This window comes from Catenulispora sp. GAS73, from assembly GCF_041262085.1.
Lineage (GTDB): Bacteria > Actinomycetota > Actinomycetes > Streptomycetales > Catenulisporaceae > Catenulispora.
In genome coordinates this window covers 1-115,343 of sequence record NZ_JBGCCM010000020.1, presented here as the reverse complement: position 1 = coordinate 115,343, position 115,343 = coordinate 1, and the positions used below count along the sequence as shown (strand labels likewise).

Annotated in this window: 86 protein-coding genes and 7 pseudogenes; 46 read left to right on the top strand and 47 right to left on the bottom strand. The window is 66.9% G+C overall.

The window, feature by feature from the left end:
• The first annotated feature begins 47 nt into the window (after nt 1–47).
• On the top strand, nt 48–251 hold the full coding sequence (locus tag ABH935_RS28575; protein ID WP_194908594.1) for a cold-shock protein: 204 nt from the start codon (nt 48–50) through the stop codon (nt 249–251).
• A gap of 86 nt (nt 252–337) precedes the next feature.
• On the opposite strand, the gene ABH935_RS28570 is transcribed toward ABH935_RS28575, so the two are convergent.
• A complete protein-coding gene (locus tag ABH935_RS28570) occupies nt 338–670 on the bottom strand; it encodes an RNA polymerase-binding protein RbpA (protein WP_370381021.1) in 333 nt (110 codons plus the stop codon).
• Nucleotides 671–856: 186 nt separating this feature from the next.
• On the opposite strand from ABH935_RS28570, the gene ABH935_RS28565 reads away from it, so the two are divergent.
• Both ABH935_RS28565 and ABH935_RS28560 read left to right on the top strand, forming a co-directional pair.
• The gene (locus tag ABH935_RS28565; RefSeq protein ID WP_370381020.1) at nt 857–1,276 is read left to right on the top strand and encodes an STAS domain-containing protein; all 420 of its coding nucleotides are present in this window, start codon (nt 857–859) and stop codon (nt 1,274–1,276) included.
• A gap of 29 nt (nt 1,277–1,305) precedes the next feature.
• Entirely contained in the window at nt 1,306–1,692 is a 387-nt protein-coding gene (locus ABH935_RS28560) for a VOC family protein (RefSeq protein WP_370381019.1), read from the top strand.
• A 101-nt stretch (nt 1,693–1,793) separates the two neighbouring features.
• Here ABH935_RS28560 and ABH935_RS28555 read toward each other — a convergent pair whose 3' ends face one another.
• The 4 genes from ABH935_RS28555 to ABH935_RS28540 form a co-directional block, all read right to left on the bottom strand.
• Nucleotides 1,794–5,693, bottom strand: coding sequence for a glycoside hydrolase family 3 C-terminal domain-containing protein (locus ABH935_RS28555; protein ID WP_370381018.1), 3,900 nt, complete (start codon nt 5,691–5,693; stop codon nt 1,794–1,796).
• 331 nt (nt 5,694–6,024) lie between these two features.
• Nucleotides 6,025–7,464 carry a C39 family peptidase gene (locus ABH935_RS28550; RefSeq protein ID WP_370381017.1) on the bottom strand — a complete coding sequence of 480 codons (1,440 nt, stop codon included), beginning with the start codon at nt 7,462–7,464 and terminating at the stop codon, nt 6,025–6,027.
• A 177-nt stretch (nt 7,465–7,641) separates the two neighbouring features.
• The gene (locus ABH935_RS28545) at nt 7,642–13,755 is read right to left on the bottom strand and encodes a hypothetical protein (RefSeq protein ID WP_370381016.1); all 6,114 of its coding nucleotides are present in this window, start codon (nt 13,753–13,755) and stop codon (nt 7,642–7,644) included.
• 128 nt (nt 13,756–13,883) lie between these two features.
• The gene (locus ABH935_RS28540; RefSeq protein WP_370381015.1) at nt 13,884–14,759 is read right to left on the bottom strand and encodes an SDR family NAD(P)-dependent oxidoreductase; all 876 of its coding nucleotides are present in this window, start codon (nt 14,757–14,759) and stop codon (nt 13,884–13,886) included.
• An 85-nt stretch (nt 14,760–14,844) separates the two neighbouring features.
• Here ABH935_RS28540 and ABH935_RS28535 point away from each other — a divergent pair, with 85 nt between their 5' ends.
• Nucleotides 14,845–15,696, top strand: coding sequence for a helix-turn-helix transcriptional regulator (locus tag ABH935_RS28535; RefSeq protein ID WP_370381014.1), 852 nt, complete (start codon nt 14,845–14,847; stop codon nt 15,694–15,696).
• A gap of 481 nt (nt 15,697–16,177) precedes the next feature.
• Here the strand turns inward: ABH935_RS28535 and ABH935_RS28530 are convergent, their stop codons facing one another.
• Together ABH935_RS28530 and ABH935_RS28525 are read right to left on the bottom strand one after the other, a co-directional pair.
• The gene (locus ABH935_RS28530) at nt 16,178–16,420 is read right to left on the bottom strand and encodes a hypothetical protein (RefSeq protein ID WP_370381013.1); all 243 of its coding nucleotides are present in this window, start codon (nt 16,418–16,420) and stop codon (nt 16,178–16,180) included.
• Between the two features lie 33 nt (nt 16,421–16,453).
• Complete coding sequence (locus ABH935_RS28525; RefSeq protein ID WP_370381012.1) at nt 16,454–16,588, bottom strand: hypothetical protein; 135 nt, start codon at nt 16,586–16,588, stop codon at nt 16,454–16,456.
• 392 nt (nt 16,589–16,980) lie between these two features.
• Between ABH935_RS28525 and ABH935_RS28520 the strand changes: the two genes are divergently transcribed.
• Complete coding sequence (locus ABH935_RS28520) at nt 16,981–22,362, top strand: sacsin N-terminal ATP-binding-like domain-containing protein (protein ID WP_370381011.1); 5,382 nt, start codon at nt 16,981–16,983, stop codon at nt 22,360–22,362.
• 297 nt (nt 22,363–22,659) lie between these two features.
• Here ABH935_RS28520 and ABH935_RS28515 read toward each other — a convergent pair whose 3' ends face one another.
• Together ABH935_RS28515 and ABH935_RS28510 are read right to left on the bottom strand one after the other, a co-directional pair.
• Nucleotides 22,660–26,046, bottom strand: a complete 3,387-nt coding sequence (locus ABH935_RS28515) for a pPIWI_RE module domain-containing protein (RefSeq protein WP_370381010.1) — start codon at nt 26,044–26,046, stop codon at nt 22,660–22,662.
• Nucleotides 26,043–26,261, bottom strand: coding sequence for a hypothetical protein (locus ABH935_RS28510; protein ID WP_370381117.1), 219 nt, complete (start codon nt 26,259–26,261; stop codon nt 26,043–26,045). The genes ABH935_RS28515 and ABH935_RS28510 overlap by 4 nt, the downstream gene beginning before the upstream one ends.
• Nucleotides 26,262–27,244: 983 nt before the next feature.
• Here ABH935_RS28510 and ABH935_RS28505 point away from each other — a divergent pair.
• Both ABH935_RS28505 and ABH935_RS28500 read left to right on the top strand, forming a co-directional pair.
• Nucleotides 27,245–27,589, top strand: a complete 345-nt coding sequence (locus tag ABH935_RS28505; protein ID WP_370381009.1) for a hypothetical protein — start codon at nt 27,245–27,247, stop codon at nt 27,587–27,589.
• Nucleotides 27,590–27,657: 68 nt separating this feature from the next.
• Nucleotides 27,658–27,954 (top strand): annotated as a pseudogene (locus tag ABH935_RS28500) (site-specific integrase); the annotation flags it as partial.
• 47 nt (nt 27,955–28,001) lie between these two features.
• Here the strand turns inward: ABH935_RS28500 and ABH935_RS28495 are convergent.
• A complete protein-coding gene (locus tag ABH935_RS28495) occupies nt 28,002–30,107 on the bottom strand; it encodes a hypothetical protein (RefSeq protein WP_370381008.1) in 2,106 nt (701 codons plus the stop codon).
• 177 nt (nt 30,108–30,284) lie between these two features.
• Here ABH935_RS28495 and ABH935_RS28490 point away from each other — a divergent pair, with 177 nt between their 5' ends.
• The gene (locus tag ABH935_RS28490) at nt 30,285–30,671 is read left to right on the top strand and encodes a hypothetical protein (protein WP_370381007.1); all 387 of its coding nucleotides are present in this window, start codon (nt 30,285–30,287) and stop codon (nt 30,669–30,671) included.
• Here ABH935_RS28490 and ABH935_RS28485 read toward each other — a convergent pair.
• Both ABH935_RS28485 and ABH935_RS28480 read right to left on the bottom strand, forming a co-directional pair.
• The gene (locus ABH935_RS28485; RefSeq protein ID WP_370381006.1) at nt 30,629–31,042 is read right to left on the bottom strand and encodes a hypothetical protein; all 414 of its coding nucleotides are present in this window, start codon (nt 31,040–31,042) and stop codon (nt 30,629–30,631) included. The genes ABH935_RS28490 and ABH935_RS28485 overlap by 43 nt on opposite strands.
• Nucleotides 31,039–31,449 (bottom strand): hypothetical protein, encoded by a 411-nt coding sequence (locus ABH935_RS28480; RefSeq protein WP_370381005.1) that lies wholly within the window; start codon nt 31,447–31,449, stop codon nt 31,039–31,041. The genes ABH935_RS28485 and ABH935_RS28480 overlap by 4 nt, the downstream gene beginning before the upstream one ends.
• 568 nt (nt 31,450–32,017) lie before the next feature.
• On the opposite strand from ABH935_RS28480, the gene ABH935_RS28475 reads away from it, so the two are divergent.
• The 9 genes from ABH935_RS28475 (at nt 32,018) to ABH935_RS28435 (ending at nt 42,950) form a co-directional block, all read left to right on the top strand.
• On the top strand, nt 32,018–32,380 hold the full coding sequence (locus ABH935_RS28475; protein WP_370381004.1) for a hypothetical protein: 363 nt from the start codon (nt 32,018–32,020) through the stop codon (nt 32,378–32,380).
• A 391-nt stretch (nt 32,381–32,771) separates the two neighbouring features.
• Nucleotides 32,772–33,260, top strand: a complete 489-nt coding sequence (locus tag ABH935_RS28470) for a sigma-70 family RNA polymerase sigma factor (protein WP_370381003.1) — start codon at nt 32,772–32,774, stop codon at nt 33,258–33,260.
• Entirely contained in the window at nt 33,257–33,898 is a 642-nt protein-coding gene (locus ABH935_RS28465) for a hypothetical protein (RefSeq protein WP_370381002.1), read from the top strand. Before ABH935_RS28470 ends, ABH935_RS28465 begins: the two co-directional genes overlap by 4 nt.
• A 368-nt stretch (nt 33,899–34,266) precedes the next feature.
• Nucleotides 34,267–35,193, top strand: coding sequence for a hypothetical protein (locus ABH935_RS28460; RefSeq protein ID WP_370381001.1), 927 nt, complete (start codon nt 34,267–34,269; stop codon nt 35,191–35,193).
• A 215-nt stretch (nt 35,194–35,408) separates the two neighbouring features.
• Entirely contained in the window at nt 35,409–36,920 is a 1,512-nt protein-coding gene (locus ABH935_RS28455; protein ID WP_370381000.1) for a DUF3375 domain-containing protein, read from the top strand.
• Entirely contained in the window at nt 36,913–37,713 is an 801-nt protein-coding gene (locus ABH935_RS28450) for a DUF4194 domain-containing protein (protein ID WP_370380999.1), read from the top strand. The genes ABH935_RS28455 and ABH935_RS28450 overlap by 8 nt, the downstream gene beginning before the upstream one ends.
• Entirely contained in the window at nt 37,710–41,120 is a 3,411-nt protein-coding gene (locus ABH935_RS28445; protein ID WP_370380998.1) for an ATP-binding protein, read from the top strand. Before ABH935_RS28450 ends, ABH935_RS28445 begins: the two co-directional genes overlap by 4 nt.
• Complete coding sequence (locus ABH935_RS28440) at nt 41,117–42,271, top strand: Wadjet anti-phage system protein JetD domain-containing protein (RefSeq protein WP_370380997.1); 1,155 nt, start codon at nt 41,117–41,119, stop codon at nt 42,269–42,271. Before ABH935_RS28445 ends, ABH935_RS28440 begins: the two co-directional genes overlap by 4 nt.
• Nucleotides 42,272–42,779: 508 nt before the next feature.
• A complete protein-coding gene (locus tag ABH935_RS28435) occupies nt 42,780–42,950 on the top strand; it encodes a hypothetical protein (RefSeq protein ID WP_370380996.1) in 171 nt (56 codons plus the stop codon).
• 81 nt (nt 42,951–43,031) lie between these two features.
• Here the strand turns inward: ABH935_RS28435 and ABH935_RS28430 are convergent, their stop codons facing one another.
• Together ABH935_RS28430 and ABH935_RS28425 are read right to left on the bottom strand one after the other, a co-directional pair.
• Nucleotides 43,032–43,319: a hypothetical protein gene (locus ABH935_RS28430; protein ID WP_370381116.1), complete on the bottom strand. Its 288-nt coding sequence runs from the start codon at nt 43,317–43,319 to the stop codon at nt 43,032–43,034.
• A gap of 163 nt (nt 43,320–43,482) precedes the next feature.
• Complete coding sequence (locus tag ABH935_RS28425; protein WP_370380995.1) at nt 43,483–44,076, bottom strand: restriction endonuclease; 594 nt, start codon at nt 44,074–44,076, stop codon at nt 43,483–43,485.
• Between the two features lie 761 nt (nt 44,077–44,837).
• Between ABH935_RS28425 and ABH935_RS28420 the strand changes: the two are divergent.
• Nucleotides 44,838–44,991: pseudogene (locus ABH935_RS28420) on the top strand (LUD domain-containing protein); the annotation flags it as partial.
• A gap of 111 nt (nt 44,992–45,102) precedes the next feature.
• Here ABH935_RS28420 and ABH935_RS28415 read toward each other — a convergent pair.
• The 5 genes from ABH935_RS28415 to ABH935_RS28395 all read right to left on the bottom strand — a co-directional run bounded on the left by ABH935_RS28415 (nt 45,103) and on the right by ABH935_RS28395 (nt 52,927).
• Nucleotides 45,103–45,306: a DUF397 domain-containing protein gene (locus ABH935_RS28415; protein ID WP_370380994.1), complete on the bottom strand. Its 204-nt coding sequence runs from the start codon at nt 45,304–45,306 to the stop codon at nt 45,103–45,105.
• 212 nt (nt 45,307–45,518) lie between these two features.
• The gene (locus tag ABH935_RS28410) at nt 45,519–48,641 is read right to left on the bottom strand and encodes a tetratricopeptide repeat protein (protein WP_370380993.1); all 3,123 of its coding nucleotides are present in this window, start codon (nt 48,639–48,641) and stop codon (nt 45,519–45,521) included.
• A 108-nt stretch (nt 48,642–48,749) separates the two neighbouring features.
• Nucleotides 48,750–49,268: a helix-turn-helix domain-containing protein gene (locus tag ABH935_RS28405; protein ID WP_370381115.1), complete on the bottom strand. Its 519-nt coding sequence runs from the start codon at nt 49,266–49,268 to the stop codon at nt 48,750–48,752.
• A 540-nt stretch (nt 49,269–49,808) separates the two neighbouring features.
• Nucleotides 49,809–52,007 carry a tetratricopeptide repeat protein gene (locus tag ABH935_RS28400; RefSeq protein ID WP_370380992.1) on the bottom strand — a complete coding sequence of 733 codons (2,199 nt, stop codon included), beginning with the start codon at nt 52,005–52,007 and terminating at the stop codon, nt 49,809–49,811.
• 305 nt (nt 52,008–52,312) lie between these two features.
• Nucleotides 52,313–52,927, bottom strand: coding sequence for a substrate-binding domain-containing protein (locus tag ABH935_RS28395; RefSeq protein ID WP_370380991.1), 615 nt, complete (start codon nt 52,925–52,927; stop codon nt 52,313–52,315).
• 558 nt (nt 52,928–53,485) lie between these two features.
• Here ABH935_RS28395 and ABH935_RS28390 point away from each other — a divergent pair.
• The 3 genes from ABH935_RS28390 to ABH935_RS28380 all read left to right on the top strand — a co-directional run bounded on the left by ABH935_RS28390 (nt 53,486) and on the right by ABH935_RS28380 (nt 57,015).
• The gene (locus tag ABH935_RS28390; RefSeq protein WP_370381114.1) at nt 53,486–53,803 is read left to right on the top strand and encodes a helix-turn-helix domain-containing protein; all 318 of its coding nucleotides are present in this window, start codon (nt 53,486–53,488) and stop codon (nt 53,801–53,803) included.
• A gap of 52 nt (nt 53,804–53,855) precedes the next feature.
• Nucleotides 53,856–55,472, top strand: coding sequence for a tyrosine-type recombinase/integrase (locus tag ABH935_RS28385; RefSeq protein ID WP_370380990.1), 1,617 nt, complete (start codon nt 53,856–53,858; stop codon nt 55,470–55,472).
• 688 nt (nt 55,473–56,160) lie between these two features.
• Entirely contained in the window at nt 56,161–57,015 is an 855-nt protein-coding gene (locus tag ABH935_RS28380; protein ID WP_370380989.1) for a hypothetical protein, read from the top strand.
• A gap of 13 nt (nt 57,016–57,028) precedes the next feature.
• Here ABH935_RS28380 and ABH935_RS28375 read toward each other — a convergent pair whose 3' ends face one another.
• Nucleotides 57,029–61,486 (bottom strand): hypothetical protein, encoded by a 4,458-nt coding sequence (locus ABH935_RS28375; protein ID WP_370380988.1) that lies wholly within the window; start codon nt 61,484–61,486, stop codon nt 57,029–57,031.
• Between the two features lie 390 nt (nt 61,487–61,876).
• On the opposite strand from ABH935_RS28375, the gene ABH935_RS28370 reads away from it, so the two are divergent.
• Both ABH935_RS28370 and ABH935_RS28365 read left to right on the top strand, forming a co-directional pair.
• Complete coding sequence (locus tag ABH935_RS28370; RefSeq protein ID WP_370380987.1) at nt 61,877–62,311, top strand: helix-turn-helix domain-containing protein; 435 nt, start codon at nt 61,877–61,879, stop codon at nt 62,309–62,311.
• Between the two features lie 59 nt (nt 62,312–62,370).
• Nucleotides 62,371–63,939 carry a tyrosine-type recombinase/integrase gene (locus tag ABH935_RS28365; RefSeq protein ID WP_370380985.1) on the top strand — a complete coding sequence of 523 codons (1,569 nt, stop codon included), beginning with the start codon at nt 62,371–62,373 and terminating at the stop codon, nt 63,937–63,939.
• A 630-nt stretch (nt 63,940–64,569) separates the two neighbouring features.
• Here the strand turns inward: ABH935_RS28365 and ABH935_RS28360 are convergent.
• The 5 genes from ABH935_RS28360 to ABH935_RS28340 all read right to left on the bottom strand — a co-directional run bounded on the left by ABH935_RS28360 (nt 64,570) and on the right by ABH935_RS28340 (nt 67,901).
• Nucleotides 64,570–65,295 (bottom strand): MBL fold metallo-hydrolase, encoded by a 726-nt coding sequence (locus ABH935_RS28360; protein WP_370380984.1) that lies wholly within the window; start codon nt 65,293–65,295, stop codon nt 64,570–64,572.
• Nucleotides 65,296–65,495: 200 nt separating this feature from the next.
• A complete protein-coding gene (locus tag ABH935_RS28355; RefSeq protein ID WP_370380983.1) occupies nt 65,496–66,260 on the bottom strand; it encodes a helix-turn-helix domain-containing protein in 765 nt (254 codons plus the stop codon).
• A gap of 30 nt (nt 66,261–66,290) precedes the next feature.
• Nucleotides 66,291–66,848, bottom strand: a complete 558-nt coding sequence (locus tag ABH935_RS28350) for a carbonic anhydrase (RefSeq protein ID WP_370380982.1) — start codon at nt 66,846–66,848, stop codon at nt 66,291–66,293.
• Nucleotides 66,845–67,270 (bottom strand): hypothetical protein, encoded by a 426-nt coding sequence (locus ABH935_RS28345; protein WP_370380981.1) that lies wholly within the window; start codon nt 67,268–67,270, stop codon nt 66,845–66,847. Before ABH935_RS28345 ends, ABH935_RS28350 begins: the two co-directional genes overlap by 4 nt.
• Nucleotides 67,227–67,901 (bottom strand): alpha/beta fold hydrolase, encoded by a 675-nt coding sequence (locus tag ABH935_RS28340; RefSeq protein ID WP_370380980.1) that lies wholly within the window; start codon nt 67,899–67,901, stop codon nt 67,227–67,229. Before ABH935_RS28340 ends, ABH935_RS28345 begins: the two co-directional genes overlap by 44 nt.
• A gap of 105 nt (nt 67,902–68,006) precedes the next feature.
• Here ABH935_RS28340 and ABH935_RS28335 point away from each other — a divergent pair, with 105 nt between their 5' ends.
• Nucleotides 68,007–68,738, top strand: coding sequence for a hypothetical protein (locus tag ABH935_RS28335; RefSeq protein ID WP_370380979.1), 732 nt, complete (start codon nt 68,007–68,009; stop codon nt 68,736–68,738).
• Between the two features lie 12 nt (nt 68,739–68,750).
• Here the strand turns inward: ABH935_RS28335 and ABH935_RS28330 are convergent, their stop codons facing one another.
• Complete coding sequence (locus tag ABH935_RS28330) at nt 68,751–69,005, bottom strand: hypothetical protein (RefSeq protein ID WP_370380978.1); 255 nt, start codon at nt 69,003–69,005, stop codon at nt 68,751–68,753.
• Between the two features lie 430 nt (nt 69,006–69,435).
• Between ABH935_RS28330 and ABH935_RS28325 the strand changes: the two are divergent.
• A pseudogene (locus ABH935_RS28325) lies at nt 69,436–70,392 on the top strand (IS701 family transposase).
• Nucleotides 70,393–70,476: 84 nt separating this feature from the next.
• Here the strand turns inward: ABH935_RS28325 and ABH935_RS28320 are convergent.
• Both ABH935_RS28320 and ABH935_RS28315 read right to left on the bottom strand, forming a co-directional pair.
• Nucleotides 70,477–71,043, bottom strand: a complete 567-nt coding sequence (locus tag ABH935_RS28320; RefSeq protein WP_370380977.1) for a hypothetical protein — start codon at nt 71,041–71,043, stop codon at nt 70,477–70,479.
• Nucleotides 71,044–71,177: 134 nt separating this feature from the next.
• Nucleotides 71,178–72,023 carry an alpha/beta fold hydrolase gene (locus ABH935_RS28315; protein ID WP_370380976.1) on the bottom strand — a complete coding sequence of 282 codons (846 nt, stop codon included), beginning with the start codon at nt 72,021–72,023 and terminating at the stop codon, nt 71,178–71,180.
• Between the two features lie 262 nt (nt 72,024–72,285).
• Here ABH935_RS28315 and ABH935_RS28310 point away from each other — a divergent pair, with 262 nt between their 5' ends.
• From ABH935_RS28310 to ABH935_RS28295, 4 genes are all read left to right on the top strand, one after another.
• On the top strand, nt 72,286–73,491 hold the full coding sequence (locus ABH935_RS28310) for an NB-ARC domain-containing protein (protein WP_370380975.1): 1,206 nt from the start codon (nt 72,286–72,288) through the stop codon (nt 73,489–73,491).
• A complete protein-coding gene (locus ABH935_RS28305; RefSeq protein WP_370380974.1) occupies nt 73,442–73,636 on the top strand; it encodes a hypothetical protein in 195 nt (64 codons plus the stop codon). The genes ABH935_RS28310 and ABH935_RS28305 overlap by 50 nt, the downstream gene beginning before the upstream one ends.
• A gap of 105 nt (nt 73,637–73,741) precedes the next feature.
• Nucleotides 73,742–74,653, top strand: a complete 912-nt coding sequence (locus ABH935_RS28300) for a tetratricopeptide repeat protein (RefSeq protein WP_370380973.1) — start codon at nt 73,742–73,744, stop codon at nt 74,651–74,653.
• Nucleotides 74,654–74,961: 308 nt separating this feature from the next.
• Complete coding sequence (locus ABH935_RS28295; RefSeq protein WP_370380972.1) at nt 74,962–76,740, top strand: NlpC/P60 family protein; 1,779 nt, start codon at nt 74,962–74,964, stop codon at nt 76,738–76,740.
• Between the two features lie 137 nt (nt 76,741–76,877).
• On the opposite strand, the gene ABH935_RS28290 is transcribed toward ABH935_RS28295, so the two are convergent.
• Nucleotides 76,878–77,465, bottom strand: coding sequence for a TetR/AcrR family transcriptional regulator (locus ABH935_RS28290; protein WP_370380971.1), 588 nt, complete (start codon nt 77,463–77,465; stop codon nt 76,878–76,880).
• Nucleotides 77,466–77,556: 91 nt separating this feature from the next.
• Here ABH935_RS28290 and ABH935_RS28285 point away from each other — a divergent pair, with 91 nt between their 5' ends.
• The 3 genes from ABH935_RS28285 to ABH935_RS28275 are packed head-to-tail and all read left to right on the top strand — an operon-like array spanning nt 77,557 to nt 80,699.
• A complete protein-coding gene (locus tag ABH935_RS28285; RefSeq protein WP_370380970.1) occupies nt 77,557–78,216 on the top strand; it encodes a VC0807 family protein in 660 nt (219 codons plus the stop codon).
• Nucleotides 78,213–79,394 carry a cytochrome P450 gene (locus ABH935_RS28280; RefSeq protein WP_370380969.1) on the top strand — a complete coding sequence of 394 codons (1,182 nt, stop codon included), beginning with the start codon at nt 78,213–78,215 and terminating at the stop codon, nt 79,392–79,394. Before ABH935_RS28285 ends, ABH935_RS28280 begins: the two co-directional genes overlap by 4 nt.
• Before the next feature lie 36 nt (nt 79,395–79,430).
• Entirely contained in the window at nt 79,431–80,699 is a 1,269-nt protein-coding gene (locus ABH935_RS28275; RefSeq protein WP_370380968.1) for a response regulator, read from the top strand.
• A gap of 334 nt (nt 80,700–81,033) precedes the next feature.
• Here ABH935_RS28275 and ABH935_RS28270 read toward each other — a convergent pair whose 3' ends face one another.
• Nucleotides 81,034–81,384 (bottom strand): hypothetical protein, encoded by a 351-nt coding sequence (locus ABH935_RS28270; protein WP_370380967.1) that lies wholly within the window; start codon nt 81,382–81,384, stop codon nt 81,034–81,036.
• Nucleotides 81,385–81,531: 147 nt separating this feature from the next.
• Nucleotides 81,532–82,707, bottom strand: coding sequence for an epoxide hydrolase family protein (locus ABH935_RS28265; RefSeq protein WP_370380966.1), 1,176 nt, complete (start codon nt 82,705–82,707; stop codon nt 81,532–81,534).
• Nucleotides 82,708–82,795: 88 nt separating this feature from the next.
• Here ABH935_RS28265 and ABH935_RS28260 point away from each other — a divergent pair, with 88 nt between their 5' ends.
• Both ABH935_RS28260 and ABH935_RS28255 read left to right on the top strand, forming a co-directional pair.
• Nucleotides 82,796–85,606, top strand: a complete 2,811-nt coding sequence (locus ABH935_RS28260; protein WP_370380965.1) for an AAA family ATPase — start codon at nt 82,796–82,798, stop codon at nt 85,604–85,606.
• A 57-nt stretch (nt 85,607–85,663) separates the two neighbouring features.
• Entirely contained in the window at nt 85,664–85,855 is a 192-nt protein-coding gene (locus ABH935_RS28255; RefSeq protein WP_370380964.1) for a hypothetical protein, read from the top strand.
• A gap of 140 nt (nt 85,856–85,995) precedes the next feature.
• On the opposite strand, the gene ABH935_RS28250 is transcribed toward ABH935_RS28255, so the two are convergent.
• A complete protein-coding gene (locus tag ABH935_RS28250; protein ID WP_370380963.1) occupies nt 85,996–86,403 on the bottom strand; it encodes a DUF5131 family protein in 408 nt (135 codons plus the stop codon).
• Between ABH935_RS28250 and ABH935_RS28245 the strand changes: the two are divergent.
• Nucleotides 86,336–87,151, top strand: a pseudogene (locus ABH935_RS28245) (DUF4253 domain-containing protein); the annotation flags it as partial. The gene ABH935_RS28250 and the pseudogene ABH935_RS28245 overlap by 68 nt on opposite strands.
• 31 nt (nt 87,152–87,182) lie before the next feature.
• Complete coding sequence (locus tag ABH935_RS28240; protein WP_370380962.1) at nt 87,183–87,353, top strand: DUF4253 domain-containing protein; 171 nt, start codon at nt 87,183–87,185, stop codon at nt 87,351–87,353.
• Between the two features lie 97 nt (nt 87,354–87,450).
• Here ABH935_RS28240 and ABH935_RS28235 read toward each other — a convergent pair whose 3' ends face one another.
• From ABH935_RS28235 to ABH935_RS28210, 6 genes and pseudogenes are all read right to left on the bottom strand, one after another.
• The gene (locus tag ABH935_RS28235; RefSeq protein ID WP_370380961.1) at nt 87,451–88,401 is read right to left on the bottom strand and encodes a hypothetical protein; all 951 of its coding nucleotides are present in this window, start codon (nt 88,399–88,401) and stop codon (nt 87,451–87,453) included.
• Nucleotides 88,402–88,754: 353 nt separating this feature from the next.
• Nucleotides 88,755–89,102 (bottom strand): annotated as a pseudogene (locus tag ABH935_RS28230) (helix-turn-helix domain-containing protein); the annotation flags it as partial.
• 285 nt (nt 89,103–89,387) lie between these two features.
• The gene (locus ABH935_RS28225; RefSeq protein ID WP_370380960.1) at nt 89,388–89,597 is read right to left on the bottom strand and encodes a transposase; all 210 of its coding nucleotides are present in this window, start codon (nt 89,595–89,597) and stop codon (nt 89,388–89,390) included.
• Complete coding sequence (locus ABH935_RS28220; protein WP_370380959.1) at nt 89,521–90,003, bottom strand: transposase; 483 nt, start codon at nt 90,001–90,003, stop codon at nt 89,521–89,523. Before ABH935_RS28220 ends, ABH935_RS28225 begins: the two co-directional genes overlap by 77 nt.
• A 133-nt stretch (nt 90,004–90,136) precedes the next feature.
• Nucleotides 90,137–90,964, bottom strand: coding sequence for a hypothetical protein (locus tag ABH935_RS28215; protein ID WP_370380958.1), 828 nt, complete (start codon nt 90,962–90,964; stop codon nt 90,137–90,139).
• A gap of 398 nt (nt 90,965–91,362) precedes the next feature.
• Nucleotides 91,363–91,524: pseudogene (locus tag ABH935_RS28210) on the bottom strand (IS701 family transposase); the annotation flags it as partial.
• A 109-nt stretch (nt 91,525–91,633) separates the two neighbouring features.
• Between ABH935_RS28210 and ABH935_RS28205 the strand changes: the two are divergent.
• Nucleotides 91,634–91,981: a hypothetical protein gene (locus ABH935_RS28205; RefSeq protein ID WP_370380957.1), complete on the top strand. Its 348-nt coding sequence runs from the start codon at nt 91,634–91,636 to the stop codon at nt 91,979–91,981.
• A gap of 45 nt (nt 91,982–92,026) precedes the next feature.
• Here the strand turns inward: ABH935_RS28205 and ABH935_RS28200 are convergent.
• Nucleotides 92,027–92,341 (bottom strand): annotated as a pseudogene (locus ABH935_RS28200) (ATP-binding protein); the annotation flags it as partial.
• 68 nt (nt 92,342–92,409) lie between these two features.
• Between ABH935_RS28200 and ABH935_RS28195 the strand changes: the two are divergent.
• Complete coding sequence (locus tag ABH935_RS28195) at nt 92,410–92,586, top strand: ATP-binding protein (RefSeq protein WP_370380956.1); 177 nt, start codon at nt 92,410–92,412, stop codon at nt 92,584–92,586.
• Entirely contained in the window at nt 92,576–92,977 is a 402-nt protein-coding gene (locus tag ABH935_RS28190) for a hypothetical protein (RefSeq protein WP_370380955.1), read from the top strand. Before ABH935_RS28195 ends, ABH935_RS28190 begins: the two co-directional genes overlap by 11 nt.
• A 41-nt stretch (nt 92,978–93,018) precedes the next feature.
• Here ABH935_RS28190 and ABH935_RS28185 read toward each other — a convergent pair whose 3' ends face one another.
• On the bottom strand, nt 93,019–93,465 hold the full coding sequence (locus ABH935_RS28185; RefSeq protein ID WP_370380954.1) for a hypothetical protein: 447 nt from the start codon (nt 93,463–93,465) through the stop codon (nt 93,019–93,021).
• Between the two features lie 265 nt (nt 93,466–93,730).
• Here ABH935_RS28185 and ABH935_RS28180 point away from each other — a divergent pair, with 265 nt between their 5' ends.
• The 4 genes from ABH935_RS28180 to ABH935_RS28165 all read left to right on the top strand — a co-directional run bounded on the left by ABH935_RS28180 (nt 93,731) and on the right by ABH935_RS28165 (nt 97,104).
• Nucleotides 93,731–94,495 carry an immunity 21 family protein gene (locus ABH935_RS28180; protein ID WP_370380953.1) on the top strand — a complete coding sequence of 255 codons (765 nt, stop codon included), beginning with the start codon at nt 93,731–93,733 and terminating at the stop codon, nt 94,493–94,495.
• 19 nt (nt 94,496–94,514) lie between these two features.
• On the top strand, nt 94,515–95,543 hold the full coding sequence (locus tag ABH935_RS28175) for an ISL3 family transposase (RefSeq protein WP_370380952.1): 1,029 nt from the start codon (nt 94,515–94,517) through the stop codon (nt 95,541–95,543).
• Nucleotides 95,428–96,099, top strand: coding sequence for a transposase (locus ABH935_RS28170; RefSeq protein ID WP_370380951.1), 672 nt, complete (start codon nt 95,428–95,430; stop codon nt 96,097–96,099). The genes ABH935_RS28175 and ABH935_RS28170 overlap by 116 nt, the downstream gene beginning before the upstream one ends.
• A gap of 348 nt (nt 96,100–96,447) precedes the next feature.
• Nucleotides 96,448–97,104 (top strand): site-specific integrase, encoded by a 657-nt coding sequence (locus ABH935_RS28165; RefSeq protein ID WP_370381113.1) that lies wholly within the window; start codon nt 96,448–96,450, stop codon nt 97,102–97,104.
• 650 nt (nt 97,105–97,754) lie between these two features.
• Here ABH935_RS28165 and ABH935_RS28160 read toward each other — a convergent pair.
• From ABH935_RS28160 to ABH935_RS28140, 5 genes are all read right to left on the bottom strand, one after another.
• The gene (locus tag ABH935_RS28160; RefSeq protein ID WP_370380950.1) at nt 97,755–98,894 is read right to left on the bottom strand and encodes a hypothetical protein; all 1,140 of its coding nucleotides are present in this window, start codon (nt 98,892–98,894) and stop codon (nt 97,755–97,757) included.
• A 142-nt stretch (nt 98,895–99,036) separates the two neighbouring features.
• Nucleotides 99,037–99,300 carry a substrate-binding domain-containing protein gene (locus ABH935_RS28155; protein WP_370381112.1) on the bottom strand — a complete coding sequence of 88 codons (264 nt, stop codon included), beginning with the start codon at nt 99,298–99,300 and terminating at the stop codon, nt 99,037–99,039.
• A gap of 236 nt (nt 99,301–99,536) precedes the next feature.
• Nucleotides 99,537–100,004 (bottom strand): hypothetical protein, encoded by a 468-nt coding sequence (locus ABH935_RS28150; protein ID WP_370380949.1) that lies wholly within the window; start codon nt 100,002–100,004, stop codon nt 99,537–99,539.
• Complete coding sequence (locus ABH935_RS28145; RefSeq protein ID WP_370380948.1) at nt 100,001–104,416, bottom strand: DUF6531 domain-containing protein; 4,416 nt, start codon at nt 104,414–104,416, stop codon at nt 100,001–100,003. The genes ABH935_RS28150 and ABH935_RS28145 overlap by 4 nt, the downstream gene beginning before the upstream one ends.
• Nucleotides 104,417–104,622: 206 nt before the next feature.
• On the bottom strand, nt 104,623–104,892 hold the full coding sequence (locus ABH935_RS28140; protein WP_370380947.1) for a hypothetical protein: 270 nt from the start codon (nt 104,890–104,892) through the stop codon (nt 104,623–104,625).
• Nucleotides 104,893–105,265: 373 nt separating this feature from the next.
• Between ABH935_RS28140 and ABH935_RS28135 the strand changes: the two genes are divergently transcribed.
• Both ABH935_RS28135 and ABH935_RS28130 read left to right on the top strand, forming a co-directional pair.
• Nucleotides 105,266–107,989, top strand: coding sequence for a tetratricopeptide repeat protein (locus ABH935_RS28135; RefSeq protein ID WP_370380946.1), 2,724 nt, complete (start codon nt 105,266–105,268; stop codon nt 107,987–107,989).
• Nucleotides 107,990–108,205: 216 nt separating this feature from the next.
• Nucleotides 108,206–109,114 (top strand): CHAT domain-containing protein, encoded by a 909-nt coding sequence (locus tag ABH935_RS28130; RefSeq protein ID WP_370380945.1) that lies wholly within the window; start codon nt 108,206–108,208, stop codon nt 109,112–109,114.
• 75 nt (nt 109,115–109,189) lie between these two features.
• On the opposite strand, the gene ABH935_RS28125 is transcribed toward ABH935_RS28130, so the two are convergent.
• A complete protein-coding gene (locus ABH935_RS28125) occupies nt 109,190–109,645 on the bottom strand; it encodes a hypothetical protein (RefSeq protein ID WP_370380944.1) in 456 nt (151 codons plus the stop codon).
• Between the two features lie 1,399 nt (nt 109,646–111,044).
• Here ABH935_RS28125 and ABH935_RS28120 point away from each other — a divergent pair.
• Nucleotides 111,045–114,542 carry a CHAT domain-containing protein gene (locus tag ABH935_RS28120; RefSeq protein ID WP_370380943.1) on the top strand — a complete coding sequence of 1,166 codons (3,498 nt, stop codon included), beginning with the start codon at nt 111,045–111,047 and terminating at the stop codon, nt 114,540–114,542.
• A gap of 44 nt (nt 114,543–114,586) precedes the next feature.
• On the opposite strand, the gene ABH935_RS28115 is transcribed toward ABH935_RS28120, so the two are convergent.
• Complete coding sequence (locus ABH935_RS28115; protein WP_370381111.1) at nt 114,587–115,267, bottom strand: CHAT domain-containing protein; 681 nt, start codon at nt 115,265–115,267, stop codon at nt 114,587–114,589.
• Nucleotides 115,268–115,343 lie beyond the last annotated feature (76 nt).

Genomic DNA, 115,343 nt, shown 5'->3' with positions numbered 1-115,343 from the left:
CGCGCGGTGCGGAAATCCCTTCGTTCCCCACACAAGGAGGAAAAAGTATGACTACCGGTACCGTTAAGTGGTTCAACGCGGAAAAGGGCTTCGGCTTCATCGAGCAGGACGGCGGCGGCCCGGACGTCTTCGCCCACTTCTCGAACATCGCCGCCGAGGGCTACCGCGAGCTGCAGGAAGGCCAGCGCGTGAGCTTCGAGGTCACGCAGGGCCAGAAGGGCCCGCAGGCCGCGAACATCGTTCCGGCGTGATCGCTGAGCAGGGCGCCCGGAATTCCGGATGATTCCTGAGTGCGGCCCGGTACCTGGTTCAGGTACCGGGCCGCACTTTCTTTGTGTTACGCGGCTGCGCGAAGCTTCGTGAGCGCTTCGGCGAGGATGGCGTCGGCGTCGGCGTCACTGCGCCGGTCGCGGACGTAGGCCAGATGGGACTTGAACGGGCCGGTCGGCGCCAGCGCCGGCGGGTTGTCGGGGTCCAGCCCGGCGGGACGGTCGCAGGCGTTGCAGTCCCAGGTCGTGGGGACATCGGCGGTCGCGGCGAAGATCGGGCTCGTCGAATGGCCGATCGCGCACCAGAAGGTCACCGCCACCCGCGTCGCCAACGGCCCTCGTTCGTTCTCGCCTCTGGGCCCTGCCCCGATCCTGCTCCCGCGAATTCCGCTGCGTCCCATGGTGTTTGGAGCCTCCTTAGCCGCGGCCGGCTCTGAGCTCAGCTGAGCGAGCCGTTCCGCTGAGACGAACAGTACGCCCCCACGGCACCGCTGGTCAGGAATCGAGTCGATCGTGATCGCATCGGCGCATAGCGAGCCCGCGCCGAGCGGCCGGATCCCGCGGCCGCCGCAGAACCCCCAGGAGCAATGTTGAGCACATCCGTCCTACCGCAGCAGTCGCAGTCGCGTGACTTCCCGCTGCTGCGGAGCACGCCGCGGGACAGCCTGCGCATCACCATCCAGGACACGCCGAAGGGCCCGGTCGTCGAGCTGACCGGCTACCTCGACCTGGCCACGACGCCGATGCTGAAGGCGGCCTGCACCGAAGTACTGCGCGGCTCCACCGACCAGCGCGTGGCAGCCGATCTGGAGCACGTGTCCTTCTGCGACTGCACCGGCATGAACACGCTGCTGCACATCCACCGCCTGGCGCAGAAGAACGACGGATGGCTGCGGCTGTGCGGGGCCGGCGCGACGTTCCACAAAGTACTGCGGATCACGGGCCTGGCTCCGATGCTGCGCTGCTACGCCAGCGCCGCGGATGCGTTCAGCGACCGGGCGGAATAGCCGAGGGGCCGCCGACCTTGCCTGTACGCATGCGAGTCTTCCGGACCTACGCCCGCGTCTACGCGGACAACGTGGACGCGGCGCTGACGCCCCTGCAGGCTGTCACCGGCGAGCCTGTCGCCACCCGTTTCTCGATGCCGAACGGCTTGGAACTGGCGGCCGTCGGCAGGGTCCTGGTGGTGGCCGGCGACGAGCAGACACTGGAGCCGTTCAGGGCCACGGTGGCGACTCTCATCGTGGACGATCTCGACGAGTGCCTGCGGCGCCTCAGCGAGACCGGAGCCCAGATCGTGCGCGGCCCGCAGGAGGTGCCCACCGGCCGGAACCTCACGGCCAGGTTGGCCGGCGGCGTGCAGATCGAGTACGTCGAATGGGATGAGGCGCAGTGGGAGCGGGCTGGAGGCAGGCCGGCTTGACCGGTTCTCCGGACCATGAGGGCCTTCCGGCCGTCGGCGTGCGAGTCTGATCGCCGCACACCGAGCCGGAAGGCCCTCACTTGTTTCAGGACCGCGTTAGCTCACTGCACCACCGACCAAACGAACGTGGCGGTGCCGGAGACGCCCACGCTGTCCTTGGCCGTCACCGTCACGGTGTACGTCCCCAGCGTGGTCCCGCTGCCGGAGAACGTGCCGTTGCCACTGATGGAGATGCCCGGGGGCAGCCCGGTTGCCGTGTAGGTGAGTGTCTGCGCGCTGTTCGAGTCCACGGCCTGCATCGGGAAGGACACTGCCGCGCCCTTCGGGCTGCTGTAGCCGAAGGGGTTGACCACGCCGACCGTCTCCGCGCCCGGCACGCCCGAGTTCGGCGTGACGTTCGCGCTGATCGCGGTGTTCGCCGACGACACCCCCGCGTAGGAGGCGCCAGCGGCGACCTGGCCGGTCAGCGTGTTCGCCAGCGAAGTCGAGCCAGTCAGCGGCAGGTTGTTCGACGCGTCGCCAACCCTGATGGCGTAGGTGCCAGCGTGTGCCTCCCACTGGTTGTCGGTGCCGGACCAAGAAGCCAGGTTGTGAACCGTCAGCGGGAAGCTGACCTGCGTGCTCTGCCCCGGGTTGAGCATGACGCGCTGGAACCCGGCCAGCTGGTTCGGCGGGTCCTGACTGGCCGCCGGATCACCGACATACATCTGCGCCACCTCGGCCCCGGCCACCGACCCGGTGTTGGTCACCGTCGCGGTCACCGTGGCCTGCCCGTTGGCGTTGAACCCGCCGACCGCCAAGTTGGAGAACGCGAACTTGGTGTACGACAGGCCGTATCCGAACGGGAACGCCGGGGTGATGTTCTGCGACTGGTACCAGCGGTAGCCGATGTTCACGCCCTCGCTGTAGATCGGCCCCGTCGGCGTCCCCGGCCACTGCGCCGTGGTCTGCGCCGGAACCTGCGACAACGACGACGGGAACGTCACCGGCAACTTGCCCGACGGGTTCGCTTGACCGAAGATCAGCGCCGCGACGGCAGCGCCGGTCTCGCCGCCGCCGTACCAGTTCTCGAAGACGCCGGCCACGTTGTTCAGCCACGGCATGACCACCGGCGAGCCGCTGTTGATCACCACGATGGTGTTCGGGTTCGCGGCGGCGACATCCGAAATCATCGTCTCGTCCGTGGCGGACAGGTCGAGCGTCTTCAGGTCGCTCTCCTCGCCCTCGGGCGCGTTGACGTAGATGATCGCGTCCGTCGCGGCCTGCGCCGCGGCCACCGCTTGCGGGATGTTCGTCGTCCCGTTGTCGTTCCCCTGGGTGTACGTGACCTTCACGTTCGGCCCGACCGCGTTCTGGATCCCGGTCAGCGGCCAGATCGTGTTCGCGCTCGTCACGGTCCCGCTGCCGCCGCCGGCGATCTCGACGCCGGCGCCGCCGTCGGTGCCGATCACCGCGATGGACTTCGCGCTGCTCGGGTTCGGGTTCAGCGGCAGGATGCCGTTGTTCTTCAGCAGGACCGTGCCCTCTTCACCGAGCTGCAGCGCCGTCTGCTGGTGCGCCGCGGAGGTGACCGTGTTGGACAGGGAGCCGCTGGCCGGGTTGTCGAACAGGCCGAAGGCGAACGCCTGAGTCAGGATCCTGCTGACGGCCGCGTTCACCGCGTACTGGCTCAGCGTCCCGGCCTTGACCGCGTTGGCCAGGTCGGTCGGGATCGAGCCGGGGAACGGCATCCCGATGTCCATGCCGCCGACTTCGGAGGCGACGTTGTTGTAGTCGCCGCCCCAGTCGGAGGTGATGTAGCCGCCGTAGTTCGCCGCGTCGTCGAGACCCTTGATCTGCATGTACGAGTTCTGACACGACGCGCTGCCGTTGACGACCGCGTAGGAGCACATGAACGAGGCCGGCGCGGACTGCGCGATGGTGGACTCGAACGGAGCCAGGTACAGCTCCTGCAACGCCTGGTTGCTCACGGTCTCGTTGTTGCCGCCGTTCGGGTACGTCTCCTGGTCGTAGGCCGCGACGTGCTTCACCATGGCCTGAACGCCCTGGCTCTGCAGACCCCGCACCTGCGCCGAGGTGATCTGACCGGCCAGGAACGGATCCTCGCCGTACGTCTCATACGTCCGGCCCCAGCGCGGGTCGCGCACCATGTTCGTTGTCGGCCCGAGCGAGACGTTCACGCCCTTGCCCGCGAACTCGGCACCCATCGCGGTGCCCTCCTGCTGGATCAGCGCCGGGTCGAAGGTGGCAGCCGCGGATTCGCCGTCGGGGTAGGCGGTGACCCCGCCGGTCCCGTCGCCGACACCGGTCGGGCCGTCCTGCATGTTCATCGGCGCGATGCAGAGGTTGGGGATGCCGGCGACCTGGCCGATGTACGACGAGCCGCCGTCGCCGGAGAGCAGGGTGAACTCCTCGGACTGGTCCATCGTGTTCAGGATCTGCTGCACCCGCTGTGCGACCGGCGCGGTGGAGTTGAGCCAGGGGCAGACGCCGTTGCCGCCGTTGCCGTTACCGCCGGAGAGCGGGGGCACGCTGGTCAGACCGTAGACGTCGAACTCGAAGATCGAGTCGCCCCACTGGGTCGCACGCTTCGTCGCGTTCACCCGGATGTAGCGAGCGGTCGCCGAGAACGTGAACGACTCGCTCCCGCCGGTCGCGGTGGTCGTGGAGTAAACCGTGTTCCAGTTCGCGTTGTCGGTCGACACCTGGATCTGGAACGCCGAGGCGTAGGCCGCCTCCCATGACAGCGCGGCGGCGCAGATCGAGGTCTGCGAACCGAGGTCGACCTCCAGCCACTGCGGGTCGCTGTACGCGCTCTCCCAGCGGGTGCCGGGGTCGCCGTCGGTGGCCGCGGAGGCCAGGTTGCCGGTGGCGGAGTACGTCGAGGACGCCGTGGTCGGCTGGCCGAGCGCGAGGTCCTGATACCCGCAGTACTGGGTCGGGCCGCCGCCTCCGCCGCCGTTGTTCGATCCCTGGGCGAAGGACAGGAAGTGCAGGTTCCAGCCGCCGGCGTCCTGGGCGACGATGAGCGTCTGCGCACCGGCCGCCAGCGTGACGTTCGCGGTGACCGTCGTCCAGGTCTGATACCCGCCGGTCGCGGGAACGGCGACCGCGCCGCTCAGATTGGCGCCGGAGGAGTCGGCGACGTGCAGCGCGTCGCCGACCGCCGCCGGGGCGGAAACCCGGAAGCTGACGGTGTAGATGCCGCTGGTGGCCACCTGGACCGTGTAGTTGAACCACTGTCCCGCGTTGGTCCAGCCCAAGTCGTAGGCGCCGCCGGGCGGACTGGTGTCCTGGGTGTCGGCGGTGTTCTCCAGGTCTATGCCATCGGAGCGGTAGCTGTTGGCGGTGCCATTGCCCGCCGCTGTGTTGTACGCGACGCCTTGGCCGCCGGTGTCGTAGTTCGCGACCTGCACCGTGCCGGGCACCGGTGCGGGTGTCCCGCCGAACGGCTTGTCGCCGCTACCGCCGCCACCCCCGCTGGTGGTGAGAGTGAACGACATGTTGTGGAAGTTGAAGCCGTTCGAGTCCTGCTTCACCGTCAGCGTCTGCGTGCCGGCCGGCAGAACCAGGCTGGCCGTGACCGTGGTCCAGGTCTCATAACCGCCGGTGTTGGGAACGGCGACCGCACCAGTGAGGTTGGCGCCGGAGGAGTCAGCAATGTGCAGCGCGTCAGTGAGCCCATACGGCGAGGACAGGCGGAACGCGACGCTGTACGTACCCGCTGTAGCGACGTTGACCGTGTAGTTGAACCACTGTCCCGGCGTCGTCCAACCGACGTCATAGGCGCCTCCGGCCGGCGTGGTGCCCACCGTGTCGGCGGTGCTCTCCAAATCGATGCCGTCGGCGCGGTAGCTGTTGGCGGTGCCGTTTCCGGCGGCGGTGTTGTAGGCGACACCTTGCCCGCCGGTGTCATAGTTCGCAGCCTCGACCAGACCCGGCAAAGCCGCCGCGGTCCCGCCGAACGGGGTCCCGGCAGCGGCGTGCGCCTGGCTGGGCAAACCCGCCAGCGACGCGGCGAACAACGCCCCGGCCGCCAGCAGGGTACGGAAAACCGGCCGTGGTCTGGACGATCCCGGCCTGGACGACCGTGGTCGACCGCGTGCGGGCGTGGACCAGCGCGCGGGTGTGAGGAGCCTCATTGCTGTCCCTTCAGTCCCGGAAGATCCCACAGATGGCAGCAGCCATCGGCTGGTGCGTTATCCGTGCGAAGTAATCAGGGAGGGCGCCCTCGTTCGGCTTGAATATTGCGCGCGGGTTAACCACTGTCAATGAAGAACCGGTTCCGGAACCGATCCCGGAACCGCATCCGTTACCGGTTCCGGGCGATCTCTACCACTCGGAGGGCCAGCTGGGGTTCCGCGGATCCACGACGTCCGGCAGCCCCATGTCGTGGGGCTTGATCAGGTACGCGACGCCGCCGGAGCTGTACCCGGGCTTTCCGTTGGCCTTCGTGAAGTTGGTCCGCAGCCACACGTTCTCGAACGTCCGCCGCGGATACACCGTGTAGACCCCGGCGTCGGTCTGGGCGGCCGGGTCGTTGACGATCACGTCGCCGGTGTCGGTGAACCCGATGACGAGCCACAAGTGCCCGTTGCTCGCGTAGTGGCCGTTCTCCGCCAACGTGAACGACTGCGCAGTCACGATCGGGAACCCGGCTGCGATGAGTACTTCCAGCTCGGTCATCGAGTTCAGTCGCACGACCATCGCGTCCAGCCCGTACGAAGCCGCGTAGGCGCAGGTGAACGGCCAGTTCCCAGTACCCTGATACCCGTAGTCGTAGCTGTACCGCGCCGCCTGGTCCACCGCCGGGTCCGCGTAGCTCGGATCGATCCAGGACATCTGATCGGCCGTGGGGGCCTTGCCCCAGTACTCGACCACCATCTCCGTCGAGGTCGGGCTGCACCACGCCTCACCGCCACCGCCGTACACGGGGTACTGCCCGTCGTGCACGTACTGCGCGTACGGCTTGACCGGCAGGGTGATCCCCGTGGCGGGTCCAGGCGTGCTGGCCGGCACCGTGGTACGCGTGGGGACGTCGGACGCGGCCGCGCCGATCTGCCAGACGCGGGGCGTCACCGGCGAACCGGGGTGGCGCAACAGCGTCAGGCGCAGTTGGTAGGCGCTCATCGAGTGCCCGGTTTCGGAGCTCCAGGTGTCGGTGTCGATCTCGCCGTAGGCGTTGATCTGGCCGTTGACCGAGGTGCGTATGAGCTCGCTGTCGTCGAACGTCCAGATGCCCATCACCCAGGTGTCGAGGTGGCCGTCCTCCATGGTCGCCAGGAGTTCCACCTTCAGGAACGTGCCCTTCGGCGTCTCGGCGTTCCAGTGCGCGGTCAGCTGCGTCGCGCCGAAGTCCAGCCGGCGCAGCGGGGAGGTCCAGGTCGCGTACTCGTACTGCGTGGTGGTGTTCAGATAAGGGTCGGTGTAGGAGGTGGTCCCCACCGCCTCCGCGATGACGACGCCCAACCGCGGCCCCGGCAACGCCAGCACGCCGTCGGACTCCCCGCACTGGAAGTCGGACCACGTGGTCCACCGGTCGAACCGGACCCGTGCTTGGTCAGTGTTCTTCACCGCACCGGTTCCCGCGGCCGGGTTCTTCTTACCGTTCGTAGTCGCCGCCGCGGACGTCGCTGCCGCCGCCGTCCCGGCTCCCGCGACCCCCACCGCCCCCACCAGCGCGGCGCCGACGACGGCCCCGCTGGTGAGCACCGCCCGCCGACTCACCGAACCGCCCGTGTCCCGCTGATCCGATTGAGTGCTCGCTGACATCTGTCCTCCAAGTCCCCGCGCCAGAATGTCGCCACCGTGCGGGGCGCGCTTGTTCCCGCACGGTGTGTTGAATCATGTTGAATCCTAGCCAGTTGGCATGATCGGAAGGGAGTCAACGTCGAATCATGACGGATACCCGCCAATGATCTTGGAATTCGAGGCGAGGCCGGTCGGTGCCTACGACGTCAGGTGCAGCGCGACGGCGGCCAGCCGGATGTTCCCGGCGATGCCGGGCGGCAGCACCAGGCGCAGCTGGGTGGCGGTGACCGGCTGGCCGGGCCGGGCGGGGTCGGTCACGAGGTGGCTGCGGGACGGCTGGTCGCTGACCAGCCTCGTGACGGGCTGCCAGGGTTCTGCCGGCGAGGTGCGGATGTCCAGGCGGGTGTCGCGCAGCCAGGCTTCCGGGTGTGCCGGGTCGTCCCAGAGCGAGATCGCGTTGAACGTCACCGGGGCCGGGAAGGTGAAGAGCAAGCCGTAGGGCGGGGTGTTGGAGGCGCTGGCCGCGGTGTCCTCGACGACCGAGTCGCGCAGGTAGGGCCGGGGCATCGGGGCCGGCTGGTAGCCGGCCGGTACCGGGTTCGGCGCGGCCGGGGTGGGGACGCTGCCCATGCCGGGGATGCTGGGGTCCAGGGCGACCGCCGTGTTCGCGGGGTACAAGTTCGGTCCGGTCAGCGGGGCGACGGCGTTGCCGGGGTCGGTCACGGCGGTGACCGGTGCCGTCGGCGCGGCCAGGAACTCCCGGCGCATGTCAGGGGCGTTCGATCGGACCGTGGTCGACCACGCGGCCTGATAGCCCGGGCCGGTCAGGCGCTCCAGACGGCCGAGCCAGGTCCCGACCAGCAGGTCGCCGTCGGGCAGCCAGCGCGGGACCGGGAGGCCGCCGAGGTCCGCGGTGAACACCGGGGTCAGGGTCGGGTCGAGCACGGTCAGGTTGCCCTGCTCGTCGCCGAAGGCGACGCGGCCGTCGGCGGCGACGTCGAGATGGTGCGCCACGTCCCGCGCCGGGTAGCAGCGGTCCAGTGCCCAGCCGGTCGCCGGGTCGTGCCGGTAGCGGCACACGCGCGTGTCGTAGACGGTGATCAGGCCGCTGCCGTCGGGGAGCCAGGCGAGTTCGTCGGCGCGAGTGGTGAGCACGGCCCGGAGTTCGAGGGTGGCGGTGTCGAGGATGAGCACGCGGCCGTCGTCGTTGCTCACCGCGACCGCGAAGCCGGTGCCGTCCGGGCTGACCGCGACGCCGGTGGCCTTGCCGTTGCCGGTGGTGAGCGTCGTGGACAGGTCGAGCTGGTAAAGCGGCGCGGCCGGGGCCGTGCTGCCCGGGGCGACGTTGTAGGCACTGGCCAGCAGATTGTCGACGACCAGCAGCGTCTTCGCGTCCAGCGCGGCCAGCAGGGCGGTCGCGGCGCGGCCCGGGTGCGCGGTGTGCGGATCCCGCAGCCACCAGGCCTGGGACCAGCGCGGCGTGCCGTCGGCGTTCCAGACGGCCAGACCGAGGTTTCCGGCGCTCGCGATCCAGGAGCCGTCCGGCGCGGCGGCGAACGCCGGCGGGCGGCCGTCGGTCAGGCCGGTGCTGGTGCGGTCGAACCAGCGCGGCGTGGTGCCGTAGAGGTCGAAGCGGCGCCGCACCGCCCCGCTGCCGGGATCGACCAGGTGCAGGCCGAACTCGGCCGGCGCGGTCAGATCGGCGCCGACGACGGCGACGCCCTGCGGGAGGGTCCGAGGCAGATAGCTGAACTGATGGCCGACGCGGGTCTGCCAGCGCTGGGCGCCGGTGGCCAGGTCGATCGCGAACAGGTTGCCGTCCCAGTTCGCCGCGCTGAGGACGGCTGACGCGCCGTCGGCGGTGAGGGCGATGCCGGACAGGTGTGCGCCGAGGCGCTGGGCCGCCGGTTGCCAGTCGGCGCCGGGTGTGGAGTGCGGTGCCGGGGCTGCGGTGGTGGCGATGGCCGCGGTGTCGGTCGCGGCGCTGTCGCCGGATGTGAAAAGCGGTGCCGGGGCGACGGTGGTGGCGATAGCTGCGGAGGTGATGGTCGTGCCGAGCAGGCTGCTCGTAGCCGCGGCCGCGGAAGCCCCGCCGCCGCCCGGGCCGGTCAGCAGATCCATCGGCGCGCCGCCGGAACCGACCGTGATCCCGCCGTCCGCGGTGCCGGCCTGCCCGGTGATCAGCTCGACCGCCTCCACCGTGATCTTCCCCCGGGCGTTGACCGGCACCGTGAACACCCCGTTCGTCGGCGCCTGGACGGTTCGCTCCCACAGCACGTCCAGACTCGCGTCGAGGACCCGCACCCGCACCGGCAGCGGCACGGTTCCCCCGGCGCCGGACCCGCCGACCACCGACACCGCCCAGTCGATCTGCGCCGGGCCCGAACCGCCGGAGCTGAGCACCGGCCCGGCCGACACCGACACGCCGGTGATCGGGCTCGGCAGTACCGCGAGGATCGCCGCCGGCCAGTGCCGCAGGTCGATCGGCACCGTGCCGTCCGCGTCGGGGAGGAGTTGCGTCCCGCCAAACACGTCGTAGACGACGGCGCCGGCGGCCAGCGCGGGCAGCGTTACCCGCGCAGGCAGCGGGGCACGCACCGAGTGCAGGGTGTCGGCCCGCCGGAAGATCGCGTTGTCCACCCCGAACGTGCTCGCGTCCGTGCTGAAGATCGAGTTGTTGACCGCCAGCACCAGGCGAGCCGCGCCCGCCGTGCGCTCGCTGGTCAGCACCTGCGGGTCGGAGGCGGTCGCGTGCGTCGTCCCGATGACGCCCGCCAACGCCGAACGCAGAGCACTGACATTGGCCATCGCGATGCCGGTCCAGCTGATCGGCTGGTCCACCAGGACGTTGTCCAGGTTGAAGATCGCCGAGTCATCGGTCAGCTGCGCGAACGCGTTGTCCACGGTCCCGGGCCACAAGGTGTAGCTCTTGCCGAAGCTCAGCCCGAGCGAGGTGCTGCCCAGGCCCGCGACCACTGTGTCGAGGCAGCCGTCGCCGTCCTCCGGGAAACCGGTGTCGCCGGGCGACGTGCCGTCGTGGAATACCTTCACCCCGGCCTGCTGGGCGGCGGCCAGTGCGGCGCGGACCTTCGGGTCGAGCTCCACCCGCTCGTTGACCAGCAGCACGGCCGCGTAGTCGGTGATCGGGCGGACCCCGGGCGTGCCCAGGTCCTCGACGAACACCAGGCTCGCCGGGATGTGGGCGTAGAGCAGCGAGAGGTAGGCCTCGAAGACCCGGCCGGTGTGCCCCGGCAGGCTGCTGTGCCAGCGCTGGACGGCGAACTGGCGCCGGCTCAGCAGGATCGCCACCGGGTCGGCGGATCCGAACGCGCAGACCCACTCCCCGTACTCGTGCAGCACCTCGCTGAGCACGCGGAACATGCCGGGCAGCCCGGTGCCGAGGTAGCGCGGGTCGGGGAGCTGGTCGTACTGGCGCGCCCAGGGGATCATCTGGGTGTAGAGGCTGGCGTTCCCGGCGGCCGCGTGGCCGCTGCTGCCCGCTCCGCGCAGCAGCGCCTCGAAGGCCTGGCCGAGCACCTGGTCGCCGGTACCGCTGTCGTTGTAGCTCTCTTCGTGCAGGACCAGCGCCTTGCCCGGGCGGCGGCAGAAGTCCGTCCAGAACGCGGATCCGAGCATCAGCGGGTACTGCTCCTGCTGGGACTGGAGATCCACCTCGTCCGCCTCGGCGAAGGACTCCGGAGGGTAGAAGAACGCCTGCGTCGGCGGTCCCGAGTGCGCGGCGACCAGGTCGGCCCGGCCGTAGCCGGCGTCGGCGGCGGCGAGCAGCTCCTTGCGCAAGGTGCGCGCGGCCGACGGCACGTGCTGCACGGCGTGCGCGAACCATATGGCGAGGATCTGCCGCCACTGGCCGTCGGCCCGGGTCTGGAGCAGCGCCGTGTTGTAAGCGGGGATCGCGGAGTCGAGGGAGGAGGGGTATTTGCCGGGTGCCGGCAGTCCGGTGGGCCCCAGCTCCTGGTTCCACCAGTTCGCGGCCCAGTGCCAGCCCTCGAAGGCCGGGTAGCCAGACAGGATCCGGTTCGTCCAGGCCAGGTTCTGGAACCGGGTGCTCAACGGGTCTTGGGTACCGAGCATCGTCGCGTTGTACTCCGGTAGCGGCAGCGAGGTGTCGTTGGTCAGCAGCACGCTCCGCACGCCGACGCCCTGCGCGCCGTATCCGCAGATGATGTCCAGCATCGCCGGCAGTGCCCAGATCTTCGCCGGGTCCACGGCGTGGGAATCGGTGACGAGCCGGTTCGCCGTCGTGGCGACGGCCGTTCCCGACGGGTCACGGTCATAGCTCGGGTCGGTGGGGTCCAGCAGCGCCAACCCGCCCTGCTGGTCGGGCAGCCGGTCGACGACCAGCGTCCAGCCGAGCCGCCGGGCCCGCTCCAGGTGCGCGGCCGCGGTGTCGGCGGCGTCGAGGTAGTCCGCGCCGGCCGGGCCGACGAACACGCCGGCGTTGGCGGGATAGGTGCCCTGGAGGTCGCCGAACCACACCCGGCGGAACCCGCTCGGCGGCCGCCCGGAGCCGAGCTCGATCGGCTGGGCGGCGACCGTGAGGTCGGCCGCGGTGGTGGTCAGCAGATAGCTCCCGGTCCGCAGCAGGGCGCTGACCGAGGCGGGCACGGTGACGGTGACCGAGCCCGTCGTGGGGACGGTCAGAGTGCTCTGCGCCACGGTCACCGGGCTCGCCCCGGACACATCGTCCAGGCGCAGCACCAGATCGCGGGCCGCGCTGGGCGCCGGACGGACGGAGACATTGACGATGATCGGCTCCCCGACGGCATACCGGAGCCGGTTGAAGGGTCGCGGATCAGGGCTGGGCGGAAGGCCGGTGAAAGCACCGTGATAGTACGTCTCGGTACTGATGCTGACCGAGCCGGTCACCCCTGGCGGACGGACTTCGATCACGCGGCGCAGCCGGAACTCGTCCACCAGGCCGGTGCGCCAGGGGCCGGTGTGCGGCGCGAGCGTCAGTTGCATCAGACCACTGAGATCGGCGGGCACCGCGATCTGGAACGTCGTGGCATCGGTCTGGCTGACCGCCAGCTCGCGATGGTCCTGCGCGCCGACGGAGCGCACCCACGCCTTCCAGCTCGGCGCGGGCAATGCGACGTCGACACCCGGTCCGAACCTGTTGACGGTCAGCGTGGCGGTCACGCTTTCGCCCGCGGTCCACGCCGCGCCGATGTCCTGTTCCGCGCCGAAGCCGGCGCTGACCACGTCGTGCCGGCACAACACCGACCGCTCGAAGGCGATCGATCCGGAGGACGCCGGGTCGGGCAGCGCGAACACGCCGTAGAGCTCACGGTCCTGGAAGCGCTGCAGGAGCGCCTGTCCGCCGACGATCCGCAGTTCCTTGTAGGGCGCGTCGGCGGCGGACGGGGCGCCGGACGGCAGCGGCAGCGCGGTCGCGGGAGTGGTGCCGTCGTCGGGGATGCGGTAGACGGCGGCGCCGGTCGGCGCGAGGAGGTAAACGTGACCGGTATCTGCGATGTCGAAGCCCCCGGACACCCCGCCGTGTCCGGGGGCGGCTGTGTTCTCGCCGATGGTCTGGCGCATGATCGAGTTCAGCACCCCGCCGGTGCTCGGGTCGTCGACCCGGTCCCAGAGCACGGTGCCGCCCGAGTCGACCTTCGCGAGATGGTTGATGTGGTGCGTCGGGTCCAGCACGACTTTGTAGAGCACGTAGAAGACCGGGGCGGGGGCGTCGGCGGTGCCCGTCTCGCGGACGCGGAAGTCCAGCACGAGTGTGGTCGCGTCGTGCCCGAACGGCAGCGGGACCGCGGTCAGCCCGGTGAGCTGCTCGGTCGGTGGCGCGCCGATCACCTCGATCTGGGCGTGCGGCGTCACCGGAGTGTCGACCCCGTCCCCGACCCCGTACTGCGCGAGCGCGTAGAACCGCCCGCTGACCGCGCCCGCCTCCACTCGGTAGCCTCCTCCGCCGCCGGCGAACTCGCCGGTCACCCGCGCGATCGGGTCCGGCGCGAGATCGGGCCCGTACATCCACACCTCGGTGGGCGTGCCGTAGTTGCCGAGAGCGACGTACCCGCCCGCGTTCCCGGTGGCGTAGGTGAAACCCTCGCTCCCGTCCTTGCTGCCGAGGATGACGTCGGTGAACAGCAGGTGCTGAAACCCTTTGCGCGTGGTGCCGTCCAGATTCGTCCGCAGGAGGTACATCGTCGGGCCGCGCTCGGCGATCTCGGTCGAGACCAGGTACACGTCGCCGTCCCGGCCCACGCTCAGGTACGCGTACCGGCAGGCGAAGCCGGTCCCTTCGCGGCTGATCACTCGTTCCATGGTGTAGGTCATCGTCCCCGTACCTCTCTGCGCGGCCCGCTCCCGTTGCGGGTCACTTTCAGGCTAGGAAGCGGTGCGGGGGTCGGAATCCGTAGGACTACGCGCTTTGAGCTACTTCGGTTCGTGGCGGCTGTCCCGTGTCAGGCGCCCGCGCCGCCGTCGACCGGGACGATCGCGCCGGTCACGAACGAGGCCCGGTCGCTGAGCAGCCACGCGGCCGCCTCGGCGACTTCGCGGGGTTCGGCCATGCGGCCCAGCGGCGTCGCCGCGGCGCTGGCCGCGATGATGCCGGGAGTCGCCGCCTCCCACTGCTCCATCATCTCCGTGGCGGTCCCGCCGGGGGTGATGCCGTTGACCCGGATGCCCTCCGGTGCCCAGGTCACCGCCGCGGTCTCGGTGAGGCTGTTGAGCGCGCGCTTCATCGCGGCGTAGGCGGGCAGCGGAGGCGTCGCGCGGCGGCTGCCGATGCTGGAGGTGTTGACGATCGCCCCGCCGCCGCCGCGCCGCATGAGCGCGGCCTCGGCGGACATGGCGGTCCAGTGCCCGCGGAAGTTCACGGCGAACTGGTCGTCGATGTCCTCATCGGTGGTGGCGTCCAGCGGGCCGGGCTGGTGCTGGACGATCGCGCCGTTGTTGAACGCGCCGTCGAGTCGTCCGTGCAGCTCCTCGACGCGGTCGACGGCGGCGCGGACGCTCGCGCGGTCGGCGAGGTCCAGGGTGACCGCGTCGGCAGTGCCGCCGTCGGCGCGGATCTCGGCGACGACGCGCTCCAAGCCGTCGGTGCTGCGGGCGGCGAGTACGACGGCCGCACCCTCGGCGGCGAACAGCCGGGCCGCGGCCGCGCCGATGCCGCGGCTGGCGCCGGTGATGAACACGACCTTGTCGGCGAGGAGGCCGATCGGGCTGGCGTTCGGGCTGGCGTTTGTGCTGGCGTTCGGGCCGGCGTTCGGGCTGGCGTTTGTGCTGGCGTTCGGGCCGGCGTTCGTGCTGGTGGTGGTGCTGGTGTTCGCTGTCATGCCTCCACGGTCGATCCTGCCCGGGACCGGATCCAGGCACAGCCGGTACCACGATCCGCCGCTGGAAAACGCGCACACTGGGGGAATGGACAAGCAGGAGCTCGGGGCGTTTCTCCGCAGCCGGCGAGAGCGGCTCCGGCCGCAGGACGTGGGCCTCCCCTCGGGGCCGCGGCGCAGGACTCCGGGGCTTCGCCGCGAGGAGATCGCGGTGCTCGCGCACATCTCCACGGAGTACTACGTGCGGCTGGAGCAGGGCCGGGCGCCCAGGCCCTCGGCCGAGGTCCTCGCCGGGATCGCCGGCGCGCTGCGCCTCACCGACGCCGAGTCCGACCACCTGCACGTCCTCGCCGGCACCGCACCGGCCCGGACCGGCCTGCACCGCCGCGACGTCCGCCCGAGCATCCTCGCCCTCCTCGAACGGCTCCCGCAGACCGCCGGGTTCGTCATATCCGCCGCCTTCGAGGTCCTCGCCTGGAACGACCTGGCCGCCGCGCTCATGGAGGACTTCGCCACCCTCGCCCCGCAGGACCGCAATCTCGCACGCCGGGCCTTCCTCGGACCGGAGCACGCCGACGCGAGGCCGTACGGCATCTCCGACGCCGCCGAGTTCCGCCTCCACGTAGTCATGGACCTGCGCGCCACCCTCGCCCGCTACCCGGCCGACCCCACACTGACCACCCTGGTCGACGAACTCCGCGCCGCCAGCCCCGACTTCGCCCGGCTCTGGCAACGCCACGACGTCCAGGCCCCCCCGACGCTCACCAAGACCTTCCAGCACCCCGTCGTCGGACCGGTCACCGTCGACTGCGACACCCTCGCACTCGCGGATCGCGACCAGCACCTGGTGCTGTTCAGCGCCCCACCCGGATCCCCCGGCGCCGAGGCCCTGGCCCTTCTGAACGTCCTCGGCACCGAGGTCGGCGACTACCTGCGGTAGCGCCGCGACCGGCGACACTTCGTGGTCCGACGCGCCCGGATGCCGCAGATGGAAATCTGCGTGAATCAGGGCAGAGTCGAAGGCCTCTGACATCCCCTGACATCCCCGAACCCGGCGCTGATCTTCGATCGTCGAGAGGTTCGACCACTCTGCGGCCCAAAACGCAAAATCCCAGCTCAGTAGCCTGAACTGGGATTTGCTACGGGTGCGCCGCCAGGGACTTGAACCCCGAACCCGTGGATTAAGAGAGGCTTGAACGGAGATCGCTGGTCTCAGTCGTCTGGATCTGCGGATCGATGGTGGGCGGGGTGGGAATCGCGACAAAGTGCCGCGATCACTCGCCCGCGCAGGTTCCGATGGCTACCTGCGACGCTAAAGGCTCACTACATGCTGGCCGGGAAGGCTGTTGCTGGATCACCTGCGCGATGGAGGCCGGGCTGCCAGGCGCCGGCGTCGCGCCGACCTGAGCCGCGCCGACGGATCAGACCTGTGTTACGGAATCGGTCTCGCCGCTGTCCTGCACGCCGGGCCGGGGTACATTCGCCAGCACCCAGGCGATGAACCGCGGCGCGGCGGTGTCGACCAGCATCGTTTGTCCGGTCCAGTAAGCCCAGTTGGCCGGGGAGAAACCATCCCGATATGCGAGATCGCCGACCGGGTCGAGTCCGGCGCTCGCCTCGACCTCGCAGGCGTCCCAGAACCGCAAGTCGACCTCCGCGGTCATGCCAAGCCGCTTGGCGACCCGATCGTCTGGCCATCAGCGGAAGATGTGCCGGCCCTGGGCGTTCGGTGAGGACAGCCACATCGCCAGCTCATCGGGATAGCCGGCCGTCCGCCACGTCGCTGCGGCCGCGACCAGGTCCGAGGTGGAGTCGAAACGCTCGTGTGCCACGGCCCGATTACCTCAGCCGGGCTCCCAGCGGCACAGAGGTGAAGCCGGCCGCGGCGGTGGGCAAGCCGGCGCGGCGTCTACGTCGCCGCTTTGAGCGCGGTCACGGCGACCAGCGGCATGTCCGGCGCTCCGAGCGTCTCCTTCCTCAACCGAGGCGATCGGTTCCCGCTGCGCGGTCCAAGTTCGCGGGCTGCGAAGCGGGCCGTGCTTAGTACTCTCTCTGTGTCCCGCCATCGGAACGACCTCTTTCTTCGACCTGCCTCCCGCGGCGGCGCTTCCGACGCAGACTCGGCGCCTCGTGACCGGCATCCCTTCGCCGTAGCGAGAACGACGACGTGTCGGGGGCGTGGGCTAGTCTCGGGACTCTTTAACTGCAGGGGGTCAAGATCATCATGCTTGAGAACGACGGGGGCGAGGAGCGGGACTGCGCGCGGCAGGTCTTGGACCACGCGAGGAAGGTCTTGAGCGAATGGCAGTCGACGTCGGAGGCATGGAATCCGGCGAAGCAACTTCGCGCCGCGACGTTCGGCAACGCCCGCGACTACGCGGGGCGCTTTCTGCTGGAATTGCTGCAGAACGCCCATGACGCCCACCCTGGCGACCGTACTGACGGCTGCGTCCGCGTTGTCTTTGACGAGTCCGAGGGGCCGTTCGGAACGCTGTATGTCGGAAACGGCGGCGTGCCGTTCGCCTGGAGCCAGGTCGAGGCCATCTGCAAGCTCGCCCAAAGCGCGAAGGCGATCGGTGAGGGCATCGGTAACAAGGGCGTCGGCTTCCGCAGCGTGCTCCAGGTGACGACGTCCCCGGAGATTTACAGCGCCGACAGCGGGGCGGTTGCTCCAGTCTCCCTTAGCGGCTACTGCTTTCGGTTCGCCGACGAGGCGGATCTTCGGGTCTTGCTGGATGACGAGGAGTTGGCCAGCAGGGCCGGCAAGGAGCTGCCTCCGTTCCAGGTCCCCTTCCCCATCTCGACGCTGCCTCCAACGTGTGCCGAGTTCGCAGCTGAGGGCCTGGTGAGCGTCGTGCGGCTGCCGATTCGCAGCCGAGCCGCGGGCGAGGTCGTTGCCGAGCGTATGAAGGACCTCGCCACGGCCAAGGCGCCTGTGATGCTGTTCCTGAACCGGTTGGGGCAGCTGGTCCTTGAGCGGCGCGATGTCGACGGGAAGACCCACTCGACCAGGCTGACCCGCCAGGAGAAGCCTGTGCGGATGCGCGCGACCGCCGCTGCAGCGCAGGTCCAGCCCGTCGGTGGGGCGTTGCTCCCAGAGGTCCAAATGGCGGCGGTCGACCTTGGCGAACTCGGCCGCTACCTCGTCACCCGGGGCCGGGTGCCGGTGGAGCGGCTGCGCGCCACGTTGGCGGCGGCGGCTGACGACGATCAGCTGGACGATGCGTGGTCTGACTGGTCGGAGCCTGCGGTGGTGGAGGCTGCGCTGCCCGTGGGCGCGGGGGTTCCTGCGCGCGGCCAGACGTACACGTTCCTGCCGCTTGGGGCGGATGTTCCCGCGCCGCTACGAGGGCACATCAACGCGCCGTTCTTCACCAAGGTCGATCGTACATCTCTCAACCGTCAGCACCCCCTGAACGCGATGCTGTCGCAGGCGCTGGCTGAGACGTGCTTGCTGGCCGCAGACCGGCTGCGGGCGGCTGCCTCGCTCAATGTGCGGGCACTGGCTGTGGACCTGGTGGCGTGGGAGCGCGGCGGGGAGGCGTCCGCTGTCTTGGGGGAGGCTGCGCAGCGCGTCTACGGCGTCGAGTTCGGCGACCTTCCAGTGGTTCCCGTGCTCGTCCGCGATTTCACGCAGCCGCGGTGGAGTACTGCGAACGACTCGGCTGTGTGGCCGTCATCGGAACTATCGGTGCTCACGGCCGACGCGGCCGCGGCTGCGGGGCTGAGCGTCGCCGACCAGGCGTTCGGCGGGGAACGGCTGGCGAGACTGGCAAGGACCTGCGAAGCGCTCAGGGCGCGCATCGTGCCAACTCCAACGGATCTCGCCGAGCACGTCGAGCGGATCGTCGAGTCCCTGCCTTTGCCCAGGGGCAGCAGGCTCGGCCGGTGGAATGACCTCTACCCGGACCTGGCGCTGCTGTTCGGCGAGAACGGCTCCGTTCTGCGCGGCAGGAAGTTGCTCCTGGCCGACGATGGCACGCTGCGGCCCTGCAACGGCTCGCCAGGGAGCGCGGACGGCCGCGGCCGCAGGTCGCAGGAGGCCTTCTTCGCACCGGCGCGGAGCCGAACTGGCCCGGGGAGCGATCTTTCCGTGCCCGAGCTGCTACGCAAGGGGTTGTTCTACCTGCATGCGGGGCTGCGATGGAATGACGCTGATGGGCAGGCTCGGCGCCAGGAGGCCCGGCTGTTCCTGGAGAAGTCTGGGCTCGTCCGCCGATTCGATACCGATGAGCTCCTTCAACACGTCGCCCTCGCGCTCAAGGCCAGCTCGGCGAAGAAGCTGCGCTTCCAGGCGCTGCGTTTCGTCTTCCGGCTGCACCGGTCCCGCGGGGCGGCGACCCTGGCAGTCGCAGGGCTCGGCCTCTACGTGCCTGCCGTCGACACCGAGCGGCTCATCGCTGGCTCGGGCGCTGCGTTCGGCGCCGGATGGCCCGGGACGTACGGGGACGACCTGGCCGCCGTCATCGCCGAGGGCCACAGCGCATCGCCGGACCTGCGGTGGATCCACGAGCGTCTTATCGCCCCGCCCGAGGCGTTCGTCAAGCGGGGCGAGACCGTCGAAGAATGGCGGTCGTTCCTGAGGGACCTGGGTGTCACCGACGGACTCATCCCAGTGGTCTCCTCCGGTGCCCGGATGTCCCTGCGAGGCCGTGACCTACGTCCCGCGGAGTTCCCCCGCGTTGCGAAGACTCCAACCGCGGTTACCAAGCAGTGGCTGCCGGCCATCGGAGCGCGAACATTCGTCGCCGCCTACCCGCAGACGAACTACACCGGTTCAGGTGCCTACCGTCTACCTGGGCAGGAGGTCGCGACCTCGTTCACCGAGCAGGGAAGGCTGGCCTATGCACGGCTTGTGCTGCGCGGCCTCGGAGTATGGAACGACTCCCGCTTCACCGTTGCCTGGTCGCGCTACAAAGACGGACGCGACCGGCATGAAATCCCGTCGCCGATGGCCGCGTTCATCCGAGAGCAGCCGTGGCTGCCGGTCCGCGGCCGTGACCGGTCGGTCGTGTTCGCCCGGCCCGCCGACGCGTGGCACTTTCCTTCCGGACCCGAGGAGGAGCCGTCGTTCGTGCCGACGATCGCCCACCGCGTCCGGCCTCTCCTGGAGGCTGGCAAGGTCCTGGAGCGGCTGCGCGGATTCGGGCTCCCCACCTGGGGAGACCGCCGGGACAGCGCCGTGCTTCTCGCTGCGCTCGGCCAGCTGGTGGCCGACGGCGCCGTAGGCGACGAGGAGCGTCCGGCACTGCAGCGCGCGAACGAGCGCGCCTGGGACGCGCTCAGCATGTCGGGATTTGATCCGGTCGCCGCCCGTCCGCTGTCCGGAGCGGCGCTACTCGCCGAGTCCGGAGACCGTCTGATCAGCGTTCACCTCGAAACACTGCGAGACGATGATGAGCAACAGCTGTACGTCGCAGCGGGGCGCGAGAACCTGACCGTCCGGCTCCTGCAGGAGGCCGGCCACCCGCTGCTGGTGGTGCCCGGTGCCGCCAGCGGTGTGCACCGGATCCTGCAGCGGCTCTACCCCGGCGCGACTTGCGAGGCGGAGAAGGCGGAGCTCGCCGTGACGGTCGACGGCGCACGCCGGCCGTCGACGTCGGCCGGGCTCCGGAGCCTGGGCTCGGCGTTGTTCGAGATCGTGCCGTGGCTGCCGCACGCGGTGGCGGCGCTGGCCGACCACCTTGCGGCCGGCGTCCGGCCCTCGGATGCCGCGCTGGCCGACGTGGTCCGGACCGTGCGTTCCGTCCAGGTGCACTGGTACGCGTCGTTGCACGTCGAGCTGGACGGCGAGCCGGTCGTTCTGCCGGAGCGGTTCGAGGGCATCCTGCCGATGCCCGACGTGGTGCGGCCGCTGATCCTCGCGCCGGCGTCGGCCGAGCGCTCGTTCGAGTGGCGGCTGCTGGCACAGCTGTCGGACGCGGTGTCGCACGTGATCGGCCGGCCGGAATTCGCGATCCGCCTGCGCGTGGCGGCTCACGAACTGCGTGAGCTCCGGGCGGACGTCGCGCATCCGACCGACTCCCAGCTGGCGGCGGCGTTCGCGATCACGCCGCGGCAGTTGGCGGAGACCACGCGCCGACTCAACGGTTCGATCAGCGGTGTTCTCGAACGCTGCTATCCGCTGCTCGTCCACGTGCTGGGGGCCGATCGTGCCCGGACACTGATCGATCCGCCGCCGATCGACGTCAGGGAGTTGCAGGCCGCGCTGGCCAAGTTCGACGCGGAGCTGCCGATGCCGGCCGTCAAGCTGGTGGCCGCGGCGCGAGACGCCCGAGATCTGGACGAGCTGCGGGCGCTCGTCGGGATGGACTTCGCCGGGTTCAACCGGACGCTGGCGGAGCTGGCGCCGCAGTATCAGCAGATCAGCCATGCGGACGCCCACGACGAGGCCGTGCGTGCCTACCTGGACCTGCACAGGTCGGAGATCGTCAACCGGCTCCGGTGGGCGATGCTGGCCCGCTTCGACGCGCGCGAACCCGTGGCGGGCTGGTCGGTTCTGCGCTCGCTGGCCTGGATCACTGCGCCGGACTCCTGGGCGGTGACCAAGGATATCGCGGACCTTGAGTCGGTGGCCGCTCACATCGAGTCGGCCCTGGCCGCACGGCTGGGATCTGACGCGCCGGCTGCCGGCCCGCGGCTGCCGGCCATGGACCAGGTGAGGAACCGGAACAACGCCCTCGCGCGGCGGCTGGCCGCCGAGCTGGTCACCATCGTCAGGGCCGTCGGGCAGCCGCTGCCAGCGGCCCTGGCAGCTGACGATCCGGCCGTGGCGGTCGCGGGAGAGTTGGACGCCTGCGGAGTGCTGGACTTCCGTGAACTCGCCGCCGACGACGTGGTCGCCTGGCTGGCCGCTATAGCTCAGTGGCCGGCCTGCATGCCGGCCACGGCCGATCCTGGCGTGCATCACCTGTCGCGGGCGGCTTTGGACCGTCAGCGGGATGCCGAGGACCGGGCCCGTGCGCAGCGGGCCCGCAGGCACCGGGTGATCTCGATGACCGGGCGGGACTTCGACGTCGAGGGCGAGGACTACTCCGAGCTGATCGGCGCGCTCGAGCAGGCGTACACGGCCGGTTCGCACAAGGTACAGGGGCACGACCGGTTCGTCGTCCCGTGGGCCCCCGGACGGGCTGGCCGGGCGGGCCGATCCGGCGGCCGGGTCGGCGCATCGGACGGGGCCCTGTCCGCGGCCCAGCGCACGGCGATCGGGTTCGTCGGCGAGTGGATTGCCTACCGGTGGCTGTGCGACCACTATCCGCAGACCAGCGAGGCCAGCTGGGTGTCCGGCAATCGCAGCAACGTCTTCCCGGGGCCGCCCGGCGATGACAGGCTGGGGTTCGACTTCCGTGTCGGGTCGGGCAAGTTGCCGCTGATGTTCGAGGTGAAGGCGACCCAGCGCGAGGGCGGCCACATCGAGCTGGGCGAGAGCGAAGTGCGCGCCGCCGAGCGCTACTCGGGCAACGACCGCTGGCGGATTCTGGTCGTCACGAACGTCTTGGACCCCGCGCAGGCGAGGGTGACGATGCTGCCCAACCCGTTCAGCGCGCGGGGCCGCGGGGCGTACCGCGAGGACGGGGGCGCCTTGCGCTTCTCGTACCTTCTCTAGCGTTTCCGTTGGGTATGCAAGCCCATCACCCATCACCCATCACCCATCACCCATCACCCATCACCCATCATGATCAGATGGCGGTGTTTGCCGAAGAACCAGCTGACACTTCTGGAACGATGCTGTGGCCCGCGCAGGATTTTCGTCGGGCGTGCCTGTGGCGGTAGCGGTGGCTGGAGGACCTGTGGTTACGACTGGATCCGGCTGGTTCACAGCGTTCCGGTACCGCCAGGGTCGTGCTCGGCGTAGGACGCGAACGGCGGTCCCTCGTGGTGTCGGAGCGACTTCGGGCGCGGCTCAGTGTCCGTCCGTTCGGTCGTCCGCTGCCTGGCTGTCCAGTTCGGCAAGGAACGGGGGTGGCCTGGTGGGTTCGGCTGGGGGCACATGGCGTGCCGCCTGCCTGGCGAGGTGGAGCGGCCATGGCAGGTCGACTGTCCAGTTTGTGTAGGGCACTGCTCCGCGAAGGTCGTGTGCCAGGGCCGCCCAGTGTGCTGGGTAGTCGCCGTCCTGGAGGCCGGCGACGAGCAGCTCCATGATGCTCTCGTTCCAGACGCGGGCGGTCGGGTTGAGGTGGACGAATGTGCCGGCGAGGGTGGCTGTCTGCAGTTTCGAGGTGCCCAGCAGTGCGTCGGCGGCGGTTGCCGGTTTGCCGCCCGTGCTGCCGAACACCCGGTCACCGGAGTAGTGCCACAGGCCTTTGGAGTGCCCGATGGCGGTGCCGTCGACGCCGAAGCACTGCGGTGCCTCGCCGTGGTCCGCGGTTCGCACCCGCAGGTGCCGCATACCGGCCGGCATCGGGACACTCAAGAGGGGGTTCGCCCCGAGCCCGAGCGCATCGGGGAGGATGTTGCGATTCTGCAGGAACGGCCACGCAGATCTCATATTCTGGGCATGGGTGAGCATGAGGACGTCGGGGTATTGCGCGGCGGCGTCGGCGACCGCGGCTTGGATGAACGAACGCGTCGTGTCCGGTCGCGTGATGTGGTTGGGGCGTTCCTGGTGGCGGGCCATGTCGATCAGGCCTGCGTGCAGCGGCTGCCAGGGTGTCGACGGTGTGCGGATGTGCGTGCGCCGGCCGGTCGGGTCGATCAGCACGGCGACCGGCAGGCCGACCGCGGCGCCCCTTGTGGAGCGGCCCGGCCGGGCCAGCCAGAACGCCAGATAGGCTGGCCGGCAACCGAGCGTTCCGGCACGGGGAGCGGGGAGCGGGGACGGTCGAACGCCGATCTGGCGGAACAGTCCGTCGACGGCTCGGGCGATTCGGATCCTGTCCGCGTCGGGATCGCTCCCGTCCTTTCCCGGCTGGTTGCGGCCGCGTCGGGGCGCCGCGAGCCTGACGGTCTGGCTGATCCGGCCGGCGACCGCCAGCGGTACGTGGACGCCGGGCGGCTCCGCGTCGGCGACTTCGATCAGCGTGATCGTGGGCCGGTTCGCGACAGGTAGGCCATGCGCGAAGCGCTCCCAGTCTCGAGGCGAGGATCGATTGGGCATGGAGGGTATGCGCCGTACTCCGAGGGTCATCGGGCCGTTGTCGAGGAAGACCTCGTCCTGGCCGAGGTCTTTTGCTTGCGGCAGCGTGACCCCCAGCAAGTCCTGGAGTCGGTCCAACGCGAGTTGGGCGGATGCGTCGGACTGGCTGGAGAGTTCGATCGAGAGGCTCGGCCCGACCGTGTCGCGGAGATCGTCAGGGGCGATCGTGTCCCTGGAAGCGGCGGCGACACCTCTGAGGACTGTGCCCGCCGACCGCTTCAGAGGTGCCAGGGGCTGCAGGCTGGGAGCCAGCTCGTCGATCATCCAGTCCATCAGCGCCGCTCTGTCGCGGACCGGCAGGCCATTGCTGACCTGCCACGAGCCGGGCATGCCCGGCGGCCGAACCAGCATGTACGGTGCGTCGGATTCCAGCTGGTCCGTCGGCGCTTCGACGAGCCTGACGGGGTCTGGCAGCTGGTTGAGGCCGGCTCCGTCGAGCACCGCGGCCATGTCCGGGCTCCACTGCGGCGCCCAGGCCGCGGTACCGCGGGCGTCGGAGCTGCGCTCGAGCGTGATCTGCCCCTGGCCGAAGGCGGGCGGCCTTTGTTCTGCCGTCGTGGCGCCGGGCGCAGGCACGGCGAAGTAGGCGGTGTACTTTTCGCCGGCACGCAGGCGGGCGGGTGCCGACAGCCATCTGCGCACCCCGAAGGAGAACCCAACGCGCAGCTCCCTGGTGAACGGGACGGTCAGGATGTTGATCGCGATCGATACGGAGAAGCGGGCGCCGTACACCGTCTGCTCTGGCGGCCACGAGATCAGCTCGGTACCCTTGGCCGCCCTGCACGGGGCGAACCGGATTTCGCGCGACGCCAGTCGTGCGGGGGCGCGGGACAGCTTGGCGGCCACGGCCATCGGGGCTAGCCGCGCAAGCACGGCCAGCGGCAGCTCGACGTCTGTCCGCAGTTCGGACCAGCTGAGATCTTCGACGCTGAGCTGGGACAGCGTCGAGTCGATCACCTTCGGGTCGGCGTGCTGGGCGCGAACCCATGCGCATGCCAGCCGGAAGATCGCGGTGGTGTCGTAGGGCCAGTTGGCGACAAGCCAGGGTTCGTCGGCGCTGTCCTCATTGCGGAGTCCCTTCGCCGAGCATGAGGGGAACACGGCGGAAATGGCTTCATCAAGCACTGATATGGGCATTCGGCCGGGACGGCTTGTGGCGCGGGTGGCGTTCGACAGCTGCAGAAGCGCCTGTGCCCATCGGTCCGGAAGGTGCATCGCGAAGAAGGCTTCGTCCTGCAGGGCGCCGGGGGCCAAGCCCATCGCGGTGACGGCCAGCTCGTCATAGGGTCGGCCTGATTTCCGCACCTCGAGTCTGCGGTGGCGGTCCGCCGGCGTCGGCTCGGGGCCGTGGGGAGCCGCCATGTGTCCCATTGCCCCGCTGCTGAGCGGCGTCTGGCCGTCGACACCCCCGGGTGTCGCCCCCGGGACACCCAGCGCGTGGAGTTGCTCCTGTTCCAGGGCGAAGTCTTTGTGTGTCAGGTCGGATGCAAGCGATCCCGGGATCTGCGGTGCCGGCCCGGTCCGCCCCCGGACCAGCCAGCCGTACCAGGCGATCAGCCATGACAGGGCGGGCTGTTCGTCGAACAGGATGATTCTGCGCAGCAGGCCGCTGAGCGCCGCCTGGAATATCAGGGGTATCCCGGTTGGCCTCGCGGACGGGTACGGTGCGTCGCCGGACTGGTGCGGGGGATGCGGCGCGGCCGTGACTGCGGCAGTCAAGCGGCTGTGCGAGCATTGCAATGCGATGGCCGCAGGTGCGGAATCGGAGGACGTGAGGTGCGCGGTGCCCGCGGGGCCGCGGCGGATCGACCAAGCCTCGGCGGGCCGGTCGGTTGCGGCTTGATCGGCCGCGAGCACTACTCCGAGCGCCGACACATCGGCGACAACCAGCCGCAGGTCCTTTTCCGAGGGATGTACGGAGCTCACGAACAGGGGGTGCGCGAGCCTTGCTCCCGGCAACCAAAGCCCGGGCGCGTGATGAAGCAGACCGCTCAGGAATCTGCACTCGAACCTGATCTGTGCAGGGAGGACCGCGTTGGGGAGGAGCGGCGTCCCGGTGCCGAAGGGCATGGACTCCTGGTGAAGCAGCTCGTAGGGCTCCCCGGTGCGACGGCGCCGTTCACGGGCGAGGACCTTGCGGTTCGAGCGGCTCATCGCGACGCCGTCGCGTCGATGGCGCCCAGGAGGTCATGGCTCCAGTCGCGCAGCTCCTGCAAGAATCGCATTGCCAGGTCGCCGTGCGTTTTCGGGGTCACGACGGCCATTACCCACAGTGGGGTCGCGCTCAGAGTCACGATGAGGATGGGGAGGTGCGTGATGGCGACGACGAGCGGACGAACTGCGATTTGCTGGAAGGGAACGAGGCCCATGGAACGCACAGCGATCTCCCGGTTCCGCCACCCGGTTGGCAGTCATCGAGATTGGCAATGCGTTGCGAAAACACGGTTGTGTAAACCGCGAGAGAGTTATGAACCCTTTCAGCCACCGGTGCGGAGCCGGTCCGGGGGCTCCTTGTGGTGGCCTGGCCGTCGCGACGGCCAGAGACAGAATATCACGGTCGCCGGCGGGATGCGGTGGGATCGCGACGGTCGGGAAGGCCGGCTCGGTGGTTGGTCGCCGCCGGCGATGTCGGACTCAGGCCCGCCGCGCCGGGGACCTTGCCTCAGCCGTACGAGGTCTATTGGAAGGTGCGAAGCACGGGGCTCTTGGCATGTCCAGGGGTCCGCTGGTTCGATGGTCCAGGGATGGACCAGGCCGGAAATGTCATCTCCACTGGATCGAGGATGCCGGGGATCCGCCATAGAAGAGGGATGGTCCAGGAGGGTTCCGAATCGCTGCCTGTGTACTGGCGCTTTGTCTGCCCGTGGAGGCGAGGGCTCGGTTGATGGTCGTCTGAGGAAGGCTTGGCCGATGTTCAGCATGATCGTCCGAAGGCTTTGTGCGTTTCGTAGGTGGGCATCAGCGTGGTCTTCGATTCCGCGGTCATGGTGGGAGGTGTCGGGGGAACGCGACCGGGGCGGTTGTCGGAATGGCCGGTCCGGTGTTCAAACGGTGCGGGTGCAGGGATTCAGCGACCGGGTGCTTGCTGGGGGGCCGCATGTGCCCGTTTGGGTCGACGATGGGCACGGTTCGTGGTTCTTCAGCCTTGAGCTCCCGCCGGGGGCCGAGGGCAAACGCCGCCGGCTGCGTCGCGGCGGATACATCATCGAGCACGCCGCGATCGAGGCGCTCGAGCGTGTTGGTGGTGTGCGGGCCGGGAGCGAGGCCCTGACGGTTGGAAGTGTGGCTGCGGCGTTGGCTGGCCTCCCGGTTGTCACTTCGTCCGGAGACGGTGCGGTCCTACGCCGGACACGTGGAGGACTATTTGGCCCCGCACCTGGGTCAGGTGCTGCTGGTCGAGCTCAACCGCGGACGAGTGCAGGCGATGTTCACCCAGATCGCTGTCGCAGAAGGTATGGCGGGCCGCCCGATCAGCGCGGCGACGTTGCGCCGGATCCACGCCGCGTTGCGTGCGGTGTTGAACGAGGCGGTGCGTGTTGGGCTGATTCTGTCGAACCCTGCGGTGGGCGTGGAATTGCCGAGTGCACCATATCCCCGTCCGACGCTGTGGACGCCGGATCGATTGGCGGCTTGGCAACGAGATGGCTCGTGTCGGACAGTACCGCCGCGGCGAGGTCTGCGGGCTCACTTGGGCTGACCTAGACCTGGAGGCAGGCGTGTTGGCAGTGGCCCGACAACGGCGGCAGACCGCCCGGCTGTGTTGCGGTGGCACCGCCGAAGTCTCGCGCCGGGGTCCGCGAGATCGCGCTGGACTACACCACGGTGACCGTACTGCGCCAGCACCGCAACCGGCAGCAAGTCGATAGCGAGGCGGCGGCGGAGCGCTGGCAGGGTTCTGGGTACATATTCACCTTTGCTGACGGCCGGCCGCTATCGCCGGATCGCCTGACGCGGATCTTCGCGGCACTCGTCCGGTTCTCTGGCCTGCCGCCGGTCACGATCCACGGTCTGCGCCACGGCGCTGCGACCATGGCGTTGGCCGCCGGAGCCGGGCTGAAGACCGTGCAGGCGATGCTCGGCCACTCCTCAATCCAAGTCACCGCCGATATCTACCCCGCTGTGCTTCCCGCCACGGCGCATGCCGCCGCCGAAGACACCGCGGCCTTGCTCTTCTTTGCGCGTAAGTCGAGGAAGAGGTCGATATGCGCGACACGTTCGGCAGCGCTATTGGAGCAATGGTCGAGGCGGTCGGCGGCGCGGAATAATGTTCGGTCGGCTAGGTAGTCGGGTGGGCAGACGTACCGCGTCGGTGGTGGCGTTGGCCAGCTCCCTCCAGCCCGGGCGGCGTCGAGGACGTCTCCAAGGCGGAGCCAAGCGTTCGGCCCGGTATGGCTGATAGGGCTTTCGGCCAGCCTCGTCCATGCGGCAGTGTCCTCGCCGAGTGCCTCGTTCACGATGTTGAGGACTTCCGGATGCGTCCTGCCTGCGCCGCCTCCACCGATCTGAAGGGTGGTCCGGGCCGGCAGAGCGCGGATCATCGCTACATCGCAGAAAGGCAGAGCCAATACTTCGCGCGCCCACGACTCGCGGGCCGGTGGGTTGCCGCCGAGACGGCGGCGCAGATCGCGAGTGAGGTCGGCGATCGCACGTTGCGGGTCCGAATGCCGGTTGAGGACCTGCTGGAAATCGTTTCGCGGGCCGTAGGAGGATGACGCGATCGCCAGCAGCGCCTTCTCCACCAACACGTCATCGCCGGCATGGCGGTCCAGGTACACGGCCAGGGCGCCGGACGGAACCGTTGTCAGAGCGCGCACAGTGATCTGAGCCCGATCGCCCAGGGCGGCTCGGCGGGCGGCGGTGTCCGGGGCGGGATCAGCGATGATCTTCTCGATCCTGGCGATGAGCGCCTCGATGGCGTTGCGCTCTTCGAAGGAGACGTATCGCGCGTTGCGATGCGGATCATTGCGAGCGTCGGCGACGATTCGACGCACTGCTGCCTTTGTTGAGTCACTAATCTCCGGCAGGTGAGTCAATACGTCGGCAACCCAGCGCAGCTGCGAGGTACCGCGGATAAGTCGATCCGGATCTGGCTCCCACATTTCCAGCGCCGCAGCGGTGGTTTGCGCGAAGGCTCGGCCGAGATCGGCGAGATCGGCCGGGGCAGTGCGCCATGGATGAGGATCGCCCCCGTACCGAGGTTTGGCCTCGCCGGGGTTGAGCAGCAGGCGCCAGGTGTCCGAGGCGCCGGATATCCATAGTTCGGCCTCCTGACAGCCCCACTCCGGATCGAGCCCGTCCTCCTCGAAATACCGGTGCATGCGTCGCTGATCGTTCGCAGCCAGTGCCTCGATCCGGTTAGCGAAACGCTGCTCCACTTCCCGCTTCGACTCGCCGTCGCGCAGCGCCCGGGACAGCTGAGTGGCCAACAAGGCAACCCGGAAGCTGTCCAGCTCGGCCAAGGCCAGGGCTTTCAACAGCTCCGGAGCGACCGTCCAGGGCATCGTGCCCAGCAGGAGATGCCGGACCGTGTAGTTTGCCGGGCCGCCCTCGGTGCGGCTGACGATCTCCTCGTGGCGGTCAGGATGGTGCTCCAGGACCTGTCTTAGCATTGCCGTCCAGGCATCGACCTCCTCGCGATAGACCTTGTAACGGTCTTCGTCGTCGATGACGGCACGGTCTGGTCGTCCGGGGTGGGTTGGCAGAAACTCGAAGGCCGTGTCGAAGACCACATCGTTCAGATGCCCTGTGCGCAGGATGAGTTGTGCCGGTGTCGGCTCCGTGAATAGTTCGCGGGTCATCGGCGTCGGGTTCGACGATCGTCGCCGCAGCTCCGTGGCAACCCCCAACGCGAGAGCGTGTGGCCTGCGCGCTCCTCCGAAACTGGCCAATTGGGCCTCGGTGCATCGCTGTAGCGCGTCCTGCCGCATCGCCTCAGTGCAGTCTGGGTGGCTGAGCGCCGATGCGGCCAGTTCGATACCGGAGCCTGCCCAATGGTCGTCCGCGCCGTCGAGACCTTGATCGGTTGCTGCTTCCAGCAGCCACGAAGGCGCGGAGGTCTGAAACGGCGCGGCCAGCAACGCAGACAGCAGACGTCGCCGATCATCGCCGTTAGTCAGCGCTGTGGCCTGCTTTGCCACGAATGACGCGACCGCCGATCCGGGTGTGGCCTGCGCTGCAACGGCGGTCAGGAATCCAGCGGGCAGAGCAGGATTCATCGAGCCCATTGAACCTCCCAATTCGTAACACCGGCACTGCCAATCCTGTCCTACGTCACGTTCTGTGCGCAGTCGATGCCTATTCTGCAGAGCTACCGCGGCGCCGCAGCCATTGGGCCGAGACGGCCCACGGGCCGCGGGCCGCTACGAACGGGTCGGCCGCAGCGTTGTCATGGCATGGTCGACTATTCCTCTCATGGCCTGCCTCTGGAGTCCTATCGGCTGACCAAGGCCGATCATCGCGGTGAGGCCGATCTGGAACGGAAGATGGAGTGGATCAGGATCCAGCTCGAGAACGCCGCACCCGTTTCGGAGGAGAGCTTGCAGGAACTGATGAAGATACTCGGACCACCGACCCCGGATCATGAGCGCATGCGCATGCGCATGCGCTGGCGCCTGCGCCTGTTCTGCGGTCATATCGTCGAGACTTCTCGTCACGCGCGCAACGAGGATCCGTTCGGCAGCAGGCGCGAGCACAAAGAGTGTTCCGACTGTGATGACCACGACCAACTGATCGTTGCCTACGAATCGATCGGGCTGCTCGCGTCGTCGCCGGACTCCTGAGAATGCCACCGCGCGGCAGGCTCGTGCCCTCCGCGCCATGTGGCCAGGCGTTCGAGTAGCCCACGGGCCAGCGGTTCGATCTGGCTCTCTTCGAGAGGGAACGCGTCCCAGCCGTTGATGGAGATGCTGAGTGTGGTCTGCGATTCCTCGTCGGGGTCGTCGGGACGGATCTGTATGAGGCTGAGTCGGGCAACCGTTCCCGCGTGTCCTGTCGTGTTCTGATCGAGCGGCAGGAAAACCTCCGACACGCATGCCTGTTCCTGCGAGTTGGAATTCTGCTCAGTGGTGCTGCTGCCAACGTGTTGCGTTGGGTCGCACCACGAGGTGTGGGCTGTAGCCGGCCCGAGGGCGGTTGTGCTGTCGGCGGTCACTGGGACACCTGGCCGTGGCTGGAGTACTTGGCGATGGCATCGGTGATCGTCGTGGTCGCGACGCGGGCTGCGAACTCTTGGTCGAGTGTGCTGTTGATGATGGCCAGCCACATCCTGTCGAAGTGTCCTATGTATGTGTAAACGCCTTCAGGCCAGTCGTCGATCGCCTCGGTGCGCGGGTAGACGTGCAGACCCGCCTGCTGTGCCGCCTCCAGCCATGAGTCGCACACGGGCACGGTGCTGCAGAAGCGCGCGTCGATTGCTAGAAGGACGCAGGCAAGCGCGTATGGATCTGCGCGTGACAGCGCTGCCTCCAGCGCTTCGAGGCGTTGACCAGCACGGCTGAGGATCCCTGCCTTGGTTTCCGGATCTGCCAGCGGGGTCAACATTTCATCGAGTTGGCTCACGGCGTCGTCTGTGTGGGGTACTGATCGACTAGCTTTCGCCGGCCGGGCCGCCCCGTTTGCTGGCCTGCCGTGTTCGCCTTTGGTTCGGGATTGTGTGCGTGATGCTCGAAGATTTGATGTCGCAGGTGTTTTCCTGTGTTGGGTTGAGACGGTGCTGGCCATGTCGACCTCCGTGGTGAACGACCCGGCTCTGAAGCGGTGAAGCGCCAATGACACCAGGTTGCGGAAGGGGTACGCGCGCCCGCTGAGCATCCGCCCGCAGCGACACATAGGCAACCTTTTGATCTGTGGTTACTACTTTCGAGTCACCCAGCGGCGGACAATGATCGGCGTAACCTCGGGTTCCGCAACGGACGGCTGGTCCAGTGAGCGACTCGCATTCGGCTGTGATGCCGCGCCATGCCGATGCGCCCGGGTGGCCGCTCGTCCGAGTGAACAGATGCCGGAAGCGGCGTCCGGCCGGTCCTAGGCATCCACGCTGACTGTGACAGGCCGCGCTGTTTCATGTGACGTGAGGTGTGCTCGGTCGATCAGAGTGAGCTGGGTCCATCCCTGAGAGGACTGCATCGTGACGTCCTTCCCTGTCGCGGTAGACCGTTTGGAAGCGCCGATCTGCGTCGCCGACCCAGAGCCGAAGCGCCACCACGTCACGGGCGAGATCGTCACCGACCGTCAAGGCAACCCGCTGTGGACCGTCGCCGTCACCATTCAGCGACTTGGCTCCAGAATCGCCACGGTGGTCAACGTCTCCACCGCCACTGAGCCGCATGGCATCACCAAAGGTATGCACCTGCGCATAATCGATCTTGACGCAACACCTTGGAGCCTGGATGGCCATTCCGGGGTCGTCTTCAAAGCCGCCCAGATCATTCCCTGCCCCAACGCAGGCTGGCGACCAGTCGGGCCACATGATCCGCCCTGGATTCGATAAAGCCACTGGTCCTTCGACGCGTTGACGATGACCATGCGGTACCGCTGGTACCTCGCCACCGGCACCCAGTCACGCCCGTGTTGGTGGTGGACGAGGTGGCCGTGAGCTGCCGATCGATCTGCTCTGTCGCGCGTATTCGGCTACTTGCTGCGCGGAAGGTAACGCGCGGGGCTGCTCTCGTCTCTACGTAGTAGCGAGTCCTGCCGGCGGGCCGTCGAAGCTGTAGCTCTCGGACGAGGCTCTCCGGACAGTGCCGATCCGGTGTTCCGTGTGCGGAGGTGGTTTGGTGGTACGTGCTCAGAAGCAACGCTTCGCCACGGGTGACAGTTTGCCCGGGTACGAGCAGCCGGCGTTGTTTCCTGTGGAGGTGTTCGCGGAAACACTGACTCGTATGAAGTTCGAAGTGTTCTTTCGAGCCGAGATGCCTCGTGTGATTCACTATTTGATGCTTACTGGCGCCTGTTTCGAAGAGGCGTCGGACGCGGCGCAGACCGCGTTCGCCGCTATGTGGCCACGGTGGGACCAGATCAAGGCGCCGAAGGCCTACGTGCGTGTCGCCGCGCGCAACGCATACCTGCGAACGACCGTCGGGGAGTACTCCGCTACTCGACCTGTCCCCATTCCGGAGTGGTTCGATCAGGAAGAGCAGCTACCTCAGTTGTGCGCGGCGGAGTTCTCCGAGCAGGAATCGGCGGTGGTCGCGCTGATCGCTGCCCTTCCTACGATGCAGCGGCTGGTCATGGCCTGGACCTTCGACGGTTTCAGCCCCGCCGAGATTGCTGACGTCTTGGGCGTGGATACCGGGACGGTGCGGCAGAACCTGTTCAAAGCCCGCAAAAAACTCAAGCAGCAACTCATTGAGAACGGGGGCGGTTCATGAGCTTCCGCATGCGTCGGCGCGGAGAGATGAGCGACGGCGAACTCGATGCCTTGCTGGCCAGCGTCCAGCAGAAACAGCTTGCTGAGATCACGCGGCGACTTGATCTGGACACCGCCTTTCAGGCCGTGCTCGACACCGTCACACATCAGCCACCGGCCATACCTGCAGGCATAGCCACTGGAAGCGAATGGCCCCAGGACCGCGACAAAATCACCGTGGATGTTTACAGCGATGCTGTATCAGTGGTCTGTGAGGTGCTTACCGCGCTGGATATGATCCTCGACCGGTTCGTCGACACTGAGGACGCTGCGCGTGCCCACACTGCGCGCAGCACCGGCTTCGTGATGGTGGCAGGTGGACACCTAACCGGACTGATTCGTGGCCTGGCCCAGCGTGCCCTGACCCGCCCGCAGGCATTAAGCGTCTTCGACCTGGTGGACCACAACCTACGCGAGGCGACATTGCTGTTGCGCGGTGAACGGGAGATCGCCGGATCGCGTGCCATCCGGCAAGCATGCCAGGAACGTGCGGCGGTCCTGGCCGATGCCGTGGCCCGTCTGCCCGAGCTGCGAGCCCGCGTTGCCGCTTTGTTCGACGACGCACCCCGGGTGGCTGACCTTGTCGGAACGCCCGGATGAATCAGCCCTGACAGGCACCACATCGCACCTCATCCGCATCGCACCACAGGGGGGACCAGAATGAGTAGTCGACGCAAGCGCCGGAGCAGGAACGGGATCCCGGCTGGCGCAACGACCGACCTGTCACAAGTTCTTGACGCGCTCCAGGACACTACGACCGAAATCGCAGCCCGGTTCATCAACGATCCGGAGATTGGCGGAGGGCTCCCTCGACTGTCTGTCGAAGAATTCGAGCCGGCTAACGCGCTGCCAGTGGCCATGTTCGAACCTGTCGAGACTGTCCAGATGCGTCATGGCAACGGCGATGTCAGTGAGAGCCAGGTTGAAACGATCATCCAGCAGGGATTCAGTCGCTGGCGACAGATGGTGTGTTCAATGCTCTGGAGGGCTGGTCGGTCCGCCAGACCGGCGACGGGATGGAGCTATGGGATTCCGGTGGCCTGTGGGCCGTTGGCCATGGTGCTCTTGGCGCTAAGTGGCTCCAAGCAGCCGAGGATCTCGGGCACGTGCTGGTCGTGTACGGACCGCGAATCGGGGTTCGACAGCCGGTCAGCGGTCGCTGGGATGCCGCTGCCAAGGCTGCCGAACTGCGGTCGGCCAGGCAGAGTGGAATTGTCGCCGCAGCGGTAGTTGCTTGGCGCGGTCTGCAGCCGCCTGATGTGGCTCCGTATCCAGATCCGCGGTACAACCCCACGACCGGCGAGATCGACATCGGGGTCAACGCCGGCGGCGAGTCCTCGACGTGGCGGCTTCTCGAACCGGGCGTCGGTGTTCGGCACGGGCTGATCGTCGGCCCGGAGGGCTGGGGGAAGACCAACACTTTGAGAATCTTGAACCTGGGGGCGCTTACCTCGAAGCGCTTTGTGCTGTGGGCTGCTGATCCGGCTTGCCGTAGCGACCTGACGTGGATGAGCGATATCGCTGACTGGATAGCGACTGGATCGCAGGAGACCGTCGAGATGCTACGCGCCGCCGGCAACGCGGTTGCCGCCCGCTTGGTTGAAGGCGGCTACGCCGAGCCATTCAGTGCCAAGCCCGGGATCCTGCTCACTGTTGACGATGGTCAGCAGGTGTTTGCCGGCAATCCAGAGGCCACGCGGTTGGCCGAGGCGATCGCCGCGGATGGAGGCCGCGCCGGAGTGGCGCTCGTGGTCACCACGCGTGGAGCTGACCTGGCCTACTTCGGCGGAAGCGCGAAGCTACGTGCTGGCCTCGCCGCTGGAGTCGCCATGGCTATGGGTCCGGATGCCTACGGCATCCACGACATGCTGCGAGTTGATGGCGGGACGGACTGAGCCGCCGGTCGGTGAAGTTCGCGCTGCGGGAAGATGTATCGCGCCAGGAGAATAACGGCGTGTATCTGCGTGCGTTCGTACTGTACTGAAAGCCCCGAGCAGGCTGGCCCGCTATACGTATAGAACGACACAAAACCGTCGCGATGGTCGGGTAGTTGGCGACGGGCCTTACGCTTTGGGCTGGAAAGCATGCGTTGGCGACGGCAGGAGGTCGGATGAGCGGGGTTGTCGGTGAACTGGCGCGTGCTAGTGATGCCCTGGCTCGTCCGACTCTGCGGCTTCTCGACGGCAAATGGGGTGCGTTCCGGGTCGCCGTGCTGCGCAGCGCCTTCTCTCGGGACCAGCGCTCGATCCAGGTGGATGCGCTGCATGCGCAGATCGACACCTTTCTCGACGAGATGCTCGCCGAGGGTATCGACGTGCCAGCGTCGGAGAGCGGCCGGGGACTGTGCAAGGACTGGGTGAAGAAGCAGTGGTTGTTCCGGGACAACGCCCCGGATGGCAGTTTGGTGTACTCGCTGACCTCGGCGTCGTTGGAGGCCCTCGATCTGGTCCAGAGCTTGTCCCGGGACCGGGCTCTGGTGTCCGAGTCACGCCTGAACATGATCCTGGAAACAGTCCGGCGCTGGGCGACGGAAGCGTCGGCTGACCCCCAGGACCGAATCGATCGCTTGAGTGCCCAGATCAGCGAGTTGGAGGCCGAACGCAGGCGAATCACCGCGGGAGGCACCGTCGCCGCCGCCTCTGACGACCGGATGCTCGACGGCTACGCCAACCTCATGGACCTGATCGGTCAACTGCCCTCGGACTTCAAGCGGGTCGAGGAGGCGATGCTCGACATGCACCGCCAGATCCTGAAGGACCTGCGTGACGAGGAACGCATGGTCGGCGATGTCCTGGACGAGTATCTGGAGGGCCAGGACCGGCTGTTGCGGACCACCCCGCACGGGCGGGCCTTCGACGGAGCGTTCGAGCTGCTTCGGGACGCCGATTTGATGAGCGAGCTGCGGGAGAACATTCAGCTGCTGCTCGACCATCCGGCCGCTGTGGCGCTGGAGGCCCGGGACATTGGTGAGATGCGTGGCACCGTCGCGGTGATTCGCCAGGGCACCAGGGACGTCCTGGACCAGCGGCACCGATTGTCCAAGACCCTCAAGGAACACATCGTCACCAACGACCCGCTGGCCGAACGTGAACTGGAGCGAGTCCTGCGCGGCATCCAGCGGGAATTGACGACGTGGATGGAGACCGCCGGCCCCAGGTCTGCGGTTGATGTCCCCTTGCTGCCGCCGATCGTGAAGATCGGTCACCTGCGGGATCGTATGTGGGATCCGGCCTCGGCCGCGGTGCCTCCTCCGCTGGCACAGGCCGATGACGACATCCCAGAGCCCCCGAGCATAGAGGAGCTACGCGCGGCTGGTGGCCCCTCGCTGGAGCAGATGCGCGATGCCCTTATCGGTGCCTTGAACGACGCAGGCGTTGCGACAGCCGGTGAGGTGTTCAACGGCCTCCCGATCGAACTGCGCCGGCCCGTTGAGATCCTCGGGTTGCTACACACCATCGCGAGCCTTGATGACCCCTCTATCGCGGCCGGCGGCACCGAGGACTATCAGGCAATCCGGCCCGACGGGCAGCATCGCGGCTTCGGCGTTCCTACCGCCCTGTTGTCCTCTCACCACGCTGAAAGACTCGCCGCCGCGGCAGACGAAGGAACCATCGATGTTTGACACTGCCCCCTCGCAAGCCGACGACAGCTACCAGAGCACCTTGGGTGAAGACGACCCCCATGCTCAACCCGCGTCCGACGACTTCGCAGGCGAGACTGACCAGTCCACGCTTGCCTTGTTCAGCGGAGACGACGGCACTCTGGGCCTGGACCAGAGGCGAGCACTGGTGAGCCTGCTTCGGAACAAATTCGTATCCGCGGCGGGCAACCCGACCGAGTGGCGTGTCATCCGCGAGCACAGCCAGCTGATCAAGTCTCGGCTCAACGACATGTTCCTGGACCTTCACCTGGACCTGCAACATGAGGTCGCGTACAAGCGGAAAGTCGTCTCCGACGCCGGTGCCGACTTCCCCACCCTGTTGCAGGACACCTCCTACACCCGCGAAGAGACCATCTGCCTGGTGTTCCTGCGGCATCGCTATCGCACCGAGCAGCAAGCCGGACACGACGACGTCACTGTCGAACGTTCCGAGGTGCTCGAGTACATCAAGATGTACCGGCCGCCGCACGCCACCGACCGGTCGCGGGACAACAGCCGTGCAGAAAAGGCCATCGACAGCATGATCGCCGCCAAGGTGCTGACTCGGACGAATGACGCCGACAGACTGCGGATCTCGTCGGTCATCGCAGTCCTGCTGCCGCTTGCTCGGCTGGCTGAGCTGCACGAGTGGCTGATCGCCAGGAACAGCGGCCAGCAGGCCGATACGGAAGACCTCGCCGACAACGTCGATGCGGATGTCGCCGACGAGGTGGAGGAGTCCGACGACGTGATGGACATGGAGGCATCGGCGTGACCGTGTACCAGGACTCGATGTTCTACATTCCTGGAGCCGATGCCGGCGTTACTCAGTGGAAGGTGGAGAGCCTTCAGCTGGTCAACTGGGGAGGTTTCACCGGGCACGCCGAAGTGGGCTTCGCACCCACCACGACACTGCTGTCCGGGGCATCCGGCACCGGCAAGTCCACGCTGCTGGACGCCTATATCGCCGTGATGATGGACTCCTCAGTCCCGTTCAACGGTGCCTCCAACGACGCCACGGTCGGCCGTGCCCGCAGCGCTGACCAACGCAGTCTGCTGTCCTACCTGCGCGGAAAGAAGGACATCGGACGTGATTCGGCCACCGGGGAGTTGGCAGACCAGGTGTTGCGTGGGCAGGGCGAGCCCACCTGGGGTGCGCTCGCCCTCACCTTCGTCGACGACCGCGATCGGCGCTATACCGTCGCGCGGCTGTACTACGTGCCGCGATCGGCAGCGCGCGACAGCGACCTCCTGCGCAAGATGTGCACGGTCGACGGCGTGATCGACCTGCGGGATCTGGACCGTTTCGCGGGGGAGAGGTTCGACCGGCGCTCGGTTACGGCCGCCTTCCCGAACCTGACTATGCATGACAGCTACAACGCGTTCGCGCAGGCGTTCTTTACTCGCCTGGGGATCGGGGCCAACGGTGATGGCACCAAAGCACTGCGCCTCTTGGCTCGTATTCAGGCAGGCCACCAGGTCAGCTCCGTCAACGACTTGTACACCGCCATGGTGCTGGAGTTGCCAGGAACGTACGTGGCTGCGGATGATGCGCTGGAGCATTTCGGCGACCTGGAGGACGCCCACACCGCGATGGCTACCGAGGAAGCCAAGGCCAGGACCCTGGAACAGATCCCGAGCTTGTTCGACACTCGGGAGAGCGAACTGGCCAAGACACGCCTCATTGACGGCCTCGGGATCCACATCACATCCGGTGACTCGGCGTTCGGGCTGTGGAAGCTGGCGCGCGAGGAGAACCTGCTGGAAGCGGCCGAGACCGCGAACCGCTCCGAGCATGGCAAAGCCAAGACCGCGAAGAACGACGCGGAGGCACTCCGTATCGGGCTCACCAAGCGCAAGGCAGGTCTGGAAGCCGATCTCGGTGGCAACGACGCCAACGCCACGATCACCGAGCTGGAACGAACCATCGAGCAGCTGCAGCAGACGCACCGTGAAGCAGTGGTACGCCGCGATACCTTCGACGACAACACCGTGCGTCTGGGCCTGACGTTGGTCGACGAGGCCGGCTTTTCGGCAGCCCGAGAGGCCGCGGTCGGCTTTCTGGCCGTCTACGACGACGTTTCGAAAGCTGCTCGCGACGCGCGCGATGCGATCCGCGACGAGTCCCGCGAACCGCTGGCGCGCAAGCGTGAACTGATCGAGGAACAGGAGTCGCTGTCAGGACGCGCTGGACGCATGGATCCCAAGCTGCACGCGGTCCGCGTGCAGATCGCCGAGGCGGCTCGCATCGATCCCGACATGCTGCCGTTCGTCGGCGAGCTCATCGACGTTCTGCCTGAGCAGCGGCAATGGCGTAAGGCCATCGAGGCCACGCTGTTCGGCGTGGCTCGCGTGATGCTCGTCGACATCGCCCTGCTCGATGACGTCTCGAAGGTCATCGATCCGTTGCGACTACGCGGCCGGATCAGTTTTGAAGGCGTCGACTTGAATGTGGCTGCTCGCGTGCGGCACCTGGAGTCTGACCGCATCTCTGGAAAGCTCGCCTACAAAGAAACGCCGTTCACAACCTGGGTGCAGAACCGCATCAGCGCTGACAACACCGACGCGCTGTGCGTAGAAAGCCCACAACAGCTGCGCGGGCCAGGCCTTCGCGTCACGGTCAACGGCCAGATGCGGCAAGGCTCCTCCGGCTCGCATGGTGATCGTGGCGCCCCCAACGTCATCGGCTTCACCAACACTGAACGCCTCGTGGAGATTGGTGAAGAACTCGCGGCGATCGAGGGCACCCTCGAGCAGCACGACAGGAAGCTGGCTGCCGCCGACCTGAAGATCAAGGATCTGGCCGATGACCGGGTAGCCCATACCCATGTCGCAGCCACTGCCAGCTTCCGGGACATCAACCCCGACGGCATCGAATCTGAAATCCAAGACAAGCAGCGGCTCCAACAGGAGATCCTCGACTCTGATGACACGCTGCGTACCCTGCGGGCCGACCTCGAAGCGGTCGCGAAGCAACTTACCGGCGCGGATCGCGACTACTACGGTGCCGAAAAGCGTATGTCCGAGCTCGATGACGCCTGGAGCAGGCTGGTCGAGCGCAAGGACACCGTCAGTGGCGCCATCGACCGGATCAACGCTGCGCAGGCGGTCACCCTGACCGATGAACAGATCGCCCACCTCGACAGCGAATTCGCCGAAGTAGCCACCGACGACGATCTGAAAGGCTTTGCCGACGGCGTCAAACGCCTGCAGCGGCGCTTAGCCGGATCCGCCGATGATTCCCGTGGCAAGGCACAGCAGGCTGCTGGAGTCTTGGAATCTGTGTTCCGTAACTACTTGCAGAGCTGGCCAGACCCCAATCTGTCAGCTTCCATCGACGACTACCCCTCGTACCGAAAGATCCTCGACGGGATCCTGACCACCGGACTGCACCAACGCCGTCAGGAATGGACCAGGCGTCTGACCGACTGGTCCGGTCAGGACCTCGTGCCGTTGGCTGGCGCGTTCGGCCAAGCCATCGAAGACATCACCGAACGGCTTACCCCGATCAACGATATCCTCGCCAGGCTGCCGTTCGGGGCCCGCCGCGACAGGCTGAAGATTGAACTGCGGTTGTTGAACCGCGACGACATCACCAAGTTCAAGCGCGAGCTCAATGCCCTGGCACGCCTGAACGTCGATGGCATGACTGACAGCCACATCCAGGCCGCTTTCAGCCGGCTCCAGGAATTCATGAAACAGATCCGTCCCGACGGCCGCGGCAAGAACACCCGCGACTACTTCCTGGACGTCCGCAAGCACATCAACGTCACCGCGGTCGCCTACGACGCCGACGGCCGCGAACGCGCCACCTTCGACCGGATCGGCGGCAAGTCCGGCGGCGAGGCCCAGGAACTAGTCGCGTTCATCGTCGGCGCCGCGCTGCGCTTCCAGCTCGGTGACGACGAGAACGTCCGCCCCCGCTACGCCCCGGTATTCCTGGACGAAGGCTTCGTCAAAGCCGACAGCGAATTCACCGGCCGCTCCGTCGAGGCCTGGAAGGGGCTGGGCTTCCAGCTGATCATCGGAGCTCCGTTCGACAAATTCACCTCGTTGGAACCCCACGCCGACCGTGTCCTGCTCATGGTCAAAAGCCCCAAGGGCCACTCCTCGGTCACTCGGATCGAGCCCAGTTCCGATATTCCGATTCAAGCAGCCGCCAGCGGTGAGGAACCAGTGTGAAGACTCCGGCGGACATTGTCGCGGCCGTGAAGAAGCGGCTCGAGAACACGTGGGATTCCGACGCCGTCGGGGCCGCACAGACATGGCCCCACAAGTTCGCGCTGAGTCCGCCGAGCGACAAGGCCGGCCTGGAGACGGGATGGGCCTCGACGATTCACCCCTTGATCCGCACCTGGCGAGACTGGACACTGCAGAATCCGGCGCGACTGCATACCGAGTCCAGGCGGGTCTTCACCACTCTCCAGGACGTGCCGACGCACCTTGAGATCTGCACAATCGCCGACGCCGCAACGATTGCCGGCGGCGACTGGACCGAGCGGCTTGAGCGTGGTCGGCTGCGGGCTGCCCAACTGGCCGACCGATTCCCCGCAGCGGCCGAACCACAACGCATCATCCGTGCGGCCGACGGCTACACCGACGTCGATTTCGCACTGCTGCTGGACGTCGCCACCTGGTTCACGAACAATGACGCGTTCGGCTACACACCGCGGCAGGTCCCCATCCCCGGCGTCCACGCCAAGTGGATCGACGCACACCGGGGTCAGATCCTGAACGTGACTGGGCTGCAAACCCTCGGGTTGCTGCCGGCCCACCCCTCACGTATCCACTTTACCTACCTCGACCCCGAGTATCGGGATTCGGGTCGGCGTTTCCATGACAGCGCGACTGTCGGCGACTCATTCCTGTCGCCGTACCAGCCGGATGTCGTGATCATCTCGGAGAACAAGGACACCGCGATCCACTTTCCGCCGCTGCGCGGCGGCATCGCCGTGGAAGGCGACGGGTTCGGAGGCAAGGCCGCAGCCGCCTTCAGCTGGCTCACTGGAGCACGGCACCTGCTGTATTGGGGCGATATCGACGCCTACGGCTTCGAAATCCTCAACGGGTGGCGCGACGACGGAGTCCCAGTCGCCAGCATCCTCATGGACCAGGCCACCTACAACATCTACGAGCCGTATGGCACCAACAGCGACCGCACTGGAAAACCGTTGAAACTGGGGATGCCGAAACCCCTCGCATTCTTGACGGATGCCGAACGAGCCGTCTACGAGCGGCTGCTGGATCCCTCGCTCCCCGGTCACCGGCGCATCGAACAGGAACGTGTACCCCTTGGCGTCGCCCGTGCAACAGTCCTGTCGATCATCGACTAGCTCCTGATCAGCTATAGGGCAGCCTGCCAGTCGGAACGGAAAGTCCGATCAAGACACCGTTGCCCCAGGTGTTCCTCAGTGTCACTGTAGAGTGATGTAGGGTTCTTATTTGCAGGACCGTGTTCCGCAAGTCCAGGTCGTTGACGGCAAAATAGTTCAGGCGCCGGGAGCGCCCCCGATAGCAAAGATCTGGCTGCCGAGGGACGGGCAGGTGACAGCCACGATCCCGGCGATGGAGGGCAACCGCCGGTGGTTGCACAGGACGGTGCGTATCCGATCCCCGCGCCTCGCTGGCGAGTGGTAGTTGCTGCCCCGGAACTGTCTGACCAACCTGGTTACGGCAGCGGTCGATCGATTCGGGTACGTGGCTGTGTGCCGTGACATGTCGAAACTGTCCACGTGCACCAGGGCGTGTCTGGAGGCGACAGGAGCCAACTGTGATTGCTCCTGCCACGGCGCCCATCACGGAGAGGCCTCCGATGGCTGGTTCGAGCGCATCGGAGACGTGATGGTCACCGATCAACGCGAGTTCACCCGCAGCGTCGTCGTGTATCAAGCCCGAGGCGAGGACGGTGACGCCGTGATCTACGCCGGGGAACTCAGCGGTCACCGCTACCGTGCGGACCGCAAGAGCCGTACAGGGTGGCCGAAGGCTGCACAGTTCATGTGCGCGGGCTGATCGGTGGCGGGTATCGCGCTGGATCGGCGTTCAGCCGCGCAGCGATCTCCTCGTGGGTGCGACGGTCGAGAGCGCGCCAGGCTAAGATCTGCTGGACGACGGGGCCGCGTATCGGATCGGGGCAAGACGGGTCTTCGTTTTGCACTGATTTGCCGGGTCCAGGCCGTCGACGTCCAGTCGCACAGGCCACTGGTCGACCGGACGGGTGCACCAGCGGATCAAGTCGACCATGCTCTGTGGCGGGTCCTGGTTCTCCACCAGACAGCGGGCAACCAGACGGTCCAGGGCGCGCTGCAACGACCCTGGGTAGGGCAGGCGAATTGGGTCACCTTCGGCGCACCGTTCAGCCAGATCGCTCCGACCCGACACCAGCAGCCGCACGACCACTTCGTCGAAGTCTTCCGGTCACGCGGCGACCGGAGATAAGTCAATATTCGAAGACGCAACGCTCACAGCCGACCACCGTACGCGCCGCCACCGACACTCACGGCAACATGCGGATCCAGCGACTCGCTTACCATGCTGCGCACGATCATCGACGTGGATCCGGAGGAGCCGCGGGTAGGTATTTGTCCAGGCTGATCCCGTTGTTCCAATGACTGAGCAGGTCGCGATCGATGAGAACGACCTGCTGGCTGTCCGCCAGCTCCCGGCTCTGCTTGGTGTAGCGCCACGCGGTTGTGACGAATACTGGGACGTCCGCTTTGTGGACGGCCCGCGCGGTTCCCAGGAATCGCTGGAGATCCGGCCCGGGTACCGGGTTCCCAGGCTTGTACCGCTTGCACTGAATCACGATGCGACGCCCGTCCGGAGCTAGAGCGACGACGTCCGCGCCAAGATCGCCCGTGCCTCCACGGTGCTGGAAGACGGTGAACCCGTCGCGATGGCATAGCCCGGCGACGAAATGCTCGAACTCACTGCCGGACATCGCATCGATGCCCTCCAGACTCTGATGACGTGCGGCGCGCTCCAGATCGGCCAAACGGCCAGCCTCGGCGGCCTGCTCGGCCCGCCCAGCCTGAAACATCGGCGTCAGAACTTTGCCAAGTGCAGCCAGGACCATCGCAAGCCCAATCAACGGCCAGCCAGGTCCCAGCGAGCCGGTACCGGCTTCTACCAGGGTCACCGCGGCGCCAGCCCCGATGGCGATGAGGGCCGCGCGATTGCCGCTGCGGGAGACCGGCGCCGCAGATGCGGGACGCGGCGATGGCGCAGGCCGTCTTGGGCGTGGTGTTCCACGAGACGGTGATTTGGATGCGCTGGTGCGGCGCGTCGCAGGCGCGGACATTGTCCCCCCCAGGGATGTTGAGAATGCGGTGAGTCGAAGCGTGCTGGCGTCAGTGCGATACGCAGCGTTGCTTCACGACTGAATCCTGGCAAAAGATCCGAGTTCTGTCAGTACTCTGATAGAGCCTACGGTCCTACGGACAGTTTCGGGCTCCTGGCGGCACCGTTCCTCGAATTGTGAGCGCGCGTCGCGCTCTACTACCCGGAAGATCCGCGACGCCCCCCATCTCCCGTGCCATGTCCCAGGCTGTGCGGTGGTCGATGGATTGCCGTTGATTGGCTGTCTACGTTGTCAGGTCCGCTACGAAAGCCGTGGCCAGGTTCGACGCCAGCTCGATGCTGCTTCCAGCAGGTCTAGCATTGTGGTCAACCGCTCGCAGTTTGGATCAATACGGTGACATGCCGATGATAGGATCCGGTCCGTCCTTGGTGTTGTCGAACAGGGCCAGGTCGGCTATTCCCCATCATTACCGATCGGTCACCACGATCCTGGCACTTTGGCGCGTCCACCTACCGGCGCGGCGCGTGGATTAGTCGATATCGAGGATCGGATTCCATGCGAACCACTCCAGGGTGTCCGTGCCGAGCTCGTAAGGTGCGGTCGTCGCCTCGGTTCCGGAGGCACTTGGCCGCCTGACCCGACGCGGCCGTTCACCTGGATCTCCGGTCCGTCAGCCGCGAGCGACATCGAACTCGATCGGTCGAGGGCGTACACGGGCCGCGTCGGTTCGACGTGATCGTCACAAGCCCCTGATTTTCCTCACGGTGTTCGGGACCTGCGGGCCGCACTGCGTCAAGGCCGCCGCACCGCTGTTTCACGCGGTTGCGGCGGCTCGTGGGAAACATGGTCAACGGGCGGGTGTGTTTACGCGGGCATCGAGAATTCGCCGTTGAAGACACCGAGTTCGAATGCTTCCCATTCGCCTCGGTTGAACACGAGCACCGGGCTGTTCGCCGTGGTGCTGGTGCGGACGTGCGCGAGGCCGTCGAAGAACCGGACCTCGACGCAGTTGTCGTCGTTACCTCCGCTGAAACTGCTCTTGAACCACTGTTGATCGAGTCGCGTCATGTGCCTGTCCCCCTGTTGGTTGCCGCGCGCCGCGACAGGCGTGTCGCGGCGCCTGCGTGAGGCAGGGGTTCGCGTCCTGCGGTCCTTCTCGCTTCGCTGCGGTATCCCCGTGCGCCTCATGTCCGGGGTATTCCGCGGGCGGTTGCAGCGGGCTTGCAACATCCTTGGCGCAGAGCTTGTACGGCGGAGGCTTCCTGGGGCGAGTGTCGCGCTCAGGGAGGCGTTGTGGGGTCGGGTACGGCTGCGGGGTGATGAAGCCGCTGGTAAATGGCGTTGGACCGTTGGGCGAAGGCAGCTGCTTCTGGATCCTTGCGCAGGTGGAGTACGTCTGCAATGGCGCGGAGAGCATGGGCTTGGTCCAGAGGGGCCTCGGCGGTGTCGGCTTCGGCGAGGGCCGCGCGGTAGGACTCCAGGGCCTCGGCGAGTCGCTGCCGGCTTCGGTGAGCGTGCCCTGTGGCCAACTGGATGCGGGCTTGGCGGAGCGGGTCGTGGCTTGACGCGGCCAGGTGCGAGGCGTGTTGCAGGTGTCGGAACGCGGCGTCGTGGTCGCCGTGGTGGGTGTGGGAGTCGGCGAGGTTGATGCGGGTGTCGATTTCGTTTCGGCGGTCGCCGAGGGCTTGGAACAGGTTCAGAGCGATGTGGAATGAGGATTGGGCTGCCTGGTGTTCGCCGCGTTCGCTCTGGACGGCGCCGGTGTTGCTGGCGAGCACGGCGATGTTCTGCGGGTCGCCGAGACTGTCGACGATGGGCTTGGCCTGCTGGAAGAGTCGCAGTGCCTCGTCGATCCGTCCGGCTTCCCGGTACATCTCGCCGAGGTTGGTGAGAATGTCGCATTGCAGCGCCGGATCCCCGGCTTCGCGGGCAGCGTCCAGTGCCTGCCGGCACAGGGTGAAAGCCTCGTCGTGGCGGCCCAGCTCGAACATCTGGATGCTGAGGTGTTCCTCGGCAACCGCCCGCCTGCCGATTTCGCCGAGCTCGTCGTAGAGGGCTGCGGCATGTTCGTAGGCGGGAATGGCTTGTGAGGGCTGACGCGCGTGCCAATGTGCTCGGCCGATCTGCACCCACGCGTCGGCTTGACCGTATCGGTCGTCGCACTCGATCCAGACGTCGAGGGCGCGGTGCGCGGTGGAAAGCGCCACGTCGAGTTCTCCAGCGCGGATGCGTGAGGCTGCGAGGTCGGTGAGCAGCCGCGCGGCGGTGGCATCGTCGGCGTGAGCGGGCTGGTCGGCGTCGGCTTCCATGGCCTGCTGGAGAACGTCGATGGCCTTGGCCGAGTCTCCGCGGCGGTCGAGGTATTCAGCCAGGACCAGGGGGAGCAAGGGGGCTTGCGGGTGCCAGCCGCGGTCGTGGGCCATGACGTTGATCGCGTCGAGGTTCGGCCATTCCGAGCCCAGCCAGCTGCGGGCCTGGCCCGGGGTGTCGAACGTCGGTATCGACCAGGGGAGGTTCGGCGCTTCGGTGCTGCGGCGCCGTTGGGGGTGCACAGCGTGGTCGGCGCGCAGCGCGGTGGCCAAGTAGAACTGGAACAGGCGGGCCAGGGCGCTTTCGGTTTCCTGCGGGCTGTGCCGCCGGCCGAGTTCGGTGAGGGCGTACTCCCGCATCAGGTCATGCATCCGAAAGCGATGGGGGCGGGTCTCCTCGATCAAGTGCTGTTGCAGCAGGGCTTCCAGCGCGACGTCGGCGGTCGCCGAGTCTGCGCCGATCAATGCGGCGACCGCGTCTGTTGTGGCGTCGGGGCCGGGATTGGCTGCCAGCAGGCACAGTGTGGTGCGCAGGTGGTCGGCCAGAGCATGGAACGAGAGGGCGAACGCGGCATATATACGGGAGTTGATCTGGTCGGAGGCGGATCGGGCGAGCGCGGCGACCAGGTGCTCGTTCAGGTCCGCCAGGGTCCAGGTCGGGCGGGTGCGCAGATACGCGGCGGCCACTGCCATGGCCAAGGGCAGTCCACCGCATCGGCCGGCGAACTGCTGCTGATTCTCGGCCAGGTCCGTCAGGTCCCGTCCGACGATGACGGACAGCAACTCGCCGGCCGCGTCGTCGGACAGCGGTCGCAGTGTGTGCTGTCGCAGTCCGGGCAGGCCGGAAAGGCGTCGTCGTGAGGTGAGCAGGACAACGGTGCCGGGTGTGGCCGGCAGCAGCGTCTCGATCTGATCGCTGTCGGCGACATCGTCCAAGAGCAGGAGGAGCCGTCGGCCGTTCGTGCGCCTCCGCAAGAGTGCAGCCAGTGCACCGGTGCTGTCAGCGCGTTCCAGCTGCCGGACGGGGGTCGCGAGGTCGTCGAGGATCTGGACCAGTGCGTCGCGAGCGGCGACAGGAGGCTGGGAGGGGTGATGGGTTCGTAGGTTGACTTGCAGCACCCCGTCGGGGCAGTGGGAGCGCAGCATATGTGCTGCACGAACGGCAAAAGCGGTTTTACCGATGCCCGGCATGCCATCAACAGCATATAGGGCGAGGCCCGTTCTGCCGCGCAAATCCTGGGTGATACGCGCCTGGAGTTCCGCCAATTCCGCGTCGCGGCCGGCCAGATGCGAGGGATCGGGATCAAGCGTGTTGGGGATCCATGGCTTCTGTGCAGCGCCCGATGGCTGCTGGCGCGAGGTACCGCGCAGAATCTGCTGGTGCGTGGCGCGCAGTTCTGGACGAGGCTCTATGCCCAGCTCTTGCAGGCGTATTCGGGTGGTGTGAAACGCGGTCAATGCCTCTTCGGTTCTGCCCACCGTGTCCAGTGCGGACATCAGCAGGGAAACGGCCTTTTGGTCGGTGCGGGCTTCGCTGGTGAGCTCGGTGAGCTCACCGATGAGGTCATCGCTGGGGTCCTCCGACTGCAATTCGAGCTCGATGCGGGTCAAGGTGGCGTTGCGTCGGTGTGCGAGCAGTACCCGACGCGTCTTCTCGGCCCACTGGCCTTCGATTCCCACCAGTGGCTCCCCGCGCCACAGTTCCTCGGCGCGCCGAAGCAGTGACCGGGCCAAAAGCGGTTCGGTGGAGCGGACACTGGAGCCGCGGTGGAAGAGGTGGAGGAAGTGCTTGGCGTCGATGTCTTCGGACGGCAGGTCAAGCCGATATCCGCCGGCCGGGGTACTGACGATGAGTTCGTCTCCGCAGGCATCTCGGAGGTGCTGCCTCAGACGGCTGACATATACGTGCAGGCCCTGGCGCGCCGTCCTCGGGAGCTCGCGGTCCCACAGCCGTTCGGCCAGGCTCTGTGCCGAGACGGCGTTGCCGGCTTCCATGGCGAGGATTGCGAGCAGAATCTTCTCTTTGAGGCTTCCGGTCGGCCAGGGTCTCTCGTCGTGCCACACCTGGATTGCGCCGAGCAATGTGAGCCGCACGTGGGTTCCCCCTCATCGGCTGCGAGTGCACTCTCCGCCCTCCATGTCTACACCCGGGATCGGCCCGCTTCCAGGATCTATTGCTGATATGTCGACGAATGGCCTGAATCAGTCGGATTCGGTGAGCTGAACGGTCGTGAGCCCGGCGAGGCGGAGCCGGCAATCCAGAGCCATGGCCCACTGGATGAGGCCGAGGGCGCGAGGGTGTGTTGCCAGTGTTTCCCAGTTCAGGATCGACGACCGACTGACGCCGGCTTTCCGTGCGACTTCCAGCTGGGTCGACCGGACACTGCCCTTACGGACATCCCGGAGCGTCCCGGTCAGCCTTCTGAGCTCGTAGCTGTCCCATTCTTCACCGGGATCGCGCGACAGGGGATATCTGACCTGAGCGTCGAATGCATCGACGATCACAAGTCTCAGCCTCAGAACGCGCGCCCACAGGACGAGGTGGCGAACGGTCAGGGACTCCTGTCCGGACTCCCATTCGGTGATCGAGTTCGCGGAGACGCCGAGCATGGCGGCCAACCTGTGCTGGGGCAGGTCGCCACGACGTCTGCGGGCCCTGGCCAACTGGTTTGTGAGTAGGGCGAGTTCCGGGTGTACGTCCGTCTCGGCACGCGGCGCCATGATCACCTCAAGGCTTCTGTCGCAAACGTCTGATCGGCGTTCGGCGACGTTCTGGTCGGCTGTGGCGACCTGGCGGCTGTGCTGCCCATTGCCGTGCGAAGCCAAACGCGGTTTGAGCCGAAAGCGAAACCAGGTCCGGACAACAAAACTACACCTAGGTTCCTGACATGCATGTATTTATCAGATCAAAGGGTCAAATACGGCACCCGGCCAGCGTGTTGCCCAGATAACTTCGCCTTCTGCTAGGCTCCCGTGCACGGGGCCAGTCTGAATGACTGACAACATGAGTATCGTTTTGGAGGGACCCGTTGAAGAAGGCGCGCTTTGCACTGGCCGCAGCCGTTGCGGCGTTGGTGGTCTGTGCTCTTCCGGGGACCGCGCAGGCCGCCAGTGCCAGCCCGGTACAGGCTCAGGCCTGCCCGGCAATTACGGACAATTGGGTCGATAATGCGGCGGCGCCAGCAGCGATGACGGCTGGCACCTCTGCGCTGTTGATCCTGCTGAAGGCGGCAGTTGCGGAGACTCTCGGCGAACTGCGGGTTATAGCCGATCTCTCAGGCTCCGACGCAACTTCTCAGAACGCGAATCGCTGAATCCGCGGAGAAGCCGCACACCGTCCTCGCGTGCGGCGCGCGCATCCTCAGTCTGGCCGAGGCGGTCCAGGGCGTCGGCCAGCAATCCCAGAGCCTGGGCGTGGCGCCACGGTTGGTCCAGCTCAGAGTACGTGCTCGCGGCCAGTTGAAGAGCTTCCGCTGCTTCGGTAGGCCGGTCTTTGGCCAGCAGGGCCCGGCCTAGCCCGGTGTGGGCCTGCGCTTCCCGAGCGGGTTGGCGAAGCGGGCGCCCGAGCGCTATGGCTTTCCTGAACGTCTCAAGAGCTTGATCGTACAGCTCACCCGTGTACTCCAGGGCCCCCCGTTCCAGAAGCACTGCCTGATGCAGCAACGGCAGCTCAACCTCATCAGCGATCTGCTGAGCCGCATCAAGCTCGATCGCAGCCCGCGATAGTCGGCCACTCTCGCGATGAATGCGGGCCCGGAGAAGCGGGGGAGTCGCCAGCAGGCGGCGATCGGCCCCCGCGCTTAGGTAGGCCGTCTCCACTTGATCGGCAAGGTCCATCGCGAGCTCGAGGCGCTCGCTTTCGAAGGCGACGTGGGCCGTGCCGCTCAGCGCCGCGGTCGCGCCGAGTTCGTCGCCGAGCGCCCGGCTGGCATTCAGCGCCTGGCCGAACGCGGTGTCGGCCCGGCCGAGGTCGTGCCGGGCCAGAAAGATCAGCCCGAGGCTCGTCGCCGAGCGAACCGTCCCGGCGTGGTCCCCGATGCTTTCCCAGACATCCAGCGCGGCCGTGTGATGGACAATCGCTTGATCGATGCGGCCGGCCGCACGGCAGGCATCAGCCAAAGTGGCCGAAACGGCGGCGCGAGCAGTCTCGTCATCCAGCGCCTCGGCCGCCTTCGCGCCGAGTCCGGCCATCTCGAACCAGTCGTCCAGCGGCAGATACACAGCGTGCATGCCGTGCAGCACCACCGGGAAGCGCCAAGCCAGATCCCACAGCCCCGCTGCCGACACAGCCTGCGCGACAGCCAGCAGGTTCTGCTGTTCGGCTCGGTACCACTTCGTTGCCTCGTCGGAATCGGAGAAGCCGAAAGAGCCGGCGGACAGGAACAGCGCGGGCAGAGGCGGGGCTGCCAGACTGGGAAGCGCGGCGCGCACGGCGGCTTGAGTCGTTGCCAGATACCAGCGAGCGCATCGCTCAAGCGCGGCGCCCCACTCTTCCGGCGCTTCGTCTTGACGAACCTGTCCAGCGGCATACGCCCGCAACAAGTCGTGGAACTGATACCGGCCAGGACCGGTCTGTTCCAGCAGGTGCGCCCCAGCCAACAGATCGAGAAAGTCCCGCACCCGATCAGGCTCGACGCCCGACAGGGCCGCAGCCGCCCCGATTCCGAACTCCGCGGATGGATGAACTCCGAGAATCCGGAACACTCTGCGTGCTACCGGAGGCAGCGCCTGGTACGACCAGGCGAACACCGCGCGGACGGTGTCGGATTCGCTGGCGTCCTCCGTCGACAGCGCCGTCCACCGCGACGACTCACCCCGGAGGTCTCCGAGTAGTTCGGGCAATGGCATCAGCGGCCGGGCCGCGGCGCGTTCTGCCGCGATCCGCAGAGCCAACGGAAGCCGTGCACACAACCTGACCAACTCGCCGACATCCGCGGCCGAATCGTGGTCCCGATTCCCGGACACCGCCTGCTCCACCAACGCCACAGCATCCGGCACCGGCAGCAATCCCAGTGTCAGCCGACGAGCTCCATCCCGAGCCGACAGCCCTGACAACCGTCCTCTGCTGGTCACCAAGACCATGCATCCGGCGTCTCCGGGGAGCAGGGGGCGCACCTGTCCCACGGTCGCCGCGTTGTCAGCCACCACCAGCACACGCTGCCCGGCCAACAGCGACCGATACAGTTCGGCCCGTTCCTCCAGGCCCTGCGGCATTTCCGCAGCCGGCACGCCCAGCGCGCGCAGGAAACGTTCCAGCGCTGCTTGCGGCGCGACCGGCGGCCCAGAGTCATAGCCTCGTAGGTTGACGAACAGTTGCCCACCGGGGAACCGGCCGACCGAGTGGTGCGCGAAGTGCACGGCCAACGCGCTCTTGCCCACGCCCGCAGTACCGGCGATCACCACCAAATGGACGCCGCTGGACTCGCCGTCGGCCGACACGAGCCCTTCGAGGTTTCTCAACTCGTCGACGCGCCCGATGAATCCGTTGACGTCAGCCGGAAGCTGACGAGGCGGAGCAGGTTTCGGAGGTTCCGGGACGTGGAAGTGGACACCTCCGTGAACGTCTCGAGCCTGTACGACATCCCTCGCCGAACCGGAAAGGGATGAGGACACCGCCCCCGGCGACGAGAAATCCTGCCCGCGTGGCTCCTCGACCACGGTACCCCCAGCCCAGGTGCAGTCATTACCGTCCTTAGCCGCACTCTAGTCATAATCGGGACGAACGACAGCGGGTGCGAGCTTATTTTTACCGGCACCCGCCCTAGTCATGCCGCCCGCATCGAGTCCCGTCGAACGAGCTGAGGAACGAAGAGGCGGCTCTCGTGGACGTGTTCGTCACTGGCTTCGATCTCGTCCATGAGCAACTGCACCGCAGTGCGGCCCAGGTCTTCCACCGGCTGCTGAACGGAGGTCAGCGGGGTGGCCGCCAGGGTCGCGACACCCAGATCGCCGTATCCGGTGACATCCCGGGCCTTGCAGCGCGGCGTCATGACGGGCCGGTGCTGAAGTGGCTGCGTAATGTCGACGCAAGCACCATCTGGACCGCATCGGTGTGCACCGGATCGCTGCGGACATATGCCTGAGACTTCTCCCGTTTCTGGGCGGGATTCGGTAAAATTCCGCCGCTCCTCGATGCGGACCCCTTTCAGTTCCTCGACGTCCGAGTACCTCAGCTGGGAGGGGATCCGAGCGGCCGGGCTTTTGACGAAGAGCCTGAAGTCTGAGAGCTTCAGATACGCGCTGACACAATCGTTGACGTGTCGGTACGTCACCTTCTCTGTCGCGGCGATGAGCTGCATTTGGTAGTCGACGGGGAAACCGTAGGCGACGACGTGGTGGAGGGCGTCAGCCGTTCCGAGAGCGCTTTCCTTGAGGGACATCAGGCCACTTGCCCGATGCGCCCGAGCGCGGGTCACCTCCGTCGCTGACTCCATGCCTGCCGAGGTCGCGGATCTCCCGGACTAGGCATGTTCGGCGGGCCTTGCCACGCTTTCTACACAGGTCGGTACGTGTGCGATCGTGATCTTGCCGAGGTGCGGCGCCGATCGACCCCCGGCGATGCTCTACGAGGCCCGGAAGCCCGACCCGTTCGGCACGACGATGTTCCCGCCCAGTGACATGCGTCGTCAGCTCGGCGAAATTCGCTTCCCGCTTGGCCGAACCGGTGAACTGCGGGCGGTCACCCCGGGACGGCTACGGTCGCTCGGCCGGCGGATCGACAGTCCGCGGTCGCATCGGAGCGGCGCCGGAAATCCGCTGCTCAGGAGGCGCAGGTGAACGTCGGTGCAGTTTCCGAAGACTTGACCGAGGAATCACCAAGGCGCTATCAAGTCAACCCTTAGACAGAGTTTCTACTGTTCACCGGTGGCTCTGTCGCAGTGATCAGCAAGGTCTTCAGTTGCCGGCGCAGCGTGGGAAGTCGAGAGCAGGTGATCAGAATGGTGACTTCGGAGTTGGTGGACGTACGGCGCTCTGGGCTGTCGCTCGGGAGCCTGGCGGTGTTTTCCCAGGCCGGTGGGCTGCCTGTGGTGTTGGATCTGCCGTCGGCGGCGCGGCTGTTTGGGATCTGTCGGACGAAGGCGTACAGGTTGGCAAAGACGGGGGAGTTCCCGTGCCGGGTGCTGCGGGTCGGGCGTCAGTGGAAGGTACCGACGGCCGATCTGCTGGCAGTGCTGGGACTTCCGGTTGCATCGCCGCCGGCCACGGACGGCAGAGGAGTGGGTCGCCTGCGCGGGGAGCAGTTCGCCACGTGGTGATCGCCTTCTGAATCGGCGGCGGCGGGTTGGACTGGGGATGGGAGTGATCGTCATGAGTGCGGGTTCGGTGTTCAAGAAGTGCGGCTGCCGGGCGCCGGTGTTCAACGTGGACGGTTCGCCTGCGCTGGACGCGGCGGGGAAGCCGAGGAAGAAGCGGATCGGCTTGACATGTCCGAAGCTGCGGCGCGGTGCGGGGTGGAACCCGACGCACGGTATGTGGCATTTCCAGCTGGAGTTCAGGTTGCCGACGGCAGGTCGGCAGGTCGTAGCCCACGGCGGGCTGGCCACGCGTCTAGAAGCTGAGGAGCAGCTGGCCACGGTGCGGAATCTACTGGCCATCGCGGACCGGCTTCCCGACGATGCCGAGGCCGTGGAGAAGGTGAAGCTGGACATCATCGCTCGGATCCGCCGGGACCTGGCCGACACACACCGCCTTCCGGACTACGACGCAGTGCGGCGCGCAATCGCGGCGGGACAGCCCTTGGCCGACCGCATGACTGTGGGACAGTGGCTGACCCAGTGGCTGGCTGCCAGGACCGACCTGGCGGCTAGCAGCCGGCGTGTCTACACGGGCCATGTCGAGCAGTACCTGGTCCCGCATCTGGGCTCGATCCCGCTGGACACGCTGCGGGTCCATCACCTGAACCGGATGTTCGATGCCATCGCGCTGCAGTCGGCGCAGGCCGAATCCGACAACGCGGCCCGTCGCGCCGCCGAGCAGGCGGCCAAGGCCGCATGGCGCTGCAAGGAGTGGGAGGCGGCTCGCGAGGCCAGGCAACAGCTGGCAACGTTGCCGCCGTATCGGCCGGTGTGCGGGGAGGCGACACGGGCCAGGATCCGGGCGACGCTGCGGTCTGCGCTGTCGGCAGCCTGCGCCCAGCAGCTGATCGTAGTGAACGTCGCGGCGCTGATCGAGATGCCAGCCGGACGTCCACCGCGGGCAAGGGTGTGGACCGATGAGCGGGTGGCGCGCTGGCGCGAGACGGGGGAATTGCCCTCGCCGGTGATGGTGTGGACCCCGGCGCAGACCGCGGTGTTTCTGGAACGTGCCGAGCGGCACCGGCTGTGCGCACTGTTCCAGCTTGTGGCGTTCACCGGGCTGCGCCGGGGCGAGGTCGTCGGTGTGCGGTGGGTGGACATCGACCTTCCGGCGCGGTGCCTGACGGTGGCACAGCAGGTGATCCAACTGGGCTGGGAAACGGCCGTCACAGCGCCGAAATCGGAGTCTTCCGAGCGGGACGTGCCACTGGCTGGACCGCTCCAGGCCGCACTTGCAGAACACCGTCAGCGACAGGAGGCGGACGAGGCCGCGGCTGGGAAGGCATGGGTCGACAGCGGCCTGGTGCTCACCCACCCCGACGGCACCGAGCTGCATCCGGCGTGGGTGAGCGACCAGTTCCACGCTCTGGCACGGGAAGCCGGTCTGCCCCCAATCCGGCTGCACGACCTTCGCCACGGAGCCGCATCGCTCGCACTTGCGGCAGGAGTAGACATGAAAGTGGTGTCCGAACTGCTCGGGCACTCCAGCACCGCGATCACCCGGGACATCTACACCTCGGTGTTCACACCACTCAAACGCCAAGCGGTCGACGCTGTCGCCGCGGCGCTCGCCGCCGCACGCTCAGCACCCGCAGAGCAGCCCGACATCGACGAGCAGGACGCCGCGTAGTCAGCAGGAGGGCGGGATCCTTGCCCAGACGAAAACAGCAGGTCGGAGGCAGTGATTTGGACTTGTTCCCTGGTCCACCGACCTCGACGCCCGATATGCCCGAAGCTCGCGGACCGAAATCCGCGTGAATCAGGGCCGAGTCGAAGCCCTCTGACTCCCCAGGTGGCGGCTGATCCTCGGCGGAACCTGGTCCATTCCTGCTCCACACTCCTGATGGGCCGTCAAGAGCTTCTACCATTTCAAGATCCAAAATGCAAAACTCCAGCTCATGGCTATGAGCTGGAGTGTGCTACGGGTGCGCCGCCAGGGACTTGAACCCCGAACCCGCGGATTAAGAGAGGATCGCACGAAGTCCGCTGGTCGGAGCTATGTGAGCTGAGTTGGGTGGCGGTGGAGGTGGTCCAGGGTGAGGCGGGGGATGTCGCCCGCGGAGTTCAGCCTCACGCTCCGCGGTTCGCCAGGCGTCAGCGCTCGGGTCCTTGATCTCGTCACCGAAATCCGCTGTCTGGCAGCCACAGACCGACAGCCCTATCAGTCTCGCCGGACCGAACGCCTGGCCATGCCTCGGATCAATTCAGAGTCGCAAGCTCAAGGTCGGTTTGTGCGCGATCCTGTCCCAGCCTTCTGTACGTGCGTACCCTGAGATGACCCGCCAATCGCCGACACCCCAAGTTCGCAAGGAGCCCTCGTGACCGTGTCCGCCCTGACCGTGCTTGGTGTTCACGGCGTACGCAACCACCAGCCCGGTCTGACCCCGGACCAGGCCGGGACCCGGCTGGCTGGCTGGTGGCAGGACGGCCTGGTCAAGGGCCTGAGCCGGAACGCCATCGACGAGATACCCCCGCTCGCGACAGAAGTCGCCTACTATGCCCATCATCTGAACCGCAGCACCGCGCAGGGCGACGAGGACCCCGCCCTGCTGCCGGAACCGCTGCAACAGCAGATCATCGACTGGACCCGGCTGCTCGGCGTGCCGGACGATACCGCACAGGGCTGGCTGACGGCGCCGGCGCGCGCCGCAGTGTCGTGGACCGCGAGCCGCTACGGCCTCGACCGCCGGCCGTTGTCCATTTTGACGAACGCGCTGTTCCGGGAGGTCGACCGCTACTTCACCGACCCGGAGGCCCGTCAGTCGGTGCGCGGTGAGGTGGTCGACGCGCTGGTGCGCACCCGGCCCCGGGTGGTGATCGCGCACTCGCTCGGCTCGGTGGTCGCATACGAGGCGCTGTGGTCTCCGGCCGCCACCGGACTCGCCCCGCTCGATCTGCTCATCACACTGGGCTCGCCGCTGGCCGTGCCGGGCATCGTGTTCGACCGGCTCGCGGAACACCCGGGCCCGCGGGGGATCCCGCCGGGGGTGCGGCGCTGGGTCAACCTGGCCGATCCCGGCGATGTCATCGCGGTCCCGAAGGGCGGCGTCGCACGCGTCTTCGAGGGCGTGACTGATTTGCCGGGCAAGCAGATCGGGCTTTTCTCCTACCATCAGGTCACGAAGTATCTGGCGGCGGAGTCGGTCGCGGAGAGTTTGCGCTCGGTGGTGTGAGGGCGGCGACGAATCACCCGGTGGGCGTCGTGAGGCGGAGGCAGGCGACTTCCCAGCCGTAGCCGACGAGGACAGTGCCGTCGTCGGTGACGGACAGGGCCCCGATTCCGTCGGGGAAGTGCATCTGGGACAGTTCGCGGTACGTGGCCAGGTCCCAGATCCGGACCGTCTGGTCGTCGCTGCCGGTGATCGCGATGGTGCGGTCGGCAATGACTGCGCACTTGAGCGCCGTGATCGGACTTGTGTGCCCGATGAGTGGTTCGCTGTGGATGGTTCGCGTGGAGAGATCCCATACCCGTGCGCTGCGTTCGCCACCAGCGACTGTGACCACTGTCTCTCGATCGTGAAGCGAGACGAACTCGATCCTCGACATCTCGCCGAGCCTGCCGGTGAATGACTGCCCGATCTCGTCGCCGGACTCGATGCTCCAGGTACGAATGCCATGCAGTGGGCTACATGTGATCACCACAGCCTCGCCGTGCACAGTGCCGCACGTCATCGCGGTCACCGGGTCCTGTGGGTCGCAAGTCCACAGGCTACGTTGTGATGACATATCCCACGCTTGAAGAACGTGCGTCGGCTGCGGATCTGAGGAGTAGGCACTGCTGGCGACGATGATAATGGTGCGGCCGCGTGTCGCGCCGACCGCGACAGTGCTCACAATGCCGAATCGAGTGTCGGCCCTGAACTCGATCGTCTTGCCACTGAAGCCCGCGACCTGAAGTGTGTCGGGCTCCGACGCGAAGACGATCACCAGCCGGTCTCCGACAGTCAGGCCGTCAATTACTTTCTCGCCGGAAGTGCCTTGTGGAATTTCGGGAAGGAACTCGGTCACCTGTCGTCCGCTCGCCAGGTCCCAGGCGCGAGGCCTGCCTCGTGCACCCAATGTCATCGCCACACGTCGTCCTTCCAGGACGGCATATTCGAGGGCTTTGATGGGAAAGCGGTGACCGACGATCGGCGCGCCGATCTGCTCCACCGGCGCGAGATCCCATGTCCGGACGCTGTTGTCGTCGCCCACTGAGACGGCGACGGGCCGGTCACGGAGACTCACGTGAGCGACGGCTCGCACCGCTTGCGTGTGACCGCTGAACGGGCCTCGTACCTGTGCGCCGGTAACGAGGTCGAAGACTTCGATGGTGCGTTCCCCGCCGACGATGGCGACCGGACGTCCGTTCAAGACGGCGCAGACGAGTGCTCGGGCACCGATGTCCTGATTACTCACCGTGCTCACGACATGTTCTGCTGAGGAAAGCGCGTAGCGGCGAAGCATGCGCCCCGCGGCGACAACGCTGGGAACCCCTGATATCGTCGCGCAGTCGACGGCGTCTATTCCGGGGTAGCCCGACACCAGCGGTTCACCGAACTGCCGACGTGCGGCGAGATCCCAGGTCAGCACCTCGGCGTCGTTTCCGTTGCTGACCGCGATAGGCCGTCCGTCCACGAAGGTACACGCCAACGCCGTGATCCGCGTCTGGTGGCCGGTCATGGGCCCACCGATCGGCTGACAGGTCGCCAGGTCCCAAACCCGGATCGTCTTGTCGTTACCGCCGGTCACCGCGATCGGGCGGCCGTCCAGGACCGTGCACGCCACCGCGTTGATCCAGTCGACGTGGCCGACCATGGGCCGGCCGATCTGCCGCCTGGTGTCCAGGTCCCAGATCCGGACCGTCTTGTCGTCGCTGCCGGTCACCGCGATCGGGCGGCCGTCCAGCACGGTGCAGGCCACCGCGTTGATCCACTTCGTGTGGCCTTTCATGGGATCGCCGACCGGCCGCCCGGTGGCCAGGTCCCAGACCCGGACGGTCCGGTTGCCACCGCCGGTCACCGCGATCGGACGGCCGTCCAGGACCGTGCACGCCACCGCGTTGATCCAGTCGTAGTACCCGACGAACATCGCGAGCTGCTCCGGGCTGGGCAGCTCGCTGCCGGTGGACCAGACCGGCGTCAGCTCGAAGGGCCACACCGGGCTGTCATCGCCCCACGCCGGCTGTTCATCGGATCTCGCCGGGTCGTTGTAGGGCTGCGCCGGACCGTTGCCGACGGCTCTCGTCCTTCCCGGACGCGCCGGGCGCCGGGCCCAGACCCGCGCCGCGATTTTTGGAGCGCCATACCGCAAGGCGTCGATCGTGAGCAGCTCCGTGCGCGTGGCCGTGGGGAGAGGCGTGACGCGGTCCGACAGCCGCCAGATCGCCGCCGCGAGTCGCCCCGGCCGTGACCGGGCCGTGTTGCACAGCGTGCGCATGACGTCGGGGTCCACCTCCAGCAGCTCGTCCAGCCGACCGGCGTTGACGGCGTGTTCGTCCCAGTGCCGGGCGGCGTACGGCTCGGCGCGGTCGAAATCCCGGCGGCCGGCCGGCGCCTCACTGGTCGGCCGGACCAGCGCGTCGTAGAGCGGACTCAGGAGGCTGTCATCGGGCTGGAGGTGGTCTACGAGGCCCTGATGGAAGATCCGGTAGAGCGTGGTGCCATCGATGTCAGGGCTCGAGCGCAGATAGAACCGGATGCGGGTGATGACACGACTCAACAGGTCGGGGGAGAGTTCTGAGTCATCGTCGTCGCTGATCGACTCTTCCGAGGCGGCGCGCAGCACCGGTGCCAGGCGGCGGATCACCGTCGCCGGCATCCCCTCGCCGTGGGTGGCGGCGATCGCCGCCAGGACGGGGCGGAGCCAGCCCGCCGCAGTCCGGTCCGTCTCGGTCGCCGCCGCGCGTTCCGTGGACAGGTCGAGGTCAAGCAGGTCCGGGATCGCGGTCGGGACCCGGGCCAGCAGGGTGTCGACGGCCTGGGAATCAGCACCCTGCGGGTGAGCGTCCCGGAGCCAGTTGGCGTACAACGAGGCCGCCAGGAACTCGCCGCCCCGCTCGCGGCCGGGGTCGGTGAGCGCCTGGGCGACCCCGCGGCCGATCCGGCGGCGCGCGCCGAGGTCGAAGGCCGAGTCCACGGCGAGGAGATCGACGACGTACGCGGCCACGTCCCCCCTCAGGACCTCGGCGGGCAGGTCGTCGAGGTCGACGAGGCGGCCGCGGCGGCGGGCCAGGTTCAGCAGGGGCAGGAACTGGTCCCAGGGGCGGGTGCCGACCAGCAGCCGGCAGGCCGGCCTGCCGTCCGTGCGGGTGGACCGGGCCAGCGGCAGCAGCAGGCGGTCGACGATGGCCTGCTGGCCGATCGCCTCGTCGAGGGCGTCGAGGACCACGACCGGGGGGTCCGGCAGGGCGGAGATCGCGGTGATCACGGCGGCGGTGAAGGCGTCGATATCGGCGGCGGGCCCGCTGTCGCCGGCTGGCTCGCCGATTCCGGGCCGGCCGGCCAATCCCAGCTGGCGACTCAATCCGAGCAACGCCTCGCCCAGATCACGCTCCCGCAGGTGCACGGCAGCCAGCCGCGTGACCGGCGCGGGCAGGGCCTCGGCCGGCACCGTGTCCCATAGGCGCGTCGTTGCCTCCCGCAGCCCGGGATGCGCCGCGCACACCACGACCCCCAGAACCGCCGACTTTCCCGACCCCGCCCCGCCGGTGACGACGCGCAGCGGCTCGGTCCCGTCCGCCAACCATCGGGAGATGTCAGTGAGCTGCTCCGTGCGCCCGGTGAAGCAGCCCTGGACGCGCCCGCGCAACATGCCAGGGCCGAGCATCCGGCCTGCGGCCCGGTCGGCGAAGTGCACGACGTCCACGATGTGGTCCAGGTCCAGGAACGGCCGCAGCGTCTCATCGCTGTCCCGGACTGTTCGGGCGAGTCGGGCGTCGCGAGGCTTGCGCGGGTTCGGCACGAACGGCGGTGCCGCGTTGCCGTCCACCGGGGTTCCGGTGACGTCCTGCCGGCGCCCGCCGAGCTGTGCGACGCGGGTGCGGATCTGCTCGACGAGGTCGCTGAAACGCACGTATTCGCTCGGATAGAGGTCGATGGCTCCGGAGGCGATGTCCGTCAGGACCTCAGCGACCGCGCGACTGAAGACGCCGTCGTAGGCGAGGTCCGCGCCGGAGGTGGCCGCGATCACCCAAGCCCGGCTGTTGTGCTCGGCGGCCCGGAGCCAGTCCAGGCGGGCGGCAGCGCCGGCGTGACAGGTGTCGAGGAGGAACAGGGTGGTGGGTCGGCTCGGGCGGAGGTCGGGGAAGTCGTCCAAAAACTTCAACCAGTCCTGGACATCAGTGTTCTGACCGTCCGCGCCCACCACGTACAGCCCGCTCAGGCCCAACACCCCGTGGCTGAGCACGTGGATCACCACGACGTCGCCACCCCCATGCTGTTTCAGCTCGTCCGTCACGGCCCGCCCCAGCCGCTCGGTGGTGGGCAATTCCTTGCCGTCGGCGCGGGTGCCGCGGTAGCCGAACAGATCCAGCGAGCGCCGCACCTGGTCGGCCCGGTCCACCGCGAAGGACAGCGTGGCTGGCGCGTCCGTGGCCGGCTCGGCCTCGTGCGGCCCGAAGTCGCAGATGCCGATGCACAGCGCGCGCCGCGATCGCGGAGTCACCTATTTCCCCTTCCGTCGTCGGCGGCCTCGGCTCGCCGGGAAATCAATTCTCTGCAAAGCTCCCCTCCACTGCCACCGCTTCGATGCGTCCGCCGTCCAGTAAGGACCACGAGCCGAGCAGTGATTGTGACGGTTCCATCTGGCCCGGTTCACCGTCGAAGGAATGCCGTGAGGGCTGGTGATGATGGAGGCGACGAAGGCTTTGGGGATTCTGGTGCCGGCGCAGGGGCCACCAGCACTGTCGATGTGAGGGTCTCCTCCCGGTCAGGTGGCTGCGCCACCCAGGTGACTAAGGGTGTGGCATTCGAAGGCTTGACCGAGAACTCGTCGAGGCACTATCAAGTCAACTCTTGGACAGAGTTTCGGCAGTTCTGGGGCCGATTCTGATGCATGGTTCAGCGGGGTCTTCGGATGCGGGATCAACCTCGGGGTGGAGAGTGGGTGATCGCGATGGTGAGGACGGATTCGGCGGAGGCGCGAGGGTCCGCGCTGGCTCTTGGGAGTCCCGCGTTGCCGGAGGCCGGTGGTCTGCCTGCGGTGTTGGATGTGCCGTCGGCGGGGCGGTTGTTGGGGATCGGGCGGACGGTGGCGTATCGGCTGGCTGCGGCGGGGAAGTTTCCGTGTCGCGTGCTGCGGGTGGGGTGTCAGTGGAAGGTGCCGACGGCCGATCTGCTGGCGGTGTTGGGACTTCCCGCCCAGTCTGCGCCGACTGTAGACGGCAGGCCCGGGGGAGATCACAGGTGGCGGGCGGATCATCACGTGGTGATCGCGCGCCAGCGAGGAGGCGGTGCCGGCGCGCGCAGGCGCAGGGGTGATCGAGCGTGAGCGCGGGTTCGGTATTCAAGAAGTGTGGTTGCCGGGAGCCGGTCCTCAGCCCGGACGGCATGCCGATGGTGGATGCCGCCGGGAAGCCAGTGGTGCGGCGTCTGGGTGTGAAGTGCCCGAAGTTATGCCGCGGTGCGGGCTGGAATCCGCGGCACGGCACCTGGTATTTCCAGTACGACCACGCCGATGCCGCCGGCGCCCGGGTCGTGGTCTCTTTCGGCAGCCTGGCCACTCGCGTGGAGGCTGAGGACCAGCTTGCTGCGGTGCAGCGCCTGTTGGGGATTGCCGATGAACTCGGCGACGACCCGCGGGCGGTGGCCGAGCTCAGGGTGCAGATAGCCGCCCGGGTCCGGGCCGATCACAAGGCGGGTCTGGGGCTGCCGGAGTTCGAGGCGATGCGCCGGGCTGTGCTGACCGGTGCACCGGTGACCGAGCATCTGACGGTGGGGCAGTGGCTGACCGAACGGCTGGCTGGAAAGACCGCGCTGAGCGTGTCCACACGGCGGATGTACGCCTCGCAGGTGCGGACTTATCTGATCCCGCACCTGGGCCGGATCCCCCTGGACCGGCTTCGGGTGGCGCATGTGACGGCGATGTTCGACGCGATCGCCCAGGAGGCTGCGGCGGCGGAGGCGAACAACGTCGCGCGCCGTGAGGCGGATGCGGCCCGGAAAGCGGCGTGGGCCAGTGGGGATCGTGCGGCGTGGCGCCAGGCGAAGGACCGGTTGGCCGCGTTGCCAGCGTTCCGGCTGCCGTGTCATGCGGCGACCCGGTTCCGGCTCCGGTCTGCGCTGCGCTCGGCTCTGTCAGCAGCCTGCGCCCAGCAGCTGGTCACGATCAACGTGGCGGCGCTGGCCGAGATCGGCTCGGGACGGTCGCCAAAGGGATTGGTGTGGACGCCCGAGCGAGTGGCGTACTGGCAGGCCACCGGGAACAAGCCGTCGCCGGTGATGGTGTGGACGGCCGAGCAGACCTGCCAGTTCCTGGACCGGGCCGCCCGCCATGAGTGGTACGCGCTGTACCTGCTGGTGGCCTGTACCGGCCTGCGCCGAGGTGAGGCATGCGGGCTGCGCTGGATCGATGTCGATCTGGACGCCCGGATGATCTCCCCGACCAAGCAGCGGGTACAGAACGGCTGGGAGGTGCTGGAGACCGACCTGAAATCCGACGCCAGCGAACGTGACGTGGGCCTTGCCGATCAGGTCGCCGAGGCGCTCCGTGCGCAGCGGGACTGGCAGCAGGACGCACGCGAGCGCGCCAGGTCGGCGTGGGTCGAGACCGGGCTGGTGTTCACTACGGCCGACGGCGAAGGGCTGCACCCGGCCAAGGTCACCGCGCAGTTCAAGCAGCTGGCCCGGGAGGCCGGGCTGCCGCCTGTCCGTCTGCATGACCTGAGACACGGTGCCGCCTCGTTGGCGCTGGCCGCCGGGGTGGACCTGAAGGTCGTCTCGGACATGCTCGGCCACTCAGGCACAGCGATCACCCGGGACATCTACACCTCGGTGTACGACGAGCTGAAACACGCCGCAGCTGCGGCCATCGCCGCCGCAATCAACGGCGCTCGCGCGACAGCCGCACCACCCAAGCCGAGCAGACGGACGGCGACGACCCTCGACACGGCGGGTTGAACAGGCCGGAGGTCGCATCGACCACAGCAGCGGACCTTTTGTGTCCTGGCCATCTCGCTGTGCTGCCGGACACTTTCACAGGTCAGTAGGGGTACAACCCCCCCGCCATGCCATGGACCTTCGAACTCGCAGAGCCCGGATGTCCCGATCCTGCGAGCCGAAAATCCACTGGAGCCCTCAAGGAGGTCAGGGTTCGGGCATCGAGTTCTGGAACGCAGTCGGAACGCACCCTGGACCACGCCTGGACCATCTGGGCTGACGGGGCGTCAAGAGGTTCAACCAATCGGAGGTTGAAAACACAAAACCCCTGGTCAGCTACGCTGCCAGGGGTTTGACTACGGGTGCGCCGCCAGGGACTTGAACCCCGAACCCGCGGATTAAGAGGAGAATCTCCGAAGTCCGCTGGTAGAGGCAGCGGCAGCCTCGTTGGTAGCCGGATCCGGGTGGTCCAGGGTGGTCCAGGGCGGACGGAACCCTTGGGCAGTGGATTTGTGATCCGCTGCCCAAGGGGGCTCGGATCTGTTTGCTGGGATCGCGCCCGGCCTGATTGTGATCGCTGTGACCACGGGGTAGTCGCGTCCTCACGAGACTGCGGCGACTGTCGCTCACGAGACACTCTGCACGGACCCGTCACTTCTTCTTCGCGGCGTCTCGCAGGAAGCTCCGCACCTTCTCGCGAGCCTGCTCCGCGACGTGCGGGCCGTGGGTGAACGCGGCCACCTGGTACTCCAGCTCGCCGAGGATGTGCGAGGTCTGACGATTCAGCTTGATGTCGGTGCAGAACGCCTTGACGCCGAACCCTAGCTTCCGAACGTTCCAGATCGAGTCGCCGGTGATCAGCGTTCCGCTCGATTCGTGCATCAGAGCGACGTGCCCAGGCGTGTGGCCGGGCGTGTGGTGGACGCGGAGACCGCCCGCCACCGGCAGGATGTCGCCCTCCTCGAACTCCTCGCCGATGACGATCGCGGGGAAGTCCTTGCCCGGTGCGCTCAACTTTCCCACCCGGCGGCCCAGGAAGGTCGACTGGTCCCGGGGCGGGGCCTGGCCGATGCGCGCGAACGGTGCGTCGATCGCACTGATCGCCACCGGGGCGTTCGCCTGCTCGGCGAGTGTGGCCGCGCCGCCGGCGTGGTCGCTGTGTGCGTGGGTGAGAACGATGCGGGTGACGTCGCCGACAGTTTTGCCCATCGCGGCCAGGCCCGCGGCGGCCTTGGCCGGACCGCTCTTGAAGCCGGTGTCGACCAGTGTCACCTGCCCGTCGTCGTCGACCAGCGCGTAGATGTTGACGAAGTCGAAGCGGGCGGCGGGGATCCGCCAGACGTTCGGCGCGATCCTGATCGCGGCTTCCTTGCTCATCGTTGTCTCCGGTGCTCGGATCGGGTTGGCGTCTCATCCTGAGCCGGATGTAAGGCCATGTCGATGGGTGGAACGCAAGTGCCGAGATTCTGATCTGGCAGCGCTCTCGACCTGGCCGGATGATCCGCCGATGTGAGGGTCGGCCGGGAACACGGCCAGGTTTTCGCCGGTCGGTTTGCCGACGCAGCGAACATCGACTTCTAACGTACCGGCGAATAGGTGAGTAAAACGCTGAGTACCGTACCCCCGAGCATCATGCCGATGACGAAGGCAAGCCCGATGACGCCGATCGGTCTTGATCGGGCAGGCGTAGTGGTCTGGGGCCTCACTGCACATTCAGGCGGTGCGTCTGGCGCCGCGACAGTCGCGAACAGGGGAGCCTGTGCCGCGACGACCCCACGTCTGCTCCATTCAGCGTCGGCCAGTTCCCACACCGCGCGCAGGGCGACCTCGGGTTCCCCGGCCAGCTCGCAGAGGGCTCGCACAGCACGCCACGGCGGTAGTGCCTCGCCGTTCAGCCATCGTCCCCAGGAAGACTTGCTGTACCGGGTGGCTTCGGCGAGCTTCACCTTCACCACGCTGGATCCGGTGCGCACGCGAAGGGCGCGAAGCTCGGCCGCGAGAGCCCACGTGGAACCCACCGCTTGTGGCGGCGCGTCAGGCGGTCTTCCGTCGTGCGCGGCAGTAGTACGCCGCCATACCTGTGTCGCAGCACGGTACAGGGCCGCGATGCTTGCCCGGTCCGCGACGCCCAACCCGGCCAACCCGGCCAACGACTCGACGGCTTCATACGGTGGCAGAGCCCGGCCGTCCAAATACCGTTCCCAGGAGGACGCGCTTCGACTCGTCTTCGTCGCCAGCTGGGAAAGACTCAGATCGCTGTCGTCCTTCATCTTCCGAAGTTCGACGACGAGCCGGACCACCAGCGGGTCGAGTCCGTCGCGCAAAGGCTTCCAGCGAGGCATGCGTCATCTCCTGTTGGCCCGGCCAGGCCATCACGACTTCGCCTTGTCGGGGCTGGGGTAGCGGGCCTCGTGCGTCATGGCGATGCGGCCGGTCTCCATGTCGAGGACGTGGCCGGAGACGCTCACCTTGGGCGAGAGGAACCGGGACGTGAGCAGGTGCTCGACGTCGGCCGCGACGCTGTCGTGCGGGTCCGTGACGACAGAGCCCGCCAACGTTGCCTCGGGGATGCCGGTGCCCTCGGCGGCCTGGCGTCGGAAGTCGGCGTCGGCGAGGAACCCGGTTCCACACTGCGTGTGGTGGATGATCGCGACCTCGAAGAGCGACTCGGCTGGGCCGGCCAGTTGCTCGGCCAGGAATGCCAGGTAGGCGATGTCGTTGATGACGGTCTGGGTGACACGCCCGCCGGCGTTGCGGATGACGGGAGCGTCGCCGGGCCCGAGTCCCAGGGCGAGTGCCGGGTCGATCCTGTGGTCCACGCAGGTGAGGACGATGACCTGTGCGGTGGGCAGCCCGAGGGGCACTGGCGTGTACGCCTGGACGAACTGCTCGTTCTTCTCGAGCAGGGGAGCCATTTTCGTGGTGCTCATGATGGATACCTTCCGGATTCGGTGAATCGCTGCGTCGGCGATTCAGGCTGGGCCCCCACCCCGTGACTGGTGGCGATGTCCTGGATGGCTGCGGCTAGGAGCTCGGGATGTTCGCTGGTGGTGAGATGGCCGCCGGGGAAGGTGAGGATCTTGGCGTCGGGCACTCGTTCCCGCGCTGCGGGGATCTGCCGCTTCTCGTAGGCGTCCTCGCTGCTGCCGCCGATATATACGGCGACGGACCCATCCAGCTGCTGGTTGATTGTGGCGAGATCCCACCGCTGCCGGTGACGGCTGTGCTCGTGGACGAAGCCCGCGCCCTCATGGGCGAACCGCGCCCCCTGGTGCCTGGTGATCGCCGACCACAGCTCGTGAAGCTCACTATCGGTCGGGCGGTAGACGCGGGAGTAGATGCGTGCCTGCATCCATGCGCGGGCGAATACCGCGGGCGAGCGTTGCCCCCCCCCGCACGCCGAGGGCTCCCAGCGGCGATCTCAACAATGGTGTGCTCTGCCACGGGTGGCTGTGCGCGTCGTAGAACAGACCACCATTCATCATGAACACGGCCGATATCGTGGTCGCCGAACTGTCGGGGGACGCGTTTCGCTCGACCTGACGTTGGAGCAACTCCAGCAGTCCCAGCGAGGTGTAGTCGAAGGTGACGACGGCGGTCCGGTGCACGCCGTGGTGCTTCCACAGCGCTTCGATCAGATCGGCACGTTCCAGGGTCGAGTACTTGTAGCCCTTGGGCTTGTCGGAATCGCCTTGCCCGACGGGCTCTACGTATAGCCGTGGACTGAGATCATCGGAGAGCAGCCTGTCGACCTGCGCCCAGCCGTAGGAACCGTCGGGGAATCCGGGCAGCATCGTGAGCCATACGGCGTCCTCGCCCTGCGCGGGAGAGTGCACACGCTCGAAGACTTGCAGGGCGTTGGGGTCTTCGGCGGCGTCACGCTCGGACAGCACCCGCGCGGGCGTTGGGCTGTACCAGATCCGCTGCCCACCTGCGAACCACTCTGCCGCGGTCACAGGGGGTGTCTTGTCGTCGGCATCCATGAAAGCCTCCTGGAATGTGGACGCTGTCCACACTCTAACCCGGGTTAGTGGACGGTGTCCACTTGGAGCCCGGCGGGGTCAGCTTTGTGTACACTGTCCACGATCGTGACCCGCATCGAAAGGCTGGCCATGACCATCGGTGGTTGGCAGGACGAGCAGCTCGAGGCGATGGCTGGCTGGACGCTTGTTCAGGTCGCGTTCCACGCCAGTCGCGAGAACATGACCCGTTTGATCGAAGCGCATCCCGGACTTGCGGGCAGTCCCGTTCCCGCTTGTCCGGCGTGGACCGTGCGAGATCTGCTCGCACATGTGGTGGGTCACTGCCGGCCTGAGCTTTCCGACGAGGGCGACGGCGCGAAGCCGCTGCACCCCATCGAGGAACTCGGCGTCGGCGAACTGCTCGACGAGTGGGCGTGGACCGGGCCGCGGGCCGAGCGATCGCTGGCCGAGAACGAGTTCCGCCACCGCATCTGGGTGATGGACATGTTCACCCACGAACTCGACCTTCGGCGGACCGTTGGCGCGCCGCTGCCCGACGAGCAGCATCCTGGGTTTCGCATCGCGTGGGGCGTCGTCCTCGGGGGCTTTTCGGCTTCGATCGCCGCGCGCGGCATGCCGGCCTGCGCCTTGAGGCGCAGGATGCCCAGTGGGTGGCCGGCTCGGGGGAGGAGGCCGGCGCCGTGCGCGCGCATCGGCTCGACCTCTATCGGTCACTCGCCGGGCGACGTACCCACGAGCAGATTTCCGAGTTGGCCTGGACCGTTCCGGCGACGCCATGGCTGCCCGCGTTCACTTGGGGGCCTTTTGATCCACCGGCGCAGGCATCGGAGCCTGTGATCGGCTGAGGGATCAACGCCAAGGAAGGGCGAGCAGGAAGCAGGAGCCCACAACGAGGAAGCCTCCGCCGAGGATCGCGCATGCAGCGTTGAAGCGGCGGCGACCTCGCGTGTTCGGCATCTCGGTGCCGATCAGGCTTCTCATTATGTTGTTCGAAAAGCCCGCCATCTTGTCGCCGAAGCCGCCGGTGTTCAGCCACAGCAAAACCCCATAGGCGACCGCTATCAGTCCGAACACAAGCCCGACCACGGGCATCAGGGTCCTCATGAGCGCACCTTCCTGCAGCCGGCAATTGCCCTGATCGTTGCAGGTGCTACCCCGGCTACGTCCAGCCGCCGACAGACGATGCCGAGACTTTGGTCCGAGAGCTCGCAGACCTGGTGGATCGCCCGAGGCGTATGACGATGGAGCGGGAAGCCGATAGATCTAGCCGGTCGGGTGCTCCTGCCCGCTATCGCGGCGTGGGCGGGTCTGGTCCGTCTAGTACTCCAGTAGTCGTTCGTGACGCGTGAGGCTGAGGTGGTTGGAGAGACGGGACAGCCGCCGTCAATCATCGTGTGGTGTGAAGACAACTGACGAGAAGGCGGCTGCTGTACCGGGTTTAGACTTTGCCGCCTGCGAGGCGGGGTTGGCCCTGCTCACAGGTCGGATAGCGGGCAGATTCGGGCGGGCGGAACCGCGGCGCCACGCGACGGCGATGCTCAGGGCTTTGATTGCTGGGCTGCCGCGGGTGAACTGCTGGACGCTGGCCGAGCACGCCGGGTATGCCACGCCCGGAGCGTTCCAGAATCTGCTGTCTCGGGCGCGGTGGGATCACGACGGCGTGCGCGACGACCTGCGTGAGCATGTGGCCGAGCGGCTCGGGACCCGGGAGGCGGTACTGGTGCTGGATGAGACCGGCGACGTGAAGAAGGGCACGGAGACCGTCGGGTCCAGCGGCAGTACTCCGGCACCGCCGGCCGGATCGAGAACACTCAGATCGCGGTCTACGCAGACTGGGCCACGGCGTGCGGGGCGGCGTTCATCGACCGTGAGTTGTATGTCCCCCGAGCGTGGACCGAGGCTCCGGGAGCGGTGCGCGGCGGCCGGGCTGCCTGAGCAGTTGGAGTTCGCCACCAAACCGGCCCTGGCCCTCGGGATCGTGACTCGGACGGTGGCAGCGGGGATCCGGCCGAGCTGGGTGGCCGGCGATGAGGTCTACGGCAACGACCCGGATTTGCGTGCGGGGCTGGAAGGTGTGGGCATCGGCTACGTCCTGGCCGTCCCACGGTCGTTGCGGCTGCGCATCGGCCCGGCCTCGATCCGTGCCGACGTGCTGGCTGCGGCCCTCCCCGAGGCATTCCAGTCCGGCAAGGCCCTGGCCGGGCGGGATGAGCACCAGGTCCGCCGCTACACCTCCTGGTACCGATGGACCGTGCTGGCGATGCTCGCCCACGCCTTCCTCACCATCACCACCGCCCAGCAGCCCGGACCTCAGACCGCCAGCAGCCTGATCCCATTCACCCGCAACGAGATCAGGCACCTGCTGGCCACGCTCACATTCACGATCCCGCACCGGCCCGATCACCGCTGGTCCTGGTCGGCATGCCGACGCCGACACCAACTCGGTGCGAAACACTGCCACTGCCAGCGGCGAGAATCATGCTGGACGTGACAGGCGCGAACGACTATCGGACATCGAGTCGGAGTGTCAGCCGAGGCCGCGCGCACCTCGCACCTGACTTGACGGGGCTGGCGACTACGGCGCAGCCAACAGCCCGGCCTGCCGACGGGCAAGCGCGAGCAACATATCCCACGTCCATTCCGGAGAGCCGGAGCCGGACACCACGATCACGTGCGAGCCGACCGCTGCCGCCAACATCCTCGCGACCCCGTTCCCGACGGGCCCGCTCGTGTGCTGCTCGTGCGCCCAGACCCGGCCTGCCCCGGGAAACGGATCGATCTCCACAACCCGCTCCTGAAGCACGGTGACTTGGCTACGCTGGTTGCGAAGTCCCCGGTCCCCGACTACTTCGATGGCCTGGAGCGCATCGGACTCCGAGGCCAGCGGCATCACCTGCACCCAGCACCACTGCCGGTTCGCGAGTTCGAAAGACCGCCATGCCGTAATGCTCCTGGCAGCGCGCGCTCGCTTGCCCCACTCCGTCGCCGGCCCAGTCACCCCGGTCCGCCAGGTCCGCTCGTCAACCACGGCCCAGCCGCCGCCCGGCAGATCATCCACCGTCACCACGCGCGCCAGCATCTGCCTGGCACCAGGCTTCGGTATCAACTGCGCCGCGACGAATCCCAACCGATTGAGAACCACTGCCGCATCGTGCCAGAACCGACGAAGTCCCGGCTACCGAAAGCCTGCAACCAACGACCCAGGCAGCACACAACCATCAGCCCAGTAGCGAACGACTACTGGAGTACTAGCCGCTGGCTGCGGATGTACCGAGCTCAGATGAGGATCTCCTCGTCGACGTTGGTCAACGTGCTGATGTCGGCGTCGAGGAACTTCGAGAGCTCCGCGAAGTATTCGCGGGATCGGCTGACGTACAGGCCGTGACCCGCGCCCTTGAAGACCACCATTCTTTTGTTCTTCAGTATCTTGGCGACTCGCCGTGCGGTGAGATCGATCGGTGCCGATATGTCGTCCGTGCCGTGGAGGATGAGCGTCGGGGTGTCGATTGCTGGGAGCTCGTTTCGCAGATCGAACGGTCCGTTGGTGGCCAGCAGTATCGGCATCGACGTCTCGACGATCTGGCGGCGCGTCCAGTTCACGAGCTCTTCGGACACCGAATCCTCGGCATCGAAGTATTGACCCGGATACGCGTCCATGAACGCGCCGACATCGCGCTTGATGAGCTCGGCGCCCTTGTCCAGGATCGACGGGTCGAGGCCTTCGGGATTGTCGGCGGTCTTCCTGAGGTACGGCATCAGCGTTCCGCTCAACACCAGGCGGTCGATCCGGTCTGCGCCGTGGCGGGACAGGTAGCGGACTGCCTCGCAGGTTCCCAGCGAGTGGGCGACCAGCGTCACGTTCGACAGGTCCAGAGTCTCCAGGACGGAGGCCAGATCGTCGGCGAGCGTGTCCAGGTCGTACCCGACGCCGGGCCGGTCGGAGCGTCCGTGACCACGCCGGTCAAAGGTGATGCACCGGAAGCCCGAACCGGCGAGATCCGCGATCTGGTAGTCCCACATGCAGGAGTTCAGCCCCCAGGCGTGAACAAAGACGACTGGTCGGTCTCCCGGCCAGTCGGTGAAGAAGAGGTCGGTGCCATCGCTGGCCTTGAGGTACGGCATTGCATCCTCCGCGAATGTTCGGTGGTACCCGGTGATCATTCGTCCACCTGCGCGGCGATGTCGATTACCTCCGAGGTCAAGTCGCGGCGGTCGCCGTCTGCGCCGATCCGCCTGACGGAGAAGAATTCCCGTCCCACCGTCGTTCCGATGACTGAGACAGCACGTCCAAGGGATCGCCGGGCCAAGATGTCGGCGGTTAGGTGTGCACCCCCGATCTGTCTCCGTATTCTGCGAACAACATCCCGCAGGGACGGAGGTACACGTGCCGACCAACTGGGCACCGCTGCCGGCTGGGCTGTCCGATCCGGCCCGAAGACTCGCCGAGGAGCTTCGGGCGATGAAGGATGCCAGTGGCCTGACACTCGCCCAGCTGGGCACGAAGACGCACTACGCCCGTTCTTCGTGGGAACGCTGGCTCAACGGCAAACGCCTGGTCACCCGCTCCGCCGCGCTGAGCCTCGCGGCACTGGTGGGCGGGGAGCCCGCGTGGTTGCTGGAACAGCTGGAGCTGGCCGCCGCCGATCCGCAGGGCTTCGACGGAGCCGGCGCCCCGCCGCCGACGGTCCGTGCGCCGCACCCGGCGGGCACTGCCTTCGCGCCGATCGCCCAGCTCCCCGCGGACATCGCGGACGTCACCGGACGCGAACCGGAGACCGCGCAGCTCGTCGAGGTGTTGACCCGGGGCGGCGACGGTCCCGGCCGGCTGCCGGTCGCCGTGGTGACGGGCGGCGGAGGACTGGGCAAGACAACGCTGGCCGTGCATGCCGCGCACCAGGCCGCCGCCTGGTTCCCCGACGGCCAGCTGTACGTCGACCTGCGCGGGGCGGACCCCGCGCCGCGCGAGGCGTCCGACGTTCTCGCCAGCTTCCTCAGGGCGCTGGCAGTGCCCGAACACGACATCCCACAAGCGGTCGACGACCGGGCTGCGCGCTACCGCACGGTCCTGACTGGACGCAAGGCTCTGATCGTCCTCGACAACGCCCACGACGCAGCCCAGATCCGCCCCCTGATACCCGCCGCGCCGGGATGCGCGGTACTGGTCACCAGCCGCCGAAGGCTGTCCGGTGTGGCCGGGGCGCATCGCCTGGACCTGGATCTGCTGGCCGCCCCCGATGCGCTCGCCCTGATCGAGAGTGTGATTGGGCCCGAACGCGCGGCTGCCGAGCTCGGGGCTGTCGCGGCGATCGTGGAGTGCTGCGCGGGGTTGCCGCTGGCGTTGCGCATCGCCGGCGCGCGGCTGGCCGACCGGTCCACTGGTCCGTCGCCGCGTTCGCGGCCCGCCTGTCTGACCGGCGCCGGCGGCTGGACGAGCTGTCCGTGTCCGATCTGGCGATCCGTGCCTGCTTCGACGCCAGCTACGCCGCACTGCTTGTCCCGGATCCGTCTGCGGCAGGCGTCGCGGTGCCGATCCGGCGCGCGTGTTCCGGATTGCCGCGTTGGTCCCGGCCGCCGCTTTCGACGCCGATGAGATCGCCGCGTTGTTGGGGGAGGAGGACACGGACGTCGAGGCGACTTTGGAGCACCTGGTCGACGTCCATCTGCTGAACGACGACGGCGATGGCCGCTACCGCTATCACGATCTGATCCGTGACTACGCCGTGGAATGCTTGTAGACCGGCGAGTCGGCCGTCGAGCGGGGTCGGGCTGTGTGCCGGCTGATCACCTGGTACGCCGACACCGTCGAGGCGACCGCCGAGCCCCTGGGCCGGGCGTGCGGAGTGCTGCCGGTCGGCGAGCGGGAGCCGGATACCCCGGCTCCGCACCGTTTTTCCGGCCCGGATCCGGCGGCAGCCTGGTGCCGTCAGCACTTTGACGCGCTGGCGGTCGCCATCGACGCGGCACCGGCGGTCGGCAAGCCGGAGCTGGCGCCGCGCATCGCCGTCCACATGTACGGCTACGCGGTGTTGGACATGACCGTCGACTGGTACGGCTGTCTTGAAAAGGCATTGTCGGTCGCCCGCGACCACGGTGACCGGTGGGCCGAGGCCTGGGTCCTGCACCGGATGGGCGACTGGCACCAGTGCTGGGAACGGGCTGAAAGCGTCCCCGTGTTCGAGCAGGCCTTGCCCATGCATCGTGCGCTCGGTGACCGCTTGGGCGAGCTGTGGGTTCTGGCCAACTTGACCAACGTCTACAGCACGTCCGGCCGCTCCGAGCGCGCTATCGCCTGGGGGCAGGAGGCGCTCACCGCGTACGCGGCGAGACCGGAACCGCCGTTGCCGTACTTCGAGCTGGCGGCCCTGGGCGGCATCGGGCTGGCCCACTCCAGGCTGGGGCAATACGAGCAAGCGGTCGAATACATCTGTCGCTCGCTCGCGCTGCACCCGCCCGCAGACCGCTCCCGCAACCACGCCATCGGCCTGGACAACCTCGGCGAGGCCTACCGGGCGCTCGGCCGCTTCGACGAGGCGATCGCCGCTCTTGAGGAGAGTCTGGACCTCTTTGTTCGCAACGACGACCGCCGAGGACAATCCGACGCGCTGCACACCCTCGGCCGGATCTTCCAGGAGACCGGCCACGCCGACGGCGCCCGCGAATGCTGGAAGCAGTCTCTGGACCTGGCCGAGGAGATCGGCTTCAGGCCTGCGATCGAGCGAGCACAGGCCAGCTTGGACGCGCTTGACGCGTGAACCTGTCTGGGCAGTACATCTGGCCCGCCCTGATTGCGCTGCCCGGTTCGGTGGCGGGCGTTGGATGAGAATCTTGCCCGACGTCTTTCATTGCCCCGCGCATCCTCTATGCAAGTCCCCGTTTGCCAGACGCGGCGTCCCAAATCGCAGGTAGCAGCTTTGGGACAGGTGGGATTTCCCACTGTCAGAGTTCGAGCTCGAATACTCCGGCATTGCATAGCCACGATTGCTCCGGGTGGCTCGGTTTCCTTCGCGAGTCGCACCACCGACCCGTTGCATCAAGCGCTCACGAATAGGAACTCAGCCACATGAACCTGCCCAGCCGACCCCGCACACGGGTGGCGCTCACAGTCGGTGCGACAGCCATCGGGCTCATCGCGACCGTCGTGCCGGCCCACGCCGACTATGTCTATGGCTCCTTCGACAATTTCAGCACCCCTACGTCAAGCGGCTCCCTCGGCCCGGCCCTCGGCGGTCCGATCACCCGCGACCAGATCATCGCCCGCGCCCGGGAGTGGACCACTGCGGACCAGGGCGCCGGTGTCTGGTACAGCGAGGGCGACGGTTGGGCGGACACCGCGGTCGGCGGCCCTTTCAGGGCCGACTGTTCCGGGTTCGTCTCGATGGCGTGGGGGATGACCTACAGCCAGAGCACTTATTCTCTCCCCGACTACAGCCACGAGCTGACCAAGGGCGGCTCGGCGGACTACGCGCAGATGCGGCCCGGGGACGTCTTCATGTTCGTCGGTGACCCGAACACCGGCAGCGGTCACGTCGAGCTGTTCGCCGGCTGGGTGGACAGCGCCCACACCGTCGCCGGGGTGTATCAGGAGGCGCATTCCGGAACGCGCGCCTCCTACAGCACCGACAGCGTCTCCGACTTCGCCGACAACGGCTTCCTCCCGTACCGCTACAACAACGTCATCGACGCGCCTCAGCCTCCCCCTCCGGCGCAGACGCCGCCGGAGACGGCTGCGGGGTCGTCGGTGGTGCATGACGGTTACACGAGTGTGTATTCGGTCGATGCCGGGACCGGTGATCTGCAGGAGACGTACCTGCCGAAGGTGGGTCAGGCGTGGGCTACGCAGGATCTGTCTGTCAGGTATGGCACGCCGGCGGTGTTGGCAGGGACTGAGCCGGTCGCGATCCATCACGGCAGCTACACGAGTGTCTATACCGTCGATGCCAGTAGCCACCATCTGCAGGAGACATATCTGTCGGCGATCGGCTCGCCTTGGTTCACTCAGGATCTGTCGGCGAAGTACGGTGCTCCGGCGACGCAGACCACGCCGACGGCGGTGCTGCACCAGGGCTGGCTCACCATCTACACCATCGACCAGGGCAACGGGCATCTGCAGGAGACCTATCTCTCGGCGATCGGCAGTCCTTGGTTCTCCAAGGATCTGTCGGCGCAGTACGGCACGCCGGCGGCCAGCCTGACGCTGAAGCCGGTTGCGATCATGCATAGCGGCTTCACCAGCGTCTACACGATCGACGCCGGCACCGATCACTTGCAGGAGACGTATCTCTCGGCGATCGGCGCACCGTGGTTCACCCAGGACCTTTCGGTCGGCTACGGCGCGCCAGCTACTTCGACGTCCCCGACAGTTGCGGTGCATCAGGGTTGGACCAGCGTCTACACCATTGACCAGAACGACGGCCATTTGCAGGAGACGTATCTCTCGGCGATCGGCAGCCCTTGGTTCTCCAAGGACCTCGTGCCGCAGTCGGGCACGCCGGTCGCCGACGCGGCCACCGCGCCGGTCGCTCTTTTCCATGATGGCTACACCAGTGTCTACACCGTCGACGCCGGCTCCAGGCACCTGCAGGAGACGTACATCGACAAGATCGGTGACCCCTGGACCAGCCAGGACCTGTCCGCCAAGTACGGCACGCCCGCGGTGACCGGGAACATCGACGCCTTGGCCCACCCGGACGCCAACCAGAACATGACCTACGCCAGCGTCTACTCCCTCAGCGCCGGCAACAACGACCTGCGGGAGACCTACCTCTCGGCCATCGGCAGCGCCTGGTTCTCACAGGACCTGTCCGCCAGGTACGGCACGCCAGCGGCCTCGGCCATCTGACCACCTGAAACGCCGACTCCCCTCCGGCCTACCCCGGCCGGCAGGGGAGTCGGCACATCAGGTGAAGTGCAGGCCGAACGGCAGGTGAAACCGCAGGCGGAACCGCAGGTAGGCCAGGTCAGTTACGGAGAGTTCGGTCAGCCTCCGCCGCCGGTGGATAGAGCTCGCGTCACACCACGGATGGTGTCCACCAGTTTCGCTTCGCTGGTCGGACGGCCGGCCTCGAGCCAGGACAGGGTGAGCTCGATGGTCAGCTTCGGGATGAGCTCGGCGAGCCATTGACGGTGCGCGGGGTCGTTCTGGGCTTGGCGAAGGTAGGTCTCCGTGATCCGCGTCGCCAGTCGGCTGCGTTCCTCGATGAATTCGGCGAATTCGGGTTCGTGCTGTGCGTGCCGGAACAGCAGCCGGAAACCGTCGGGGTTCTCGCAGGCGGCAGCTACCAGATCCTCCACCGTGTCCGGAGTGTAGGCATCGGGCGTGCCGATGCGGGAGCGCATCCGGGCCTGGGTGTCGTCGAGTACAGCGAGGTAGAGCTCGTGTTTCGACGCGAAGTGCCGATAGATGATGGCGCGCGTCACCCCGGCCTGGAGTGCCACGTCCTCCAAACCGGTCGAGGCGTAGCCCTCCCGTGCGAACGCCGTGGCCGCGGCCTGGATCAGCTGCGCTCGCCGCTCTGTACGGGGCAGCAGCTTGCGGGGACCCGGGCTCTGCTCGGTCTGCGTCACGCTCACCATCCTTGCAGCTTCGCCGGTATGCCATCTCGAGTTGTGTACACTCAAAAGTGTATACCTCAACGTCTACACTTGGAGGTAGATCATGGCGGCCCTGTTCCCAGGACGTGTCGGCGGACTTTTGAGGCAACCGGCAGTGCTGCTCAACCTGATCGCGCCGGTAGTCGCCTATCGTGTGCTGGCCGGACGCGGGATGTCCGCGACCGGCGCGCTCGCCGTGGCGGCGGTGTTCCCGGCGGCGGGGGCCTTGCGTGGCTTTGTGCGCGACCGCCGTGTCGACCCGGTCGCGCTGCTCGCCCTGACCGCGATCGCGGTCGGCCTTGTCGCCGGGCTCGTCTTCCATGCGGGGCGGATTCTGCTGGTCAAGGAATCGATCACCAGCGGCGTGCTGGGTCTGGTGTGTCTTGGCTCGTTGTTCGTCGGCAGGCCGTTGATCTTCGGGCTGCGGCGGCGTCTCTACATGGGCGCCGACCCAGTTGCTGAAGCAGAGTTCGAACGCAGTTGGCAAGAACCGAGGATGCGGACCGAGGCCCGGCGAACGACCGCTGTCTGGGGGGTCGCGCTCCTGGCCGAGGCCGCCGTGCGAGTGGGGCTGTCCTACGTGTTGTCGACCTCGACCATGGTGACCGTCTCGCCGCTGATCGCCGTGGTCATCCTCGGTCCGCTGGGCGTGGCAACCCTGCGTCCGCGCATGTCTGGGGCGTCGGCGGAGCCGGCGCGAGTCGTGGCCGGGGCGACCGAATGATCGACCGCCTGCCTTTCCCGCCCTCCGGCGAACTCTTCACTCCGCCGCCGCGCTACCGCGAACTGCAGGAGACCGCGCCGGTCGTCCCCGTGACCACCAGTACCGGAGACCCTGCGTGGCTGGTGGCACGGCACGCAGACGTTGCCGCACTCCTCGGCGACGAGCGTCTCGGACGATCCCACCCCGAACCCGAACGGGCAGCCCGCGTGTCCACCTCGGTTCTGCTCGGCGGACCGGTCGGCGACCACGCCACTGAACGTGAACGCCACCGGAGGATGCGCCGGCTGCTCGGTCCCGCCTTCTCGGCTCGCCGTATCAGCCTGCCGCAACCGCGCGTCGCGCAGCTCGTGGACCGGTTGATCGACGCGCTGCCCGCACCGCCGGCAGACTGGCACCGGGCGTTCTCAGTGCCTCTTCCAGTTCTGGTGATCTGCGAACTGCTCGGCGTCCCGGTGGACGACCAGGATCTCTTCCGTGGTTGGGCGCAGGACATGACGGATCTGACCGCGCCGGACAGCGCCATGGCCGCTCGCCAGATGTTGGTCGCCTATACCCATCGCCTGATCGTGGCCAAGCGGGTTGATCCCGGCGAGGACGTCATCTCGGACCTGATCGCCGCCCAGGCCGAATTCGCGCTGACCGATCAGGACATCGCCGGCACCGCGGCCATGCTCTTGTTCGCCGGCCATGAGACGACTGTGGTACGCCTCGACCTCGGCCTAGTGCTGCTTCTCACCCATCGCGAGTACTTCGACGCGCTGTCCGCTGATCCGGACACAACGCCGACGGTGGTCGAGGAAATCCTTAGGCTGTCGAGCCTGAGCAGCGCTGTCGGCGGCCTTCCCCGCTACGCACACGAGGAAATACGCCTCGGTGAGGTCACCATCTCCACTGGCGACGCGGTCATCCTCGCTCCGCACGCCGCCAATCGCGACCCGCGTGTCTTTCCCGATCCTGACGTCTTCGATCCCATCCGCGCGCCGAACCCCCACCTCGCCTTCGGCCACGGTTCCCACTACTGCATCGGCGCGAGCCTCGCCCGCCTCGAGTTGACCGAAGCGCTCGTGCGTATCGCTGCTCGCTTGCCGGAGCTCAAGATTGCCGTTGCCGCCGACACGCTGCGCCTGCGGGACAACCACCTCACAGGCGGTCTTGCCGAACTTCCGGTCGCCTGGTGACGTCAGGTGGACAGCCCTTCTGAGCAAATCCATGTCGTGATCGCCGACGATCACCCGATAGTCCGCGACGGCCTGTCGGCCCTCCTTGGCTTGCTGCCCGACGTCGTTGTGGTCGGCACGGCTGTCGACGGCGAAGACGCGGTGGAGGTGGTGCTTCGTACCAAGCCTGACGTCGTGCTCATGGACTTGCGCATGCCGCGTCTGGGCGGCGTGGCGGCGATCTCTCAGATCCTTGCCCGGAACCCGGAAATCGGGATCATAGGGTTGACCGCATACTGCGACGACGGCGAGAAGCAAGCCGCCTTCTTAGCCGGTGCTGCGGATGTACTGACCAAGGACGCGGAGCGCCACCAGATCTACCAGGCGCTAATCAGGGCGGTGGCCGGGACACGCCGCGAGGAGCGTTCGCAAGGGCACGGTACGCGCATCCGCACGGTGGACCTGACCTGTCGTGAGATTGACGTACTGCGGCTGATCGCCGAAGGCCGTTCTAATCGGGAGATCGGCGATGTGCTGCAGGTCAGCACGGCGACGGTGAAGACGCATATCAATCGGATCTTCGCCAAGATCGAGGTTCGTGACCGGGCACAGGCTGTTCGCTTCGCGTATATCAGTGGGCTGGCAGCGTCTGATGGATGGAAGGCCGTGGGACGGCGTTCGGTGGACGCAGCGCAGGCTGGATGCGAAAACGCCGGTCGTGTGGAGGTGGGACCATTGGAAAAGGGTAGTGAAAGGTTCTCGGGAGAGAAGGTTCTCAGTAACCTGCGTTCCTTTCCCGGGCGGATAGCCGTCGCGTGCACTCCGCCTCATGGCGCGCGCGCAATGTTCGGCGGAGAGAACGAGAACGGACGCGGCTTCGCGGTCCATGTGATCTATGAGGTGCCGGCCCGGCGATGGCTGGTGGTGCGGACCAAGGCTGCGTCGCTGTCGGCCAGCCCGGATAACCCGGCACTGTTCGTGACGATCGACACGCTGCAGAACGCGTTCGGCTTGTACAACCAGGCGCGCGGTCGGCCTACCTTGGGCGGGCCGCCGCCGAAGGGGATGTCGAGTGTTGAGGTTCGAGCATGGATGTCCGAGCGTGCGGCTGCGAGGGCCAGGAGCACCCTGGATTTCCGCAGCCTTCCTCGTAGCCCGTTCACCCTGCTGGTGGACGGGGTCGGCGTCGACGCGGTGCGTGTCGACTATCCGGACTGTTCCGGTCTCGAACTCAACTGGGATGGGCAGACCGTGCAATGTGTTGGCGATCCTTCGGATATCGACATGCTTTCGTTGCGTACCGCGGTGGAGGCGGATTACGCCTAACGCCTAGAAGGCCGATGAAAATCATGCGTTCTGACCTCGGTTCTCCCCGCGAAGGTGCTGTGCCCTGGTGGAAAACCGGATCGCAACCTGACCGGCACGACCCCGTGCACCGTGGATCAGCTCATCGTGGCCCTGATGACGCATCCGTAGGGCTCGGACCCGATCGGGGCGCGGGTGACCATAGATTCCCCTAGTCAGATCAGCAAGATTGCCGAGGCTGAGGGGCCGGGGAATTGAGTCCTCGGTTAGTCTCACAGCCGTTGCGGCGGTCTCCTGAACGCGCACGGGGCTGCTTCAGCTTGTTGATGGCCCGCCCGGACTGACCACACCGGCGTCAGCCATTTCCACGGGGGTTACGGCGCATTTCAGTAGACTGATGGCTTCCCAGCCCGTCAAATGCGCTCAAATCGCGCAGGTCGATCCATTGTGTGGGCTCTGTCCTCGTCGTATCGACAGTCTTGCGCCGTCTGCGCCACCAAACGAAAGCCGTACCGATCAAGCCCAGCGGCGCCCACCACGGCATGTTGCGGACCACTCTGAAGACCAGGCGACCGACCAGAAGCAAGACAAGGACGATCGCTGCCAGGCCGGCGACCGGCCACGCGATCCATGGATCGTGGGCGAACCAGTCGTGCAGCCACCCGGTGTGCGGCGCGAGCTGACCGCGTGTTCGAGGAGCGTGCATGTTTGGGATAGTCATCGTGCTTCCACGAAAGCAAGCCGGCTGCGAAAAGGCGTCAACCCAGGAGGTTGATGCGGACGGCGCCGTAAAGCAGACAGCCTTCTCAGCGACCGGAAGTCGGCCGCTGAGAAGGTGAGGTGAGTGATGGCCTCAACGAGGCAGGGTCTGGAAGAACTCGCGGATGTCGCCGGTGAGCAGCTGCGGGACTTCCAGTGCCGGGAAGTGACCGCCGTCGTAGAACTCGGACCAGTGGACGACGTTGTGGGTCTTCTCGGCGAAGGGACGTATTGCGTAGTCGCCCGCGGAGAAGACGGCGATGCCGGTCGGGGTCGTGCCCTTGGCCTGGGGGGCGAACATCGCTACGTCGTGGAAGCGCTCGTAGTAGTAGTTGGCGACGCTGTGCGCGGTGTCGGTGAGCCAGTAGATGGTGACCGTGGCGAGGATCTTGTCGCGGTCTATCGCGTCCTCGGGCAGGGCCTTCGCGGAGTCGGTCCACTCCTGGTACTTCTCGACGATCCAGGCGAGCTGGGCGACGGGGGAGTCCGCGAGCAGCTGCGCGAGGGTGTTGGGGCGGCTGCCCGCGAGCTGCATGTAGGCGGATCCGTCGTCCTGGAATTTCTTCATGCGGGCGAGACGATCCTTGTCGGCGTCGGTGAGCGCCGCCATGTCGGCCGGATCGCCGGTGGGGAAGGTGACCAGCGAGTTCACGTGCAAGCCGATGACGTGCTCGGCGTCGTCGCGGCCGATGCGGGGCGCGATGAACGCGCCGTGGTCGCCGCCGTGGACGCCGTAGCCGTCGTAGCCGAGGCGGCGCATCAGCTCAGCCATGGCGTGGGCGATCCGGCCGTCGTTCCAGCCGGTCTCGGTGACCGGTCCGGAGAAGCCGTGGCCTGGCAGCGACGGGATGACCAGGTGGAAGGCGGGAGCGTCGCCGGCGCCGTGGGCCGCCGGGTCGGTGAGCGGGCCGATCATGTCGTTGAAGTCCAGCACCGTACCGGGCCAGCCGTGCAGGAGCAGGAGGGGCGTGGCATCGGCGTGCGGAGAGCGGATGTGCAGGAAGTGCACGTTCTGGCCGTCGATCGTCGTGGTGAACTGCGGGTACGTGCCCAGGCGGGCTTCGACTGCGGGCCAGTCGAACTTCTCGGCCCAGTAGGCCGTCAGCTCCCGCAGGTAGCCGGTGGGGACGCCGCGCTCCCAGCCGGCGCCCGGAACCGTGTCGGCGAAGCGGGTGTTGTTCAGGCGGTTGCGCAGGTCGTCCAGGGCGGCGTCGCTGATGGTGACGCTGAAGGGGCGGATCTCGGTGTCGGCGTTCGCTGTGTTCGTCATGTCTTCAACGATGCTCGTAAAGAGGGGGTCCGCGGATCATGAGAACTCGTTATCTTCGCCGGCCGAGTGCTCACGGTAGTCTTCAGTCATGGTGAACCTGCCGGTCAGCGGCACCTTCATCGGTCGCGCCGGCGACTTGGCGAAGCTGGATGCGGCGTTCGGCGACCCTGCCGTGACGGCCGTGCTGGTGGCCGGCGGGGCCGGGATAGGCAAGTCCCGGCTGGTCGGTGAATTCCGGGTGCGGCTGCTCGAGAGCGTGCTGGTGCTGACCGGCCGCTGCCCGGAGCTCGGTGGCGACGGCGTCGCGTTCGGCCCGTTCTTGCCGCTGGCCCGGATGCTCGCACGGGAGGTCGGCGTAGCGGGGTTGCGCGAGCTGATTCCGGCTGCGAACCCGGCACTGGCCCGGTGGCTGCCGGAACTGGCCGGCGCAGCGGTGCCGGGCGGCGAATCGGACCGGACCCGGCTGTTCGGCGAGATCGTGACCGTGCTCGAGCGTCTGTCGCAGCGGCGTCCGGTGGTCCTGGTCATCGAGGATCTGCACTGGGCCGACGACTCCAGCCTCGATCTGATCGCCTTCCTCATCGCCAACCTGGCGGACACCGACGTGCTGATCGTGGCGACGCACCGCCCGCTCGGACCGGGCCGGCCGCGGGACATGATCGGCGAGCTGTCGCGGCTCCGGTCCGTGAGCAGGATCGAGCCGGAACCGCTGACCCGGTACGAAGTCGGCCGTCAGTTGGCTGCGCTTCTGGGGCGGGAACCGGAACCGGGATTCGCTGGGCGGGTATTCGAGCGCAGCGGCGGCAATCCGCTGTTCGTCGAGGCTCTGAGCCAGTCCACGGAGGATGCTCCCGCTGATTTCAGTGGTCTGCTGCTCATCTGCGTGGCCGGCCTCTCGCCGGATGCCCGGCACGTACTGGACGCCGCGGCCGTGGCCGGGTCGCCCCTCGAACACGAGCTGCTGGTCGAGGCGGCAGGCCTGCCGGATGAGCGACTGGACACGGCGATCACGCAGTTGGTGGAGGCCGGGCTGCTGGTCACGCGGGACACCGGCTACGAATTCCGGCACATGCTGATCCGCCAAGCCGTCAGCGAGAACCAGCTGCCGGCCCGGCGCACCCGGCTGCACGCGAAGCTGGCTGCGGCGCTGCGTGCCAATCCCGTGTTGCTGCCCCCAGAACTGCGCTATGCCGAACTCAGTCAGCACGCCCTTCACGCCCGCGAGTGGCCGCTGGCACTCACTGCCTCGTGGCAGGCCGCTGTCGTCGCGGGCGACGCCGGCGCACAACCGGAACAACTACGCCACCTGCGACGGATGCTCGAGCTCTGGGACAAGGTCGACGCACCTGAGCGACCGGTCGACCGACTGGCTCTGCTCATGCGCATCGCTGAGGTCAGTGCTCACCAGGGGGCGGTCGAGGGCGGCCTGGCAGCTGTCGACGAAGCTCAGAAGTTGGCTGGCGACGACGTGCGGCGTCTCGGGAAGCTCCTGACGTTGCGGGCCAGGCTCAACAACCAGGCCGGCGGCGGACGTTCCGACCTCGAGCAGGCCCTCGCCAACCTGCCTGCCGAGCCGCCGACCTTGCTTCGTGGGCAGGCACTCATTGATCTGTCCATCGCGAAGATGTTCAGCGCCGACCCGTCAGCTGCGGCGGTGGACGCCTCCGCCGCGATGGCGATCGCCGAACGGCTCAGCGGGACCGAGGCTGCCTCGCTCACCGCACGCGCCCACACGATGCTCGGGTTGGCCGCGGCCGAGGTCGACACCGCCGATGCCACCGGACACTTCGTCGCCGCCCGGGCTGCGAGCCCAGACCCCGGCACACTGCTGACCGTCGTCATGTGGGAGTCGGCGGTGCTGCTGGCGGCAGGGGCGTACGCAGCCACGATCGATGTCGTCCAGCAAGGTCTGCGGGCCGCCCACGAGACATTCCGGTTCGTCGAGAACGGCGCCGTGCTCATCGTCAAATGGGTGCAGGCCCTCACCGCGCTCGGTCGCTGGCCGCAGGCTCTGACCTTGATCGAGGACACCTTCGTCGACCCGGTCCCTCCGCTCAGCCGTGCGGTGTTGCTGCTCAGCTGCGCGAAGATCAGGCTCGCCCAAGGCGACCTCGACGCGGCGGCGGTGGCGACCGACGAGGCGGCACCGCTGCTCGGCAACGCGGCGTGGGCCGGTCAGTACCGGCTTGAGCTCGCTGCCGTCCGTTTCGATCTCGCTGTGGCTCGGCGCGATCCGGGTGCCGGATTGAGACTTCTCGCGCTCCTCGGTGGTGTTGATGCGACGAGGCACCATCACGAGATCTGGCCGCTGCTGACCCGCGCTGCGCGACAGCCCGGCGCCGTCGGACTCGATGCCCTCGCCGAGTCCCTGCCCTGCACCACCGGCCCCGACCGGGCCCACCGGCTCACCTACGCGGCGACCGTCACGGGAGAAGCAGAGCGCTGGGAACGGGCGGCCGAAGCCTGGCGCAAGCTCTGCCAACCACTGGAGGACGCCTGCGCGCGCTTTGCCGCAGCGTGTGCACATCTCGCGAATGGAGAACGCGGCAACGCCAAGGACGCGCTGCAGAGCGCACTCACCACTGCTAGCGAACTCGGCGCGACCCCACTCGCGGACGAGGTCGAACAGACGGCCCGGCGGGCTGGTCTCGACCTTGGCGGGCGCGGGTCGGCCGAGGCCGCCGTACCGGTCGCCGATACTGATTTCGGGCTCACCGCGAGGGAGATCGACGTTCTGCGGCTCGTCGCGAAGGGGCTGAGCAACCGGCAGATCGGCGCCGAGCTGTTCATCAGCGGCAATACCGCGGGCGTCCACGTCTCCCGGATCCTCGCCAAGCTCGGCGCCGCTACTCGTACTCAGGCTGCTGCCTTTGCCCGGGAGCATGGTCTTGTCCCCTGAGTGGCGTTCCCGTCCGGCTCGTGGACCCGCTAGGACGGTCATGCCACTATGCCGCGCGTGAATCGATCGAGCGACGCCGGGTCGGCGCCCGAAAATGTTGACGCCTTCCGGGAACCGGTGTTTGGCGAGTCCGGCCTGATGGTCGCGCCTAATGACGCTGGGCTGCGGCACATCCGTGAGTACGGTCTGGAATCGTTTTGGAACCTGGACTGGGACTGCTTCGACGTCACCCGGCCACCCGCGATCTGACAGGGGGCAGACGTCACTCCGGCAGCCTCTCCGCGGCGGGCTTCGGGAATGCGTCCATGTCCGGCCATCCGGCAACCGACCGCTGGCAGATCTGCATGGAACCCCGGTCGGGACAGCATCTTTGCCAGCCGGCCCGGACGCTAGCTCAGAGTCTGAAACGAGTGCTGCGGGCAGACCGCCGTGACCGTGAACACCTGCGCGAGGCCGCCGGGATTCGGGCATGGCTCACGTCGCTTATCGAGTTCACAAAGGCTTTGCGCCGAATGGCGCCAGCGCAGCGGTTCCGTGAGCGTTTCGGGACGCACCGCGACGCCGAAACCCGGCCCAGAGATCCGCGGGTCGCCATCGAACTGATACCGCGGCTGACCTATCATCTTCAGTCGCTTTGCGAGCTTCAGCGCATAACAGTTGCCGCAGCCGGGAGAGATCCGATCGCATCCCGTCGTCGAAACCCGCTCGTTCGCGATTTCCGAAGGGTGGATGACGGGAACCCGAGGATCTCGACGGACGGTGGCGTGGGCTGGGTCCTGCGGTTCGTGCGAACTCATGGTCGCTGTTCTCCTTACAGACGCGATCGCGTGGAACGTTCATTGGCATGGGTTTTGTGCTGGCTGGCGGGTGGCTCGGGTGTCTGCTCGGTGCCGTACAGTGCGGCGAGTGAACCTGCCTGCTGATCTCGCGGCACTTCTCGGCGCAACGGACGAGCGTCGTGCACCCGTCCCCCTGCCGCCGGGCAGGGTGGTGAGTTCCGAGGAGGGACGCGGTCGTCCGGTCCTTTGGATGAGCGATGGGCCCGTTGATCCTGGTGTCTGGGCGCGGCTGTGCTCTGCTTCCGAGGCCCTCGGTCTGTGGCCGCTTCTTCTGAAAGGCCTTCGCCGAGACGAGGAGTTCCGGCCCTGGGGCTCAGGCGAGCTCTATCCGCAGAAGCTCTCCGACCCGAGGTCGCATGACGCGAGCATGCTGTTGGCGCGCTGGTGGGCCAGCTACACAGCCACCGATGACGACGACGATGACGACGAACGCGATGTGGCCAGGCGTCTCGCGGTTACCGCGCCCTACGGTCAGACTTGGCCCGGCCTGGCACCGTCTCCTCCGAGCGTCTCAGCTGCTCAGCGAGCGGCTGAATACGCCGACGAGCTCTTGGCCGGCGATTCCTCTGTGCGGCTGGGGCTGGTGCCGGCTGGATCTGGCGCTGAGGCGCTTCGTGAGTGTGGCTGGCAGGGGCCGCTGAACTACACCAACGACACGGGCCAGATCGCTGCCGTTCTCCTCGACTGGGAACGCCGATTCGGCGCCCAGGTTGTCGGGGTCGGTTTCGCTGAGCTGTATGTCAGCGTGGCTGCCCCCCCCTCTGACGGTTGGGGATGCCCTCCGAGTGGGAGCCGAGCACTTCGGGTTCTGTCCCGACAACGTCTGGCAAGGCTGGCCCCCACATACCCTCGCCGGCTACGCAGAGCGGCTTGTGGGCACGACCGCTTGGACCTTCTGGTGGGACTAGGAGCGGCTGGGCGGCTGATCGTCAGGACACTGCTGCCCGAGGTCACCGTTTTGACGGTGGCAGTGGGCGACACGCTGTTCAAGCGACCGGGGAACGGCTATAGCGGTCGTTTCGCCGCCTGCTTCACCGCGCGCCGCGAGGATATGGGGGCTTCCAGCTCGTCGATTACCGTGCTGGACCAGAAGTGCAAGATCATCTGCAGCGGCCTCAACGGGCCCCACTCGCGTTGAACGCCGGCGATCCGCTGGAACAGCACCGATCTGGGGAACAGGGCGGCGGTCAGCGTCTCGCCGTCGTGGCCGAAACGGGGCGGCAGTACGAAGGTGCTGAACTCGACGCCGGCCTGTTTCGCCACTGCGGCGAGGTCCTTCTCGTCGAAGCCGAGGACCGGGGCTGCGCCGACACGCCGCGAGCGCTGGTCGACCAGGACGAGCGTGTCGATCGGGCGCGTCTTGGTCCGCGCGAGGACGATGCCGGCGACCACCGCGTCGCCGGTGGGCGGCGCGATCGGGACCGTGCGCGGGCTTTTGAGGACGCGTGGTAGGAGATCGGAGATCAGGCCCGTGTTGGTGGTGCGCCACGTGGTGACGCGTCCGCGCCGGTCGGTGATCGCGATGCTGTCGCCGGTCCAAAGGACTTCCGTGGATGCGCGCTGGTAGAGAAGCTTCGGACGGGCCGCGAGCGGCTCGCCGACGGTGCCGCTCGTGAAGACGTGGGTGGTCTGCTTCGGAACACCCGAGCCGCGGCGGAAGACCTTCGATGAGACCCTGGCCGCTTCGCTGTCGAACAGGTTTTGCCTGGTCATGGTCCTGAGCGGCTCGGGCAGGAGACGCGCCACGACGCGTTCGGCACCGGCCGCCGTCAGGAGAAGGACCGGTGCCAGGACGGCGAGCGTGATCGCCAAGGCCGCGTATCCCCGGTGCGAGGCGAGGGCGGCAGCCGTGATCGCCGAGGCGGCGGATGCGATACGGAGGATCCACCGGAGCCAGCCGGTGATGCGGCTGAAGGGCTGTGTTCCGGCCCCGTTGTCGACCATGGACAGCGTCACGATTCCAGGGTACGGATGCTGATCGGCGAGCGACAGGCCTGGAAACTGCTGCCCAGCGGCGCCAACAAGCCTGGCGACTTCCGTTGAGTGACGAGTATCTTGGCCCGTTGGTGACAACCACTGTCCCGCGAGGACTTGGCAGCCAGCTCAAGCCTAGTCCCCGGTGACGACTACTGACTCAGGTCCGGGCAGCCGCCGAACTGCCTGGCGGTATCAGTGGCCTGCTCGCTCACATCCCAGGGCTCGGCACCGATCCCGCCGGCTGGAGCGCCGATCTGTTCGCGAACTGAGCGATCAGCTGAGGCGATCGCGTGCGCGGGCAAACCGTACGAGTTCTACTGGCCAGCCAAAGGTCACCGCTGCTCACGCCGGAAGTCTCCCGGGGTAAGGCCGGTTTCCCGGGCGAAGAACTTGCCGAAATTGGTGGCTTCGGTGAAGCCGAGGGCGTGAGCGATCGTAGATACCGGTTGATCGGTGTGGGCGAGAAGTCGTTGGGCTTCAAGGCTTACGCGCGCGTCGATGAGTTGTTTGGCGGTACGGCCGGTGGCGGCCTGGCAGGCGCGTGTCAGGGTTCGTGGTGCGTAACCCAGGCGTGCGGCGTAGGTCTGGACGGATCGCGTGGTGGCGAAAGAGCGTTCAAGTTCGCGGCGGAAGGCGAGGTACACGTCGGCGGGGCGATCTCGCCCTCGCCCAGGGGGCGGCGCGCCAGGATCCGCCGGGTGACGACCGGCCCACCGTCGTTGAGGTCGTCAAAGTCGGGGACGTAGGGCAGCCTGGCCGCGGCCCAGTCATAGAGCCTGGGCCCCTTGGCGCCGTCGCCGGCGGAGATCCGCAACCCCGCCTGCTCCGGCGCAGCTCCGATGACCTGGTCGATGCGCCATATCCCGACGTCGGTGCGGACTTGCTGCGACTTCGGGACTGCCAGCACATATCCCACCCCGGCGATCTCGCAGGTCCGCCGGAACTTGAAATCAGCCCCGTAGGCCTCATCGGCGGCGACCCAGGCGGCCGGGAGGCCGGCATCCCAGCAAACGGGCGACCATCGCCCGGGCCAGGGCCGGCTTGGTGATGAACTCGCGGTCGGCCGGTATCTTCGCCGCCGCGCACCGCTGGGCGTCATCAGTCCAAGACTTCGGCAAGTACAACTCCCGGTCGATCAGCGCCCGGCGGCGGGAGGAGGCGTAGGCGGCGAACACGCCGATCTGGCAGTTGTCGACCTTGCCGGACGTGCCGGTGTACTCCCCTGGCCACGCCCGCCGAGGTCACGCCCTTCTTGATGAATCCGGTGTTGTCGACGATCAGCACGCCGCCCGGCTCGCCGAGCCGTTCAGCCACGAAGTCTCGTACGTCGTCACGCATCGCATCGGCGTCCCAGCACGCTCCGGCCAGCAGCCGCTGCAAGCCGTCAGGGGTCGCGTGACCGGCGTACTCCGCCAGTTGCCAGCCGTTCTTCCTGCTCACCGGCGCCAAAAGTCCACGGACATAGTCCCGCATCCGTAATCGCGGCTCCCGCCGCGCGAACCGCTCGCCGAGCCGCAAAAGCAACGACTCCAGCTCGGACTGCCACGCTCCGACCTGCTCGATGTCCTCGACTATCGCCATGAGCTGCTCAACGACGACTCAGAGGCCTGAGTCACTTGAAAGAGGGCCCGAACCCGCACAGACGAGCACGGGCCCGCACTACAATCACCACGGGCCCGCTGGCCAGCGCAGACACCGAACCGCTGCTGGAGTACTAGCAGTGGCCGTAGACCCTGACGATCAGCGCGTCCGGCGCCAGCGCATCGAGATACCGGTACATCCCGTCGCCGAAGCCAGCGTTGCCGCGCGCGTCGTTGTAAGCGTCGGGCCTATGGGGACACCCGCTGCCGCAGGTTCCGTGATGCGCGGCGCCGTCGGCCTCGATCCACCATCCGTCGAGGGTGACCAGGTTCCAGCCGCCCAGTTGCCGGGTCACGACCTTGTCCGCGAAAGCCTCCGCACCCCAGCCGACGTACGCGAGATCGTTCGGCCAGAATTGGATCTCCGCCGAAGAGCGTTGCGGGTCATGGCTGCCGAGCGGGTGGGCCGCCCGAAATGCCCGCATGGCTGACTGCGCCTCAAATTCGGCGAACACCTGGTTGGGGTCGAAGCCACCGTTGGGATCAGGCTGAAGCCGACTCTTGATGAGCGACAGGGGCAGGGCCGGTGGGTGCTCCACGGCCAGCCGGTGCCACACCTCCCACGCCTCGATGGCCAGCGCCCGGCCCAACTCCGGCCGCTCGGACAGATCGAGCAGTTCCCGAGGGCCTCCCGCGCACATGCCGGGGAAGCTCAGTCTCGGCGCGTTGTCCTGCCAGTGAGGGCTGTCGTGGATCAGCCGCGCGTCGTCCTCGCAGCCGGGCCGGACCCAGAAGCCGTAGCCATCGCTGCCGCCCGCGATACGCCAGCTGTCCCAGAGGGAGCCGAAGTCCCATTCCAGATCGGTCTTCGCGCCGAACGGCGCGAGCGCGGTGGCCAGCGCGCCGGCGAGGTCCGAGCCGGCCTGCGGCGGCAGGCACACGGTCGCTGCATACCCTGCCATGCGGATTCTCCTCCTAGCGACGTGGCGACGTGGCGACGTGATGAGCAGCCACATGCTAGGGCCGGGGCATGTCGGCGTCGAGGCGATTAATCCGCATCCAGGTCCCGGCGGCAGACAATCACAGAGCCCTGCCACAACACCTGGCTTTCGCCCCACGAATGAGCGGCCCCCGGCATGAGTCCGAGCCGGGACTGTTCGCCCTAGTCATCCAAGCGGCACCCTGCCAGTTGCCCTGACCAGCAGGAGGGCGCGGCCGGGCATTCGGGAACTAGTTGTGCTTTGTTAGGTCGGGTGTGCGGTGCCGAGGTCGCTGAGGGTGAGGGGCCTGGTGCAGGTGGGGCAGGTGCCGGTCCAGATCGCCAGGATGACCTGCAGTTCTCGCAGGACGTGATAGACGGTCAGGCCGGCGTAGGGGCTTTTGGGTCGCTGCGCAGGAGTGTGCAGAAGGCCTGGGCGGCGGTGGCTAGGGTGAGGTGTCGGTGCCATCCGGTGTAGCTGCGGCCTTCGAAGTGGTCGATGCCCAGGCCATGTTTGAGTTCGCGGTAGTCGTGTTCGATGCGCTGGCTCGGAAGGGCTGAACCCGATCCATATGACGGCCTGACGCAGACCCGTTGTCGGTCGGTGCGGTCTGGCATGATCGCCTCCCGGCTTTCAGGAAGCGAGGTAGGCATGGACGAGCGTCCGGACCCGATCCAGATCGTTGCGCGGCCGAGTAGTGCGATCGCACAGGACCAGAAGCAGGCGTTTGGCATCTGGATCCCCCTGGCTGGCAAAGCCGACTGGCAGGTCGACGCGCTGGACGAGGCGGTCGCGTGGTCGGCTGGTGAATGTGGTGTCGTGGATGTCGAAGGACTGCGTTACCTGATCAGAGCGGGACTTCGAAGCCGCAGCAAGGCTGTGATCGTTCCTGGCGATCACGTCGGGGTCCACGTTTCTGACCTGGTAACGGGGCGCAGGTCGTTTCCCGCCAAGCCGGTCTTCGCGTCGACCGTGTGGGCGGAGCCATTGCTGCCGTGACGTCGCGGAGGTCGGTGACGGTTCGGATGGTCGAGCGGGGACCAGTCAGGCCTTGACTTGCTCGTCGGAGGCGGGGCGGACGCGCTCGGTATGACGGTCTGAGTCGGGACCACTGCTGCTAGGTTTGGGTTGTTCTGCCAGACGTTTCGGCTGGGCTCTCCCGGTCTGGGCGATCTGCCGTGCCTGGGTATGGGCGAGGCGGTAGGACTCGGTGCCGGTCTCGATGATTGTGCCGTTGTAAGTGAGTCTGTCGACGATGGCCGAGCAGAGCCGCGGATCGGTGAAGGTCCGCGTCCAGCTGCTGAATGACTCGTTACTTGCTATCGCGACGCTGTTCTTCTCCTCCCGTTGCCGGCTGACGGCGCCTCGGCCCTGTTTCAGGGATCAACCAGCGCTATCTGAAGAACTCCACCATCCTGACCACCGACGTGGGCATCGCCGACTGGGCCAACGTCTTCGGTGACGCCACCGTCGCCGCCGCGATGCTTGACCGGCTGCTGCACCGGGCCGCCGTCGTCGGCATCGATGGACCCTCATACCGGCTGCGCAACCACCAAAAGCACATCTCTGTCCTACGCGAAGGAGTCAACGCCCGTGTCTCCTGAGACCGCCACCTGCCCGATCTGCAAAGGCGAGTTCGACGTCTCGCCCTACGGCTCCGATCGGCGCGTCTACTGCTCACGCCGATGCCGCGAGCTGGCCCGGCTGCAACGCGACCACGCCAAGGACGCCGCCGCCCAGGCCCTCCTGGCCGCCGGCGCCAACCCGGACATCGTCGTCGGCAAACGCACATCCGTGAAACAGGACGCGAACCCGCCGGCGGTGACCGGGGCGGCCACCGGCCAGGCCCTGGAGCCGGCCGCCACCCGCTCCTGCCCACACTGCGGCGAGGCCAGCACCATCGTCGCCCTGCTCACCACCCCCGAAGCCGCCAGACCAGCTCTGCCACTGAGTACCTCGGCCGGCAGCGACGTCATCCCGATCCGCCGCGCTTGACCTCAGCGGCCGGCTCGCGCGAAAACCGCCAGGCCGGCCACCTACGATCGCACGGGCACCCCGAGCTCCTCCAACAGCGACGGCCGGGACAAGATCTCGGACACCGTCTCGCCGATGGCCGCGATGGTTTCCTCGTCAGTGCGCGCCCAGCGCGGCCCGGCATCGATCAAGAGATCGAACACGCCACCGTCGCCAGGATCGTCGGTCTCGTAGGCTTCGATGCCGAGTCTGCCATCGACCGTCACGCGGTCCTGTTCGAAGACCACCTGCAATTCGACCACCACAACTCGGCCGTCGGTGAGCACCAGGCACTGCCCATCGTGATAACGCACAGGTTCCGCCTCTTCGCCATACTGCCAGGTCGGGCCGAGAGCTTTGCGCTCAATGACCTGATATGGCTGGGCCTGCGAGTCGAAGTCCGACGCAAAGCGCTTGAGCTGGTAGTGAGACTGACGCAACACGGCCGCCAACACCGGGCCAGAGAGCATGACCTACCTCCTCGTTCGGGACGGGGAGGAGCCTACGACAACGCACCCACCAGCGATCACGCCGACAGATCAGGGCGAACATATCCGCGACGCCCACTCCAATGGCATGCCATCAACCAGAGCGCGAACCTTCAAAATCAGGGCTCTGTCGGAGATCTTGTTGCGGTCGTCGCGGATGGCCTGATTCCGCTCGTTCTTTGCCGGTGGCACCTGGCAAAGTTCTGGGTATGAGCAGCTTCGATGGTCTTCTGTCTAGGGTGCACGCATGGGTGGTCGTGGCGTGAGTATCTTCTCCGCAGCGGATTTGGCCGAGCCTTCTCTCGTCTGGGTCGAGTCGATGGGCGGCCCACTTATCGCCGTACCGGTTTCTGCGCTGGCCCGATGGCATGGGTGCACCCAGTCAGGGATGACCGTCGGGAGCGGCGAGGTTCTGGACGACTACGACCGCGCTTGTGAGGTGGAGGGCCTGGCCGGCGTGATCTCTGTCGGCGAGAAAGGAGCCCAGGGGCTGGTCCTTGCCGATGAGCCCGCCAGCAGCTGCTACCTGCCGGAACATCGCGCCTTCGTCCGCTGGCTCGCGGCTAACGGCGAGACCGATCTGATCGCCGCGGCCCAGAGAGTGCTTGCCGACCCTGCCACCCCGTGGGAGGAGTGCGGCACCTGGACCACCGACGGCCCGGCGGTGCTCATGGACTCTGTGACAGCTGGGACCGAGCTTGGCGTCGAGTATCCGAACGGCGGCGAGCTGCCGGAGCAGGCGCGTATCCCGCTCCAGCCCGGCACTTGGATGGTTCGCGCTGTCCACGCGTCGACGATCGACGAGACCTCGGTGGGCGTGATCCAACTCCTGCCACTGGCGTCGAGCAGATATAACATCCTCTGCCGAGGGAGCGCGTGTCTGCATCTCCGACAGAACCCTGGCTTCATCTCGGCCGGGGAGTTTGTTGCGCCTAGATGGTCGGCGTGTCGGTCCCGAGTCGGCGGCGTGCCGTTGACGATCCTGAACCGCGTGCTTGATTCAGGGTCTTGAGCAGCTATTTCCGCATCTGATGTTCGCGCGGCTGGAGTCGATTGACGTCCGGGCTGATGTCGTGGTGTTCGCGGTGGCCTCGACGTTGCTGACCGCGACCTGCCCGCGGTGTGGATCGGAGTCGGCCAGGACGCATGGCGGATACCGCAGGACCTTGGCGGATCTGCCGATCGCGGGCCGCCGGATAGAGCTCGACGTGGGCGTTCGGCGGTTCCGGTGCCTGGACTCGGGTTGCCCGGCGGCAACGTTCGCCGAGCAGATACCCGGCTTGACCGTGCCGTTCGCCCGCCGGACCAAGCCGCAGGCCCGCGCGCTAACCGAGATCGGGCTGGCGCTGGCCGGCCGGTCCGGGTCCCGGCTGGCCGCGACGCTGGGTATGGCCGCCGGGCGTGACCTGCTGCTGGGCCTGGTCCGCGCTCAGCCGGATCCGGAGATCCCGGCACTGACCGCTTTGGGGATCGACGATTTCGCGCTGCGACGCGGCCATCGCTATGGCACCATCCTGATCGATATGAAGACCCACCGGCCGATCGACGTGCTGCCGGACCGGCAGAGCGCTACCGTCGCGGCCTGGCTGGCCGACCGCTGCGGCATTGAGATCGTGTGCAGGGACAGAGCCGGCGCCTACAGTGAGGCGATCCGCACCGGCGCTCCGGACGCGGTGCAGGTGGCAGACCGGTTCCATCTGTGGCGAAACCTCGGCAAGGCCGTGGACAAGACGGTGCGGGTCCACCACGGCTGCCTGCGCCAGAGCCCCGACGACGTCACGACCGAGACCGTCGACGGTCCCGTGGCCGCCGAGCCCGCCGAGACCGCCGAGACCGCCGAGACCACGATCCCGCTGACCGCCTACGGCCATCCCAGCAAACTCGCCGCCCGCACCCTGGGGGCGCCATGCCCTGATCCGGAACCTGATAGCCGAAGGCAAGACGATGGCCCAGATTGCCCGCGAGCAGCGGCTCGATCCGCGCACCGTTCGCCGCTTCGCCACCGCCGAGCACCCCGAGCAACTCCTCGGCCGGGTCGTCGGCCGCTCCAACAAGCTTGACGAATACAAGCCCTACCTGTTGGAGCGCATCGCCGCCGGGGTCACCCAGGCCAACACCCTGCACGCCGAGATCCAGACCCTGGGCTGGCGCGGCAGCGTCCAGACCGTCCGCCGCTTCATCTTCCCGCTGCGCGGCGCGAAGAAGCTGCCACCACCCCCACCACCACGGGTCCGCGACATCGTCCGCTGGACCATGACCGACCCGGAGCACCTCACCATCGATGACATGCTCGCGCTCAAGGAGGTCCGCGCGCGCTGCCCCGAACTCGACGCCCTTGCCGGCCACGTCGCGTCCTTCGCAACCATGATGTGTAACCTCACCGGCCACGACCTGCGCACCTGGTGCGCAAACGTCCGTGCCGACGACCTGCCCGCGTTGCACTCACTGGCCGACGGGTTCCTTCGCGACGAGGACGCCGTCACCGCCGGACTCAGCCTGCCCTGGAACTCCGGCGCAGTAGAAGGTGCTGTGACACGCATCAAGTTCCTGAAACGACAGATGTTCGGCCGCGCGAAGTTCGACCTTCTCCGCAAGCGGATCTTGCTCGCGACCTGAGCACAACAAGATCGCCGACAGAGCCAAAATCAGAGAGCCTTAACACCAGGCCCGGCATGCCATGGAGGAGGCCGCACGAAAGGCCTGGCGCCGCGGGGACAAGGCGGGGTGGCGTGCGGCGAAGGACGAGCTGGCCGCGATGCCGCCCTTGCGTCCGGTATGCAACGCTGCGGCGCGTCAGAAGCTCCGGTCCACGCTGCGCTCGGCGCTGTCCGCGCCCAACAGTTGGTCACGATCAATGTGGCGGCGTTGGCGGAGTTGGAGTCTGGGCCAAGTCCCAAGGCGTTGGTGTGGACGCCTGAGCGGGTCGCGCGTTGGCGTGTCACGGGTGAGGTGCCCTCGACGGTGATGGTGTGGACCGCGCAGCAGACGAAGACGTTCCTGGAGCGGGCCGCGGGCCATTCGTATTTCACGTTGTTCCATCTGGTCGCCTTCTTGGGGCTGCGTCGGGGTGAGGCGTGCGGGCTGCGCTGGTCGGATGTGGACTTGGATGCCAGGACAGTGAGTGTGCTTCAGCAGATTGTGCAGGTGGGCTGGGCTACTGAGGTAACGACGCCGAAGTCGGGGGCGGGAGAGCGGGATCTGGCCCTGGCCGAGGTGACGGTCGGCGTTCTGAACCGGCACCAGCAGGCGCAGCGGAAGGCCAAGGCTGCTGCAGGCACAGCTTGGATCGACAGCGGGCTGGTGTCCACCAAGGCTGACGGGGATGCGCTGCACCCGGCGTGGGTCAGTGACGAGTTCAAGCTTCTCGTTAAGGAGGCGGACCTGCCGCCGATCCGGCTTCATGACTTGAGGCACGGCGCGGCCAGTTTGGCCTTGGCCGGCGGGGTGGATGTGAAGGTGGTCTCCGAGATGCTTGGGCACTCCACGACCGCCATCACCCGGGACACCTACACCGCTGTGTTCGACGAGTTGAAGCATGCCGCCGCGGCGGCGATCGCCGCAGCCATCAATGGCGCCCGGCCCGGCGCCAGGGCTCCTGGGGCGAGTGCGGGGGCCGCGTGAACCGCAGTCGCTGAGCAGTTCGGAGGTCCGCTTAAGCGGAGGACAGGGGTCGCATGATCGGTGTATGGATTAGTGCCGGGAAATGTTCGGCCTACTGGACCGACTGACTTTGCGCAGGTCGAGTGGGGTGTTTGCAATGGCTGCCTGGACCACACCCTGGACCATCGATCAGGGCGGGTAGCAGAACCCCGATTCTGTGGGCCGAAAATCCGCTGGACGGGGCTGGGAGGTCAGGGCCCGTAGATGGCGAACCGGAACGCAGTTGGAACGCACCCTGGACCACGCCTGGACCAAAAGATCAACGACCCGTCAGGTTGTCTAGACCTCACCAAGATCTAAAACACAAAACCCCAGCTCATAGCTATGAGCTAGGGTCTTACTACGGGTGCGCCGCCAGGGACTTGAACCCCGAACCCGCGGATTAAGAGAGGCTTGATCGGAGTTCGCTGGTTGGAGCAGTGTCCCGGCGTGTTGGCTGGCGGGGTGTGTCGGCCCGCCCCTCTCTGACAGTCTCGGCCGAGACGCTCGATTTGTCGGGTTAGTCTGGATGGGCGAGGCGTCCGGCGCATTGGATAGTCACATCGGTTGTCTTGGTGCTGGGTGAAATAGCTAGTCGAGGCGAACAGGGGGCGACCCCGCCACCCGCCACGCTAATTCGTCGGTACGTCGGCCATAAGTCGGGGGTCGTCGTAGGGGACCAGGCTGTTCTCCTCGATCATTGGAATGATGGCCTCGTACAACTCCTCGCCAGCGGGGCTGGGGTGGCCGGCATGACGTTCGGCGACCTGGAAGCCCGCGCCAGCCACAAGGTCTGCGAGTTGCAGGGAAGGGTGGCGGCTTGACTCTCCACGGACCAGTTCACCCATACGGACCTGCGAGACCATATAGCGGAACTCCTGAATACCGCGTCCACTCAGGTCTGCGTGCAGCTGGTCCAGGTGCCTGTCTGTGAGGACCTTCTGATCATCAGTGAGGACGTTGACCCTGCCAATCCGTATTGACCACAGCCGACTCATTGCAAAGACTGCAGGAAATAGCGGCTCTAGCGCCTCTAGCCAGAGCCCGTTCTGGACGTCCAGCGCGTGAGCATCGATCTCGGTGCGGCAGGCACGCAGCAACTCCAGCACTTCGCTGACGTTGCGACGATGAGAGCGACCCCATGCCTTCTCTACCGCATTGAAGAACTCCTCGGCGCTAGTGCCGCGGTTCTTGCTGGCAGCGAAGTCGACCGCCGCTTGAAGAAGGTCACTGAAGCCGTCGGACCCGAGCGCGCGGGAGCCATCAGTGAACAGAGTCCTGGCCAGTTTCCGGGCTTCGCCCGTGTTGCGAATGTCGACGCCAGCGTTATGTGCCTTCGTCTCGACGAACAGGTCGATGAGTTTGGCAACGACGACGTACTGCTTGTCCACGACATACACCGATGCTCTGGACCCCAGCGGTCCATCGTGACGGAGTATCTCGTTGAGCACCCCACGCTGCCGAGACCTCCCGTCCCGGGCGAACGAGGTACTGAACTTGAGCTCCGCCGAGGCGATCCGGGCCTCGCGCCGGATTGCCTCCACGATCGGTAGAGCGTCCTCGTCGCTGATCGCGACAGAGCCGATGATCAGATACCGGCTGCGGGATGCGCCGAGAAGCTGTTCACCATCCCACCCGGACTCGTCTATTGCGATCCAGCGGCCCTCTGGGTCTCCATCGCGAGTCGGATCCACCCGGTTACGTCGGCGATACTTCTCGCCAAGCAGGGCGGTGCCGCTGTTCGGCGGCCGATGACCGGGTTGTTGGCTCACCTGGAAATTGTGCACGATTGACGGCCGGGATCGACGTCGAATGCTTTGAGAGTGGTTCGGGTCAGCCCAGCGCGCGACCGCAGCGAGCCGTAGGTGGCTGCAGCTAAGTCCGGAGCGCTAGTTCCAATGACGAGTTCAGGCTCTAGCACAACCCGCGCGTGCCGGTGCTTGCCGCCACCCCGGCTTCGTTGAGCAGCAGCCGCACCGCCTCCTGGCCCATGGCGCGGCCGGGCATGTCCACCGCGGTGAGTGGGACTGGGGCGGCGCCGGCGGTGCGGTGTCTCCGCGGGCCGACGACTGCCACCCGTTCAGGTCCACAGATGCAGACCATGATGTGCAGCTCGTGGATGATGGCGATGGCGCGTTGGTGGGTCACAGCAATGATGCCGTCCGGGAGCCGTTCCAGTGCTCGGGAGGCCAGGTTCGTGGCGAGTTACGTGTCCGTTGTCGATGGTGAGGCCGGGGTTGCCGATCTTCTCCAGGATGATCTGGCCGCCAGCCACCCCCCCCCGTGCGGAGAGAGCCCTTCCTAACCGAGGCGACTCACCGCCCTTATCTACCGCGACCGCGTGGCGGGTGGCCTACTTGGAACCGCCCGCCGCACTGGCAGCTTCAGTCCTTCCGCCATGCTTTAGCGCGACGTCAGGATTGCCCAGTGAGCTTCTCCGGAGCGACCCATTCGGCGGTGAGGTCCCGGCACACCACACGTACCGAGCTGTCCCAGAATGCGATCTCGTGCGCGCAGCCGTACGGATGCGGCACGATCTCGTCCAGTGCGAGGCTCTCGAAGCGTGCGCCGTATTCCGTGCTGGGCGGGGCGACGTCGAGCGCCAGGTTGCTGACGTCCGCGTATCGGAGCACCAGCCATTCGTCGTGCTTCAGGCCGCTGGACTTCAGGATGATCTGGACGTCTACCGCCTCGAACTCGATTTCGTGCGTGATCGGGCCCAGGGCCAGGTCCTTAACGCATCGGCGGCTGTAGAAGTCGTAGTGTGCCGGGTCTGTGGCGAAGGCGCGTGCTCCGGGCGGTAGCTCCTCGGCGAGCTGGGGGAGGGCTGCGAGGTATGCCTGTGCGGACAAGACGCCGTCTTCGATGCTGACGTATTTCATCCGGGGTAGTTCCCTGGTGCGATCCGGGGCCGTTTCCAGTTGTCGCCTGTGACGTCGTCGACGCCTTTGTCGCCGAGGCGTCCCTGGATGCGCATGGTATCGATGGCGATGCCTTTCAGGTGGTTCTCGATGTTCTGCGGCACGGTGATGTCGTCGCCGAGGCTGTGCTTGGCGAACCAGCCGTCACTGCCGAAGGCGCCGAGTTCAGTCCCGCCCCCCTTCTTACCCTTCCATACGTGGATTTCGAAGTCTTGCTGGCCGGCAGTCTCGAAGCGGTCGAGATGGAAGGTCCAGCCGTCCGGGTGGTAGAACGTCTTCCGCTTCTGCGCGCCCATCAGGCCGAGCGGGTCTGCAAGCACCAGTGGGTTGCGGACGTAGGTGTGCGGGTTTGGTGCCGGTGCCAGGCCTAGTGGGTCTGGGGAGGCGAATGTGCCTGTGCCGCTGTCGTAGTAGCGGAAGTGGCTGTACTCCATCCCGGTTTCCGGGTCGTGGTATTGGCCGGGGAACCGTAGCGGGAAGTCGACGTTGGCGCTGGAGCTGCTGATGGTCGCTGCGGTCGGGGCGCCCCACAGTGTGCTCTGGCGCTGCCACGCTATTCGGCCGTCTGCGTCGAGGAGTTCGGTGGGGGTGCCGATGCCGTCGGTGATGATGGCGTGGAATGCCCGGTCGACCTCGGCTGCGGATGCGCCGTCGACCCAGGTGGTGCGGGTCTGTGCCGCGACGGCGAATGTGTCGGGTTCGAAGTCCCAGGTCAGCGCGGTCCACGCCCCGTCAGCGCCGCGTCCGGACTGTTCGGCCAGGTCGCTGCCGTCCCAGCTGAAGACCAGCTGCTCGGCTGGTGTGCCGTCGACGCCGAGCCGGGTCTTGGCCACCCGGCGGCCAAGGGCGTCGTAGGCGTAGTGCCATACCGTGCCGTCCGGTGTCTCGGCCTGGACCAGCCGGTCCTGGGCGTCCCATGTGTACGACCACTGCCGCACCTGCCCGGACAGCAGGCGCCGCCGGACCCGAACCACGCGGCCTTGGCCGTCGTGCTCGTAGTGGGTGCGTCCGGCCCGGCGGACGCCGAGCCCGGCGAATTCCCGGTCGCCGAGCGTGGCCGCCGTATCCGAATCCTGCGATCCGATCCCGGCGGACCGGGAGGCGTTCACGATCGCCCCGGCCGGGTCGTAGGCGTATTCTTCGCGCCACGCCCCGGCGTCGACCGCGGTGATCCGGCCCATCGGGTCCAGCTGGAATCGGCGGTCGCCGTGCCGCTCATCAACGATGTGCAGCGGGTAGCCGTCAGCGCGGTAGCCGAATCCGCGGCCCAGAATTCGGGCGTCGGGTCCGCCGGTCGTAGCAGCGCCGCCGCTTTCGGCCCGGACTTCCTGGCCGACCAGCCGGTCCATCGCGTCCCAGGCCTGGTTGAGCACCGCAGCCGCGCCGAGCCGCCGCGTTGTCTCGCGTCCGGCGGCGTCGTAGCCGAACTCCAGCCCCCCGCCGACCGTGGCGAGCGCGAAGGGCCGGCTGGCGACGTCGTAGGCCCACTTACTGACCGCCCCGGTCGGCGTGACCCGTCGGACCCGGCGTCCGGCGGCGTCGTACTCGGTGGCCATGGTGCGGCCGTTCACCGTTTCGGCGATGACCCGGTCGCAGGCGTCGCGGGTGAATACCACGTCGGCGTCCGGTGTGGTGGCGCGGGTCAGCTGTCCGGCAAGGTCGAAGGTGTAGTCGGCGAGCACGTGGTTGTCAGTGCTGGTCTGGATGATCCGGCCGCAGACGTCGCGTCGGTGCCGCAGTTCCTGACCGGCGCCGTTGACCCGGCCGATCAGGCGTCGCGTCGGGTCACGGTGGTAGGTCAGGGTGCGGCCGTCGAAGTCGGTCTCGCCGACCAACCGGCCGGCCGCGTCGTACACGTAACTCCAGCGCGGGCCGTCGCCTACCCCGGTGCGCCCCGGTCCGGTGACTGCGGTGAGCCGCAGCTCGGTGTCGAAGACGAAGGTGTAGCGCACACCGTCCTGCCCGGTGTGGGCGATCGGCTTGGCGAAGGCCCCGTACTCGGTGCTGATCACACCACCGGCCGCGTCGACCTCGCGGACCAGGTTACCGGCGGCGTCGTAGGCGCGTTCCTCGCGCGTGCCATCCGGCAGCACACGCCACAGCAGCAAGCCTTCGGTGGACCAGCCGCTGCGGGTCTGATTACCGAGCGGGTCGACGGACTCCACGACCTGGCCGAACATGTCGCGCCGCAGCTGGGTGACCGCACCGAGCGGGTCGGCGACCGTGATGGGCAACCCGGCCGCATCGCTCTGGTATCGGGTGGCCGCACCGAACTCGTCGACCACGGCGGTCAGTCGGCCCCGCTCGTCGTATTCGTACCGGGTCTGGGCGCCGGCCGGGTCGACGACAGCGACGACGTTCCCCCGGTCGTCGTACAGACGCTGCCACACGGCGCCGTGGGGGAGGACAGCGCGGGTCGGCAGGTGGTGCGCGTCGTATTCGATAGCGACTGTGCCGCCGTCCGGTCGCTCGATGCGCACCAGGTCGCCGCGCTCATCGAGGTTGTAGCGGTAGACGTGGCCGAGCTGGTCTGCCTCGTGAAGAAGCCGACCGTACCGGTCGTATGCGAAGATTTCGGCGTGGCCCAGCGGATCGGTGATCCGCGTGATGTGGGCGTCCTCGTCGTACTCGTAGACGGTCGCGTGGCCGAGCGAGTCGGTGACTGTGGTGGAGCGCCCGGCCTCGTCGTAGACGAACCCCGCGGACAGCACACCCCCGACACCCACGCTGTGCCGCACGCGGCACCACTCGTCGTACTCGTACTCGTAACGGAACCCGACCTGGTCGATCCAGGCCGTGATCTGGTTCAACGCGTCATACTCGTAGCGGTACGGGACCCCGCTGGAGTCGACAATCTCCGTCAGCCGCCCGAGTTCGTCGTAGCCGAACTCCTTGACCGTGGTGCCGACCTCCGGGCCGCCCTCGGTAAGCAGCCGCAGGGTGACCACTCGAACCCCGGCGCCTGTCGCTGTGGTGTCGACGGCGATCCGGTAGCCGGCCGTGGTGACAGCGGTCGGTGTGCCCTGCGCGTCGCGGTGGAAGTCGATCCGGTTGCGGTTGCGGTCGGTGATCGCTGTCAGGTCTCTGATTTGTCCGCGGTCGTCGGTGTGGTGCACGGTCGGGAAGTGCCGCACCTGACCGGTGGCCGGGTCGGTGATCCAGATCTCATCGGCGCGGCGGTCCCAGACCAGCGGCCAACGCACCCCGTCCTCGGGCAGGACCTCCTCATCATCGGCCGGCAGCGGGTAACGCAGGGTCCTGGCGTCCTCGCCTGCGAAGTGGATCCCGGTCGCGGTGATCGCGACCCGCTGGTCCAGACTCGACGACCAGCCAGGCCCGAACAGCCGACCGGTCGCGTAACTGGACGCGTAGGCCCGCTCCAGGACCAGCGGAAGCACGCCCGGCAGGCTCACATCGACGGCCTCGGCGATCATCTGCCCGCACACCACATCCACCGGGTCGCCGCCCTTGGTGGCGGCACTATCACCGCGGGCACCGATGCGATCCATCAGCTTGCCGCCGAACTTCTGCAGCAGCTTCCCGCCGACCATGGTGCCGACCAACAGGCCACCGTCCAGGAGCGCGTCACCCCAGTGGCCCTGCATCACATCGCCACCAACCTGGATCACCGCCCCGGCGGTGGCCACACCGGCCAGCACGTTGGCCCCGATCGCCAGGCCGGCGGTGATCACGTCCAGGCCAGGGACCCAAGAGGTGGCGAACGCGACGACGTCCAGGACCACCGCTACCTCGCCGGCGTACTGGGCGATCTCCCCGCCCCACTTGGACAAGTCTTCGCCGACGTGCTGCCACCAGGACTTGTTGTGGATGCCGTCGTGTTGGGCGTGACCAAGGGCCGTGGCACACGCCTTGGCCGCGGTGATGCGGTCGTTGTAAGCGTCGTTGGCTTGCGCGGTCAGCGCGGCCATATGGGCCTTGGCGTTGTTCAGGTTGGTCTGTGCGGTATCGTGCGCGGTTTGGGCGTCGCTGACTGCTTGTGGGTTGGGGTTGGCGGTGTGGTTCTGCTGCGCCGTCTTCAAATCGGCTGCGGCAGTGGTGGCGTTGGTGGTGGCGCGTTGCAGGTCGGCGTTGGCGTCTTGGGCTTGGCGCAGGGCGGAGTCAGCCTTGGACTGCGCTGCCTGAAGGGCCGGTGCGTAGGCCGAAAGGGCGTCGGAAGCTTCGCTGTAGGACGTGAACAGCTTCTGCAAGCGCCCCGGCAACGGACCGTACTGGCCCTTGAACGACTCAGCGGTCTGACCAACCCACTGCATTGCCGCGGTATCTGAGCCGAACGAGTTCAGGCTCCGATACGCCGACTCCACATCGTGGGCGAAGTCCCCGAACTCCTTCGCCAACGCCTGTACCGACTCCACGACACCAGGGGTCGGGTCCCCGTCCAAACCCAGAATTTCCCAACCTGTCGGACGCGCCATCAGTCAAGCCCCCGGTGCTCTCGAACAATCTGGCGTGTAGGCAGTCGTGGAAGTAAGTCAGTACTCGAACTTATCCTCCCCCTACACAAGAGATCGAGTGTACAAGCCAGTGTCGATCTCAGTAACTCCTTGGCGCGAAGCGACTACTACTGACTCTGGCGGATTGATGTCAGTTCGCCACAGAAGGCAGTGGCAGCGGTGGCCCCTGATGTCGCTGGCCGCGCGGCGGCAAAGCGGCCAGTAGGGGTGACTGCCCAGTCGTTGGTGAACTCCCCGTCTTCGCCGACAGCCGACTCGACGGCGCCGATGATCTCCGTGTCATCGGCCTTGTGGCTGTCGGCTTCAACATCGCCGATCCCTGTGCCGATGATCCGCAGGCGGATCCAAAGGCCCGGCGTGAGGATCAGTTTGCTCACGGATGTCGCTGAGCGCGAGTTCTCCGGTCAGCGAGACCCTGCAGAGCCAATCGCGCAGCGTGTCAGCCTCGCCCTGGATCAGTGGCGGGCTGTCGACCGTCCGCAGCCTCGGCTTGCGCCCCGCCGGCGTGAATTGTCGCCGTTAGCGAAGGCCAGCGGCCGAGCTGGTCGCACAACAATCCCACCCGGTCGCGCACGTTCACATCCGTATCCCGTTCCTCCTCTCCGCCCTCGCCCCACCATTCCAAAGTCGGGGACAGCGTAGGCGAGGGGTACTAGCATCCGAGGGGTATCCAAGCCGCGCGCTTGCTGACGCGTGAGTCGGGACATGGTTCACACCAGCAGAGATACGGGCAATTAGGGGAAACCGCACATGGCAGCAGACCGGCAGTCGGACCACGCCGCTGACCCTGCTGATCTTCTGTGGACGTTTGTGCGCCGTGCTGAAAACGATCCTGCCCTCATTCTCGATAGCGGAGCTAACAGTGCCTTCGTTGCTCTGTCGAGCGTAAAGGCCCAGAAGAAGGGCACTGCTGCTGTTGAGGCTGCTCAGGTGCTGGGGATGTACCACTGGCTGCGCTATCTGGCGCTGCCCGATGAGCAAGCAGCTGACGAACTCTCTCTGGCAATCAACTACTCCACGCCGCTTTATAGGAGCCGCCCCGAATGCGTGCCACCGCTGTTGCACGCGATCATGATTGAATGTCTCGACCACACACCTAAACGTGTTGATTCGCTTCTGCTGTACAACTACGCTTGCGACCTGCTCACTTCTTATCGGCGCACCAAGCAGTTGCATTTGCTTGAGCGGGCCATCCGCCTGCTCGAAGACGCCGCCGCTGATCCTCCCACCAACGTCTCTTACCAACTCAATATCCTGCACAATCTCGCGGTTGCGTTGCGAACGCTGTACGAGCGCACCGGGGAGTTGGGAGACGCAGAGGAGGCGGTTCAGGTGTGGCGGGACGCCCTGGCCGCCGTGCCCAGCCAGGACCCGGAGCGCGCCAACTACCTGCACGGGCTCGCTGTCAGTCTGCAGACTCTGGGCGATCACACCGGGGGACAGAGCGCGTTGGAAGAAGCGGTTCGGGTCGGGCGGGAGGCCGTGGCCGCCACACCCGAGGGCCACCCAAAACGCGCTGGTTATCTCAATGACCTCGGTGCCGCATTGCTGGGGTTGCACAACCTCAGCTTGGAGATGAGCGTGATCGAAGAGGCTGTGCAGGTCGGGCGCGAGGTGATGGCTGCTACCCCCCGTGACCACCCAAGCTACGCCGGATACCTGACCAACCTCGGCAATGCACTCGGCGAGCTCTTCACACGCACTGGCAAGGTGAGCACCCTGGAGGAAGCGGCACGCGTGTCGCGTGAGGCCGTGGCCGCCACGACCCGTGACGATCCGAACCGGTCCATATTCTTGACCAACCTTGGGAATATCCTCCGGCAGCATTACGAGCGCACTGACCGGCTTTCCTCCCTGGAGGAAGCAGTGCAGGTCGGGCGGGAATCCGTCGCGCTCGAATCAGACAGCGGACGCCTGAATAATCTCGGCATCGCTCTCCGGGAACTTTACGAGCGGACAGGTCAACTGGCGGCGCTGGAGGACGCGGTTAGGTTCCTACGGGATACCGTTCTCGTCACAGCGGCTGACCATGTTGACACTGCCAAGCATCTGGACCATCTCGGGGAAGCCCTCCAAGTGTTGTACGAATCCACGGGGCAACTGCCCCTGCTGGAGGAAGCGGTCCAGGTCGGACGGAGAGCAGTCGCCGCCGCACCCCGGAGCGTGCCTGGTTACGGTGCTCGATTGAGAACCTTGGCAACGGGCCTCCATCTCTTGTCCATGCGTACGGGAGACTTGGGCAGTCTGGAGGAGGCGATCCAACTCGGACGACAGGCAGGGTATTCGGGCAACCTTGCACTCTTCCTTCGGTCGTGGTTCGTGCGTACCGGGGATTCGGGCGCTCTGGAGGAGGCGATCCAACTCGGACGAAAAGTAGTCGCGGCCTCGTCCCGCGACGGGCCTGCACGTGGTCTCTGGCTGGGCAACCTTGGGCTCTTTCTCGCAGACCTTTATGGCAGGACCGAGGAATTGAGCGTGTTGGAGGAGGCGATCCAGGTTGGGCGAGAAGCAGTCGCTGCCACGCCTACCGAAAGCCCTGACCACGCGCTGTTCCTCGGCAATCTCGGGTCCGCTCTCCATGCTCAGTACAAGCGGACCGGCAATCTGGACGCTTTGGAGGAGGCGATCCGGGCTGCGCGGGAATCGGTGGCCGGGACTTCCGAGGCACCCGTGCGACTTATGAACTTCAACAACCTCGCGAACTCTCTGCGGGACCTTTACCAGCGGACCGGAGATTTGGCGACGTTGGAGGAGGCGATTCAGCTCCTGCGGGAGGCGCTGGCCGCCACCGTTGACGGTGAATCCAGCCGCATCGAACGCATTCACAACCTCGGAAATCTCCTCCAGCAGCTTTACAAGCGCACGGGCGAGGCGAGCGCTTTGCAGGAGGCTTGTCGATGCTACCGCGAGGTCGGGGACAATCCGGCGGGCACAACGAGCCTACGGATCTGGTCGTACCGCGATTACGCGCACTTCGCCACAGACCTTGATACCCCTCAAAACAGACTGGCGGCGCTAGAGAATGCCATCGACCTGCTGGACAGCCTAGCCCCGGGCAGCTTGGCGCGCGTAGACCGCGAACACCACATTGGTGAGTTGCGCGGCCTGGCAGGCCAAGCAGCATCAGCTGCGCTGGCTGCGGACCAACCAGAGCGCGCCGTTGAATTGTTGGAGCGCACTCGCGGCATCCTCGCCGCTGACACTCTGGGAGCCAGAGGCCGCGATGCGGCCCGCCTGCGGCAGAAATATCCGCAACTGGCAGACGAATTCGAGCAACTGCGCACCAAACTCGATATCCTGCAGCGATCCCACCCCACGCCAGAGCATGCCGAGCGGAGCACTGGAATCACGGCACTGGAAACCACCCGGGATGACAACCAGCATTTGGCTGCCGAGCGGAAAGACGCTCACGACTCGTGGCGCCGGCTACTCGACCGTATCCGTAGCGCTCCTGGATTCAAGAGTTTTCTGTAGGCACATCCAGTCGACGAGCTCGCATGCCACGCGCACAATGGGCCTATCGCGCTGGTCACTACCGATCGCAACCGGTGCGATGCCCTGATCCTCACGAGCACCGATTGCCCTGTGGAGGTAGTGCCTCTGGAGGGGCTAACCCACGCCGCGACTGCCGAGCAGTCAAACCGGCTCCTAGCCGCCCGCCATACGGCCACCGATCACCGACTCGACCCCATGACACGTGCCGGAGCCCAGCAGGAGATCCTGGCCGTCCTGGCCTGGCTTTGGGATACCGTCGCCGATCCGGTACTCACCCATCTCGGCTACACGACTTCCCCTGGGGTGGGAGAGCAGTGGCCCAGGCTGTGGTGGTGTCCGGTTGGGCCACTCGCGTTTCTACCCCTGCACGCGGCCGGCCACCATGCAGAAGATCCTCCAGCTGGGCCGACCGGCGCGCGTACCGTGCTGGACCGCGTGATTTCTTCCTACACCACCACCGTGCGCGCGCTAGGCCACGCCCGCACCCGTCTGCTCGAACCCGCTCCCGCGACGCCTACTGTCCTGCTCGTCCCCGTAGCTGACACTCCTGGCGCACTGCTTCCCGGCGTAATTGACGAAGCCGCCGCTATCTCCGAACTCGTCCCCGACGCGGAACTACTCACCAGGCCAACGCGCGACACCGTACTGCAGGCCCTTCCTAACCACCGCATCGCCCATTTCGCCTGTCACGGTTATGGCGATTGGAGCGACCCCGCCCGCAGCCATCTCGTTCTTAACGACTGCGCCACCGCTCCGCTGACGATCGCCGACATCAGTGCGCTGAACCTGACCGCCTCCTTGGCCTACCTCTCAGCTTGCGACACCAACGTCACCGCGTCGCGCCTGATCGACGAGTCACTCCATATCACCAGCGCATTCCAACTCGCCGGCTACCAACATGTCATCGGCACCCTGTGGTCCATCAACGACCGCAGCGCCGCCCAACTCGCCACCGACTTCTACGATTACCTCACCGACCACGGGACTACGCCACCGCAAACCGACCGCAGCGCCCACGCCCTGCACTACGCCGTACGGCGCGAACGCTCCCGTTACCCCCACAGCCCCACCCTGTGGGCCGCCAGCATCCATACCGGCGCATGAAAGTGAACCGCAGCGGGAGTGTGCCATGCCCCCTCCGTTCGACAGCCAGGTCAGGGGACAGCCTTGACCTGGCTGTCAAAGCCGTCGCTGTGGCCTGAACCCGGGGCGCTTCAAGTTGGGGTCGGGCAGGTCTGAACGTTGCTGCAAAGCGGGAGTGTTCTCGGGAGTAGCTTCCGCTAGGCGTGTTTTGAGTGAGGCGTGCCGGAATTGGTAGACGGTGACTGTCGCCGGTTCGTCGGCGGTGAGCAGGTGGTGAAGCAGCACGAGCTTCGCGACGACGCGGTCCTTGCGCAGGTAGACCGCCTTCGCTGGCTGTGAGCCCGAGGCATTGGCGCTGCGGTGGCCGTGCCGACAGTGGTAGCCGGGGGGCGGTTGACCCAGTGTCCTTCGAAGGCGCGCTCGCAGACCGCGCAGCGCAGCAGTCCTTTGATGGACCACCTTTTGCACCAGCAGGACCACCTGTACGGTGCCGCGCTCAGGGAAGCGGTGGTGCAGATGTTGTTGCTGGCAGTGCGCGCAATAGGTTGCCAATCGCCGCTCCGATTTCGGCTCGAGGAGCGGTATCGGAGATGCCTAGTGCAGCGGCAAGTGTCGTGAGGTGTAAATCGACAGCGGTCTCGACGAGACTGGCTAGAGTAACGGCCGCTGAGCGGACACGTGCGACTGCTGTGAGCAAGACGGCGACGCTCACGGCGGCGGAGGGCCACCAAAGCGCGGCGAGGACGAGATATGCGAGTCCCCAGCTGACGAGGCGACTCGCGTTAGTATAAGACTCTTGAGCAGAGGCTAGATCAGCTCGAAATGTGTCGGGAAGAACGCTCCACAAGCGCGGCCACATAATGTCGGGGTCAATGCCCGAGCTTGACCGCAGATGTGTTCCCGCCTGGAGAAACCGGTCGCCGATCGCGGTTGGGCGCCGTGGCCGGGTAGTGCCAATTCGGTTGAGCCTGTACTGCGCTCGCTGAGCATGACGTTCCGCGACGTTCGTATCGAGGCCGTGGCGCTGTGGCTGTGCGGCGGCGGCAATGGCCGTCTTCAGCCGTGCCGCAGCAGCGTCCCAATTCTTCTGGCGCCAGCTAAGCAGCCAGGAAAGAGGTGGTAGATCACCGGGTAGGACCCATAGTCGCTGGACTAGTGCGGCGCTGCCGGATACCGCGAGACCAACCGCGGCGGAACCAAGGAGCGCCGCAACGCCGACAAGTAGAACAGCGGCGAGGTCATGGCTCGCTGGACGGGCCGCGGTCTGGTCGATCCAGAGACGCATCCGGGCGGCGTTCAGCGCATGCCGCTGACCCAGCCGGACAGATACAACTAGCGCCCCCAGCCATAGCAGACCTGGAAGAATCAACAGCTCTAGCCACCTATCGGCGGCCTTTTTGCCAAGCTCCGCCAGGAAACCGTTCATGGCGACGGAACCGTGAAGGAAGCCATCGGGGTTCCACCGGACATCGCGCATGGCGGAGCGGCCGGCTCCTCTGACGGCAGTACGACCCGCTCACACAGGCCCTGCGGGCAGACCCATGCCGACACGTTTGGATGGCCTGAAAGCCCAGGCGACAGGGGGTGGTAGCCCCTGACTGTGGTGCCGACAAGTCCAGCGCGTGCGCAGGCCTCTTCAATCTCGTCGACCCACTCGGCGATCCGCGGATCTTCGAGTGGGGATGTACCACGCCATGCCTCAACAAGCTGGTCAAGGGCGGAACCCGCCCCGCCATCGCGCACGATATCCGCTATCGACGGCCACCGGCTCAGTTGATCGCAGAATGCCGCGATCCGATCTCCGACCCCCACCATGTGCGCTACCTATCAGTTGGCCGTTCGACGTCACTTCGCACCCCATGACCATGCGGTCACCGTATGCTATCAGCGCGGCACGGTGTGACGACGTCAGCGAAACGCCCTACCGCACCGTGCCCGCCAAGGAGTAAGTGTGCTGAACCAAGGCAGCGAGCAGTCCGACGACGAGTATCAGAGCGCCAAAGCCCTGATCGAAAGATTCAAACAAAATGGCGATGCCACGCTTCTTGCAGAGATCGAGATTCATCTCCGGGCCTCGTTGTCCCACCTGAACGGAGACGACGAACGGCGAACGGCGCGCCTCGTGGATCTTGCAATGACACTTCAGCTGCAGAACGCAGACGCGTTCTCGACTGCGAAGTTGACGGAAGCCATCGATTCATATCGGCTGGCACTCGACCTTCCCGTGCTGGACCCGAGCCGTGCATCGATCGCCACCAATCTCGGGCTTGGGCTCAATGAGCTCTGGTCTCGGACCCGAGACAATGATTTGATTCCTGCAATTGTGGCTGCCATGCAGGATGCCGCGTCGTCAAATGCAGCAGGACCTCCGTCACGGCCGGAGCGCCTTATCAATCTCGGCGCCGCGCTCGGAACGCAATACGAACACGCAGGTGCGGGCGATCCAGTTGAGGCGGTCGCCGTTGGGCATGAAGCGGTCTCGCTCGTGCCACAAGGCCATCCGGTACGGGCGTCGATCCTCAGTAACCTTGTCGCCGCTCTGCGACGGCTGTACCAGCAGTCCGGTGAACTCAAGGACTTGAATGAAGCGGTGATCTACGGCCGCGAAGCCGCGGGAACCGCCCGGCGACACAACCACCCACAATTGCCGTCCGTTCTTTGCAACCTTTCAGTCGCCTTACAGGACGCCTATCGGCAAACCGGGGATCCCGCGTTCATCACCGAAGCTATCGGCGTCGGCGATGAAGCAGCCGCGCTGCCTGCCGCGAACCACCTTGAGCGCGTGGCAATCCTTTCAAACCTGTCATCGGCATACCAAACTCGAGCGGAACTGACAGGCGACGCGACGTCCGCTGTCTCCGCGGTCGAAACCAGCAGTCTCCTTTTTGCGGAGGTGGGCCCTGACGACCCGGATCGGGCCTGGGCGCTGTCGCAGCATAGTGAGAGCTTGCGCGGGCAGTATCTCCTCTCGCGACATGCCGGGACGCTAGACGAGGCGGTGCGTGTAAGCCGACAGGCCGTGGATTCCTGCCCAGAGGACAGCTCAAAGCGTGCGGAGTGCTTGCACGCCTTCGGCGTCGCCCTGCATATGCAGGCCGAGCGCCGTGGAAGCGCCGACCTGCTGGCGCAGGCCATCGAAGCTGGACAGGAGGCTATGACGCTTGCGCTAGATCGCACCGACGACTATGCCGCGATTGCGGCGAGTCTCGGTGTGATGTTCCAGACGCAGTTCGTCCTCACGGGCGATGCGGATGCGCTTGCCAGCGCAGTCGAGGTGGGTTACCGCGCTGTGCAGACCAGTCGTGCGAACCCTGCTAGGCATCCTGTGATCTTGAATGGCCTTGCTGGGTCGCTCCAGCTGCAGGCTGATCGGCATAAGGACGCAGATCTTCTGTCTCAAGCTGTCGCCGTCGGTCGTCAAGCTGTCGCGGCCTCCCACCGCGAGGATCCTGGCCGCGTTGGGCGTATCAGTAACCTGGCACTCGGGCTGAGGAATCTGTTCGAGGCCACTGGCGACGAAAGGGTGCTGCACGAGGCCGCCGATATGCTCCGGGCTGAGACGGCGGACCTGTCTCCCAGTCACCAATCCTATCCATGGTGCATGAACAGTCTCGTTACCGTGCTGAGAGCACTCTTCGACGTAACGAGAAATGTGCAAGTGCTCGTCGAGGCGATTGACGCCGGCCAACGGGCCGCCCAGGCCATCTCCGCCGATCAGGGCATGTACTCGACGGTGCTCGCCAATCTTGGCGAGGCGCACCTATGCCTGTATCAGCAGACCGGGAACCCAGAGTCGCGGAACGAGGCATATGAGAGCTTCAGGAGCGCAGGCGTCTGCGAGTCGGGAGACCTCTCGGCCCGCATTGCTTCACTACGCCAAGCGGCAGTTTTGGCCAGTGATGGCGCTGCTCACGCAGAGGCTTTCGCGTTAGTTGAAATTGCCGTCGAGCTTCTGCCTCGCCTCACATCGGAAAACCTGCGAAGGTCCGATCGCGAATACCTTCTCGGAAAGCTCGGTTCCTTAGCGGGTATCGTGGCGGCCGTGTCCGTCGACGCTGGGCGGCCTCAGCGCGCCGTGGAACTCCTTGAACAATGCCGCGGCGTACTGGTAACAGGCACCCTCAGCGCGCGAGGCACAGATACAGCCCGCTTACAGCAGGAGGCCCCGGACCTGGCCCACGCCTTCACCGAGCTCCGCCATCAACTCGACATTGTGCAAGGGCTACCCGGAGCCTTGGACGGCGGCGAGGACCGGAAGCGGCTCCAGGCCGCGTGGAGCGAGATCGTCAGCCGCATTCGCTTGGTCGACGGCTTCCAAGACTTCATGGCGCCTCCGGTCGTTGAGAGACTAGCCCGGCTTGCCGTGGAAGGGCCCATCGTCCTCGTCTATGCCAGCCTCCTGCGGTGTGATGCACTGATCCTTAATACCGACACCGCTGACCCCGTCACTGTCGTGCCGCTGACGGGGTTCACGGAGAGCGACCTGCTCCATCAGGTGGCCCGTCTCACACTCGCACGGCAACAGAGCAGCGATCCACGCGCAGACCCGCAGGATCGCATTGACGCTCAGTCCGAGATCCTTGATGCATTGGCCTGGACGTGGGACGTGATCTGCGGACCTGTTCTGACCGCCCTTGGCCACACGACACAGCACGATGCCAGCGAGGCGACCCGTGTATGGTGGTGCCCCGTCGGGGCTGTCACATTCCTCCCGCTCCACGCCGCTGGCCATCACCGCAAACCCGACAACACTTCCGTTGAATGTCGGACTGTTCTCGACAGAGTGGTCTCCTCTTACACCACGACGCTTCTCGGGCTCGAGCATGCAAGACGCCTAGATCGAGACGAGCCGAACCCTGCGACGCTGGTCGTATCGGCACCGGACGTTCCTGATGCGCCACCGCTGCCGGGCGCACAACACGAGGCTGACATGGTCGCGACGTACCTCCCGAACGTCGAGATGCTCGTTGATCCGACGTGTCAGCAGGTCCTCGACGGTCTGCCGCGAAGCCGCATTGTGCACTTCGCATGCCACGCTCTGCCGGACGGCGCCGAGCCTGCGCAAAGCCGCATCCTCCTGCGAGACCATCTCTCAGAACCGCTGACTGTGGCCAAACTCGGCTCTCTCCGGCTGCCCAGCGGCTTGGCCTTCCTATCCGCATGCCAGACGGCGGTCACGGTGACGACGCTCGCCGATGAATCGGTACACGCTACGGGAGCGTTGTACCTGGCCGGCTACAACCAGGTCGTCGGTACGCTGTGGCCCGTCGAGGACATGTCGGCCTTCTGTTTCTCAGAGTCCTTCTATGCGTGGCTGGTAAGTGATGGCTCTGGACCAAGCCATACCTCTCGAGGTTTTTCGGCTCTTCACCACGCCACACTTCGGATGCGAGACCGTTTTCTCCAGGCCCCATCAATTTGGGCGGCATACACGCATACGGGAATTTAGCAGCTCAGTTGGCCGTAAACCTCTGACGTGAATGCCCGGTAGGGCTATCTGCCGGTGTGAGTGTGAGCTGCCCAGAGGGTCGGAGCCATCGGGTACTGAGTGCGAAGACGCGTGGTGGCGCGGTGGAGCGCGTGGGCGGCGAGGTCGGAGGAGGGCGGCGTCGTGCCGTGGTTCGTGAGGTGGGAGTAGAAGTCTTCGGCGAACTTAGCTGCGGCGTCATCATTGATGGGCCAGAGAGCACCCACGACGTGTCGGTAGCCGGCCAGGTAGAAGGCACCCGTGAAATGAAAAGACTCGTCGGCTAGCCGGGGCGGGGCCAGGGCGGTGCCGCAGGCCGACAGGTATGCCAAGTCGGCATCGAGGTTCAGAGCGGTGATGTCAGCAACGGTGAGCGGCGTGGTGGCGTGGTCGGTCAGGATCAAGTGGCTGCGGGTGGGTTCGGTCCAGTCGGCGTAGCCCTGGCCGGAGAAGTGGACGATGCGGTACGCGGGTAGCGCGGCAAGCACGTCAGTGCGGGTGGGTTGGGCAAGGACGTGGGTGCCGGGGATCATTGCGGCGATGGCTGCGGTTTCGACGGTGACGCCAGGTAGTTCGGCGCCGGGCAAGTCCGGTACCGGGACGACCAGGCTGGCCGGAAGCGCGGTGTCGGGACGGGAAGCGCGGGAGTGGCCGAGGGCGCGCACAGTGGGGGTATAGGAGGAGATGACTAGTGCCGTATCAGGCAACGCTCGCCCTGGTGACGATCTGACGTGGGCGGAGGTCGTCTGCGTGCCGGTTCCGCCAGATGATGTAGCGGCGGGT

What these genes read in the sequence shown, in the direction of transcription:
- ABH935_RS28395 (WP_370380991.1), bottom strand. Translation starts at nt 52,927, where the DNA reads ATGTCCCTCAAGGAAAGCGCTCTCGGAACGGCTGACGCCCTCCACCAC.
- ABH935_RS28495 (WP_370381008.1), bottom strand. Translation starts at nt 30,107, where the DNA reads ATGAATCCTGCTCTGCCCGCTGGATTCCTGACCGCCGTTGCAGCGCAG.
- ABH935_RS28240 (WP_370380962.1), top strand. Translation starts at nt 87,183, where the DNA reads ATGTCAGCGTGGCTGCCCCCCCCTCTGACGGTTGGGGATGCCCTCCGA.
- ABH935_RS28185 (WP_370380954.1), bottom strand. Translation starts at nt 93,465, where the DNA reads ATGCTCTCTGGCCCGGTGTTGGCGGCCGTGTTGCGTCAGTCTCACTAC.
- ABH935_RS28175 (WP_370380952.1), top strand. Translation starts at nt 94,515, where the DNA reads ATGTTCGCGCGGCTGGAGTCGATTGACGTCCGGGCTGATGTCGTGGTG.
- ABH935_RS28315 (WP_370380976.1), bottom strand. Translation starts at nt 72,023, where the DNA reads ATGCCGTACCTCAAGGCCAGCGATGGCACCGACCTCTTCTTCACCGAC.
- ABH935_RS28520 (WP_370381011.1), top strand. Translation starts at nt 16,981, where the DNA reads ATGCTTGAGAACGACGGGGGCGAGGAGCGGGACTGCGCGCGGCAGGTC.
- ABH935_RS28170 (WP_370380951.1), top strand. Translation starts at nt 95,428, where the DNA reads ATGGCCCAGATTGCCCGCGAGCAGCGGCTCGATCCGCGCACCGTTCGC.
- ABH935_RS28470 (WP_370381003.1), top strand. Translation starts at nt 32,772, where the DNA reads ATGAAGTTCGAAGTGTTCTTTCGAGCCGAGATGCCTCGTGTGATTCAC.
- ABH935_RS28530 (WP_370381013.1), bottom strand. Translation starts at nt 16,420, where the DNA reads ATGACCGCGGAGGTCGACTTGCGGTTCTGGGACGCCTGCGAGGTCGAG.
- ABH935_RS28515 (WP_370381010.1), bottom strand. Translation starts at nt 26,046, where the DNA reads ATGAGCCGCTCGAACCGCAAGGTCCTCGCCCGTGAACGGCGCCGTCGC.
- ABH935_RS28250 (WP_370380963.1), bottom strand. Translation starts at nt 86,403, where the DNA reads ATGAGTTCGCACGAACCGCAGGACCCAGCCCACGCCACCGTCCGTCGA.
- ABH935_RS28345 (WP_370380981.1), bottom strand. Translation starts at nt 67,270, where the DNA reads ATGCAGGCACGCATCTACTCCCGCGTCTACCGCCCGACCGATAGTGAG.
- ABH935_RS28355 (WP_370380983.1), bottom strand. Translation starts at nt 66,260, where the DNA reads ATGCCTCGCTGGAAGCCTTTGCGCGACGGACTCGACCCGCTGGTGGTC.
- ABH935_RS28265 (WP_370380966.1), bottom strand. Translation starts at nt 82,707, where the DNA reads ATGACGAACACAGCGAACGCCGACACCGAGATCCGCCCCTTCAGCGTC.
- ABH935_RS28340 (WP_370380980.1), bottom strand. Translation starts at nt 67,901, where the DNA reads ATGGATGCCGACGACAAGACACCCCCTGTGACCGCGGCAGAGTGGTTC.
- ABH935_RS28450 (WP_370380999.1), top strand. Translation starts at nt 36,913, where the DNA reads ATGTTTGACACTGCCCCCTCGCAAGCCGACGACAGCTACCAGAGCACC.
- ABH935_RS28285 (WP_370380970.1), top strand. Translation starts at nt 77,557, where the DNA reads ATGGCGGCCCTGTTCCCAGGACGTGTCGGCGGACTTTTGAGGCAACCG.
- ABH935_RS28560 (WP_370381019.1), top strand. Translation starts at nt 1,306, where the DNA reads ATGCGAGTCTTCCGGACCTACGCCCGCGTCTACGCGGACAACGTGGAC.
- ABH935_RS28385 (WP_370380990.1), top strand. Translation starts at nt 53,856, where the DNA reads ATGAGTGCGGGTTCGGTGTTCAAGAAGTGCGGCTGCCGGGCGCCGGTG.
- ABH935_RS28390 (WP_370381114.1), top strand. Translation starts at nt 53,486, where the DNA reads ATGGTGACTTCGGAGTTGGTGGACGTACGGCGCTCTGGGCTGTCGCTC.
- ABH935_RS28455 (WP_370381000.1), top strand. Translation starts at nt 35,409, where the DNA reads ATGAGCGGGGTTGTCGGTGAACTGGCGCGTGCTAGTGATGCCCTGGCT.
- ABH935_RS28260 (WP_370380965.1), top strand. Translation starts at nt 82,796, where the DNA reads ATGGTGAACCTGCCGGTCAGCGGCACCTTCATCGGTCGCGCCGGCGAC.
- ABH935_RS28205 (WP_370380957.1), top strand. Translation starts at nt 91,634, where the DNA reads ATGGACGAGCGTCCGGACCCGATCCAGATCGTTGCGCGGCCGAGTAGT.
- ABH935_RS28545 (WP_370381016.1), bottom strand. Translation starts at nt 13,755, where the DNA reads ATGACCTACACCATGGAACGAGTGATCAGCCGCGAAGGGACCGGCTTC.
- ABH935_RS28570 (WP_370381021.1), bottom strand. Translation starts at nt 670, where the DNA reads ATGGGACGCAGCGGAATTCGCGGGAGCAGGATCGGGGCAGGGCCCAGA.
- ABH935_RS28435 (WP_370380996.1), top strand. Translation starts at nt 42,780, where the DNA reads ATGGTCACCGATCAACGCGAGTTCACCCGCAGCGTCGTCGTGTATCAA.
- ABH935_RS28135 (WP_370380946.1), top strand. Translation starts at nt 105,266, where the DNA reads ATGGCAGCAGACCGGCAGTCGGACCACGCCGCTGACCCTGCTGATCTT.
- ABH935_RS28370 (WP_370380987.1), top strand. Translation starts at nt 61,877, where the DNA reads ATGGTTCAGCGGGGTCTTCGGATGCGGGATCAACCTCGGGGTGGAGAG.
- ABH935_RS28565 (WP_370381020.1), top strand. Translation starts at nt 857, where the DNA reads ATGTTGAGCACATCCGTCCTACCGCAGCAGTCGCAGTCGCGTGACTTC.
- ABH935_RS28360 (WP_370380984.1), bottom strand. Translation starts at nt 65,295, where the DNA reads ATGAGCAAGGAAGCCGCGATCAGGATCGCGCCGAACGTCTGGCGGATC.
- ABH935_RS28330 (WP_370380978.1), bottom strand. Translation starts at nt 69,005, where the DNA reads ATGAGGACCCTGATGCCCGTGGTCGGGCTTGTGTTCGGACTGATAGCG.
- ABH935_RS28165 (WP_370381113.1), top strand. Translation starts at nt 96,448, where the DNA reads ATGGTGTGGACCGCGCAGCAGACGAAGACGTTCCTGGAGCGGGCCGCG.
- ABH935_RS28540 (WP_370381015.1), bottom strand. Translation starts at nt 14,759, where the DNA reads ATGACAGCGAACACCAGCACCACCACCAGCACGAACGCCGGCCCGAAC.
- ABH935_RS28575 (WP_194908594.1), top strand. Translation starts at nt 48, where the DNA reads ATGACTACCGGTACCGTTAAGTGGTTCAACGCGGAAAAGGGCTTCGGC.
- ABH935_RS28215 (WP_370380958.1), bottom strand. Translation starts at nt 90,964, where the DNA reads ATGGCAGGGTATGCAGCGACCGTGTGCCTGCCGCCGCAGGCCGGCTCG.
- ABH935_RS28280 (WP_370380969.1), top strand. Translation starts at nt 78,213, where the DNA reads ATGATCGACCGCCTGCCTTTCCCGCCCTCCGGCGAACTCTTCACTCCG.
- ABH935_RS28150 (WP_370380949.1), bottom strand. Translation starts at nt 100,004, where the DNA reads ATGAAATACGTCAGCATCGAAGACGGCGTCTTGTCCGCACAGGCATAC.
- ABH935_RS28220 (WP_370380959.1), bottom strand. Translation starts at nt 90,003, where the DNA reads ATGGCGATAGTCGAGGACATCGAGCAGGTCGGAGCGTGGCAGTCCGAG.
- ABH935_RS28415 (WP_370380994.1), bottom strand. Translation starts at nt 45,306, where the DNA reads ATGACGCGACTCGATCAACAGTGGTTCAAGAGCAGTTTCAGCGGAGGT.
- ABH935_RS28350 (WP_370380982.1), bottom strand. Translation starts at nt 66,848, where the DNA reads ATGAGCACCACGAAAATGGCTCCCCTGCTCGAGAAGAACGAGCAGTTC.
- ABH935_RS28535 (WP_370381014.1), top strand. Translation starts at nt 14,845, where the DNA reads ATGGACAAGCAGGAGCTCGGGGCGTTTCTCCGCAGCCGGCGAGAGCGG.
- ABH935_RS28295 (WP_370380972.1), top strand. Translation starts at nt 74,962, where the DNA reads ATGAACCTGCCCAGCCGACCCCGCACACGGGTGGCGCTCACAGTCGGT.
- ABH935_RS28490 (WP_370381007.1), top strand. Translation starts at nt 30,285, where the DNA reads ATGGTCGACTATTCCTCTCATGGCCTGCCTCTGGAGTCCTATCGGCTG.
- ABH935_RS28510 (WP_370381117.1), bottom strand. Translation starts at nt 26,261, where the DNA reads ATGGGCCTCGTTCCCTTCCAGCAAATCGCAGTTCGTCCGCTCGTCGTC.
- ABH935_RS28180 (WP_370380953.1), top strand. Translation starts at nt 93,731, where the DNA reads ATGGGTGGTCGTGGCGTGAGTATCTTCTCCGCAGCGGATTTGGCCGAG.
- ABH935_RS28550 (WP_370381017.1), bottom strand. Translation starts at nt 7,464, where the DNA reads ATGTCAGCGAGCACTCAATCGGATCAGCGGGACACGGGCGGTTCGGTG.
- ABH935_RS28270 (WP_370380967.1), bottom strand. Translation starts at nt 81,384, where the DNA reads ATGCACGCTCCTCGAACACGCGGTCAGCTCGCGCCGCACACCGGGTGG.
- ABH935_RS28130 (WP_370380945.1), top strand. Translation starts at nt 108,206, where the DNA reads ATGACACGTGCCGGAGCCCAGCAGGAGATCCTGGCCGTCCTGGCCTGG.
- ABH935_RS28465 (WP_370381002.1), top strand. Translation starts at nt 33,257, where the DNA reads ATGAGCTTCCGCATGCGTCGGCGCGGAGAGATGAGCGACGGCGAACTC.
- ABH935_RS28405 (WP_370381115.1), bottom strand. Translation starts at nt 49,268, where the DNA reads ATGGCGCCGCGTGCCGAGACGGACGTACACCCGGAACTCGCCCTACTC.
- ABH935_RS28365 (WP_370380985.1), top strand. Translation starts at nt 62,371, where the DNA reads ATGCCGATGGTGGATGCCGCCGGGAAGCCAGTGGTGCGGCGTCTGGGT.